The following is a 113,118-nucleotide window of genomic DNA, read 5'->3' as shown; positions in this document are numbered from 1 at the left end:
CGTCGACCAGCGACCGCAGCGTCTCGCCGTCGAGAACGTCACCGACGTGCCACTCGACGCCCTCGAGGTCGCCACGATCCGACGTCGGCCGGCAGAGTCCGCGGACCGTCCAGCCGTCGGCGAGCAGTCGCCGACAGAGCCGCGAGCCGAGAAACCCGGTCGCGCCGGTGACCGCCGCGGTCGGCGGATCGGTCGGTCCGGTCATCGACCGCCCTCGAGTTGGGGCGGCACGGCGTCGCCGGCCACTGCCGCGTAGACGCGGTACGCAGTCGAGACGGCGGGATGCGTATCGTCCGCCGGCGGCAACTCGCCGTCGGGCATCCGCTCTCGCAGCCGATCGAAGTCGGCGTCGCCCTCGACGGAGATCGGTCCGCGGTCCCCGCGGACCGTCTCGAGCGCGCCGTCGCTCTCGAGGGAGCGGCCCAGCAGGGATGTCGCGACGGCATCGACGGCCGGAGCCGAGCCGGCGAACAGCGTGTCCCCCGCGACGGGATCGCCAGCGTAGGCGGTCGTCGCGTCGAGGACGGCGACTGCGGGATCGACGGTCCGCGTCGCCGCGACGGCGGCCCGATCGGACGCCGCGTCGCAGTCGACGAGGTCGGCGAGCGTTCGCATCGCGCCCGCGACCGGTCCGGCCGCGGTCGCCCGCAGCGACGGGACGACGATCACGGCCCCCTCGGCGAGTCGATTCGGGACCGAGAGCGCGACCGGGGCGTCCCCGAGCGCGGACAGGTCGCCGGTTCGGGGCTCGTCCGCCAGATCGACGGCGTCCGCGTCGAACCCCTCGAGCAGGCTCTCGTAGCCGAGATACTGGACGGTTCGGTCAAAGGAGATGCGCTCGTCGCTCGCGCCGGCGACGGCGATATCGGCGTCCGTCCGCCCCTCGAGCCAAGCGACGATGGCTCCGATCACGGCGGGGTCGGTGACCATCCCCGACGAGGGGTGGAACGGGTAGTGTGCATCCGGGACGAGCGTGATCCGGTCGGCAGCCGCGAGCGCGTCGATGGCCGGCTCGAGCACGTCGCGAACGGGTGACTCGAACAGTGCCATTCGGCGGTCAGTATCGGGTCGCCAGCCGCCACGGCGCTCGGCAGCGTCGACGGCGGCTGTACGGACCCGCGCCGTGCTCATAGGCTCACCTCCGGCGTCTCGGGTTCGTCGGGGTCGCGGTCCGTCGCCGCCGGCTCCGCGGCAGCCAGCTCGGCGGCCCGTTCGGCGAGTGCCAGCGTTCGTCGGCCATCGGCCCCGTCGACCGGCGGCCGCTCACCCGCACGGATCGCCTCACAGAAATCCGCCAGCGCGTCGTAGTGGGCCCGCAGGTAGAACGTCGGCCCGAAGACGTCCGGTTCGTCGCCCGTGAATCGGCTCGCGACGTTCGACAGGGCGGACCCGGCTGCGCCCGCATAGAAGTTCTCGGGCAGGTGGTCCCGATTACTGATCGTTCCGGTGACGCCTTCGAGGCGCAGCCGGGTGTTGACTTCGGGCAACTGTTCCCACTGGTAGGAGCCACAGTGGAGCGTGATCGTCGTGCCCGCCTCCGGTGCCTCCATGAGAACGGTCGCGGCGTCCTCGACGTCGATCTCGAGGCTCTGCCCCAGCGACGCGTCGCGGACCTCGAGTTCGCCGAACAGCCACTCGAGGACGTCGAAGCAGTGAACGCCGAGCTCGAGCAGGGAGCCGCCGCCGGCGGCGTCGGGATCCAGCGGCCAGGCCGGCGGCCGATCGTCGGCGGGCGGACGGCCGAGCGGGCCGTCGTTGAGCCGTGTGATCGAGGCGTAGGGGACGTGACCGACGCTGCCCCGATCGTAGGCCTCCTTGACGCCGACCATGTCCGGCTGGTAGCGCAGGGTGTGATCGACGCCGACGGCGATGTCCGCCTCGCTGGCGGTCGCGAGTAGCGCGTCGGCTTCCTCGGTCGACCGGGCGAGGGGTTTCTCGACGAAGACGTCGACCCCCGCTTGCGCGGCCTGCTCGACGGCGTCGGCGTGGAGGAACGGGGGCAGTGCGACGACCGCCGCGTCCAGCTCCTCGGACTCGAGGAGCGTCCCGTAGTCGTCGTACGTTCGCGACGCGCCGGCGCGTTCGGCTCGAGCGCGATTTTCGGGAACGGCGTCGGCAGCGGCGACGACCTCCACATCGGGCATCGCGACCGCCGATTTCAGGTGGACGATCCCGATGTTCCCGACGCCGAGGATGCCAAGCGACAGTGCGTTCGAATCGGTCAATCGATCCAAAAGGGGACGTACCATTTGCTCGAGAGCGGGCCGGCTGCGGGCTTTGTTATCGTCGTCATACCGATTCGTGCCGCCGAGTAGCACCACCATTCGATCGCTACCGATCGGCAGGGGCGGCTCGAGCGGTCAGTTCCAGCTCGCCGTCGCCCGCTCGGTGTCACCCGCGGGTCCCACGACCTGCTGGGCGACGTCGGCCATCGTCTCGACCGTCAGCTCGGTCGCGGACCGCTGGCGGTCGAGATAGGAGAGGATCGCCCGCATCCGGCGATCGTCCCGGTCGTGAGTCAGGTTGTTCGGGTGGAGCCACATGTGGAAGAGCCCATCGGAACGGGTGGCCTCGTCGATCCCGCGGCGGGCCAGCGCGACCATGGGGTCCTCCCAGATCGATTCCGCGACGGTTCGTGCCGGGCCCTCGAACCCGAAGAGGAACATCGATGCCGGGACGTTGACCAGTCCGTGTTCGTCGGTGGCCGGTTCGACCAGCATCGATCGATCCCGGATCGTCGAATCGAAGACCCCGCGAACGCCGTCTCGAGTCGGTGATCGCCCCCGGTAGGCCGTGATCCCGTGTTCGGCCAGTACGTCACGGTGGCCGACGTCGTTGCGCGGATAGATGAACGAGTCGAGGGGCTGGTTCCAGTCGGCCGCGAGTTCGCGACAGCGCTCGAGTTCCGCGTCGGCGAGTTCGCGGTTCGTCTCCGGGCGGCCGAACAGGACGTGCGAAAAGGAGTGACTGGCGAACTCGTGGTCGACGTCGGACTCGATGATGGCCGAGACGAGGTCGGGACCGAATCGCAGATCGTCGCGGTCGGCCCACGCGGTTCGCTCGCGCTCGAACCAGCCGTCCGGCACCGGATGATGGGCGTGCATACCGTCACAGGAGTCGAGCATGAGGTGGCCGACGACGCCCCACGTCGCCGGGACATCGAACTCCGAGAGCAACTCGAGCATGACCGACCAGCCACGGCGGCCGGCTTCGACACGGTCCGACGGCGGTTCGACGAGGTCGTGAAAGCCCCAGCCGAGTTCGGCATCGAGGGAGATTACGACGCTACCCACGGATCCCACCACGATTGAACGCGTCTCATATCCGGACGGTCGCGTTCGGGTGGCTTTGTTATGGATGTCTTGTCGAAACCGCGAGCGAACACCGCTGTGGCCGCTCACCGACGCTGCCGCGACGGCGAACCGATGGCGGAACCGTGACGTGTTAATCCGACCGAACGGAGTTGCCTCGAGCCGGGCGGTGCCTGAAACCGCTCTATAACAAAACGCGCATCGGGCGACTCACAGGACAGTAGGCGTCACAGATGCCACCTTCCAAATCATGAGCGGATCGACCACCCCCTCCGAGCGAGCGTTCGTGCTCGGGCTCGACGGCGTACCGTGGCGACTCATCGAACGATGGAGCGACGAGGGGTACCTCCCGAACGTCGCTCGGCTCCGCGAGGAGGGCGCGTCCGGACGGCTCGACAGTACTCGGCCGCCGACGACGCCGCTGGCGTGGCCGTCGATCGCGACCGGCGTCTGGCCGGACAAACACGGAATCTACGGCTTTCAAAACCTCTCGTCGGAATACAGTCACGAGATGTACACGAGTCGGGATCTCGCACAGCCGGCCCTCTGGGATCAGCTCGGGCCGGCCCACGTCGGGAACGTCCCGATGACGTACCCGGCCCGCGAGATCGACGGCACCATGGTCACGGGCATGATGACCCCCTCGAAGGACCGGAAGTGGACGCATCCGCCCGACCTGGGGGACGAGATCGACTCCCGGATTCCGAACTACGAGATCAGCCTCGACTACCCCGAGTACGCCGACCGGCCGGCGGAGTTCGAAGCTGCCGTCGACGACATGCTCGCGAACCGCCGGGAACTAATGGACCTCCAGATGGACCGGGCCGGCGACGACTGGCAACTGTTCTTTTTCGTCTACACCGCACCCGATCGGTTCCAGCACCTCGTCTGGGATATGGACCGGTTGCTCGCCCACTACAGGAAACTCGACGAGATCGTCGGCGACGCGATCGAGTACACGGACGACCACGACGCCGACCTCTACGTCGTCTCCGACCACGGCTTCGGCCCCATCGAGCAACTGGTCTACGTCAACCGCATCCTCGAGAACGAAGGGTATCTCTTCCGGCGCGAGGACGAGGGCACACGCGGTGCGCTCGCGAGTCTGGGCATCTCTCGAGAGGCGATCACCGGCGCGCTCAATCGCGTCGGGATCACCGAGGAGACGCTCGTCCAGTCGCTGCCCCGGCGGCTGGTCGACTCGGTCGCCGAGCAGATTCCCGGCGATCACGCCCTCTACGACGTCGACTACGACCGTACCGTCGCGTTCGTTCACGACACGGGCAACTGCTATATCAACGACACCGAGCGCTTCGAGAGCGGCGTCGTCTCGCCGAGCGAGCGTCCGGAGGTCAAAGCCGATATCAAAGCGACCTTCGAATCGGCGACCGACGACGACGGCGAGCCGCTGCTCGACGTCCACGACGGGGACGACCTGTTCCCGACGGACGAGGACTCGCCGGATCTGGTCGTCGGCGGCCGGGAGGTCTACGAGTCCCGAAGCGGGATGTCGGAAACCGTACTCGGCGACACCGGGACCTACGACGCGAGCCACCGCAGCGAGGGAATCGTCCTGTGTCGTGGCCCCTCGATCGCCGCCGGCGCGACGTTGCGCGGGGCTCGAGTGGTCGATATCGCGCCGACCCTGCTCCACGGCATCGGCGAACCGGTGCCCGAAAACGCCGACGGGCGGGTGCTGTTCGACGCCTTCGACGAGGACGGGACGCCGGCGAAGACCAAAGTCGAGCGGACGTCGGTCTCCAGGATCGAAAGCGACGACGCCGTCGACGAGGACTTCGACGACGTGGAAGATCGGCTGAAGGGCCTTGGCTACATGGAGTGATCGGCGGATCGGCATCGAAGCGGGTTTGCGGTGACGGGGACCAGCTATAGTCGGTATAGGACACCCGATATCGTCTCACTGACCGCGTGGCAGCGTCACGGTGATCGTGTTCCCGTCCGGCGTTCGTTCGAAGGAGATGTGGCCGTCAGAGAGATCGACGACCCAATAGACGAGCCACAACCCGAGCCCGGACGTATGGTAGACGTCGTTCATTCGCCAGTCGCCGGTCAGCACGCGAAACTCGACTTCGGGAATCGGTGGACAGCTATCCTGAATCGCGACGTCGACGGCGTCCGGGCGACACTGGACGGTAACCGACAGCTCCGGTGTGCCCGCCGATTCGTGTTGGACGGCGTTCTCGAGCAGTTCCGTCACGGCGAGTTGTACCTCGTGTAGCACGCGCGCGACCGCCGAGTCCGGAAGCGTCGTCTCGATCGCTGCATCGGGGTACCGATCCTGTATCGTCCCGATCGCATCGGTGACGACCGGAACCAGGTCGATCGATTCCGGTACCGACCGCTCCGTGAGCAGATCGATGATTTCGCGTTGCTTGTCGGCGCTCTCGAGTAGGGTTTGCCCCTGTTGACGGATTATCTCCGCGCGCTCGCGGGATGGGGCGTCTCCCTCGCTGGCGATCCACTCGGCGTTGCCGAGGATCACGGACAGATCGTTTCGGAGGTTGTGTCGCAGGAGGTTATCCATGACTGCCAGCTGGCGCTCCCGCCGTCGGCGATCGGTGATATCTCGGGAGAACCCGACGATTCGATCGACGTCACCGTCTTCGACGATCGGTTCGGCCTGCACCCAGACCCAGCGGCTGTAATCCGTCTCCGGATTGATTCGGTATTCGACATTGACCGATTCGCCGGCCGAAGCCCGCCGCATCGCGTCCTCGACGCAGGGCACGTCGTCGGGGTGAATGGGCTCGAGGAAGCTGTGCGGGTTCGCCTCGAGGGCATCGATGGACTGGCCGAAGACGTCCTCGTAGGCCGGGTTGACGAACAGGAGTTCGGCCCACTCGTCGTCGAACATCCACAGGACGTCCCCGACCGTTCCGGCGATCGTCCGAAGACGGCTTTCGGCGTCGCGGCGGTCCTCCTCCGCAGCCACCTGCTCCGTGATATCACGCGAGCTGACCACGTAACCATCGAGGATGTCGTCCGGCAGGCTCGTAAACCGGCTCTCGAGCCAGACCCACTCGCCGCTGTCAGTCGCGTGACGGTACCGGACCGTCGCCGACAGCTCTCCCGTCGCACGGACCCGCTCGAACTGTTCGATGACTGCCTCCCTGTCGTCGGGATGGACGTACTCCGAGGCATTCGTGCCGACGAGCTGGTCCGGTTCGTACTCGAGAAGGGGCCGGACGGCCTGGTTGACGTAGACGTACGTGTACGCCTCGTCGAGGACGGCAATCTTGTCCTGGGCGTGCTCGAGCAAGACCGGAGCCAGATCGCCGATTTCGACATCCATCGTACTAATATGGCACTAATTCACACAGCATGAAGAAAAGCATGGGGGTACTATCGTCGCCGAATCGCCGGACGGGCCACCGACACGTTACCGATCGGATCGGACGCGCCGAACGCCGGTTTTCGCCGCGATCCAGGCCGGATACGCGGCGTTGTAGAGGGCGTTGGGGGCGTTTCTCGCACCGGCCCGAAGGAGCCGATGCGAGAGTGGCGGGTCGGAGACGGAGATCAACTCGTCGAGATCGACCCCCTCGAGCCACTCGAAGAACGCTCGCTCGGCCGGCGTCACGGGCTCCGTTTCCCGGACGCGATCGCGGATGTCCGCCCACATGTGTCGTTCGTCCTGCCCGAGAACCCAGTCACCGCCCTCGAGGGAGCGCCGGAGTCGGGCGTAGTCCGAGTCGGCGAACGGATACCCGTGATCGGACGGCTCGAGTCCCGAGAGGCGGAGGCCGACGGCCGTGCGGTAACATTTCTCGCACTCGCCGCAGTTCCCGTCCATCCGGTCGTTACAGGTCTGGAGCTGGAGGGTCGGGTCCTCGTTGCGGACGTACTCGGCGATGACGTCGAGTCGTTCCTGTCGGGTGAGGTCGTAGGCGTCGTGGTGACACTGCGTCCCGGTCCATCGGACGTGCTCGTCGATGTCGGGACGGGACCCCCACTCGAGGTCGATCCCGTCCCAGTGGGTCGCGGCGACGGAGAGGTCGTCCATCCCGCGCGCGTAGGCCATCGGCGCACAGAGGCCGAGGAGTCCGAGTCCGTGGCCGACGGAGCTGTACCAGCCGCCGTCGACGTAGCGTTTGTAGTGAGCCAGCAACATGGGATGGTCGAGAAAGGAGAGCATGTTCGACTCGACGAACGCGGTCTCGCAGTCGTGGTCGTCGGCAAACCTCGAGACGCGCGTTCGGAGGGCGTCCCACTTGTCGTCGTCCGACGCATCAGGGGTGATCGTCCACCCCCGGACGCTGATCAGCGTCGGCGACTCCGCGCGGTGACGGACGTACGAACACGTCGAGTCGACGCCACCGGTAAAGAGCAGTCCGTGCTCGCCGCTCGTCCCGGGATCGGGCTCGATCGTTCGGCGCGCGTAAAGCGTGCCGCCGTCGATGAAGTCGTACATCTCGGACAGTGACTCCCGGACGTCCGCGAGGGCGCGTGCGAACGTCGCGTCGACCTCGTCGACGTAGACGTCGGCCCCGTTGGCCCACGCGACCGGACACACCTGCGCGAGAACCGGGATCGCGAGCACGCCAGCGGGAACGTCCGCGATCGACACGTCGTAGCTCGTTCGGAACGGCTCGTCGGTGACGAACCGCTCGAGGTCACCCGAGCAGCGAACCGAACACTCGAGGGTCCCGTCAGTGGCCGAGAGCCGATCGATGATGAGCGATGACATAGGTTGGGGGATCGTTCCTCGAGGGGATCACGACCGGCTACAAAAACCATCGGAACCGTTGATCGATCGGGAACGGAGAAATCGATCCATAGCCGACTGTCCGGACCCCATAGGGACGGTGTAACCGACGCCGGCAGCTGGTTTCGTGGGTAGGAGCCGTATAACAAACCCCGACAGCCCCGAGAGAGCGGGCAACAGATGCGTATCGAGACTGGTCCGGAAACACGTGGCTCGGAGACGCCCGGCCCGGCGGGGCCCGGCCCGAACGAGTGCGGTGAGAACGCATGAGACGGTCGACGCTCAACGTGACGGTCGCGGTCGGATTCCTCGCGGTCGCGATCGGAATCGCAGTCGCGAGAGCGAACCCGGCGACCGCATACGAGGCGTCGGTCTATGCGGGGACACCGGCGCTCGTCTGGGCTGGCTTTGCACTCGCGCTCGCGATCGCGGTCGGGACGACCCTCTCCTGTCGCGGTCGCCAGCAAGGGCTCGGGATCGCACTCGGCGCGACGACGGTCACGGCGCTCGTGAGTCTCCCGGTGATCCGGAACTATCGCTTCGCCGGGATGGGGGACGCGCTGACACACCTGGGCTGGACGCGGGACATCACCGCTGGCGGGACCCTCCCACACGAACTGTTCTATCCGGGATTACACGCCATCGCAACGGTCTTACACTTCACCGGCGGCGTGTCGATCGAACGGGCCCTCCTGATCGGCATGGTCGTTCTGTTCGTGCCGTTCCTGCTCTTCGTCCCGCTCGTCGTCCGCGATATGGCGGGCGACGGGGCCGCCGTCGGGTTCGCCGCGATCGTCTCCTGGATGGTGTTACCGATCAACAATATCGCGACGCACATGGGCGTCCACACCAACTCGAACGCCCTGTTTCTCGTTCCCGCCGTGCTCTTCGCGATCGTCGCCTTCCTCCGGCGTCGGGCGACGATCGAACGGCTCCCGTTCGGACTGTCGCCGTTCAGCGTGCTCGTCTTTCTGACCGCGCTCTTGCTCCTGTTGGTCCACCCCCAGCAGATGTTCAACGTCGTCATCCTCGTCGGTGCGATCGGCGGCGTCCAGTATCTCGCCCGTCGACGATTCGACGACCATCCGATGCTCGAGCATCCGACGGTGTACGCACAGACGCTCGTCCTCGGCGGGATGTTCGGCCTCTGGGCGCTGGGCAACGAGCGGTTCAGGAGCGCGGCGTCGGGGCTCGTGTACGGACTGCTCGCACAGGACGTCGGCGCAGGGTCCGAAGTCGGCCAGCGCGGCGGGTCGCTGACCGAGATCGGCGGGAGCCTCGGCGAACTGTTCGTGAAGATGTTCCTGGATGCGGCGATCGTCGGCCTCATCGTGGGTCTGTTCATCCTGGTCGTCTGGCTGGGCCGGACGAGCCTCGACTGGGAAACGCAGTCGTTCGTCAACTACACCGCGCTCGCGCTCTTACCGCTCGGGGGCATGTTCGCCGTCTACTTCGTCGGAACCCCGACGATGGCGTTCCGACAGCTCGGCTTCATCTACGTCCTCATCACGATCCTCGCAGGCATCGCGCTGGCTCAGTTCGCGGGTGGGCTCTCAACCGTGATCACGCGCCCGGGTGCGAACGCGGTTATGGCGCTACTGCTGGGCGCCTGTCTCGTGCTCGGGTTGGTGACCGTGTTCGCGTCGCCGCTGATCTACAACCCGGGCCAGCACGTGACCCCCGAGATGATGAGCGGCTACGAAACCGGGCTCGATCGCGGTGCCGATGGGGTTCCCTACGCAGGGATGGGATACGATCCCTACCGATACGATCACGGGATCAACGGGATCGCCGGCGGCGACGACACCATCGGGGGCGCGTCGGCGGCCACCGGTTCGGTCAACGCCAGTACGTTCTCGGCTGGCAACTACAGCGGAGCCTACCCCACCGACGAGTACTACTTCGTCCACACGGAGTGGGACACGACCAGAGAGATCGCGGTCTACAACGAACTCAACTACCGCAAGGCCGCACTCGAGGGGCTCGATACCCGACCGGGCGTGAACAAGGTCGTCTCGAACGAGGAGTTCGAGATGTACGCCATCAGCAGCGAGGCGTAGCGATCGATCCGCCTGCTGGGCCGCCTCCGGTGACGTTCGGAGTCGTCATCGGCTCCCGCTACCTGCTTCGAAACGGGGATAGACAGTCATCACACCCGCGGTAAAAGACGATTACGGCCTGAGAAAGACGAAGCTGGGCGCTCGAAACGGTTCCATCTGCGGAGACGACTGGCCGATCCACTGGCGGTGAAATCGCCACGAAACCGGCTCGCTACTGGATATGCCGTCGTTTCCTCCGGAAACGAACGCCGACAGGCAGGAACGTTGTCATCAAAACAGTCGTATATTCGTGAGTTTATTTTACCATATTATGATGTGTTTTGCAGTGTTAGAAATATAGTCTGTAAAATCAAAACATGATGGCAAGAAAAAGTTTATGAGTGTAAGGCAGAGTTACGGACATGTATGGCGCAGAACCCCCGTACGTCCGAGACGGAATCCGCTCCGACTACAGGCCGTAACAGTGAGTTAACCCGCCGTAACTACGTTCGTTCGCTCGCCGCGGTCGCGACCGCGGCGACCGCAATCGGTGGGGTCGGCACCGCTGCGGCCGAGGACGACTACGAGGTGATCGAAGCCCAGGGACAGACGATTACGATCGACGCCGGTGAGACCTGGGAGAACAAGCTCATCGACATGACGACCGGCCAGGACATCGTCATCACCGCCCACAGCAGCGACTGGACGATTCGAAACGTCGGTTTCAAGGGCGAGAACACCTCCGGCACCGGGACCGCCACCTTCGGCATCTCCGACACGAGCGGCGGCACCTGCACCGTCGAGAACGTTTACCTCGGTGACGGCTCGAGCACCGGCAACGGCAATCCGAACGGCCACGGCCAGACGGCCTTCTGGGTCGCCCCGGATCACAACGGCCACATCGACTTCAAAAACGTCAACATTCAGAACTTCGCGGACAACGCGATCTACGGCTCCGCCCCCGGCAACAAGGGCGGCGGCACGATCCACATCGATAGCAGCTTCGCCGCGAACTGCTACGTCTCCCACTTCCGACTGGGGACCAAAGGGAGCAAGGTCACGAACTCGAGTGTCTACGTCGACAGTAGCGAGGGCTACGTCGGCCGCGGCATCTGGGCGTGGGCACCCGGCACGGTCGAGGTCGAGGGCTGCCAGATCGAGATGAACGGCCAGAACAACGCCATCGTCGCCGGTGCGAACGGGAACCCGACGGAGGTCGTCGTCACGGAATCCGATTACGACGACCAGGCCGGGATCTCCGAAGCGGCCGGCTCGAGCGTCCAGCTCGGCGACGACGTCGGTACCGACCCCGACGCCTACATTCCCGACGGCGTCCCGACGAGCCCCGAAGAAGCGGCATCTGGCGCAGGGAACTGACGCGCCCGCCGCCGATCTACCGGTTCCGCTGACGCCCCCTCCACCACACGAAGACACGGCGCTATAATCCCCGCTGACGCGAATCACCTCCACCACGGGACTGCCGTCCCGTGGCCTTCGCCGGACGCGTTCGCTGTCGTCGATCGGTTTTCGAACGATCCCTTTTGACCGACGAGGACCCGTTGTACCCAGAGGTTCGATATCGTTGGCCAACCGAACGGCCACTCCGCTGGAGCCCGAACGCGAAACGACAGCGATCGACGACGATCCGAAAGACGGGAACCGCCTCGCGGAGACGGACCGGTACTATCGCTGTCCAGCGAGGAATCCGGTTCGGCCATCGAACGCAGGGGTCGGCAAACCAGCGCGACGACACGAGCCGTCGCTTTCCGCAGTCGCACCCGGAGTCGGTACGCGAGGCTTCCACACGCCTGCGAACGACCCGGGGCGAGAAAGAGTGGGCGACAGTTCAGCAGTTCCGGCCGACGAGACGAAGCCAATTACTCCCGCGGTGACCTACTGGACCGTCACACTGGATCGGGAATCGTGACTGATCAGGTTCTCGAGCGACGGGAATCGCGAGAAAGAGGTCGAATTACGCGACTCGGCTGCGAGACGGACTCGTCACGGGGCTGAACTACTGCTCGCGCGCGTTGTACTGGATGTCGACCGTCGCATCGCCGAGAATCTGGCCGTCCACGATGTCGCCGTCGAACCAGTAGGCGTCGAGCCAGTCGCCGACGCCGCCCCGAACCGTCGTGTCCTCGACGACGTCCCCATCGTCGATCGACGCGTCGCGATACTGTGCTTTCATGACAGTGCCGTCCACGCGGAACGAGTACGTACTCGGCTCGGCCGTCTCGGTGCCGTCGAAGACGATCGCGTGAGGGAGCAGTTCCGGATCGCCGTACTCCTCGAGGTCGATCTCCTCGCCGTCGACCGTGATCTTCGGCGTCCCGCCGGTCAGCGAGACATCGGTCAGGACGCCCGAGAAGTTAAACCGGAGGCTGTCGTCGGTGACGGTGCTCTGGGCCGTCGATCCGGAGATCGTCGTCGCCTCGTCTTCGGGCGGTTCCTCGCCCGCGAGTTCGATCTCGCCGTCGACGGTGATCTCGAACGCCACCGGCGTTCCCGTCCCCTGAACCTCGAGTACGTGGGGGAGATCGGCGCCGAAGTCCGAGGGATCGACTCGCTCACCGTTGACCGAGACGGTTCCCGGTCCATCGACGGTCAGTTCCACGATCTCGCCGCTGTAGCGGAAGGCATCCTTCCAGTCGGCGACGGTACCGTAGACGGTCCCGTCCTCGATGGCGTCCTCGTCGTCGATCGACGCCCCATCGTACGAGCTTCGTTCGACGTCTCCGGTGACGGTGAACTCGTATCGGGTCGCGTCCTCGTCGCTGCCATCGATGAGGACGACGTTCTGCAGGACGTCGTCGATATCGGCGGGATCGATCTCGACGCCGTTGACGCGGACGGTCGCGTTACCGTCCACCGACAGTCGCTCGATCTGCCCGTCGAAACGGAACGCATCGAGGTAGTCGGCGACGGTGCCGCTGGCGCGGGTACCGTCGACGGTCGCGGCCTCGTCGATCGTCGCGTTCTCGTCGGTGCTTGGCTCGACCGCGTCGCTGACGACGAACTCGTAGCTGGTGGTTTCCGCCGTCCCGTTCCCGTCGAAGACGATCGTATTCAGCAGCGACGACCCGTCGGAGCCTTCTTCGGGGTCGCTACTGGACGGAGACTCCGAGGAACCGCCGCTCGCAGCCTCTTCCGCAGAGGTCGGCACGCCGTCGGGGATCTCGAGAGTGGGGTCGTTCCCCATGTTCGATGTGTCAACGCTGGACGAGACGCCGCCTCGGACCGCCCCGCCGTCGGGCGTGACCGGGGCGTCGTTATAAGACGCGATCGCTCGCGGGTAGTCGCCCGCGTCGAAGTGACAGTTTTTGACAGTCGGGTTGCCCGGATCCCAGACCCAGAGCGGACGGCCGGCTGTCTCGCCGTAGCCGCCCCAATCGGCGTAATCGGTCGAGTAGTCGGTGTCGTCGTTGTAGGCGACGCAGCCGACGAGTTCGTCGCCCGGGTCGGAACAGCGAAACGTCGTGACGCCGTTGTTCTTTCCGAAACACTCCTCCCAACGGGCGGTGCCGCCGTAGGTGGTGTTCGAGCAGTACCACGCGTTGTTGGGGAAGCCCTGTACCTGGCAGTGGCGAAAGACGACATCGCAGTTGGCGTCGCGGTGATAGAAGACGGCGCCAGGACCGTGCGTGAAGTCGGTGCCTGTCTTGTTGGCACCGTCACCCATGTAGACGTTCTCGAACTCGACGGTACCGCTGTCAGCGGTGATCGAGAAGAGGAACGATCCGCCCTGATAGAGACCCTTGAAGCCGACGTTTCGGATCTTCGTCGGGCCGTCAATCATGAACGTGATCCCGTCGCCAGTGGTCACGTCGATGAGTTTGTTTTCGAACGTTTCGTCCTCGAGTGTGACCGTCTGCCCGCTCGCCTCGATAACATCGTATTCGCCGTGCTCGCTCGCGCCGACGACGCCGGAGGCTGCGGCGAACAGCCCTGCGGTGCCCGCGCCAGTCAGCGTGAGGTAACTCCGTCGATCGAGTAATTTCGTATTACTCGACGTTCTCGACCGTTCGGCACCGTCTACGGCCGGGTTCGGTGACTCGCCGTCATCCAGTTTCGAAGATTCGCGTGCCATTGCGATCGAGTAATTCCAATATCACATTATAAGCTTTGTGAGTGAATAATTGGTAGTATTTCGAGACTATTTCTAAAGTTGCTACATATACGTCCAATTACTACACTGTTTCCTCATGGATAAATAGTGTATTACTCATCCCGATCGCACTGGTAGTCACATATTACCCGTAGTTTGCACCGAACGCTTGGCGGATTAAACAGTCTCGAAGGAACAGGTCGGCATTCGTGTGCGTACTGCGGGGCCGGAATTTACATACGTACCGCGGGGCCAGAAGACTCGCGACGGGCGTCCGCGCTCGCCGCGGCCAATCGTCGGCAGATCTCTGGGCGTTCGTCGTACAGCACCGCCAGTCGGTCGGCCTTCTCTCGAGGGGTGAGGTGGAACCGCCACGGGCCGTTTACGTCGAAGTGAACCGTCGCCTGCCTCGCATACGCACTGCCGAGGTAGATCGCGAACGTCCGGGGCGAGACGCCGATGGAGTCGCCGTAGGCGGCCAATCGATCGTAGAGAATCGACGAGTACGGCGTGTCCTCGAGAAAGGCCTGGCGGAGCCCCGCCTCGAATCCGCCGAAGGAGAACGTCGCGAGCGAGAGCGCGTACAATCCGGGGTCGGCGATCGGATCCCCCGTCAGCGAGGCGTACTCCCAGTCAATGATGCGGTCGATCGAGCCATCGGCCGCCTGCATCACGTTCCCCGGATGATAGTCACCGTGAACGGGCACCGTCGGGAACGACACCGGGTCGGTCACCGCAGGAGGTTCGAGACCGAGGGGGTCGACGGCGAGGTCCCGTCGGACCGCGGCGGCCGAACGCGTCGTCCGCGGCCCCGTATACGCCTCCTGAAACGAACGGATCCACTCGAGACCGAGCCGGAGCACCCGCTCGAACGTCTCCGGCGACGGCCGCGCCCCTTCGACCGCGTCTCGGAGCGGCGTCGCACTCGCCGGCCCCTCGACGATGACGGGACCGCATCTCGTCCGCTCGAGCGAGACGGATGGGAGTGTGGCCGTCACGTCGGTCGATCGGGACCGGAGCGTGGAGAGGACTGCGGCCGCACGCTCGTTGTACGCGCCGTGTGCGGGGTGGTTCGGTAGCTTTCGGACTGAGACGACATCCCCGTCTTCGATTTCGAAGACGAGCGTTCGGTTCGCCCCGCGACGGCAAACTCGAGCGGGACCGTCGGTCGTCCCGGCCGGAGTGGTCCGACAGACGGCGATGTACGTCGGATAGGCGTGCAGCAACGCGCCGACCTCGTTCGCAACGGTCGCGACCAACCGCGACAGGTGCCCGGTCGGCGTTTCCGTGCTGAGCACCGTGAGGAGCCACTCGATCGCCTCGGGATCACTCGCGGGGACCATCCACCTGAACGACGACCCCGACGGTAACAGGGCGTACAGTTCGACCTCCGCAAAGCCGATCGACTCGAGGGTCGAGACGAATCGTGACGGGCGCGAGCGAACAATGCTCCGAATCGAGCGATCCGATCCCGGAGCGGGCCCGCGTTCGAGACCGAGTTCGGCAAGCAGTCCCGATGTGCGGGGCCATCCCTCGAGTTGGACGACGAGCGATCCGCCCGCTGTCAGCCGGTCGAAGAGGCGATCGACTCGGTCGAGGAGAGCCTCGTTCGACGCCGCGTCGTCTCTTACCACGATCGTATCGAACGAGTTTGGCCAGTCCGGCCGCGTCGCCTCGCCCTCGATCGGGGGACCGACGCAGTCCGGATCGACCCCGGATCGGGCGGCGATCAGCCGCCTCCCCGCCGCGGAGGATTCGGGCGTGTAGACGGCGTCCGCGAGGCTACCGAGCGTCGGGGTACTGCGGCCGTACTTTCCCGTCAGATCGAGACACGTCCCGTCGATGTCGTCCGCGAGGAACCGACACCACCCGTCGTGGCCGACGCCGAACAGCGCGGAGAGTACCCGTCGCGGTCGGTCGACCGAATCGATCAGGTCGTCGACGGCTCCCGTTTCGTCGCCCGCCTCGAGTCGGTCGACGAACGACTCCATCGTCGCCTCGTCGACGGGCACGCCATCGAGTTGCATTCGTGTATCGACCACCGGCGACGAGTGGTTTTGGTATTGGTCGGCTACCCCGTCTCGCCGTCGACGGGAGCGGGATCGCCCCTCAGGAGAGACGCGCCATGGTCTCGCGAACGTCGATCAGTCCGCTGAGCACCGCAAGCGTCGCCCAGATCAGGACGCCGACAGCGATCACGCCCGTGAGAGCGAAGAGGCTCGAAACGTACGGAACGAGGACCATCACTCCGACCCCCATGCCGACCGAGATCGCACTAGTGATCGCGAGCGGTCGGCCGAGGTGGGCGAGATCGAGCGGGAGTTCGACGTACATGATGTACATGTTGACGAACGTGTATATCCCGTAGGTCACGACGGTCGCGATCGCCGCGCCGGTGACGCCGAACCGCGGGATTAGCACGATATTTAGTATCGCGTTGGCGACCGCCGTCACCCCTTTCGCGACGGCCCTATCGGAGGCGCGGCCGAGGTAATCGAGACCGTTCGTCGTCACGGAAGTGATCGACGAAAAGACCATGTACACTCCAAGCACCTGCAAGACAGGGGCCGCACCACCGTATTCCGGCCCGAGCATCAGTTCGATCGTCGGCTCCGCGACGATGAAAACGCCAACAGCGGCGGGAACGTACATGAGAAGCACGTACTGCAACGTGTTCTCGTAGATCCGGGCCGCTCGGTCCAGCGACTCAGTGGCCTTCTGTTCGCCGTACGTCGGGGAAACCGAGAAGCCCAGCGAGGCCGCCGGTACGAGCACGAAGCTGGTGATCTGCTTGCTGATGACGTAGTAGCCGACCGCGGCCGGATTGAGGAAGTAGCCGACGAGTACCGTATCGATTCGCTTGTCGATGACGTTCGCACCGCTCGAGGCCGTCAGGGGCACCCCGTACTTGAGGATCCGATCCCGGAGCGACCGTGACCCGCCGCGGTCCTCGTAGACCCGATAGCACTCGCGATACAGGATCCCCAAACCGAGGGTGGTGGCGACGAGTGCGCCGATCATGTAGCCGAGCAACGCTCCCGCCACTCCGAATCCCAGCAGTATCAGTACGACGACGAACACCGCGCGAGTGACGCTGTGAACGACCTCGAGGAGCGCGCTCAGACGGACACGGTTGAACCCCTGAAAGAGGAATTCGGGGAACGAGTAGAGCGATTGAAAGACGAGACAGCCGGCCCCGACGACGAGGAGGGGTGCGATCGCTGGATCGCCCTGAAGCGCCGCGATCCGGCCGCGTCCCACGAGAAGCACACCGGCGACGAGGCCCACCAGGAGAAGGCGGTACTTGAGCGTCGTCCTGATGATGAACGGAATCGACCCAGGATCGGACTCCTTGTACTCCGAGACGTATCTGGCGGCCGATCGGGAGAGGCCGAGGTCGGCAAACAGTTGTCCAATGCCGATGATCGCGATGACGAGGTACAACAGCCCGTACTCGTCGGGCGTGAGAAACACTCGTGCGAGCAGCAACATCAACAGCCCGTTGACCGCGTTGTAGACGATGCGAGCGCCGAACATCGCCTTGAACCCGTCGACGATGCGGTCAGTGACGGACATCTGTTCGAACGGACACGCTGCTCGTCGGTTTGTTCGCCGAACGGGGGCGTGTCGGTGTCGGCGTCGTCGGGGACGACGCGACGGTCACGGCCGACGCCCCGTCGGGGCGGGCTTGGTGGCCGCTCCCTCGCCACCTGCTCCATCTCCGGCGCGGTCGCGTCGCTCGAGAGACGCTCCGACCTTTGCAGCGAAGCGCTACGTTCTCCATGTCGTGAGCGTCCCGCGAGATCACCATTGTTATCGTCGCCGTACGTCGACGGTTTCCGGTCCCTTCGGAACGGAGTGTAACTCGCGGCGGCCAAGACGCCGACGGCGACGCGAAATCCGAGGCGATCGGTCTCGAGACCCGCGTCCCCGATGGTCGGCCACACGTTTCACCCGCACCGACAGTTCGGTAGGACGGATATAACGATACCGCGGCATTTCATAGCCGAATGTATGAGAATAGGTATCTATCACGATGCCGCCGGAACCCGCCACTCGGGGGGAATCGCCATCTTCGCCCGGCGGATCGCCGTCGAACTCGCGGAGGGTCACGACGTTTTTCTCTACACCCGAGACGGCGACGTGCCGGCTAGACTAGAACAGTCGGCGGTGTCGGTCGTCACGGCACCGCGCTTCGACGACGTACTCCCATCGGTCCTCGATACGCTCTCGCCGTTCGGCCGGCAGTTCCACGCGAAGGTCGCGATGGCCACGTGGGGGTACTACAACGGACTCGTCGAACATATCGACGAACACGTCGACGTCCTGTTGACCTTCCAGTACCTCGACGATCTCATGCTTTCGAACGTCGTCGATGTCCCGACGGTGTACGAGTTTCACAGCTTCGATCAGGTCGGGCTCGGCGCGAAGCTCCGGGATCGGTTTTCCCAGACCGATTCCGTCCTCGCGAACTCCGCGGACACCGCCAAGAGGGTCGAAGCGGAGTTCGGCTACGAGGTCGACGACATCGTCTTCCCCGGCGTCGACCTCGACGTCTTCCAGCCCGACATCGACCCGGCCTTCTCGAGTTCCGAGCCCGTTGTCCTGTTCGTCGGCCGCCTCGTCGAATCGAAAGGGGTATTCGATCTGCTCGAGGCGGTCGCCGGCCTCGATCGGTCGGTCGAACTCCACCTGATCGGGTCGGGAGTGGAGGATCGTATTCGCGAGCGGTGCCGGAAGCTGGGGCTGGCGGAGTCGGTTGTGTTCTGGGGCGAGGTCGATCATCGCGACCTTCCCCGCTACTACGCCGCGGCCGACGTGTTCTGTCTCCCCAGCCACGCAGAGACGTTCGGGATGGCGAACATCGAGGCGATGGCCTGTGGGTTACCGGTCGTAACCGCCGATCTCGAGGGCATCAGAACGTACGTCGACGACGGGACGAGCGGATTTCTCGTCGACGTCGGCGACACGGAGTCGATCGCGACGGCACTCGAGAGACTGCTCTCGGATCCCCAACGGCGAGCCGAGGTCGGGATGCACGCCCGCGAGGCAATCCGCCCGTTCTCGTGGCGGGCGCAGGCCACCCGACTGGAGGCGTTCTGTGCCGACGTGGTCGACGATCGAAGCGACGACGGACGGGAGCCCGAGTCGGCAGTGCGGCCGAAAACGGTCCAGAGGTAGCGAGGCGAGTCACGGCGAAGACGGCACGGTCAGTGGGTCGCGATCACGACGGTTCTCGCCAGGTACTTCGGGGTACTCGATTCGTCTCGGCAGGTGTCAGAGGGTGGCTCCCGCGCCGGGAACAGCTGCTGGCACGCGACTGCTCCGATACTGGATGACGGTCGTCGGGAGCCGACCGAACGTACGTAATCGGATGCCAAAAAGCCTTCTCAGCGATCGAACCGGTGACGCCGTCGGCGCGACGAACGCGGGCGGATCGATGGGGCGGCTGCCGGGGAGGTGAGACTCGAATCGCTCGAGGACAGCGGTCAGATTGTCGACCGTCGGTCAGGGGCACCCGCCGTCGTCCCGACCGCCGAGTCACTCGATCCGGGAGAGTTTTCCGTCGACGTTGCGTTCCTGGGTTCGGTTCCGGACCAGGTGAGCAGTCGAGAGGCAACAGAAGGCGGCGACGACGACGCCCGCGAGGCCGACCATCGGCACGGAAGACAGCAGCGGGACGCCAACGAGTGCCGCTCCGAGGACGGTCGCCCCGACGATGCTAAGGCCGGCGTACCACCGGTCCCAGCGGTCCTGTCGATGGGTATCCGTATCGAGGTACATCATCAACAGGTCGGCGTTGTCAGACAGCGAGATCAGCCCACGGTCCTGGTCGTACTCGACGATGCCGGCGTCGTCCATCTTCGGCAGATGGGTCTGGTAGAGGGCGACGTAGACCCGTTTGCGCTGATCGGAACTGAGGGCGTTGACCTCGAGGTCGTTCTCCCAGGCCGCGATCTGTTCGGCGAGCTCGCCAAGCGTCACCGTATCGTCGGCCTCCAGCAAGTACGCGAGGACTTCCCGGCGACGGCGATTCTTCAAGAGTTCGAAAATGACGTCCTTCGAGAGTCGTTCGTCTTCGTCGGCGTCGGCGACCGAGGCGATTTCGTCGGGGAGCGACGTATCGATCGAGGACATTATTCTGACCCTCCGGTCGGGGAGACCCCGCTCGAGGCTGGTGCCCCCTGCATCCGACGGGCCACGTCACTGGCCCGTCGGATCGACGGCGACCGCTGTACGTTCGGACGACGAGTCCAAATCACGATTGACACACCAGGTTGTACACCAACAGAGATACTCTTAAACACGACCACGTTTCGCACCGTCTGCAAAGGAGGTACGGAGCGACTTCGCGACGGCACTATCGCCGCGGCTGAGCGCCGCCGTGACGGGTGATCCGTGTCGGTCCCGGGGACGCTCGGTAGCAGTCGGTTGCGTGGATATACCGACGGCGTACGGAAGGACCACCCGGGGCGGGAGGTCCGGCCGGCACGATTCAGCGGGAGTCGGTGGCAACACGGCACTGGGTGCGACCGTTCGGACCAACCGATATAAAGTCGAGCGACAGTTCAACGGCGAACGACGGATTTACGCGATGAATAGCTTGTTTATACCAGCTAGTCGACGAAACGATGACGACGTTTCATGTGGTAAGAGAACACAAGCCACGCGCGGGTGGAACGACCACACAACGGTCGTTTCACCCCGATACGACCGATGGGACACGGTCTCGATACGGCCCTCGAAGCTGTTCGCTCGAGGCGGCCGACGGCCGGCACACTGATCTTTCTTTCTCCGGTCGGCCGTCGTCGAAGATCGATGGACGATCGGCGACGGCTCGCTACCGACGGCTGAAACCGACGGAACCGCGGACCCACTGACAGCGACCAGTACTGTAAGATGGTGTTTCCCACGAAACCATGTGAACACCTTACAGTGCCGGCACGGTTTCCTCCGGTACTAATGACGCGGTCTATCATCGATCGACGCAGCAGCGAATCACAGTCCGCGGAGGTCGAGACTGGTTTGTGTCCCGACTGCGAGACCGACACGATCGTCCACGATCCGGACCGCGGTGAACAAGTCTGTAAACAGTGTGGCCTCGTCCTTACCGAAGACCCGATCGATTACGGGCCGGAGTGGCGGGCGTTCAACGCACAGGAACACGACGAGCTCTCGCGTGTCGGTGCGCCGTTGACACAGTCGATGCACGATCGCGGATTGACGACGACCATCGACTGGCGGAACAAGGACGCGAACGGCCACTCGATGTCCGCCGACAAACACGGCCAACTCCATCGCCTCCGCGTCTGGCAGGAACGGATTCGGACGAAAAACGCGGGTGAACGGAACCTCAAGTACGCCCTCTCGGAGATCGATCGGATGGTCAGCGCCCTCGGCGTTCCGAAACCGGTCAAAGAGACTGCAAGCGTCATCTACCGGCAGGCTCTCGAGCAGGATCTCATCCGGGGCCGATCGATCGAAGGCGTCGCGACCAGCGCCCTCTATACGGCCTGTCGGAAAGAAGACATTCCGCGAAGTCTCGAGGAAGTAACGTCGGTTTCACGGGTCGATCAACGCGAGATCGGCCGGACGTATCGATACATTGCGGACGAACTAGATATTAACCTGGAGCCGACGAACCCGCGACAGTTCGTCCCACGGTTTTGCTCGGAGCTCGACGTCGGTCCCGACGTCGAGAGCAAAGCGATCGAGATCATCGATCGGACGACCGAACAGGGGCTCCATTCGGGCAAATCGCCGACCGGGTTCGCAGCCGCAGCCATCTACGCGGCCGGCCTCCTCTGTGACGAGACCATCCCCCAACGGGCCGTCGCCGACACCGCCCAGACGACGGTCGTGACGGTTCGGAACCGATATCGCGAACAACTCGAGGCGATCGATCAGCAGCCGGCTACATGATCGATCGCTCCGTATCGTCGCCCTCTCGGTCCGCATCGACGATCGCCTGCAGCGTCGCGTAGGGGACGAACGCGATGAACTCGTCGGCCTCGTCGTAGAGTTCGACGCCGTTGTCGACGTATTCGTACCGATCGCAGTCGATCAGCCCCTCGGGCAGGATCACACGGAACATACCCCACGGACACCATCCAGCGAAATATAGGTGTGTGCCGTCCCACCGACGGCGGCGACTTCAGGGGAGGGCGAGTCGTATCCGTTCGTAACGGCTTTTTTCCCGGCCGCAAATCCCATACTATGGACGTACAGTCGTTTCTCGTCGCAACGCTGGTCGCTCACGTCGGGTTCGCGATCGTCGTGACGGGCCACGCGTTCGCGACCGATCGGGACGCCGGCAACTGGCCGTTCGTCACCCTGGCGTTCGGGCTGGCCGGGATCGCCGGCTACTTCTTCTACGACGAGACGGCGGACTCGGGCCGGATCTGAGCTCGGACGGGTGGCTGTCGGTCAGTGCCGGCGACCCCCCACAGACGGGTCCGTGGGGTCGCCGGTCACTCGGGACGGGGGACCGTCGCATACGGTTTGCTGTCCCGATGTCCCGGTGGGACCGCAGGGCGATCCCGGTCCCACCGGCGCTGACGGACAGGAGACCGTCTCAGTCACCGGCCGCAACGGGTTCCTCGCCACCGGGTTGTGAGCCATCACCCCAGACGCCCGCGGAGAGGTCGATCCCGTCGGTCCACTTGCCGACGACGGACGCGACCGCGAGGTCGCCGGTCACGTTGTTCGTCGTCGCGATCCGTCCGAGGATCGGGTCGACACCGGCGACGAACCCGACGATCTCGAGGGGTAATCCGACGGCGTTCAGGATGACGGTGAGCATGATCAGCCCGGCACCGGGGACGCCGGCCGTGCCGATACTGATCAGGATCACGGTCGCGAGGACGATCAACTGATCGCCGAGTCCCAGCGAAATCCCGACCATGTTAGCGGCAAATACCACCGTGACGGCCTGCCTGATCGCTGCACCGTCCATGTTGATCGTCGCCCCGAGAGGGAGGCCAAAGCCGTAGACGGATTCGTCGATCCGCAGGTTCGTTTCGGCGTCAGTGATCGTCACCGGCAGCGTCCCGCTCGAGGAGCGGATGGTGAAGGCCGTCAGCATCGCGTCTTTCGCGCCGTTGAGGAACGCCAGCGGCGACTGGCCGAGGATCCCCACGGTCATCAGGCCCAGATAGGTAACGGTCATGTGGACCGCGATTCCGATCGCGATGACGCCGACGAGTGCGCCCAGTTGTACGATCGCGCCCAGTCCCTCGGTACCGATCGCGGCAGCCATCAGCGCGAAGACGCCGACGACGCCGTACTCCATGACGCCCCAGACGATCTTGAACAGCGCCTGCGTGCCGGCGTCGATAAACGAGAAGAAGCCGTCGATCGCGTCCTCGATCGACTCTTCGGTCGTCGACTCGCGGACGATCGCCAACGCCAGCCCGAAGACGATGACGACGAAAATCGTCGCCAGAATCTCACCGTTGACCATCGCGGCCAGCGGATTCTCGGGGACGATACCGAGAACGACTTCGGAGACCGACGGCGGCTCGGCCTGCTGGGCCTCGCCACCGGTGAACTCGACTGCCGTCCCGGGATCGAACAGGTTCGCGACCGCGAGGCCGATCACGGCCGCGATCGTCGTCGTCGCGGCGTAAAGCGCGACGGTCAACCCCCCGACTTTCCCGAGTTTCGACGGTGTTAGCTTTCGCATCCCACCGAGCAGCGTGAAGACGATCAGCGGGATGATCAACATCTCGAGCAACCGCAAGAAGAGGTCGCCAAACGGGCTGAGAACGCCGGCGCGTTCGCCAGCGATCGCGCCGACCGCCGTCCCGAGAACGAACGCGACCGCGATACGGTAGATGATTGGGACGGAACGATACTGCGTCCAGATCCGTCGCGGCACCGATTGCTGCGTCGTGGTCATCGACGCAGCCTACGAACTGGACCCATCAACCCGTGTCGCTACCGGTGAGAGTCGCCCATGCCTACAACGAACCCGTCCGGCGTGATCGCCGAGGCGTGCCCCCGTCGTCAGGCCAGGAAGACGTGTCGCGGTCGGTCCGTGAGGATGTCGCGGCCGAACTCGACGGTCTCCGAGAAGGCGTCGCTCCGGAAGAACTGCATGGCGTCCTCGCGGGCGTCCCAGCGGCTGGCGATGAACATGTCGTTGTCGTCCTCGCGGTTGACCAGCAGGTCGGTCTTGCGGTGGCCCTCCATGTCGGTGAGAACGCCCGCGACATCGCCGAAGGTGTCGACGAAGTCGCCCCTGTGGTCGGGTTCGACGGTGTAGAACATCCCCATCGTGCCCCACGAATCGCTCTCGTTGTCGCCGGCCTGCCGGACGATATCCGGGAGATCGGCGAGGAAGCCGGCTGCCGTACTCGCCGCGCGTTCGGTGTCCCAGAGGCTGACGACCGCCGTTTCGCTGCTCTCGCCTCGAGGCTCGTAGACGGCCGTCTTCACGTGCGTGTCGTAGTGATCGAAGTTTTCACGAAGACCCTCGACCTCCTCGAACAGCGCCTCGGCGTCGGCAGCGGAGTAGAGGACGACGGCGTGGACGTCCTCGCCGTGGGGCTGGCCCGCGTAGACGCCGATGTCCTCGAGTTCGCTGCGGAGATCGTCGTCGTCGCTCCCGTGTGCGTGGTCGCCGTCGTCTCCGTGGTCACTCGAGGCCGCGTCGTGGTGACCGCCGTGGTGGCCCTCGGCGTCGCCACTGGCGTGTGGATGAGCGTCGTCACCCTCCTGTGGAACCGTCTCGCCGGCGAGGAAGGCCTCGAGGTGTTCGGGCGGGAATCGCCGTGCCGAGAGGAACCGACCGAACTCGGCGAAGCGGGAACTCGAGGGGTCAAAGCGCATCTCGTAGAGCAGTTCCTTCACGTCGGTGGGGTCGTCGCCGAACAGGGTGATCCCCCACTCGAAGTCGTCGAGGCCGACGCTGCCGGAGATGATCTGGGTGACGCGGCCGGCGTAGTCCTTGCCGATCTCGCCGTGGTTCGCGAGGTAGTCGGCCCGCTCGTCGAATGGGAGTTCGTACCAGTTGTGGTCTGGCCCGCGGCGCTTGCTCATCGGATAGAAACTCAGGAAGTCGCTGTCGGGGATCTCGGGTTTGAGCCGCGACTCGATGTAGCGCTCGAGACCGGTGTCCTCGACCTCGCTGTCCTCGTCGAAGTAGTCCTGGGACATGTAGCCCGAGACCTCCGTCACCGAGAGATAGGAGTCGGCCCGCTCGGTGAACTCCGCGAGGGCGGTGTGTTCGAACCGCCGCTCGAGCGTGTCGATATCGGAAAGCGTCGGTCGGAGGTGGAGCACGAGGAGGTCGGCCTTGTGACCCAGTACGGAGAAGACGGCGGACTCGCCCGCATCCGCGTCCCGAACGGCCACACTGGACTGCAGATAGTCGATGCCCTCGTCGATCGCCTGCGAGCGGCGTCGTTCGGGAGCCCCTCGCCAGGCGTCCCAGTCGATCGACCGGAAGTCGTGCAAGACGTACCAACCCTCCTCCGTCTGTGGCGGTTGCCGTCGGTCCATGAGCGCGGGTTAGGACGGAGATGCTAAGAAGGGCCGGGTTTCGGTTCGCTTCCCCCGGCGACGCCTCGTTCGGCGACGGTCGCGTTCGTCGTCCTCGCCCCGCAGTTCGTCCGTTGGGAGTGACCGAAACGCTTTACCGCCGTCCGTTTAATCCACCGGACACATGCGGAAAAGTGGACCGCCGAAAGGACTCATTGCCTATCTCGTCCTCGAACTCCTCGAGGAAAAGCCGCGGTACGGCTACGAGATCTTGAAGGAAATTCGCGAGATCAGCGGCGGCCACTGGGAGCCCTCGTACGGCTCGGTCTACCCGATCCTCTACAAGTTCGAGGAGAAGGGGTGGGCCGAGCGCATCGAGCGTGATGACGAACCCGATCGGAAATACTTCGAACTGACCGACGACGGCCACGCGGAACTCGCGGACCGCCGTGCGAGCGGGTCGGAGAAGGCCCGCGACTTCGCCGACGTCATTCTGGGCTTCTTCCACGTCTACGCGGCGTTTTCCACGGACGATCGGTTCGAAATCCCCGATATCGAGGGCGAGTGGCGGTTCGACGAGACGTTCAGCCGATGGGTCGTCGAACAGGTCGTTCGCCACTACGAACACTACTTCGACACCGAGTTCGAGCGACTCGAGGCAACGCCCGACGCGTTCTACGAGCACCACGGGGTCGATCCGGACGACGAGTAGCGTCCGTCGGGACGGCCTCGAGTCCTCGAGTCGCGGGGAGATCGGTTCCGGAGGCGATCAGGTCGCGAGCAGTTGTGGCCCGAACAACATCAGGACGAAACTGAGCAGCATCGTCAGGCCGATCCCCGTCGTCACCACACGAACCATCCCGCGGGTCGCGTCGATCGGGAGTCGGGAGACGATCGCCTCGGTGCTCGTCCGGAGGATGTGTCCGCCGTCGAGCGGGAACGCCGGAACGCAGTTGAAAAAGCCAAGCTGGATGTTGATCCAGCCGGTCCAGAACAGCAGGTTCGCCAGCAGGAAGACGGTACCGTCCCCGAACGCGCCGAGCGCGCCCTGGGTCGTATAGAAGTTCTGAATCCCGCCGGTGAAGCCCGCGAAATTAAACGGCATGCCGCCGCCGGTGACGCCGATGACCGGCAGCAGCAACACCACGCCGATCTTGCCGAGGAAGGTGTCGGCGACGCCGCCGAACCGGGACTCGCCGTCCCCGCCGAGCACTGCCAGGTATTCCTCCGCGGGATAGAGTTGGACGCCGATGTCGTCGACCGAGATGCCGGCGGTCCCCGGATGCGGCCGGATGCCGAGGTACCCGGTATCGGCCTGGGGATGTGCATCGAGCGTCACCTCGTAGCTCCGGCGCTCGTCGCCGAAATAGCCCGCCACGGTGACCTGCTGGTCGGGCTCGCTGTTCTCGAGGAGCGATCCGAGCGCCTCGTAGCTGTGGATCCGTTCGCCGTCGAAGCGAGTGATGACGAAGGTCTCGTCGGTCGGCCCGGTTTCGCCCTCGAGGGGCCCGTCCTCGGCGATCGAGACCGCAGCGCCGATCGGCACCTCGCGCTCGATGTCGTCCCCGCCGTCTGCGGGTGCGATCGTCAACGTTGCGCGCTCGCTGTCGCCGACGGCATCGAAGAAGCCACGTTCCGTCGCGATCGTCCGCCCGTCGACGGCCCGGATCTCGTCGCCGACGGACAGGCCCGTCGGCCCGTCTGTCATCGCCGCGGTCACGAGCACCGATCGATCGACGGGAACCGTCCGCTCGCCGTTGAGTTCGACGGTTACCTGCTCGCCTTCGACCGCCTCGAGCCGGTTGGCGAGTTCGTCGTTGTCCTCGACTGCGGTCCCGTCGACCGCGGTAATACGATCGTTCGGTTCGATGCCGGCGTCGGCAGCGGGAGAGTCGGGTGCGACACCGCCGACGGCGGCACCGGGTGCGACTGCGATCGAGCCGGCGACCGGTCCGAAGAGCAACGCGAACGCGAGGATCGTGATCGCGAAGTTGTTCGTCACGCCGGCGGCGAACATCCGCGTCTGGCCGCCACGGGAGGCGGCCTTGCTGCTCTCGTGATCGGGTTCGACGAACGCGCCGACGGGAAGGACGGCGAGCATGGCGATCCCCATCGAATCGATATCGATGTCTTCGACGCGACAGAGCAGTCCGTGGCCGCCTTCGTGGACGACGAGCCCGACGAGCAGGCCGAAGACGATTCCGGGCGTCGCCGAGAGGGGGAGGAAGTCGTTGACGCCGGGGATGACGAGAACGTTGCGCGGCTGGCGAACGGGAGAGGACACGAGCTGGGGCGAGGACAGCGAGACCATGGCCGCACGAATCAGGAACACGAACATGCTCACCATCACGACCAGCGCGATGCCGACGCCGAGGTTCGACCACGCCCGCCAGAACCGCTTTGGCCGCGCGAGCCGATCGAGCAGGACCCGGCCGCGTTTGGTGTGGAGCGTGAGGACCGGACCCTGGGTACCGACGTACTCGGGGAGTTTGCCGGCGTTTCGGAGCCCGACGACTGCGGCCCAATAGAGAAGGAGGCCGACCAGAACCCACGTGACGAGTTCCGAGCCGAATAGTTCGGGCACCGAGACGACAGCGGGAGAGCCGTAATCCATCGATAGTATCTCGGGGTGGCGTTCTCAAATGGCTTTTGTCTATTCGGCCGACCGTTCGATCCGCCTCGATCCCGCCCCGTCCGACTCGGACGCCGCCAGGAGACCGACGGGCGGCCGACGCCTGCTCACCGCTCCCGGCGAAGTCGCCCGACGACGAACTCCCGGTCGACCTTCGCGAGGAAGGGGCCGAGCTTCGGCCCCTGGTCCTCGTCGAAGAACAACCGATAGCCGGCCGCGAAGAAGTCGCCGACATCGACGTCGTGGCGTCTCGCAGTTTCGTAGATCTCGCCCTGGATCTCCTCGGGGTCGTGGCCCGCCTCGATGAAGTCGGCCAGCTCCGCGAGCGCGGCCTCGGTGTCCGCGTCGAACTCGTGGTCGGGGATCTCGGTCCGTTTGAGTTCGTAGTCGAACTCGTTGCCCGTCCGGCGCGCCCAGTTGCGGGCCTGCTCGACCCGCTCGAGGGCGCCCTCGACGGCCCACTCGGGCGCGTCGTCGGGAATGTGCCCCTCGCGACGGGCGATCTCCTCGCGCAGATCGGGATCGTCGGTCATCCCGAGCACCGCGGCGAAGGTGTAGGGAAGCCGAATCCGCTCGTCGCGCGGTTCGTCGACCACGAACGGGTAGACGCGCTCGGCGAAGGCCCGCTCGTCCTCGCTGGCCTCGACCTCGCCGAAGTAGACCGCCTCGAGCCGGTCGAACTCGTCGACCAGCTGGTCCAGTCGTTCGATGCTGAAGTCACGGGCCTTCGCCGGGTCCTTGGCGAAGAAGTAACGAAGCACCTCGGGCTCGAGCAGTTCGAGGACGTCCGAGACGAGGATGACGTTGCCTTCCGAGGACGAGAAGGGCTCGCCCTCGAGGGTGAACCACTCGTAGACCATCGGCACCGGCGGCTCGATCTCGAGGACGTTGCGGGCGACGTCCTGCCCGCTGGGCCAGGAGCCTTCGGCGTGGTCCTTGCCGAAGGGTTCGAAGTCGACGCCCAGCAGTTGCCACTGGGCGGGCCACTCGAAGCGCCAGGGGAGTTTGCCCTCGCGCAGCGTCGCGGTGCCCTCGTGACCGCAGCCGTCGATGGTCCGGTCGCCGGCGTCCATGTCGGTACAGCGGTAGTCGACGGTCGGCTCCGTCTCGCGGGTCGCTTCGCTCCCCGCTCGATCGTCCGAGGCACTTCGCGCCTCGCTCCCCTCGAGATCGACGCTCGTCACGGTCTCGGTGATCTTGCCACACGCCTCGCAGATCGGGTTGAAGGGGACGTAGTCGCCCTCGGCGTCGACCGTGTCCTGATACTTCGAGAGGACCTCGCGTGCCCGCTCCCGGTGCTCGAGGACGAATCGCGTCACCGACTCGAACTCGCCGGACTCGTACAGGTCCGTGTTCGAAACGAGATCGATCGGCACGTCGACGGCGTCGGCGCTGTCCTGAATGATGGTCGAGAAGTGGTCGCCGTAGGAGTCACAGCAGCCAAACGGGTCCGGGATGTCGGTGTAGGGTGCACCGAGGTTCCGACCGAGCGCGCCGGCGTCGACCTCGCCGAGATCGACGAGGTTCCCCTCGAGGTCACAGAGGGTTCGCGGGAGCTTTCGGAGCGGGTCTCGGTCGTCGGCGGTGAAGACCTGCCGGACCTCGTACCCCCGGTCGCGCAGCACTTCGGCGACGTAGTAGCCGCGCATGATTTCGTTGACGTTGCCCAGATGGGGAACGCCCGAGGGCGAGATGCCGCCCTTGATGACGATCGGTTCCGCCGGCTCTCGCTCCGCGACACGGTCCGCGACCGTATCGGCCCAGAAGGCGTGTCGCGCGTCGCCCGCTTCCTCGCGCTGGAGGGTGTAGGGACTGATCGCATCCGACTCCGGGGCGTCTCCGTCGGCACTCATTGCTCGTCGCTCGCCCAGTAGGTCGGTTCCTTGCCGGCAGCCTCGGGAACGACATCCGTTCCCTCGTGATCGCCGAACCGGACCGCGCGGGCGATCCGATCGGGATCCGTGCCGTCGAGCACGATCGTCCGCATCCCCGAGCGCTCGATGATCTTCGCCGCCAGCAGATCGACGGGTGCGGACGCCCCCGCGTTCATCTCGAGGCCGGCGATGACGTCGACCAGTTCCCCGGCCGAGAGGTGATCGTACTTGGTCGCGTCGGTGTCCTCGTTGGGATCGGCGCTGTAGACCCCGGGGACGCTCGTCGCGTAGACCAGCAGGTCGGCGTCGATGTACTCCGCGAGCGCGGCCCCGACCGCGTCGGTGGTCTGGGCCGGTGCCACCCCGCCCATGATACAGATGTTGTCACGGCGGAGCGCTTCGCTGGCCTCCTCGTAATCGAGGGCCGGTGCGGTCACGGACTCCTCGCTCAGCGCGGCGATGAGCAGTCGGGCGTTGAGCCGCGTCACGTCGATTCCCAGCTGGTCGAGTTCGATCTCGTTGGCTCCGAGATCCCGTGCGGCCCCGATGTACTCGCGAGCGACGCCGCCGCCGCCGACGACGGCTCCGACCCGACACCCCTCCGCGATGAGATCTTCGATAACGGCTGCGTGCTCGGCCACCCGATCCGCGCCGGGCTCGGGGACGAGGACGCTCCCGCCGATGGAGACGACCACTTTCATACTATCGCGGTGTAGCGGAGTTGCTATCTTAAGGGTTGTCAACTGTCCGGGCGTCGTGGTGACACACCGCTCGAGCACCGGCGAGGCTAGCCCGCCGTCGGTCCCGAGACCCGCCTTTCGGCTCACTCCTCAAGGGACAGGACGAGGCCGTCGCCATGCCGGTCGAACTCGGTGCCGAAGGGAGTCGATAGCTCGCGCATCCGGTCGCGAGACCACGCGGCCGCGTCCGGGCTCGCCTCGGAGACTGCACAGTCGTCGATCTCGGTCGGATGCAATCGGAGTTCGATCGGCCGGCCGTCGGGCGTCACCGCGAGGACGAACAGGAAGCTTCGATCGTTGCGCAACTCGGGATCGACTCGATAGTCGTCGACGAAGTCGCCCGCGTCGTAGACGATCGGACTGCCCTCGTAGACCTCGATTCCCTGGAAGACGTGAGCGCTGTGGCCATGTACGATGTCGACCCCTTCATCGATCAGCCAGCGGCCGAACTCCCGAAACGACTCGGGCGGCTCGGTGACCATGTTCGGACCCCAGTGAAGCGATGCGACCAGCAGATCCGGATTCGTCCCGCGTGCGCGCTCGAGCGTCTCGTGCACACGCTGTCTCGTCTCCGGATCGTCGACGTCGTCGTCGGACCGCGTCCGACTGCGCGAGTCGCGTCGCGACTCGTCGATTTCGATCCGTGCCGTCCCCGGAGACGCCTCGTCGGCTGCGTACTCCGGCGTATTGTCGGTGAGCGAGACGACGGCCACGTCGAGTCCGCCGTCGCCCGCGTTCGATTCGTTACCGTCTGTGTCCGGGCCATCGCCGCCTCTGTCCGAGCCGCCGATCGTTCGAACCGCCGGCTCGAGCGCCTCGTCGATCGTCGCTCCGGCACCCGCGTGGGCGATTCCGGCCTCATCGAGCGCATCGAGGGTGTCTCGCATTGCCACGACCTCGTAGTCGAGAACGTGATTGTTCGCCAGCGCGCAGATATCGACACCGGCGCGCTCGAGTGCGGGGATCGCCCAGTCGGGATCGGCGCGGAAGTGGAACGGACGACGGGTACGTTGCCACTCCCGCCCGCGAGTCGAGAGCACGCACTCGAGGTTGACGACGAGTCCATCGAGTCCGCGCAGTCGCTCGAGGACGGATCCCCACACGGCCTCGACGGATCGGCGACGCTGGCGGTCGTCGACGAGTCGGCCGAGCATGACGTCGCCCGTGAAACCGATTCGAGGTGGCATAGACGAGGCTTCGTGATGGACGGACAAAACACTCTCATACAGTCTGCTGTCACTGGGTATCGGCGACCCGCTGTGGGTGTGTCGGAACCGACTGACAGAGGTCCGTCCCAAGCCGACCGAATTTCGACCCGCTTGGCCGTCTCTCGCGTGCGCGTCGAGCCGGATCACTGTCAGCGGCGACAGCTACAAAGTCCGACCCAACCATACCTCGGATATGCACGTACTCGGTGTTCGAGACGAGGGAGCCGACGACGACGCGCTCGAGTCGGTCGTCGATCGGATCGTCGACCGGCTCGCCGAACGGGGACGCGTCGGCGTCGTCAGATACGACGCGACGATCGCGGACGGGACACACGCACGCGAGTCGATGACGCTCGGTGGGGACGTTACCTACGACCTCGGCGTCGACGGCGACTGGACCGCATCGGGGACGGGGTTGTCCGTCGGCGACGCACTCGACAGCCTCGCAACCGACTGCGAGTACGCAGTGGTCGTGAACGTTCCAACGCTTCAGTACCCGTCGGTGAGCGTGGGAGCCACTGCCGACGAGAGCGAGTCGGAGACGTGTCTCGGGGCCGTCGATGGACCCGGGGGCCTCGATCTCGACGCCCTCGTGACGGCCCTGGAGTCGGCCGAACCCCACGAAACCCTCGAGTCGCTGGTAGCCCGCGTGAAACGGTCTCCCCGAGCCGAGCGGGCGGGCGCGATCGCGACGTTTACCGGCCGGGTCCGCGCGAAAGACAGCGAGGACGACGCGCCCACCCAGTATCTCGAGTTCGAGAAGTACGAGGGCGTCGCCGACGAGCGAATGGCGGCCCTCGAAACCGACCTCGAGTCTCGAGACGGGGTTCTCGACGTCGAACTCTACCACAGAACGGGCGTCGTCGAGGACGGTGAGGACATCGTCTTCGTCGTCGTGCTCGCGGGACACCGGACGGAGGCGTTCCGGACGGTCGAGGACGGGATCAATCGGCTGAAAGACGAGGTCCCACTGTTCAAAAAGGAAGTGACGGTCGAAGACGAGTTCTGGGTTCACGATCGACCATAACTGTTACATCCACCCGGTCGAGGGCTGAAACAAGAAGAACAGTTGTCGAAAACGAGATTCTATCGACCATGATAGAGAGAGGGGCGATAATGAGTTACAGATGGTTTTAAAACGTCTCGAACGATCTGCGGCCGTTGTTAATAGTCAGGTAAACGAGGATAAAAGGTCTATTACCCCCCAGATAGCTGAACACAATCGAAATGCCGCTAATCATCCCGTCTTTATAACAGATATCCCCACCAAGGGGTAGTCGTCGATGAGCACGACAGCCCAACCCTCCACGGAAAGCAAGGAACGCCGCCTGAAAAGTTACCTTCGCGAGCGTGCCGAAGACGGCGAGATGTACTTCAAAGGGAAGTTCATCGCGGACGACGTGGGAATGACGCCAAAAGAGATCGGCGCGCTGATGGTCAAGCTCTCGGACTCGGTCAGCGACCTCGAGATCGAGAAATGGTCGTACACGAGCGCGACCACGTGGCGTGTCGCCCCCGCATAACGGTTACCACCGACGAGATCGAGCCGCTCTGACCGTCCCCCGCAGTCCGTGCCGGTGCAGGCCCGATGCGATCCGGGACGATCCCCCTGGGACGTTGCGTTCCCACGCTGACGTTCGATTTTATATAGAGCCCAAGATAGCGGAGCCAACGCAGCAGCGCCGCCCGAGAAACGGCCGGCGCTGCCGACGACAGTCGTTTTATACCGTGGGATGATGAACCACCGATGATGGAGGACGTCGACCGGTCCGGATTCGACACGGCGGGATACGGTGGGCGCTCGCCCGAGGACGGGCCGCCGATCGATCGCATCGAGTCGGTGTTTGCAGTCTACGAGATCCGGCAAGAAGCGGAGCAGCTGGTCTACTACGGCGACCCACTGATGCACCCCGAACGGGTGATGCGAGAACTCTGGCCCGCGTTCCACGAGCACGGCTACGAGGCCGAACTCGAGGCGCGCCACGGCGAGTACGTGCTCGTCGCGGAGCCGGCGACCGTCGGCATCGACGGGATTCCGTGGACGAATCTCGTACTACTGATCGCGACCGTCGTTTCGACGCTGTTCGCCGGGGCGTTCTGGTATCAGATCGATCCGTTCGCCGATCCGACCGCGATCGTCCACGCCTGGCCGTTTACGGCGGCCATTCTCGGCGTCCTCGGCGTCCACGAGATGGGCCACTACGTCATGAGTCGATACCACCAGGTCGACGCCTCGTTGCCGTACTTCATTCCGGTCCCGACGCTGATCGGGACGATGGGTGCGGTCATCAAAATGAAAGGCCGGATGCCCGACCGCAAGGCGCTGTTCGATATCGGCGTCGCCGGCCCGCTCGCGGGACTGGTCGCGACGATTAGCGTGACCGTGATCGGGCTCCACCTGCCACCCGTGACCGTCGACCCCGCGTTACTCCAGAACCCCGACGCGATCCGAATCGAACTCGGCTATCCGCCGCTGCTCGAGTTGCTCGCGGCCGGCTTCGATCAGCCGCTGTACCGGAACGATCCGACGCGGGGTGTGAATCCGGTCGTTATCGGCGCGTGGGTCGGGATGTTCGTCACGTTCCTCAACCTGATTCCGGTCGGCCAACTCGACGGCGGACACATCCTCCGGGCGATGGTCGGCGAGTACCAGGAGACGATCGCCGCGCTCGTCCCGGGCGCGCTACTCGCGCTCGCTGGCTACCTCTATTACTTTCAGGAGTACAGCCTGAACACCGTCTTCGTCTGGATCCTCTGGGGACTGCTGACGATGCTGTTCGCGTCGATGGGACCGGCGACGCCCATCCGGGACGAACGGCTGGATCCGGGCCGGTTCGTTCTCGGGATCGTCACCTTCGGCCTCGGCTTGCTCTGTTTCATGCCGATTCCCGTGATGATCGTCGGCTGACATCGGTCAGCGGAGGTCTATCCGTGCGTATATCCCCGGTCCACGAGCGCGTCGCCGTCCATCGTTACGCCATCCGTCGCCGTTCGGACCGATCCGATCACCGATAGGGAGACGTCAGTCCCCTCGCGGACGGCCGAGAGCGCGTCCTCGGGAAGCGCCGCGACGAGTTCGAAGTCCTCGCCGAAGGTCGTCGCGAGTTCGAACGCCTCGTCCTCGCCGTCGGCGACCTCCCGGACGGCGTCGTCGATCGGAATTCGGTGGGAATCGATCGCGACCCCGCAGTCGCTGGCTTCGGCGAGCTGATGGATCGAGCGGGTGAGTCCGTCGCTCGAGTCCATCATCGCGGTCGCGTGGGGGGCAAGCGTTCGACCGGCGGCGATCCGGGGACCGAACTGAAAGAGGTCGTTCGCGCGCTCGAGCAGCCGCTCGGTCCCCCCGTCGTCGCCGTCACCGGTCCTGCGGGCCGCCCGGTCGAAGTACTCGAGTGCCGCCGCGCTCCGCCCGAGGGTCCCGGTAACGCAGACGACGTCGCCGGGACGGGCACCGCTTCGCGGGACGGGGTCGTCGGTCCGACCGATCGCGGTCGTCGCCACGGTGAACTCGTCGTGGCCGTCGAGATCGCCGCCGACGTACTCGGTATCGACCAGCTCGCAGACGTCGCTCGCACCGCGAACGAACGCGAGCAGTTCGTCGCGATCGAACGTCGGAGCGGCGTAGGCGGCGACCGCCGCCGTGGCCTCGGCACCCATCGCCGCGACGTCCGACAGCGACGCACCGACGGCGCGCCAGCCGGCCGTATAGCGGGTCGTTCCGTCCGGAAAATCGGTCCGGTCGTGGAGCATGTCCGTCGTGACGACCAGTCCATCGACGACGGCCGCGTCGTCGCCGGCCCCCTCGAGTTCGTCCGACAGGAGTCGCAGGGCGGCTCGTTCGTCCATACCCCCCGTTTCGACTCGAGGGCGAAAAACGGTCCGGGCCGCAGGCGGCTGCACAGATACGATGGTCTTAAATGCCGCCGACGGGAATCACACGCCAATGGCTACGATGTACGACGTTCCGGCGGACGACCTCATCGAGGCGCTCGCCGACGATCTCGCGGATCGACTCGAGGAACCGGAGTGGGGAGCGTTCGCCAAGAGTGGCGTCGACAAGGAACTCCCGCCCGAACAGGAGGACTTCTGGGCCACCCGCGCCGCGAGTCTCCTGCGCAAGGTCGCCGACCGCGGTCCGGTCGGCGTCGAGCGACTCTCGACGGAGTACGGCGGCGCGAAAGGCGGCTCCAACCGCTACCAGGTCGCGCCCGACAAACGCGCCGACGGCTCGAAGAACCTGATCCGGACCATCCTCCAGCAACTCGAGGAGGAGGACCTCGTCGAGACCGCCGAGGGCGAAGGTCGCCGAATCACTGCCGAGGGCCGGAGCCTGCTCGACGACACCGCCGGCACCGTCCTCGAAGAACTCGACCGGCCGGAACTCGAGCGATACGCGTAATCGGAGCGTCCGTTTTCGTGTCGGTTTCACCGCCCAGAGCCATCGCTCCCGTCGTCCGTAATCATTTTCCGGCGTGCCGGACAAGTACGGTATAACTATGAGTGGTTCACCGGACGAGGAGAAACTCGAGGAACTCCGACAGAAGAAAATGGAGCAGCTACAGGACCGCGCCGAGTCCCAGCAGGGCGAGGCCGGGCAGGAGGCGGCCCAACAGCAGGCCGAGGCCCAGAAGAAGGCGGTCCTGCGACAGCATCTGACCGACGAGGCTCGCAAACGACTCAACACCGTCAAGATGAGCAAGCCCCAGTTCGGCGAGCAGGTCGAACGGCAGGTCATCAGCCTCGCCCGCAGCGGCCGCATTCAGGGCAAAATCGACGACGAGAAGATGAAACAGCTCCTCAAGGAGCTCAAGCCGGACTCGCAGAGCTTCGACATCCAGCGCCGGTAATGGAGCTCGGACTGCTCTACAGCGGCGGCAAAGACTCGACGCTCGCCGCGCTCTTGCTCGAGGAGTTCTACGATGTCACGTTGCTGACGGCCCATTTCGGGATCAGCGACGACTGGAAACACGCCCGCGAAACGGCCCGCGCCGCCGGCTTCGATTTCGAACGCCTCGAGTGCGATCCCGACGTCGCCGGCGAGGCAGTCGGGCGGATTCGGGACGACGGCTTTCCGCGAAACGGCATCCAGCTGGTCCACCAGCACGCCCTCGAACGACTCGCGGACCGCGAGTTCGACGCCATCGGGGACGGGACGCGGCGCGACGACCGCGTCCCGACGGTGTCGCGAGCACAGGCCCAGAGCCTCGAGGATCGCCACGGCGTCGACTACATCGCGCCGCTATCGGGCTTTGGCCGGTCGGCCGTCGACCGGCTCGTCGACGCGCGACTGGACGTGACAGTTGGCCCAAGCGAGGACATCGACAGAGCGGATTACGAGGCAGAGCTCCGGACGCTCCTCGCCGAGGAAGCGGGACCGGCGGCGATCGAGGAGTGTTTTCCCGACCACGATCAGACGTACGTCACGAACGTCCGTTGACCGATCGCTGCTCGAGGCAGGCGATCGCCGACCGCCGCCGAACGGAAGGATAAAAGGCCGCCGTCGCCGAACGGGTTCCCATGTACGACCGGATCAAGGGCTTTCGTGACTTTTATCCCGGCGAGATGGCCGCCAGGCGAGCGACCATCGACGTTCTGGAGGACACCGCCCGCGAGTACGGGTTCCGCGAGATCGGGACGCCAGCGCTGGAACGTGCCGAGATGTGGACCGACAAGAGCGGCGACGACATCGTCGACGAGCTCTACTCGTTCGAGGACCAGAGCGGTCGCCACGTGACGTTGACCCCCGAACTGACGCCGACGGTCGCCCGGATGGTCGTCGCGAAACAACAGGAGCTCTCGAAGCCGATCAAGTGGGTCTCGACGCGACCGTTCTGGCGCTACGAGCAGGTCCAGCAGGGCCGGTATCGGGAATTCTACCAGACCAACGTCGACATCTTCGGCTCGTCGGCACCCGAAGCCGACGCCGAGATCCTCGCGTGGGCGGCCGACGCGATGACCGGCCTCGGCCTCACCGGCGAGCACTTCGAGTTCCGGGTCTCCCACCGGGACATCCTCGGGGGGGTCCTGGAGAGCTACGACACCGACGTCGACACCGAGGCGGCGATTCGCGCGGTCGACAAATCCGACAAGCTCTCGCAGGTCGAGTATCACGATTTACTGATCGACGCCGGCCTGTCGGCCGAGCAGGCCGCCGAGTTCGACGACCTCATCGCGGGCGGCGATCTCGACGAGGTAGAGGCGTTCGCCGACACCGAGCGCGTCACCGCTGCCGTCGACAACCTTCAAAACGTGCTCGCCGCCGCCGAGGACTTCGGCGCTCGCGAGTACTGTACCGTCTCGCTGGAGACGGCCCGTGGGCTGGACTACTACACGGGCGTGGTCTTCGAGTGTTTCGATTCGGCGGGTGAGGTCTCGCGATCGATCTTCGGCGGCGGCCGCTACGACGACCTCATCGAGAGTTTCGGTGGCCAGCCGACGCCCGCAGTCGGCGTCGCGCCGGGCCACGCGACCCTGTCGCTGTTGTTGCAGCGAGCGGGCGTCTGGCCCGAGGAAGAAGTAACGACGGACTACTACGTCCTGCAGATCGGCGACACGCGGTCGGAAGCGGCCCGGATCGTCGGGGAGCTGCGCGAGCAGGGTCACGTCGTCGAGACCGACATCGCGGGTCGTTCCTTCGGCGCACAGCTCGATTACGCCGACTCGATCAACGCCGAGACCGTGGTCATCGTCGGCGAACAGGACCTCGCGAACGACGAAGTCACGATCAAGGACATGGCGTCGGGCGACCAGACGCAGGTTCCGGTCGACGAGTTCCCCGGCGATCTCGAGCGGCCGACGTTCGACGATCTCGCGTAGCGAACGCGTTCGCCCGTCCGTTTAAACACCCTCTATCGCGTGGCGTAATCGGACCCGGTTCCCGGCAGACAGGAACGAAAGGGGGTATTAACGCCCGAGAGTGCCAATCCTCAGTCGTGAGGTGACGACCAATGTCTACAACGGAAGCCACCGTTCAGTGGCTCGGCAGGCGGGAAGAGTTCGAGTACGCCGATTCGGTCGCCGGCTACCTGCTGGTGGCGGTGCGGCTGCTCGTCGGCTACTGGTTCCTCCACTCGGGATGGTCCAAGTTCGCGTTCGTCGCGGGGGAGCCGTTCAACGCGGGGGGCTACCTGCAGAACGCCTCCTCGCCCATCGCCGGCCTCTTCGAACTCGTGGCCGGGACGCCCTGGCTGCTCGAGTTCACCAACGTCATGATTCCCCTCGGTGAGTTCCTCATCGGACTGGGGCTCATCCTCGGGGCGCTCGTGCGACTGGCCGCCTTCTTCGGCGGCGTGCTCATGACGTTGTTCTACCTGGGCAACGCCGACTGGGCACACGGCTACGTCAACGGGGACCTGCTCGGACTCCTCATGTTCGCGATCATCGGCGTCTTCGCCGCGGGCCGCATCCTCGGCGTCGACGCCACCCTCGAGCAACTGGAGTTCGTGCAACGGCGGCCGTGGCTGCGCTACCTCCTTGGCTGAGGCCGTTTGGACCCTTACTTTTTCGAGAGGTCGCGACCACTCTCGGCCGCGTCGACCGGGTCGAACCGGTCGTCGATGACGAGTTCCGCGGCCGCATCGCGTCGCTCGATCGGCGAGTGACCGGTCTCGACGAAGTGGTCGATCATCGCACGGCTGCAGTCGCCAGTTGCGTCCCCTTCGGCCCGGTACTGCCACTCACACTCTCCACAGTACGCGCTCAACACGAATAGCCCGTCGAACGGCCTTCTAATGAACGATGGGGTTCATACAGTGATGGCTTATTCGCCTACTCGTACGTCGGGCCGAGTGCAGGTCCCATCATTAACTACGGCGGTGATGTACCACGTCCGATGGCCGACGCTGACGCCGACACCCGCCCGAACGTCCTGTTCGTGCTCACCGATCAGGAACGATACGACTCCAGCACACCCGACGGGCCGCCCGTCGAGACCCCGACGATGGATCGACTCTCGAGCGAGGGGATCCGCTTCGAGCGGGCGTTCACGCCGATCAGCATCTGCTCGAGCGCTCGTGCGTCGCTGCTGACCGGGCAGTTCCCCCACGGCCACGGGATGCTGAACAACTGCCACGAGCCCGACGCGATCCGGGCGAACGTACCCGACGGTCTGCCGACGTTCTCGGAGGAACTCGTCGCGGCGGGCTACGACCTGACCTACACGGGCAAATGGCACGCCGGTCGCGATCGGACACCCGCCGACTTCGGGTTCTCGTATCTCGGCGGGAGCGACAAACACCACGACGACATCGACGAGGCGTTCCGCGAGTACCGCACGGAGCGGGGCACTCCCGTCGGTGAGGCCGCTCTCGAGGAGGAACTCTACACCGGCGACGATCCCAGGGAGAGCGACGAGGGGACGTTCGTCGCCGCGAAGACGGCCGTCGACGTCGCGGATACCCGTGCCCATTTCCTCGCCGAGCGGACGATCGACGCGATCGAGACCCACGCCGACGGCGACCGGGATGGCCCCTTCTTCCACCGGACGGATTTCTACGGCCCTCACCACCCCTACGTCGTCCCGGAACCATACGCCTCGATGTACGATCCCAGCGAAATCGAGCCGCCCGCGAGCTACGCGGAGACTTACGACGGGAAACCGCGGGTCCACGAGAACTACCTCGCCTATCGCGGCGTCAGTGACTTCGACTGGGAGCTGTGGGCCGAAGCGCTCGCGAAGTACCGGGGCTTTATCACGATGATCGACCACCAGATCGAGCGAATCCTCGAGACGCTCGCGGAGGCAGGATTGGCCGACGAGACGGTCGTGATCCACACGTCGGACCACGGCGACTTCATCGGGGGCCACCGCCAGTTCAACAAGGGGCCGCTGATGTACGACGATACCTACCGCATTCCGCTACAGGTGCGCTGGCCGGGCGTTGTCGACGGCGGGGCGACCTGTGACACGCCGGTCCACCTCCACGACCTCGCGGCGACCATCCTCGAGATCGCCGACGTTCCCGCGCCCGACAGCTTCGATTCGCGGAGTCTGGTTCCCATACTCGAGAACGGCGGCGAGCCGCCCGCGGACCTCGACTGGCGGGACTCGACGTTCGCTCAGTACCACGGCGACGAGTTCGGGCTCTACAGCCAGCGGATGGTCCGCACGGCGCGGTACAAATACGTCTACAACGGTCCCGACATCGACGAACTGTACGACCTCGCGGCCGATCCCGACGAACTGCAAAACCTGATCGACCACCCCGAATACGCGGACACCCGAAGAGAAATGCGCGAGCGGTTGATCGAATGGATGCACGAGACGGACGACCCAAACCGGGTCTGGGTGAGGGGCGTCCTCGAGAACGCCTCGTAGCTATTCCGTCCTCAGCGGGCGGTGGCGCGTGCTGTCGGCCGGCCGAGTGCGAACGAGGACGGTCGATGACATCGCGCGAGGGATGAGCGAGCGACCGACGGGAGCGAGTGAATCGGCTGGGGAGGGCGTGGCCTCAATGCCGCCACGAGAGCACAGCGTCGCGTCGTTGCCGTCTGAACGATAGCAGAGCGCTCGGTGGCGTTCTCGGAAGAGACGACTCCGCGAACCGATTCCGGAACGGAAGCGTACGTTTACGGTGCCGAAGCGGCTACCCTCCGCTATGATCACCGACACCGACGAGACGGGGGAGACCCGATGACGGGGACCGATTCGGACGACTCGCCGGCCGCCCTCCGCGAGGACGCCGCCGAGTACGAGGAGATCGCCGACGCCCTCGAGGACCTCCTCGAAGAACTCCGCGAAGCGGAGCTCAAAGGGTCGCGCCTCGAGGGGCTGTTCGACGAGGTCAGCTCGAGCAACCCGAACATCTGGAACATCGTGAGCGCGTTCATCGACGTCGAGGACGGCGAAGCCGTCGTCACGGACGAGTCGAAACTGGCACAGGGAAGCTGGGCACCGGAGATCGTCGAGGGCTGTGACACGATGATCACCCTCGACATCGAGTACGGGATGATGCCCGACGAGTTCACGTACACCGCCGGCAAGAAGCTCAGCCAACGGATCGAGGAGTTTCGGCAACAGGCAGCCGAGGCGAGGCAGAAGGCCGACGAACTCGAGGACGCCGGCGACGAGTAGTATCGACCGCAGCGTACGGTATCCGAACGACGACGATTGCGCTCCGGCGAGACTGTCACTTCGTCGTGACTGTCACTCACGACCTGCGAAAGAATGACATTCGACTAGCGCCAACCCTCGAGTGACGGTTCCCGGGAATCGTCGACGTGGCGGGCCAGCGGGGGCAGGCCCGTCATGTCTTTTCCTGTACCGTCCGGTCTTGGACGACAAGAATCTCCGTGAGAGCCCCTCGTTCGCCGTGACCATCGGCTCTCACTCGACGACGAGTTCCTCCCTTTCGAACCGATCGCCGGGGGCGTCCGCTCCGTCGGCGGCCGTCCGCCACCGCCACGACCCCACCTCGAGTGGCTCGAGCGAGACGATCAGATACGAGCGATCGGGCCAGGTCGCCCGCGCAGTGTCGGTCGCGCTCGGACGGGGCGGGCCCCGGGGGTGGGAGTGATAGAAGCCGACGATCTCCTCGCCGCGGTCCTCGAGGCGGTCGAAGATCCGAAGCTGTTCCTCGGGATCGATCTCGTAGCGCGTCCGCGATTCTTCGGCGACGTTTTCGGCCGGATGCTGCGAGGCCACGCGGCTTCGGCTTCCAGGTTCGTACTCGCCCCCGAGAACCCCACAGATCTCGTCGGGATCGCCGTCGCGAGCGCGCTCGAAGATCGCTTCCCGAACGGCCGTCGGCAGGACGATCACGGTCGCGAGTCGACCTCGGTACGGGCATCCGAGTCACTGGTCTCGGTGGACGCGATCCCCTCGAGGTCGTCGAACGGCACCGCGACCTCGGGATCGGGGCCGTCGAACCGCTCGGGCCGGACGATCGGTGCCAGCGCCTCGAGGGTGTCCACCAGCCGCGGTCCGGGCCGATTGAGGTAGTGATCGCCGTCCATCGCCCAGACCCGATCTTCTTGCACGGCCGTCAACTCGTCCCAGCCGTCGCGCTCGGTGAGGTCCGTCCGGTTCCGTGCCGTCTGCTCGAGGTCGAAACCACAGGGCGCGACGATCACGACCTCGGGGTCGTACGCGCGGATGTCGTCCCACTCGCGGGGCCTCGAGCGCTCGCCGGCGTCGGCCAGCCCGTACTCGCCGCCGGCCCAGTCGACGAGTTCGGCCGTCCAGTGGCCCGCGATCATCACGGGATCGGTCCAGTCGAAAATGGCCACGCGTGGCCGGTCCTCGGCAGAGCGATCTCCAGTGCGGTCCCGAACTGCTTCAAGTCGCGACTCGAGATCGCGTCGAACCTCTCGAGCGCGCTCCTCGCGACCGACCGCGTGGCCGATCCGCTCGAGATCATCGAGTACGTCGCCGACGCTATGAGGATCGGTCGGCACGATTTCCGGGTCCGCTTCGATTCGATCCGCGGCGTCCTCGATGATCGCCACGTCGACCGCACAGACGTCGCACATTCCCTGGGTGACGATCACGTCCGGGTCGAGTTCCTCGAGGATCTCGACGTCGACGTCGTAGACGCCGTCCTCGGTGTCGGACGTTTCGAGCACCTGGTGGTCGATCTCGCCGCTCGAGCCCGAGGCGTCGATCTTCGAGCGGGTGACTGCGGGCGCGGACGCTGCGCTCGGCGGATAATCGCACTCGTGGGAGACGCCGACCGGCTCGAGGCCCAACGCGGCGACGGTCTCGGTGGCCGAGGGGAGCGTCGTGACGATTCGCATGGCTGGTGGTAGGGCGCGTGAGAGTAAAAACGACGCCCTCGAGAATCGATGCGACGCACCGAACGACCGAGAAGAGAGACGAAAACGGGACTGCTGCGATCGTGGCGAATCATCGAATCGCGAAGGTCTGTGGACTGAGCGGTGGCACTCGCCGCTACTGTGGCGATACCCCCTCGAGTGCTCGCTCGAGTTCTCGAACCCCCTCCTTCTCGGTCCGATCGGGATTCGCGAGGACTCGCACGGGCTGCTCCCCGAGTGGGACGAAGCCCAGGTCGAGCCGCTCGGCGGTCTCGCGCAGGCCGAGGCCCGCGTCGGCGTCGCCCGCGATGACCTTCCGAGCGGGGCTCTCGTGGGCACGCAGTCCGAGGTCGAAGCCGTCGATCGCGTCGACGATTTCGTGACGAGTCGTTCCCCGTTCGTCCGCGAACGCGGCGACCGCACCGCCGAGACTCGAGCGCAACCCGGAATCGGTCGTCCGATTGACGAAGCGCAGGTCCCGATCGACCAGGTCCGCGAGCCCCTCGATCTCGTCGGGGTTGCCCGCCCGGACGACCAGCCCCCACTCGCGGTCCCAGCGGCCGAGTTCAGTCACTTCGACATCTCGCTCGAGTGGCCCCGCAGCCACAGCCACGTCGGGAACGCCGTCTCGAAGTCGACGCAGCCCGGGCCGCGTCCCGACCGAGAGGTACCGCGGGTTCTCGAGGCCGTCGAGCAGGCGCGAGACCGTCGGGTCGTCCTCGCCGACCCCGAACAGCGTCGGCGGTCGGACGTCGGGCGAGAACAGCGTCGCCGTGACGGACTCGCCTGCCTCGAGGTAGTCGGTTTCGGGGCCGACTTCGACGACGCCGTCGGCGTGGGCGAGGCTGGTCGTCGCGCCGCTGCCCTTGTCGACGGGGTAGACGAGCGTCTCGCCGTCGCCGCTCTCTTCGGCGGATTCTCCGCCTCCGTTTCGGGCCGTCTCCGACGGCCCGCTCCCGACGAGGCCGACGGGCATGAGTCGATGGCGGCCCCCCTCGTAGCGTTCCTGGCGGGCCAGCCGTCCCGAGACGGTTGCGGCCGCAGGTTCGGACAGTCCGGCCGCCCTCCGAACTGCCGGCGCGACGAACGCCCGGAAGACCATCATCGCGGAGACGGGATAGCCAGGGAGCCCCACGTAGGCCGAATCGTCCAACCGCCCGATCAACATCGGCTTCCCGGGCTTGACGCTCACGCCGTGGAGCAGCAACTGTCCCTGTTCTTCGATGACCCGATAGATGACGTCGACCGCGCTCGCGCTGGTCGATCCCGAGGAGAGCACGAGGTCACACTCCTCGGCGGCCTCCCGGAGGATCCGCTCCATTTCGTCCTGATCGTCGCCGGCGTGGGGGTAGAGCACGGGCTCCCCACCCGCGTCTTCGACGCCCGCGGCGATGGTGTAGCTGTTGACGTCGTAGATCTCCCCGCGGTCGCTGTGTACCTCCTCGCCCGGCCGTACGAGTTCGTCGCCCGTCGAGACGATGCCGACCCGGGGTTTCGCCCGAACCGGGACCTCGTCGATCCCCAGCGCCGACAGCAGGCCGATATCGCGGGGCGTGATCGTCGTTCCAGGGCCGAGCGCGCGCTCGCCCGCCGCGACGTCCGCACCCGCGAACATGACGTTGTCGCCGGGGGCGACCGAGGTACGGATCAGGACCTCGTCACCGTCCGTATCAGTTCGCTCGACCGGCACCATCGCGTCGGCACCGTCGGGCATCACCGCGCCGGTCGAAATCTCCGCCGCCTCGCCCGACTCGAGCGCGACAGCCGGCTCCGCGCCAGCGTGGACCGCGCCGACTAGCTCGAGGCGGGCGGGGTCAGCCTCGTCCGCGCCGAACGTGTCCCGCGCCCGAAGGGCGTAGCCGTCCATATTCGCCCGGTCGAACCCCGGTACGTCGAGTTCGGCGTCGAGTCGAGCGACGAGCACCCGGCCGCGGGCCTCCTCGAGGGAGACGCGCTCGATGCCGCCCTCGAGCGAGAGCGAGTCGATCGCCTCGCGGGCCTCGTCGGGGGAGGCGAGATCGCGAAACTCCTTGCGGTTCATAGCAGTCCTTGGAGTGCCGAGGGTAAAAACGTCGGTCGCCCGGGCGTCGCTGTGATATGTTCTCGTACGACAACGATTAAGCACCAGCCCGAAGTGTACCGACTCATGTCACGGATTTCCGACACGGATCGCGAGCGCATCGCCGAACTCTTCGATCGACACCTCGAGGTCGGACTCCATCACGGGGCCCAACTCGCCGTCTACGTCGACGGCGAGTGCGCCATCGACCTCGCGGGCGGCGTCAGCGGGCCCGAGGGGCCGGACGAGACCCGCGAGACACGCCACGTTCTCTTCTCGAGTACGAAACCCTACGCCGCGGTGACCGTACACTCCCTCGTCGAGGAGGGAAAACTCGGGTACGACGATCGGGTGGTCGACCACTGGCCCGAGTTCGCCGACGAGGGGTCCGAAAAGGCCGAGATCACCGTCAGACAGGTACTCAGCCACACTGCGGGGCTCAACCAGGGCGAGATCGACGACCGACCCGACCTCTGGGGCGACTGGGACGCCGCCGTCGAGAAACTCGAGGAGATGGAGCCGAACTACCCGCCGGGCGAGGTGCCGGCCTACCACGCGCTCACGTTCGGCTGGCTCGTCGGCGAACTCGTTCGTCGGGTAACGGGCACGCCGATCGAGGAGGCCGCAGCCGAGCGCGTCTTCGACCCGCTCGGGCTCGACGACACCGGCATCGGCCTCCGGGAGGACGAGGACGACGACGTGGCGACGCTGGTCGGCTTCGACGCGTTCGACCGCTGTCGGGATCCCGGCGAGGGACTCGGGGACAACGCCGAAGTCGCGGCCCCGTTCAACGCGGAAGCGGTCCACCGAGCCGTGATCCCCGCCGCCAACGGGATCGGCACCGCGGGCGACATGGCCCGCTTCTACGCCTGCCTCGCCAACGGCGGCGAACTCGAGGGAACCCAGCTCCTCGAGCCCGAAACCGTCGAGGAGATGGCGCGCCTCGAAGCGGAGACGGACGCGGACGGAACGCTCGGCCGGGAAGCGCGGTTCGCGCTCGGGTTCTGGAAAGGCGGCACCGCAACCGCGCCGTATGGCTCCCTCTCTCCCGAGCACGTCTTCGGCCACGCCGGGCTGGGAAGCAGCGTCGGCTGGGCCGACCCCGAGGAGAACGTCGCCTTTTCCTATGTGACGAACGGTGTTCGGGAGGGGTCCTACGAACACGTCGCGCGCGTGAACGCGCTGGCGGACGCGGTTCGGCAGGCGCTCCGGTAGATTCGATCGGCGGGAGACGAGCCGTTTGGGGAAGCTATATGCGCCGCCCTCGGCAACCTCTCGCCAATGAGCGTCGATCTCGTCGTGCGCAACTGTACCGTCGTTACGCCCGCGGGTCGCTCCCCCGATTCGGGCGTCGCCGTCGAGGACGGCACCATCGTCGCCGTCGGTCGGAGCGATCGGCTCCCCGACGCGGATCGCGTCCTCGACGGCGAGGGGAACGTCCTCGTCCCCGGCGTCGTCGACTGTCACATCCACAACCGCGAGCCCGGCCTCGAGTACAAGGAAGACTGGGAGTCGGCCACGCGAGCGGCGGCCGCCGGCGGCGTGACGACCGTCGTCGGAATGCCGAATACGGACCCGGTCATCGACCGGCCCGAGCACCTCGAGTTGAAATTCGAGCGCGGCGAGGCCTCGGCCCACGTCGACTTTCAGAGCTACGCGGTCGTCACCTCTGAGAACCTCGATCTGATCCCGGAAATCGACGAGGCCGGCGCGCTGGGCTACAAGATCTTCCTGGGCTCGACGGTCGGCGACGTGCCCCCGCCAGGCGACGGCGAAATCCTCGAGGCGATGGAGCGGATCCGCGAGACCGGCAAGCGGCTGGGCTTCCACGAGGAAAACGGCGAGATAATCGACTACTACACGGAGCGGTTCAAGTCCGAGGGGAGAAACGAACCCATCGACCACTCCCACTCCCGGCCCGTGATCGCCGAGCGGGAGGCCGTCGAGCGGATGCTCACCTTCGCCGAGGAGACCGGTGCGAAGATCCACATGTTCCACGTCTCGTCGGGATCGGCCGCCGAGGCCGTCGCCCGCGGGAAAACTCGTGGGATCGACGTCACCGCCGAGACGACACCTCACTACCTCTGGTTCACCGAGGACGTCATGCGACAGAAGGGCAACGTCGCCCGCGTCCAACCGCCGATCCGGGACGCCGACGAGCGCGAGCGACTCTGGGACGTGGGCATCGACGACGGCGCGATCGACTGTATCGCCACCGATCACGCACCGCATACGCCAGCAGAGAAACTGGTCGACGATCCGTTCGGGAACACCTGGGACGCGATTTCGGGCTTCGTCGGCCTCGAGACCGAGGTTCCGGCCATGCTCACCTTCGTCGATCGGGGCCGGCTCACGCTCGAGGAGTGGGTGCGACGCCACTCGACGCGGCCGGCCCAGGTCTGGGGGATGTACCCGCAGAAAGGGTCGCTCCAGATCGGGACCGACGCCGACTTTACCGTCGTCGACCCGGATCGGGAGTGGACGCTCGAGGATCGGACGGCGTTACACTCGAAGAACTGCGTGACGCCCTTCGAGGGCGAATCGTTCACGGGGAGAGCGGTCGCGACCGTCGTCCGCGGCGCGGTCGTCGCCGAGGACGGCGACGTCGTCGGCGAGTCGGGGTACGGAACGCGCGTCGACGTCGACTGAACGTGCCTCTCGTTGCTGCTCGTCGGCCTCGGACGGCTAGCCGCCCACGCACTCCGTGAGGCGGGTCTCGAGGTATCGGCCCGTCGGGGTTCGTCGTCCGCGCGCGTTTTCAGGTCGTGAAAGTGGCAGCCGGTTTATATTCACACGCCGGCCTTCCGGCCTCAGTAGGGAACGGCAGCCATGAGTGACGAACGAACCGAAGCCGGCGAGAACGACGAAACGAACGGAACGGACAAAACCGAACAGCTCAGGTCGGTGTTTCTCTCGGTCACCGGCGGCGAGGCGGAGTCGGTCGTCGAACCCCAACGGGAGGAATCACGCACGCGAGAACTGCGGGGCGAGGAGCGAACCGACGAGATCGTCGGCCCCGCGGAACACCACGGGCTCGACGACGCGATCGACGATCCAGAGCCCGGCTGATCGTCTCGTCGACGACACGCAGATCGTTTCGATTCAACGAACAACTCGCCACATGAAAACTACGACAGAGACAACCCGATGTCCGCCACCCAGTTAGCGATCGAGGCAACCGATTTACGGAAACGATTCGGCAACACGCTCGCCGTCGAGAGCGTCGACCTCGCCGTCGAGCGGGGGACCGTCTACGGCTTTCTCGGCCCGAACGGGGCGGGCAAGACGACCACGATGCGGATGCTGACGACTCTCACTCGGCCGTCCGCGGGCGACGCGAGGATCGTGGGCACCCCCGTGACCGACCGCGACGGGGTCCGCGACGCGATCGGCTACCTGCCCGAGGACCCGCCCGTGTTCGACGAACTGACCGGGTACGAACAGCTCGAGTACTTCGCACGGCTTCGCGATATCCCCGCTTCGGCGGCGGAGCAGCGGATCGACGCGTGGCTCGAGCGCTTCGATCTGGCCGGCGATGCCGGGAAACGGATCGAAGAGTACTCCAAGGGGATGCGCCAGAAGATCGGGCTCGTTCAGGCGCTATTGCACGAACCCGACGTGCTCTTCCTCGACGAGCCGACGAGCGGACTCGACCCGCGGGCCGCCCGAACGGTCATGGACGCCATCGCGGAGATGGCCGCCGAGGGTCACACCGTCTTCCTCTCGACGCACATCCTCCCCGTCGTCGAGGAGCTCGCCGATACCGTCGGTGTGCTCTCGGACGGCCGAATCGTCGCCGAGGGAGCTCCCGAGGCCCTGACTCGGCAGGTCGAAAGCGAGTCGGACTCGACGCTCGAGGACGTCTTCCTGGCGGTCACGACCGACCACGGCGCGGCGGTACAGTGACGATGGGCACGCGAGAACACGTCGTTACGATCGGTCGCCTCGAACTCAGCCGCCGCTGGCGGGTCCTGTCCGGAAACACGGCCCAGTTGATCGCGATCGGGATCTCCGCCCTGTTCTTCGTCCCGTTGGGGCTCGGCGGGATGATCGGGACCTACCTCTTCGGTTCGGGAGTCGCGTCCGGAGAGATCGAAACGCCGCTGTCGCTGACCCGGCTCGGATTCGTCTACGCGTGGCTGTTCGTCGCCGGTTTCGGCGGCTATCGAGCGTACGCGACGGCGCTCCGCCCGGACCGCCTCGAGGGCTATCTGACGACCGTCTCCCACCGGGAACTGCTTGCCGGCCTGCTGCTGGCAGAGTGCGTCGTCTGGGGAGCCCCTGCCATCCTGATCGCCGTCGGCGGGTCACTCCTGTTCGCCGCGGGAACCGGATCGGTGCTGTCGGCACCACTCCTCTTTCTGACCGTTTGCACGACGCTGGCGACGGCGCTCACGACTGGCTTCCTCGTCTCGCTCACCATCAGAAACGCCGGCGTGCGATCGAAACTGCTGACGCGACTCCGGTCGGTCCTGTTCGGACTGCTCGCGATCGCCTACTTCGGCGTCATTTTCACGCAGTCGTTCGCGTCCGTGCTCGAGCCGCTGTATCACCTCCTCGAGCCGACACCGATCGGCTGGTACGGCGACCTCGCGCTCGTGGGCTCGGTGTCGGGGGCATCGATCGGTCGCAGCGCCGGAACACTGCTCGCGAGTGGCGCGTTCCTGCTCGCGAGCGCCGCCGCGTTGCCCCGACTCGCGGCCGGAGTCTGGTACGCCGACGGCGTTCACATCGAGCACGAAGCCGAGCCCGAATCCTCGTCCACGGGGAACCGACTGTCGGGACTTCTCCCACAGCCCGTACTGGGCGTCGCGACGGCGGATTGGAAGCGAGCGCGGCGAGCCCCGATCACGCTGACGTTCGCGGTCTATCCCCTCTTTCTGTTGATCAGTCCCGTCATGAACGCCGTCCAGACGGGAACGATCGGCCGGGGGCTCCCGATCTGGATCGTCTGCTTCGGCCCCTGGATCGCCGGCGCGTTGTTCGCGCTCAACGTCGTCGGGAACGAAGGGGCCGCCCTCCCGGCGACGCTTCTGAGCAGGGCCCCCGGCCGAGCGCTCGTCGTCGGACACGTCGTGGCCGGTGTGCTCCTCGTGGGGCCGGTAACTCTCGTGACGGTCGTCGGACTCGGGGTAGCGAGCCCCCACACGATGGGGGCAGTCGTCACGCTTGCCGTGAGTGCGCTCGTACTCACCGTCTTCGCCGGTCCGATCGCCACCGGGATCGGCGCGATATTCCCCCGCTTCGAGGAAGTCAGCGTCTCCCGGAGCACCGAAGCGATCGTCCCGAGCATGCTGGCGTTTACCGCCTACTCGCTGGTCGTCTTCCTCGTTGCGATGCCGACGCTCGTCGCCCACAGCTCGATCGTCGGCCACGCGATCGCGTCGGCGATCGGCCCGTCACAGGCCGTCGTCCGCATCGTCGGAACGATCGCGTCGTGTACGCTCGCAGCGATCGCCGGCCTCCTCTCGGCAGCCTACGCGGTCCGTCGCGTCGAAGGGTTCCACTTCGATTGAAAGTACTACGCGGATGCAGGAGGTACCCGGATACGGGATTCACGTGGCCCCAGGTTTCGCCGGCGGGGCCGCTCACTCGAGGTCCGCGCCGACGGCGTCCTCGACCGACGAGAAGCCGTCGCGCTCGAGCAGGTCCGAGAGCCCGCGATTGATCCGGGTGGCGGTCGAGGGTCCCTCGTAGACGAATCCGGTGTAGAGTTGAACGAGGGATGCACCGGCGCGGATCTTTTCGTAGGCGCTTTCGGCCGAATCGACGCCGCCGACGCCGACGATCGGCAGGTCGCCGTCGGTATAGTCCGCCAGCGAGCGGATGAGGGCCGTCGAGCGATCCTCGAGGGGCTTCCCGCTGAGCCCGCCCCACTCCTCCCGTCGGGGCGACGTGAGCCCCTCGCGGCTCGTGGATGTGTTGGTCGCGACGATGCCGTCGAGGTCGAACGCCCGGACGATGTCCACGAGGTCGAAGACGGATTCCTCGGGCTCGTCGGGGCCGATCTTGACCAGGATCGGCACGTCCCGATCGTTTTCGGCCTCGAGCGTCTCGAAGATCGTCCGCAGATGCTCGGGCGACCCTTCGTCGAACTCATCGGGCGTGTTCGGACAGGAGACGTTCACCACGACGTAGTCGGCAAACGGCGAGAGCCGATCGAAGACGCGCCGGTAGTCCTCGATGGCCTCCCGCTCGCTCGAGGTGTTCATCTTGCCGACGTTGACCCCCAGCGGGATGTCGGGCGTGCCGTCGGCCTCGAGTCGGGACTTGACGCGTTCCATCCCCTGTCCGTTGAACCCCATCCGGTTGATCATCGCCTCGTCCTCGCGCAGGCGGAAGAGTCGAGGCCGGTCGTTACCCGCCTGCGGGTAGGGCGTGACGGTCCCGATCTCGACGAAGCCAAAGCCCAGGGCCGCGAGCGCGTGGGTCACTTCGGCGTTCTTGTCGAAGCCGGCAGCGACGCCGACTGGGTTCGGAAACGTGGTGTCGAACAGGTCGACCTCGAGGGCGGGGTCGTCGTACCGATACGCATACGAAAGCGCCGTTCGCGTCGGCCACGTCGACTGGGCCGCCCGGAGCGTCCGTTTGCCGAGTTCGTGGGCCGTCTCGGCCGGGAGTTTGAACGCGAGGGGGCGGAGCCGCGAGTACAGCGTCATTGCTCCCACGTCGGGCCGGACCACAGGTAAACGTCTCGAAGGGCTCGAGGACCAATCGACGCGAACCGGTACCGACTAGCCGGACGTGCACAGCGAAACGGAAGAACAGTTCGGAAGACGCGAATCAAGTGTGGGACCGAATCGGGCAGGGGAGCCGACCGTCGACGGAGCGGCTCAGTTGTTGTAGCCGTGACCCGCGTAGAGGGCGAGGACGTTGATGGCAAGCAAGACGACGAACGTCAGCGTGACGGTCGGATCGCCGAGCCCCTGTGCGAGGAGCGGGAGATGGATGAAGGGTAAGGCGATAGCGATCCAGAACGACAGGAACTGTGCGGGGCCTTTGAGCGAGCGGCGGATTCGGTCGGAGTACTCCCTGAGGAGTTTTGCCTCAGGGTCCGACGGGGCGATCGATTCGTTCGACACGGTGGAGGGGTTTGACATGGGGTCGGGACACCTCTTCTCGAATAACACATTCAGCCAGACGATCATATAACGGGTTGAATATTGGCGTCATTTCGATCCGTTTCACCCTCGAGATCGGCGTCAAATTACTTTTTTATACTCCTTCAGAGATACTTAGACATTTTATAATTTGATCTGAGAGCGTTTTGCTGAATCGACGTCGATCGGCGTTCGAGCCGACTATCGAGCGTCGGTCAGCGATGCGTGGACTGCGACGAGCGGAACCCCCTTGTACCGGGGGCAGCATCACTCTCTCATGAGCGAGCGATCGGCAACTGTCACGCGCGAAACGGCCGAGACGTCGATCGAGTGCACGCTCGAGATCGACGGCACCGGAACGGCCACGGTCGACACCGGCATCGGGTTCTTCGATCACATGCTGACGGCGTTTGCCAACCACGGCCTGTTCGACCTCGAGGTCACCTGCGACGGCGACCTCGAGATCGACGATCACCACACGGTCGAAGACGTCGCGATCGCACTCGGAACGGCGCTGGACGAGGCCCTCGGCGATCGATCGGGGATCGTCCGGTACGCGGATCGCCGGGTCCCGCTGGACGAGGCCATCGCTGGCGCAGTCGTCGACGTGAGCGGGCGGCCGCGGTTTTACTTCGACGGGAACTTCTCCCAGGAATCGATCGGCGGGTTCACGAGCGACATGGCGCGTCACTTCGGGGAATCGCTGGCGATGAACGCCGGCCTGACGCTCCATCTCGAGGTCACGGGCGAGAACGCCCACCACGAGGTCGAGGCGCTGTTCAAGGCCCTGACGCGGGCCCTCGACGATGCGACGCGACTCGACGAGCGCCGAGACGGGACGCCGAGTACGAAAGGAACGCTGTAGCAGGTCACGCACTGGCTCGGGGATCGGCCCCAGCCGGACTCCGTCGAACACCAACGATCGGCTACGTCCGGCGGAGTTTCCCTCGCTTCTCGACGAACTCGCCGTCCTCGATCGCGTGGTCGACGATCGCCTCGACCTCGTGACTCTCGAGGTCGTAGGCCCCAGCGGCCAACGTTTCGACGGCGCTGCGTTTCATCGGGAACTCGCGGTTTCGGAGGAGCCGGACGACCTTGTTGTACGCCGCCGGTGGCCGGCTCGACGAGTCCGTCCGCTCGGTCACGGCCGTCGAAGAATCGGCCGAATCGGCTTCGGAGTCGGGTTCCGCGTCGGTCGCCGGGTCCGATTCCGACGACTCCGTCTCGGCCGGCGAGTCGGACGCCGGCTCCGACGGGGCGCTCGAGTCGGCCACCTCGTCGACGCCATCGTCGTCCGGTCGCTCGCCACTGCTGTCCGCCTGAGCGTCGCGCTCGAAGGTAATCCCCGCTTCGAGTACCGATTCGGATCGCGACCCGGACTCGCGTTCCGATTCGGGGTCCGGTTCGTCCTCGCCCGCCGGGGAACCGGCTCGATCGTCGGACGCACCAGTCGGCTCGGAGACGGTCGCGTGAGGAGCCGACGTCCGGGATCGGCTCGCCGTCGATTCGTCGGCGGTGGCGACGGGAGTCCCCGTGCCCGTCCGGTCGCGATCGACAGTCGCGTCGCGGTCACCGTCGACAGCGTCGGCCCCGGCACGGGCGAGCAAGGGTTCCAGCAGGGTCTCGAGTCGCTCCTTGCAGTTCGAACAGCAGACGACGCGGCGCTGCTCGGCGTCGGTCGGCTCGAGTTCCGGGGGGACGATCTCGAACGTACCGACAGCGTCGGCCTCACAGAAGTCACAGCTCCGGAGTTGGCGCATACTATCGACTGTCACGGAGACAGTAAAAAGGCATTCGTCGGACGGTCACCCGGCGTGACGGATCGCCGGCGGTTCCCGCGCCACCGGACCCGCCGCTGCGGAGCCGACCACCGGGCATTATACCGGCGCGTGCGTACACTCGGCAACGAATGTTCGACGAGATCATGGAGAAGTTCGAGGGGTCGCCGAGTCAGCAGGCCGTCATCCGACTGCTCCTCGAGCGTGGCTTTTCGGTCAACGACGATGGCCGGGTCGTTTCCGGTGGAATCGAGATTCCGAACACGGGAATCGCCCGCGAAATCGGTGTCGATCGCCGGGTCGTCGACTCGACGACCGACGTCATCCTCGACGATCCCGAGCTGCGCCGGATCTTCCAGAACATCTCGCAGGTACCGAGTCTGATGGATCTGGCACCCGTGCTCGATCTGACGGTCCTCTCGATCGAAGTGATCGACGCCGAGCAGAAGGGGCTCGTCGCCACGGTCACGGGAACCCTGGCCGAACACGGCATCTCGATTCGCCAGACGATCAGCGAAGATCCCGAGTTCACCGACGAACCCCGGCTCTACCTGATCACCGACGAGGAGTTGCCGGGCGAGGTGATCACCGCGTTGCGCGACCTCGAGTTCGTCCGGAAGATCGAGATTCAGTAACCGGCTGCTCGGACGGACTCCTGTCGGTCAGTGCCGACCCAGCGGCGACCCGCCTGCGGGTGCGTCGGGACCCAGCGACACCTACCTGTCTCCGTCGTCGCGTTCGCCCTCGACGTCGACGGTGTCCGCGTACTCGTCGAGCACCGACGCGAGCGCGCTCGTGAGTTCCTCGAATCGCTCCATCGACATGTCGTCGGTCGTCACCCAGACGCCGTGTGGGCCGCGAATGACCCGCGAGAGGTAGCCGTTTTCGAACATGCGAATCGTCGCCTGATACTCGCCGAGTTGCGTGTTCCGGTAGGCCGACTGCGAGCGAAAGCCAAGTCGTTCGTGTTCGGCGAAGCCGATCAGGTCTGCGGTCTGCTCGAGGTCGGATCGGAGGTACAGCTGTTCGACCTCGTCCTCGGTGAAGTAGGTGATACTACGGAGTTCGTCGCCGACCGTCGTCCGACAGACGCTGTGTATTTCATCTGCGAGTTCCGAAGCGATAGTTTCCCCGTCCATGTGTGGACAAAGCGCACGCAGTAATAATAGCCTACGGGTCCCAGCGAAACGTACCCGGGAGCCGAACCAGTTCCCGAGGCGACCGAAAAGCGGGACCGACGGGCTCTTTTCGCCGGCGGCAGTATCGCCGGCTATGGCCGGCCTCGAGTTGCGACATCTGCGGCGAGACGTGGAGGGTGGACGGCCGTGAGCCGGGCATACCGCACCGTTGTGGCGCCGGCTACCGCCGAGTTCGTCGTCCAGGGCTCGGAGTTCATCGGCCACGTTCGGCCCGTCGAATCGGTCGACGCCGCCGAGGCCTTCGTCGACGCGGTCCGCGAGGAGTACGCCGACGCGACCCACAACGTGCCAGCCTATCGCGTCCGGGCCGGCGACGAGGAGACGGACGGCTACTTCCTCCGGGAGTACTCCAGCGACGACGGCGAGCCCTCCGGCTCGGCCGGGAAACCGGCGCTGAACGTCCTCGCACAGCAGGACCTCGAGAACTGCGCGGTCGTCGTGACGCGCTACTACGGCGGGACGAATCTCGGCGTCGGCGGACTCGTCCGAGCGTACTCCCGCGCGGTGAAAGAGGCAGTCGACGCGGCCGGCATCGTCGAGGAGCGACCCCACGAACGGGTCACGATCACCGTCGAGTACGACGACTCCGGAACCGTCCGGTCGATTCTGGAGAGCGAGGGCTACGAGTTCGAGGCCGACTACGAGGCCGCGGTCAGCTTCGACGTTCGCGTCCCGCTCGCGGAGGGCGAGGCGTTCCGGGATCGCGTTCGGAGCGCGACGAGCGGACGAGCCGACCTCGAGTGACGAAGAACCCCGAGCAGGGCCTGTGTGGCTGGCTCGACTCCATCACTCCGCGACTGCGCTCGGAACACCGTCAGGCAAGTGGCGTTCGATTTCCGCCCGAATGGCCTCGAGCTCCGCGAGTTCGTCACGATCGAAGCGAACGTCGAACAGGCCGCGATCCAGAACGAGTTCGTCCTCCCGGACCCGAACGTGCGAGACGTCACTCCACGAGACGAGCGATCGGGTATACGGCCGTTGTTTGACGAGACCGGCATCATACACGCGGATTTCGGGCGTTTCTCCCACCGAACCCACCCGCCAACGGCCCTCGACGAGACTGCTACACACCCAGAACGCCGCCAGACCAGCCCACAGCATCGACTCCGCCCAGTCGCCACTGGCGGCGGCGGTCGCCCCCAAGAGGGCCCAGGTGGCGAGCAAAACGGCGTCCAGTTTGGGGCTGCTCGGGGGCTGCCACTGCCACGTCGCTGCAGGTTCGTCCCCCGTCACCGCGTTCACGGCGCGGCTCTGGGCCATCCATCCGAGGACGGCCCCGACGATGGCGACGACGATCCCCGCTCCGAGTGTCGCGTTGGTGAATCGTGAGGGGAACGCAGTCACCAGCGAGGCGGCAGTCGCCATCCCGAACGGACCGGCCAGGAGAACGATCGCCGATCGCCGGCCGCGGGTTCCGCCGAGCCACACCGCCAGCCCGCCGGCGTGCCTCGCGAGGGCGATCGCGACGAGACACCCGCTCAGGAGAGCGACGACCGTCGCTCCGAGAACGACGATCGACGGGCGGTCCGTCAGGGCCAGGACGCTCGCCACGATGCCCGCGAGGAGAACGCCGACGTACCCCCCGAACGCGAGTCGAAACGCCAGGTCCGATCTCTCGGTGGCCTCCTCGCCGCGCTCGAGCGAGCGACTCGAGTCACGATCAGTCACGACCGAAGGGACGGTCAGTGGTGTTAAAATAGTAATGAGAGTGGCGACTGTCGACGACTCGAAGACGGAGGCCTCGCGTTCGAGTGATCGGCTCGTCCGGTTCGAACCGCTGACGGGATAGCCGGCCGAACGGTAGTCGATCGAAAGCGAGGGGATCGGTGAGAACCTCTATACCGCTTTCGAACGTTCGCTTCGGTATGGACAAAAACGTCGGCGGATACGACCGGCTCGGCCGGTTCGTCCTCGCGGCGGTGTTACTGGTGATCGGGTACCGAAACCGAAATCGGACGGCTGGTACGCTCCTGTTCATCGCCGGGAGCGACCTCTTCGCTACTGCGGTTATCCAGCGATGTCCGATGAACGCGTTGCTGGGAATCGACACCTGCGAATAGGGTCGATAGTACCGCGAGCATCGCACAGTCCCGGAGATCGCTCGACCGCTTACTCGGCGAGATCGTAGGGCGCGACGTCGTCGACCGGCGGCGCACCGATCGCGACGACCGAGACCGATCCCTCGGCGTCGTCGGGATTGTACGCTCGGTGTGGGGAGTTGGGTTTGGCCGCGAACATCGAGCCTTCGGGTACGACGGGGTCTTCCTCAGGTGTCTCGACGTGAAGCGGTCCCGAGAGGACGAGGAACGCTCCTCCTGGGTGTCGTGGACGTGGGAGGCCAGCGGCAACTGCTCGCCCGGCTTCGCGTCGAAGTGGTTGATCGCGACGTTGTCCATCCCGGCCGCCTCGCTCAGTCGGCGGAGATCGCACGGTCGGTCGTCGGCTCGCTCGAGGTCGTCCGGATCGACGACGCTGTACTCCATAGACGTTCCACTCGCGGGGATCCGCGAAAGTCCGTCGGCACCCGGTTCCGCCCCGACAGCCGGCCGGAGCGACCGAATCAGGTCGTCCGGAACGCGCGGTCGCCGGCGTCGCCGAGGCCGGGGACGATGAAGCCGTCCTCGTCGAGGCGGTCGTCGATCGACACCGTCAACAGGTCGGCTTCGTCGAACGCCTCGTTGACCCGAAGCAGTCCCTCGGGTGCCGACAGCGCCGAGAGAACGATCAGGTTCTCCGGCTGGGTCGCGTTCTCGACGACGTGCTCGAGGACGGTACACATCGTACTCCCCGTTGCGAGCATCGGGTCAGCGATGATGACCGTGTCCTCCTCGTGGATTTCGGGCAGCTTCACGTAGTCGACCGTGATCGGGAAGGAGCCGTCCTCGGCCCGGCCGGCTTCCTCGTCGCGACTCGCGCTGATAACACCCTGTCGCGCTCGTGGGAACGCTTTCAACAGCCCTTCGACGAACGGCGTCGCAGCGCGCAAAACGTTGATGATGACGACGTCGTCGAGGCCGCGGACCCGCTCGCCCATCGTCTGCTCCAGTGGCGTCTCGATCTCGACGTACTCGGTCTCCATTCGGCCGTCGATGATCTCGTAGCCACAGATTCGGCCGAGTTTGACCAGCCCTTTGCGAAAGCTGACCTGCTCGGTCTCGACGTCTCGCAGGCGCGAGAGGGTGTCCTTCGCCAGTGCGTGCGTGATGAGATAGGCGTTATCGCGGTCTTCGATCGTCATACCCGTATGGCCACTCGCCGGGTAGTTCACAGTATCGATCAGCAGCGAACGGCGACCCGACGTGTCGTCTCGCGGAACTGACCGGAGTTACCGCGCGGTCGATCGCCCGAAACGCCGTATTCGGGCCCGTGATTGCCGACACGGTCGTCCGGATGGCCACCGAGAGCCGCCCCAAGCGCCGGCAGGACCAGCACCATCCCCACGTCGCCGAGACGATCGGGGTGATCGAGCGGCCGATCGATTCCAGTACGACGTCCCTCGAGTTGGTCGGTGGCCACGAAACGAGCGGTGGACAGCGGATGGATGGGCACCGAACCGGGGGTGGGATGATGCGTGAGTGGGGAGCGGGAACGCAGGGGACGGTGGCGGGCAGGGAACGGGTGGGCAGCAGTAGAGTACTCACTGAAAGCCACTGCACACTTAATCGCCCGACAGCGTCGCGAGTAGTGTGGAAACCGTTGCAGCGGCTCCGAGAGCTCACCACGGCCGACGATTTCCCGGCCAAGCAGGTCACGGCAGAGAAGTTTATACCGATCCGCACGCTATGACTCGCCCAGCCGAATGGAAGAGAGCATCTCGGGGTTCAAAGTTCGCGGTGACTGGGGCGATATCGTCGAACACGGCGAGCGCATCACGCGCGCCCTTCGAGACGTGGACGTTCACGATCCTGACGAGGACGACGGCGCGGACTTCGCACGCGCCTTCGAGGAGTGGGACGAGTGGCGACCCAAGGCCCACGAAACGCTCGAGTCCGACGTCAGCGAAAAGACCGCCGATCAGGCCAGCGTCGAGGAGGGCAAAGGCGAGAAAGCGGGCAAAGAGCCCGACGAAGACATCAAAACCGCCGGCGAGAAACTCTCGGAGTCCTACGAGCAACTCGAGGACGACGACGCGGGGGCCGCGATGGACAACTGGAAGGAGTCGGTCGATTACGTCGCGCGCGCGGCCGACTCCGCGAGTCGGAAGGCCTTGCGCCGCGTCGAGGACACGGTCTATCAGAACGTGATGACCCAGCTCGCGCCCTACTACTTCGACAACGAACTCGTCAGTGCCAACGTCCAGCAGTCGACGCGAAACGGCGACAACGGCGAACAGTTCGTCTTCGAGGTCAACGTCAACGACGACGAACTGAAAGAAGAGGTCTCCGACCGCCTCGCAGAGTACGAGGACGAGATCGACCGCTGGCACGTCGAAGTGGAGAAAAACACCGACGCGGCCGAAGCGATCGAGGGTGCGGAGCCACCACCCGAACCCGACGACAACTCCAGATCCACGACGAACTGAGACGGCCGACCGACACACCGACTCGGGGCCTACGCTGACAGCTACAGGTCGGCACACACTTGTAGGGGCCGCCAATATGAACCGGATAGATGGTCGAAATCGCCACGCTCGGGACCTTCGCCGTGGCCGCACTCGCGAGTCTCTTCATGGCCTGGGCGATCGGCGCCGGCTCGAGCGGTTCGACACCCTTCGCACCGGCGGTCGGCGCGAACGCGATTTCGGTAATGCGGGCGGGCTTTCTCGTGGGACTGCTTGGCTTCAGCGGCGCGGTGCTCCAGGGGGCGAACGTCTCCGAAGCGGTGGGGACCGAACTGATCGCCGGCGACGTCACGCTGTCGTCGTTGGCCGCCACGATGGCCCTCCTCATCGCGGCCGCGCTGGTGGCGATCGGCATCTTCACGGGGTATCCGATCGCGACGGCGTTTACCGTCACGGGAGCGGTCATCGGCGTCGGACTCGCCATGGGCGGCGCTCCCGCGTGGCCGAAATACACCGAAATCGCCACGCTGTGGGTGTTGACGCCGTTCGTCGGGGGCGGCATCGCGTACGCGGTCGCCCGGGCGCTTCGCGCCGACGCACTCTCCGAGGAGTACCTCGTCATCGTCCTCGCGGCGCTCGTCGGCGCGATCGTCGCCAACATCGAGTTCGCGATCCTCGGCTCCGGTTCCGGCGGGGCGTCGATCGCACAGGCCTCGAGCGGCTGGATTCCCGGGCCGGCGATCGCCGGCACCGCCGTCGCGACGCTCGCGATCGCGGTCGTCTGGGCGGGTGTGATCGCGTTCGACCTCCAAAGCGGAACGGAGCAAGGTGAGCGCCACTTCCTGCTCGTCCTCGGCGGCCTCGTCGCCTTCTCGGCCGGCGGCAGTCAGGTCGGGCTGGCGATCGGACCGCTGATTCCCCTGTCGGGCGAACTCGACCTCCCGCTGCTGGCGATGCTCGTCGGCGGCGGGTTCGGCCTCCTGCTCGGCTCGTGGACCGGCGCACCCCGAATGATCAAGGCGATCTCGCAGGACTACTCCTCGCTGGGGCCGCGGCGATCGATCGCGGCACTCATCCCGTCCTTTATCATCGCGCAGGCCGCCGTCTTCTATGGCATTCCGGTCTCGTTCAACGAGATCATCGTCAGCGCGATCATCGGGAGCGGCTACGCCGCTGCGGGCGCCGGTGGTGGCGTCAGTCCCCGCAAAATGGGCATTACCGTCCTCGCGTGGATCGGGTCGCTGGCCGGCGCGATTATCGTTTCCTACGCCGGCTACACCGCTGTGGGCGCAGTCCTGCTCTGACGCTGTCCGTCGAACCCGATGCTGGCTCGAGCGCGAGCGGTACGTGAACCGGTTCGGCCGGCAGGACGAGCCGTGTGACATCGAACGGTCTTTACACGACGGGTCGTGAGTTCGGGTATGGAAGAGGACGCCGTCGACGGGACCGCTGGGAGCGGCGGGGACGACGAGACGATCCAGTGGCGACGGGACGCCAGCACCTCCCGGACCGTACGCCTCCTGTGGGCGTTCGGCGTCGGTACCTTCTTCGCCGCGATCGGCACCGTCGTCTGCTGGCGACTGTACAGGCTCGCCGGCGAAGCCGCCGGGGGAACCGGCCGAACCGTCGTCATCGCCCTCATCGTCTCGCTGGCCGCGACGACGCTCGCGATAGCCGGCTCGAGTCGGACCGAACGCCACCTCGAGCGGCTGACGCGGCGGCTCCCGATCGACGCTCCGTCGGGAGTGAGCCTCCATCGGGCGACGGACGCTGCCGTCGGGACGGTCGTCATGGGAGCGGTCATCGGCGTCCTGATGGGAATCGGTCGCTACGTCTCGCGGAACGAACTCCTGAGCGTCGGTGCCGGCCCGTTTACCGGGCTGGCAGCACTGCTCGTTCCGGGCGCGCTCATCGCGCTCGTCCTCGCCTCGTTCCTGCAGTCGGTCGGCGCACTCGACCGCGAGGAGCGGACGATCTACCTCTACGAACCGGAACAGGCGATCGACCTCACGCTCATCGAGCGCGTCTCGATTCGACAGTTCGGGGACGTCACCGTCCTCAGGCTCAGCTACGCCCAGCCGGACGGCCAGTACGTCCAGGGGCCTCGTCGGATCGTCGTTCCGCCGGCAGTCGCGCGCGACATCGCTGCGCTCGTCGGATCGGAGCCCTGATACGGACTCCTGTCAGTCAGCGTCGGCGCTACCCCACGGCGGTTCGGGGTTGTGCCGGAAAATCGGTACAGCGGACCGTATCGTTCGTCACTCGTCGTTCTCGTCGATCTCGAGCGGCGTGGTCTCGGTTTCCGTCTCCGTGTCGCCGTTCTCGTCGGGCACCTCGAGTTTCTTGAGGCGCGCTTTCAGAATGCGCGTGTTTTCGACGGTCTCGACGGTGATACGAACGCCGTCGTAGGTGATCTCCTCGCCCTCCTCGACGAGCCGGCCGGCGCGGTTGAAGATGAAGCCGGCGATCGTCTCGAACTCCTGGCCCTCCGGGAGATCGATCTCGAGCGATTCGTTGACGTCTTCGATGTTGACCTCGCCCCGGACGAGGACGGTGTCCTCGTCGATCTCCTCGATCGGTTGTTCCTCGCCGCCTTCGAGGATCTCGCCGATGATCTCCTCGATCATGTCCTCCATCGTCACCAGCCCCTCGGTGGTGCCGAACTCATCGATGACGATGGCCATGTGCATCCGATTTTCCCGCATCTCGGTCAACAGTTCGTCGACGTTTTTCGACTCGGGGACGTGCAGCGTCGGCTGGATGAGGTCCCCGAGTTCCAGGGTTTCGGTCTCTCCGTAGTTGAGATCACGGACGAGATCCCGGATGTGGACGACGCCTTGTACGTTGTCGAGGCTGCCCTCGTAGACCGGGATGCGGGCGTGGCCGCTCTGGATACAGGTCTCGATCGCCTCGTCGATGTCGGCGTCTTTCGGAACCGCCGTCATGTCGAGCCGCGGCGTCATCACTTCCTTGACGATCGTGTTGTTGAAACGGAAGATGCGCGTGAGCATCTCGTGTTCCTCCTCCTCTAAGACGCCCTCGCGCTCGCCGGATTCGATCATCTCCTGGATCTCGTCGCGGGTGACGTACGGCGACTCGATCGCGCCCGTCGACCCGATGAGCTTGTTGATCTGTCGGGTGAGGTAATCGAAGATAACGATCAGCGGAAAGAGGAGGTACTCCGTGGCCTTCAGCGGTCTCGCGATACGGATCGACCACGCTTCCGTGTTCTCGACGGCGTAGGACTTGGGAACGCTCTCGCCGAACAGGAGGACGAGGGCGGTGATCCCGAACGTCGCCAGCAAGACGCCGGCCAGCCCCCCGAAGTGGATCGACAGGATCGCCGTCGCGATCGAAGACATCGCGATGTTGACGATGTTGTTGCCGACCAGAATCGTCACGAGCAGCCGATGGGGGTCGTCCTTGAGTCCTTTGACCAGGTCCGAACCCGGAATATCGTCCTCGATCATCCCCTCGAGGCGGTGTTTCGGCAGGTTGAACATCGCGATCTCCGACGAGGAGAAGAATGCGGAGAGTGCGATGAGGGCGGCGATAGCGACCACTCCGAGAACCGTTACTGTCGACTGATCGAACCCGACACCCACGACCGGGACCTCATAGGCGGCCAACGGGACCGCAAACAGCGGAGACAACGCCATTGATATACAGCGTTATAGCCGGATCGGTTAACCGTTTCCCATTTTACAACGGATCGCGGTCATCGACGCCGGCGACGACACGTTTACCCGGCCGTTTCCCCTACGTTCGCCCATGAGCGAGGCTGCCACCCCACCGATCACGTTCTACCGGCTCCAGGGCTGTCCGTTCTGCGAGCGGGTTACCCGGCTGTTGAACGAGTACGACCTCTCCTACCGATCGCGGTTCGTCGAACCGATGCACTCCGAGCGCAACGCCGTCAAACGCGTGGCCGGGGTTCGAACCGTTCCCGTCATCGTCGACGAAAACACCGGCGTCACGATGGCAGAAAGCGCCAACATCGTGGGCTACCTCGAGTCGACCTACGGCGAGGGCGACCGTTCCGACGCAGGCGCGGCGGACGCGGGAGGTGACGACTGATGCCCGATTTCGAGGTCGTCGAACTCGGGCCGGCCGACCACCCCGAACCCGGCGACACCGCTCCCGAGTTCACCCGGCCGCTGGTCACCGACGAGTTCTGGGAGGACCGGACGCTGTCGGAACTCGTCGCGGAGACCGAGGGCCGGACCATCCTCGTGTTCACCCCGATGACGGGGTCGTTCCTCGCGAAGTACGTCTGGGACGAGCTCACGGAGCGAAACTGGGACGACCGCGCGGGCCGGGTCGTCGGCGTCACGGCCTCGACCCCCTACGGCGTGAAGCGACTGCTCGGCGACAACGGCTATCCCTTCACGTTCTTTTCCGATCCGAGCAACGAGGTCGCGGCGTCGTACGGAATCGAGCACGAGCTCGACGGTATGACCGGCATCAGCGAACCCCGCGTCGCCTTCTTTGCGCTCGAGGACGACCGCACGATCGCGGGCGCGTGGGTCGCAACCGACTGGCCCGACTTCCCCGACTACGACGAGCTCGAAGCGGAGCTGGGCCTCGAGTGAGGTCTCGAGACCGAACGATACCTTTTTGACCGACATGAGCCGAGTTCGAATCGAATGAGCGAGTTCGACCGCGCGGCCGAAGCGATCGAGGACGGCGGTCTCGTCGTCTACCCGACGGAGACGGTCTACGGCCTCGCCGCGGATGCCCTCGCGCCCGCCGCCGTCGAGCGGGTCTTCGAGGTGAAATGTCGAGACCGATCGAAGCCGATCTCCATGGCGGTTCCCTCGGTCCCGTCGGCGCTGCAATACGTCCGCGCGACCGAGCGGGAACGGCAGTTCATGGGCACGTTTCTCCCCGGCCCCGTGACGGTTCTCTGTCGGCGACGCGCGGCCGTCCCGGACGAACTCACGGCGGGGCAGGACCGCGTCGGGGTCCGGGTGCCCGACCACGCGGTCGCGCTGCGACTCTGTGAACGGGCCGGCACGCCGATCACCGCGACGAGCGCGAACGTCAGCGGCCGGGAGAGCGCGCGCCGGCCCGCCGACCTCGATCCCGAGATCCGCGAGGCTGCGGCCGTCGTCCTCGACGACGTCGACGAGCGAGACTCGTCGTCCCGTCAGACGGAGTCTGACGACGGCAGGACCGAGAGTACCGTCGTCGACGTCTCGAGCGAGACGATCCACCGCCGCGGCGCGATGGCCGACGAGATCGAGGCCTGGCTCGAGGATTCGTAACGGCGCGAGCCAGCGGCCCGTGGAAGAGCGTCATCCGAACCCGAGCAACGACCGCAGCGTCCGCGTCTTGACCCCACACTCGGCCGTGAACTCGCAGGACTCGCACTTCGAGCGGTTAGTCGTCCGCGCCGGCGGGCCATCTAACTCGCGAACTGCCCGCAACGCGCTCCGATACTGCGCCTTCCGTCGCGTCGTCAGCTCTATCGAACGGATCACGCCGTAGGCCGGATACTCGAGCCAGGCCCGCTCGACCGACTCCTTGTGTTCCCAGGCCAACGCCTTCGCGGCCGCGACCGCGTGAACCGATTGGGACTCCCAGACGCCGTTCTCGGGTGGCGCTCCCGAGGACACCAGCGCCGGCTCGAGCGGATCGGGAACCACCTTGTGGACGATCCCGCGACAGTGGCGGCCGGTTGCGAGGACGTCCCGTCCGCGAGGGTTCCGGAGACGGTCCCACTGGCCCGCATCCGCGAGTCGCCGTCTGGTCGCCGCCAGCCGCTCGCGGTACCGAACCGACGGGACGGCGATCGGTTCGGCGTCGAGGTCGCCCGGTGGAGCCTCGAGCAGCGATTCGTACCGGGGCTCGAGCGCGCGGATCGAGTCGACCTCGGGTGGCGGTTCGCGATCCTCGGCCGGGAGTCGCTGCTGATAGTAACACTTCCGGAGACAGTAGGCGGCGGTCCGCAGGTCGCTAAACGAGACGGGAGTCTGGGTCACGATCCGTCTGGCCGCGGCTTCGTATAAGAAGTCGCGCTCGGAACGGCGGTGCAAGCAGTCGTACCGAGCGCGCCGTGGGCGCGCTCGGCCTTTTTCATCGAAGTTTTTGCGCGGGGTTCGAGCGAGCGGAGCGAGCGAGGACCCCGCGTAAAAAGTTCGGTCTTAGAAGTCCACCTCAGTTTCCATCCCCTCAGTCGCGTCCTCGAGGCCGTCCTCGCGAACGTCGGTCGTCATGCGCTCGGTGATGTCGGCGTCCGCGAGAATGCTGTCGAACTCGTCGCGGTACCGGTCGTTGGCCGTCCTGGACTGGTCTTCCGCCGCCGCAACGCGACGGTAGCGACGGATCCGACCCTCGCTGACGTCGTACTCCGCGGCGAGCGTTGCGTCGTCTTCCTCGCGGTCGCGGATCGCCGCGAGATCGACTTCGTCGGCGTCGTCCTCGCCCACCAGATGCAAGGAGAGTCGGGCCTCGAAGACGTCCTCGGCGTCGACGCCGAGTTCGTCGGCGAGCGCCTCGTCGCTCCGGTCGTCGTAGAACCCCCTCGCGACCGCGATCAACTCCTCGTCGGAGAGCGGCGTCTCGAACGCGTATCGCTCGCGCATCTGCTGGACGACGCTCTCGAGTCGCTCCGCGTCCGATCGTTCGTCTCGCTCGAGGGACCCCCGGGTATCCTCCTGCGATTCGGTGACGGTTTCCTCGCCGTCAGTGACGTCGGTGAAGATATCTCGGAGTTCCTCGGTTTTTTCGTTCATGAGTGGACACTCCAGACGGGAGTCTATTTAAGCCTGTTGCCGTTTTGCCTTGGGAAGGGAGCGGACAAGGTCGGAGTTTGACCGGGACCAGGAACGCGCGCTGGTGTCGCGATCCCGTCGGCGATCGTGTCAGTTCATTTTTGAGTACGCCATCCCCTGAAAAACTAGTGGACGTTACGTAGGTTCCTATTGGAGATTTGAAGGTTAGCTGTAGCCGAGATTGCTCCTTCGACGAGCCGGTTCGTTACTCGAAACCGGTAGGACGTACCGGGGGCGTTGTACTCACACACGACCCACAGTGAATACGGCGACGCAGGCGTAATTGTTGCTAAATACAAAGAGTTTATTTATTCAACCTATTAACTAATATCTAAGGATGCATAGAGTATTTGCCGCTGGGCTCGGCGCACAAGTAGTGCTACTCGTCGGCATCGTCGGAACGGTAGTCAGCGACTCCTTTTCGTTCTGGCCCCCGGGCGACAGGGATTGGCGTTTCTGGACGTATTGGACGGCGAGTACGATCTTTACCGGTTCGGTCCTGACGATTACAATTCTGAACAGTGGGACACTCGCAGTGCCGCTGTGGATCAGGTACCTCGGTGGCATCGTTCTCGCGGCGAGTGTCGTCTTCACCGCCGTCTCTGCGTATTACATTCGAACCGCAACGCTCGGACTCGAGGGCCAGTTGTACACTGGCGGTGCGTACCGATACACCCGAAATCCACAGTACGTCGGGTTCATTGGGATCGCCGTGGGACTGATAGCGACGGCGGCGGCGAAACTACTCGTTCCGCTGTTGGCGCTTTGTATCGTCTGGCTGTGGATTCACCCTCGCCCCGAAGAAGCGTGGTTGGCCGAACAGTACGGGAGCGAGTACGAGGAGTACTGCGAGGATGTTCCCCGATTCGTCGACGAGAGGACCTTCCGTAGACTTCTCAAAGACATGGGAAACCAGGGCTGAGTCGGACTGCGACCGCACAGCGGAAATCATTAATAATATATATTTTAATTTATTATACTGAAGTATGGAAGAAATGTCGAATCAGGCGATACTCAGCGGTGCGTTCGTGGCGGTCACCGGGGTTTACCTGATCTGGTCGACGGAAACGGCGCTGCTCACGATTCGGCGGATATCGAAGATGCTCCCGATCACGCTCGCGTGGATCGCGTTGACCGGGGTCGGAATCGTGGTTGCGATGAAACCGATCGGCCTCGAGGAGGTAGAGCGGAGTAATCTCGTTGGCGTGACCGTCGCGATGACGCTCGCCCACTGGGGTCAATGGTTCATAAACGATATCACCGACAAAGAGATCGACAAGGAGGCAAACGCCGACAGAGCCACCACGCAGGGACTCATTTCGGAGCGCGAAGCGATCGTAGTCGGAGTCACGTTGATGGTATTCGCTGTCATGTACGGTGCCACCGTCAACTCCCTTGGATTCCTGAGTGCCCTGGCCTGGGTTCTCGCAGCGATGATATACACGGTCCCTCCAATCCGTCTGAAAAACGGAGCGATATCGAGTCTACTCTGTTTCGGTATCGGTGGATTCCTTTCCGTGATTCTCGGCAGTGCGGTCGTCGGAACCTCCCCGCCGGCCGACGCGTGGCAGATAGCAACGGTATTAGCGCTCGTAATTATACTCACGATCTCGTATCAGGACCTCAAAGACGCAGAACACGATGCGAAGGCCGGTATCGATAATCTCGTCGTCCGGTACGGCAAGGATCGACTCACCAAGATACTGGTCGTCGCGCTCCCGTCGACGTTCGTTCTCACTCCGATACTGTTCGACGTCTACTACGTCGTCCCGTTTTTCGCCCTTCTTGGTGGGTTCGGATCGTATATTCTCTGGTCGTGGGACGGAGGAGAGACCACGGACCGCGCTATCACGATCATCAACGCAGTGTTTTTCGTCTCGTTTGCGACCGCGTTTTATTTCTCCTGATCCCGTCGCACGGCCGTAATCGCCTTCGGCCGGATCGGCAGCGGTCCGAATCGCGAGATCGCTACCGGTCGCGGGTACGGATCCGAAGTTCGACCGGTCCCGGATCAAGGGAAACCTTCCACGTGGGATCGAGAGTCTCCGTAACGGGTTCGAATTCGATTCGACGAATCATCGCCGCGAGGGAGAGTTGTAACTCGGTCATGGCGAATCGCATGCCGATACAGTGGCGCGGTCCGCCGCCGAACGGGAAGTACGCATACTCGGGCCTGTCGCAGTTCCAGTCACCGGTCTGCTCTGCCTCAGGGAGCCACCGCTCCGGGCGAAACGACTCGGCGTTGTGCCACCAGCGGTCGTCCAAATGAACGGAGGACAACGGCAACTGAAGCGTAGACTCCGGCGGAATTCGATACCCGCCGAGCGTCGTCGGTTCGTGGGGCTGGCGGTGAATGAAGGGAAACGGCGGGTACAGACGCATCGCTTCGTTGATGACGGCTTCCGAGAGCGTCAGCGAACCCAGGTCATCGATCGTCGGGTTCTGGTCACCACAGACGGTCTCGATTTCGCGGACGAGTCGACGCTGCATCTCGGGATCGTTGGCGAGTAACCAGCAGGTATAAGTCAGCGCGGTCGCGCTCGTCTCGTGTCCGGCGACGAGGAACTGAACGAGCTGATCGGACACCTCGCTCGGTGTGGGCGTCGTGCCGTCGGGGTATTCGGCCGTCGCGAGCAGCGACAGCAGATCGTCGCTCTCTCCCTCCGACTCGCGGTGTTCGTGGACGAGCGATTCGACGAGAGCGTCAAGGTCGGCCATCGCTCGATCGAACTTCCGTTCCGCTTTGCTCGGCACCCACGACGGAAGTACGGACCGAAGGCCGAGCATCTCCGAGTCGACGTACTCGGCGAGGGCATCCACCATTCGGACGACTACGTCCGCGCGTTCGCCCTTAAGGTCGAGATCGAACAACGATCGAGTCAGCACACCCAAGGTAAACGTGGATAGCACCTCCCGAACGTTCACGACCGTTCCGTCAGTCCATCCCTCGACCATTCGAACCGTTTCGCCGACCATATCGGCCGCATATGATTCGATCCGTTTCGGTGTGAACAGTGACTGCAGAAGACGTCGTTGCCGCCGCCAGTCGCTACCCTCGGCATAGAAGACGCCGTCCGGGGCAACGAGGTCACCGAACCTACTCTCGAATTCCCCCTTCCAGAACTCATCGTCACGAGAAACAAGAACAGTCTCGACGAGTTCGGGATCCGAAATCGCCACGAACTCACGACCGAATGCCACGTAGCTCACGACATCTCCGTACTCACCGATTGATCGGACGAAGTCGAGCGGATTACGGACGAACGACAAGGTACTTCCGATGACGGGTAATCCGTCGGGTCCAGGCGGTCGCTCCGCGACGTTCGCTGCAGCTTCCGTATTTCGCCTCAAGTGTGACCTCCTCATCGATACACAGTTCTCATCGAGGCCACTTCTAATAATTGCATAATTATTTCGATTTTATATTATGTATTATAACGACCGACGGAGATCCGGTGGAATGGCAGCTCACCAGTTGCCGACCAAACCATCTCGATAAGCTCATACATTGATTCAAATTAATAGAATTATATAGAAAAATACTTAATCAAAACTAGTTTAAGTCTTAACGTAATGTCAACAAAACACGCCGAAATGAGTATAGAAGCGGCTGCGGAGCAAATTGCGGGGATCTACGAGGACGCCGGGGTAACCCACTCAGGCGAACACGCGACGACGGTCAATCAGTTGACCGACCAACTCCCAGCACTGCAACCGCGGACGCTCGAGGCAGCGAAAACGCTGCTTTCGAGGGAAGGGGCGTTCGATGTCGATAAACTTGCAGTCGAAGAGGACAAGGGGTTACCCTTCGGGGTGTTGATCGCGCGAGAGTACTCGCTGCCGCTCGCGGTCGCTCGCTGGTACACGTACGATCTAAATGCCGACCGTCAGTCGGCGGTCGACATCGATTCCGAGTACTTTTCTGGAAATCTCTACCTGAACGGCATCGAACCCGGCGACTCGGTCACGATTGTCGACGATACGATCAGTACCGGTGGGACGATGATCGCGATGATCGAGGCCGTCGAGAAGGCGGGCGCGACGGTTGAAGAAGCCCACTGTATCGTCGAAAAGACAAGAAAAAACGGCGTCGATCGCGTCGCCGAGGAAACTGGAGTCGACGTAACGACATCGATCGCTATCGAAATCGAGGGAGATAATGTCAACGTCGTCGACAAGTGACGCGTTCCGCGCGTTCGTGACGTTCAATCGGGTGACACCGATCCGCTACTTCGCTATCGACGTGGCTCTGTTCGGGTTCCCTCTGGCGATTACCGCCCCTGATGCCGGAGTCGACCTCACCGCAGGGATTGCGTTCGCGAGTATGCTCCTCATCCGCGGTAGCATCCTCACTCACGACGACTATTTCGACGCCGAATCCGACGCCATCGAGAAACCACACCGTCCGATCCCGTCAGGGTTAGTCACCAAAACGCAGGCGTTCTGGATGGGCGCTGCGATGCTCGGCGGCGGACTGGGACTGGCGGCGCTCGTCGGGCAGTCGTTTCTCGTGGCTGCGACGCTCCTGTACGTGATCTTGATCGCGGACCCGCTCGTCTTCAACCGTCTGGACGTCACCGGTATCTCGACGCTCGTGACGGTGACCAGTATTTCGATGTTCAGCGTGATGGGATGGACCGTCTACGGTGGACTCACGGCAGGACTGGCGGCGATCTTCGCTGCGACTTGGTTGTGGGACATTTGCCACGATACGATCGGTGCGTATCTCGACAGCGATGGTGACCGACGGGCCGGCATAGCCTCGCTCGGCCGCGATTTCTCGCGAACGGCAGTCGCGGGGACAATCGCCGTGAGTCTCACCGTCTCGGTAGCGATTCTGCTCGGCTTCTTTCACCGGGGACTGCCGTCGACCGTCCTTCCGATACTGCTGCTCGCCGGAACGCTGGTCGCGACGCTCTCGTTCGGGAGAAACCGCGCCAGTCCGACGACGGTCCGGCATGCCGTCGAGTGGTACGTCGTCGGAAGCTATGCGTGGCTCGGACTGTTTCACCTCGTCGCTGTCCCGCTGTAAGTGCGGCCACCACGCCCGCCTGTTTTCGTCTTTCCAACTATACAATTATTTTTGATCTATCGTCGAGATCTATTGTATGTCAATCTATTACAAACTAAGAATAGATGGAATGTTTTCGGCAGACAGCGTCGGGGCGAGAATTGGGCGGTGTGACAAGAATTAAGTCACAGCCACCCACGTCATTGGACATGGATGCCTTAGCACAGTCAGACGTGGCGAGGGAAACGTACTGGGGGATATCCAGCACCGAATACGCGGTGTTTTACCTCCTCGCGTTTACTGCCGTCCTCGTCTTCGCCTACGGCGCGTACCAGCGGTTCGCCCGCTACGCCAAGGGGGACGACGACTCCTTCCCACGGATCGACGACCTGCAAAACCGCATCGTGAGCGCAACCAAGATCGTTCTCTCGAACGAGAAACAGTTCAACAGGGATCTCTACGGCGGGCTGATGCACTCGTTTATCCTCTGGGGATTCCTGACGCTGTTTATCGCGACACTGATTCTCGGGGCAGACCTCTATGTCGGCCAGAAGATCCTGCATATGTCGTTCTGGGACGGAGACTTCTATCTCGCCTACCAGTTCATGGTCGACGCGTTGGGACTGCTATTCGTCGTCGGCATCGGGATGGCGATGTACCGACGCTACTGGGTGCGCAACCACCGTCTCTGGGGACGACACACCTCCAACGAGGACGATCTCTTCATCTGGACGCTGTTCGCGCTCGGCGTCGGCGGCTTCCTCCTCGAGGGCCTCCGGATCTACATCGCCGGGATTCCGAACCACGAAATCGTGAGCTTCGTCGGCTACGGACTCGCAACGCTGTTCGATGGAATCGGCCTCCCGACCACCGAAGCCGCAGTGGCTGCCGGCCCCGAGTACAGTGCGTCCGCCAATCTCGGAGCCAACGCCGAGACGCTCCACTGGCTCACGTGGTGGTCCCACTCCTTGATCGCGTTCTTCTTCATCGCGTGGATCCCCTACGCCAAGCCCTTCCACATGATTTCCTCGTTCGCGAACGTCGTCACGCGCGACGAGAAAGCGGGCAAGCGTCTACCCAACGTCCCGTCGGATCTGGACGCGACCAACGCCGAATCCATCGACGACTTCACCTGGAAGGAGATCCTCGACCAGGACGCCTGTACCAAGTGTGGCCGTTGTTCCTCCGTCTGTCCCGCCAAGGCTTCCGACCGACCGCTCGATCCCCGAAACGTCATCCTCGACCTGAAATCCTACCGCGAGGACCTCGACGCCGGCGGCGAGGAGAAACCGATCATCGCCGACGGCGGCACCTCGGTGATCAACTCCGAGACGATGGACTCCTGTATGGCCTGCATGGCCTGTATGGACGCCTGCCCCGTCGAGATCGAACACCTCAAGAGCTTCACCCGGCTCAACCGCCAGCAGACCGATCAGGGCGACGTCTCCTCGAGCATGCAGGACGTCTTCCAGAACGTCATGCAGAACGGCAACACCTTCGGCGACTCGCCGCGCAATCGTGGCGACTGGGCCGACGAACTCGAGTTCGACGTGACCGACGCCCGAGAAAAGGAGGTCGACTACCTCTGGTACGTCGGCGACTTCCCGAGCTACGACGAGCGCAACAAGCAGGTCGCTCGCTCGCTGGCGACCATTCTGCAGGAGGCCGACGTCAGCTTCGGCATCCTCTTCGACGACGAGAAGTTCGACGGCAACGACATCCGCCGCGTCGGCGAGGAACTGCTCTACGTCGAACTGGCCGGCCACCACGTCGAAACGTGGGAAGACTGCGAGTTCGACAAGATCGTCTGTACCGACCCCCACTCCTACAATACGTTCAAAAACGAGTATCCGGAGGTCAACTTCGACGAGTTCGCCGACGACCCGATGATGCCCTTCGAGTACGAAGAGCAGTGGAACGAGGACGGCGAGATCGACGTGCTCCACTGGACGCAGGCCGTCGAAGAGCTCGTCGACGAGGGCAAGCTCGACCTGAGCGGAACCGAACTCGACTACACGGTCACCTACCACGACCCGTGTCACCTCGGGCGGTACAACGACGAGTACGAGGCCCCGCGCGAACTCATCAAAGCGACCGGCTGTACCTTAGACGAGATGCCCCGCAACCGCAGCAACTCCTTCTGCTGTGGCGGCGGCGGTGGCGGCCTCTGGATGGACTTCGAGGAGGAGCCAAAGCCCAGCGAGGAACGGATCCGAGAAGCACTCGAGGATACCGACGCCGGCAGCGGGATCGAGAAGTTCGTCGTCGCCTGTCCGATGTGCATGACGATGTACGAGGACGGCCGCAAGACCGGCGACTTCGAGGACGAGATCGAGATCGTCGACGTGGCCGAACTCATCGTCGAGGCCATCGGCAAGGAAGACGAAGCGAAGGTGGAAGTCGCAGCCGACTGATCGGTGCGCCGGTCGATCCGGTAGCCGATGAATCCGATTCACGTTTTGAATCGATCGAACGGGAGAATTCGAACGGTCGGACCGCTATAGCGGCCACTAAAATGATTTACACGCTGATTGCGACGTAGTCGTGCGTCAGGTGTTCAGTGACTACTATAGTCCTCGCTGATCGTTGTCGGATCGATCCGATCGATGAGGCCGTCGAAATCGTCGTCGAAGCTGAGAACGGCATCGAGATCACCGTTTTCGACGAGCGCAACGAGGCTCGCGTCTGTGAAGCTGAGGTGGTGGTCGTCGTAGCGTTCGAAAACGCGTACCGTTTGTTCGAATCGATCGTCGGAGACGAACAGCACCTCGATCCGATCGGGAAACGGACCGCGTCCGGCGATCCGATCGCCGATAGTCCGTGCTTCACGGTGACTGTCCGTCCGCATTCGGGTGAGCGTCACCGCTTCGTCGTACACGTAATCGTTTGTATATAGTGCACCGAACTCACCGGTCAACGCGGCTTCCAATGCGTTCGTCGCTGCGTCGTGGTGTTCGTCACGTTCGTTCTGAACAGCGACGAAAACTCCGGTATCGATGAGGAGACTCATTCGCCGTACAGTACCGCATCGATCTCGTCTTCGGTCGTTTCGACGCCCCAGTCCGAACTGCCGGACAACCACCGTTCGATTTCGTCATCGGAGAGCGGCTCGAGATCATCGCGGAAGGAATCGATCAGTTCGTCTTTCGATTCGTACGTGTCGGTGACGATTCTCTCGAGCAATTCCTGTTGCGTCACGTTCGTCCCCGTCTCGAGGCGGATCTCGGCCTGGAGTTCCTCGAGATGGGACTTCGTCCGGTCGGTGACTTTGACCGACGTACTCATACGCAGTAGTAGCGGATTCCACTGGAAATACTTTTCTCCTGTATTGGAGACAGAATATGGACAGTCCGGCGTACAGAGTGGGTACGGTTACAACACAGGGCACAAAACGAACGACAGGGGAAGGCGATCAGTCGGAACAACCGGTCGATGCCACCGAATCCTCGCTCTCAGCCGCGACTACGGCGTCTTCGGCCTTTACTTCGCGGACGAACTCGAGGAAGTTGTCGAAGACGAGTTTCGCTTCGCAGGCCTCCTGGTAGTTCTCCTCGGTGATCTCCTCGAGTACTGACTCGCGGCGCTCGTCGGAGAGTTCCTTGCGGTGGACGAGTTCCCGGGCGGTTTTGCTGTCGTACTCGGGGTGGAACTGGACGCCGAAGACGCGATCCTTGCGGAAGCCGTGATTGGAGTAATCGTTCTCGGCGAGGGGGTCGGATCCGGGCGGGAGGTCGGTAACGGCATCGGAGTGGCTGGTAAAGGAGCGAAACGTCTCGTCGATGCCGTCGAACAGCCGCGAGTCGCCGGTGTGTTCGATCTCGCTGTAGCCGACCTCGTAGACGTCCATGTCCGCGACGGTGCCGCCGAGGACGTCGGCCAGCAGCTGGTGGCCCCAACAGACCCCGAGGAAGGGAATGCCGCGATCGATCGCCTCGTCGACCCACTCCGCGACCGGCTCCATCCATTCGTCGTCCCAGTAGACCGACGACCGGGAGCCGGTGACGACGGCGCCGTCGTACTCGAAGTCGTCCGGGACCGTCCCGTCGGTGGCGTCGAACTCCGCCAGCGAGGCGTCGAGTTCCCGTCGGAAGTTCCGCGTCGTGTTCTCGTCCCGATGCGCCGCGTTCAGGACGGCAATGCGGGGGTGACTCATTGCACCATAGTGGCGACTCGGTGAAAATAGACCTTCCGCCCAGCGCCGACGTTGCCGAAACCGACGACAGTGGGTTCGGAGTCGCCTCTCGAGGAGCGCATCGACCACCGTGTCGGGCGTTGTAGCGGTTACTGGAGGGAGTAGTTCCCGTTGGACTCTCTGCGGAAGCGCTCGCCGGTGTCGAACCAGCCGCCGACGAACCGACCGGGGTCGCCCCGCTCGTCGTCCTCGGCACTCTCGAGGGCGGCTGGCTCGTCCCCGTGTTCCGCCTCGGTGGCGGTCGCAGTTCGATAGCCGTCGGCGACGACTGGCCCCGAGAGCTGGAGCCGTCCAACGCCATCGCCTTCGAGGACCGCCCCTTCCTCGTCGATCAGCCGGACGCGACAGTCCGGCACAGGGCGACCGACAGCGGTATCGTCGGTGTCCGATACCGTCGAATCAGCCTCGGTCTCGAACCCCTGGCTCAGTGCGGTCGGACACTCGAGGCGGCCGTAGACCTGCGCGACCGGCACGCCACGATCCCGGTAGGCCGTGCGCACGTCGTCGCTGACCGGAGCGTCACAGATCGCCCGCTCGAGTGACTCCGCGGCGGCGTCGAAACCGGATTCGGCCGCGATATCGCGAAGGGACGGCTCCCGGCCGGGCAACAGCGTCGCCTCCTCCTCGATGATCGCGGTCACGGCGTCGCCGGGATCGAACGCCCGATCGAGCAAGAGCGTGCCGCCGACGTACAGCACCGACAGCGCGACGCGGACGAGACCGTCGACGGCCGATAACGGGGTCGGCAGCGAAACCACATCGTTCGCGGCGAGCCCCCAGGCGACGACGCCCGTGATGCAGTTGCGTTCGATGGCCGTCGCCGAGTAGTCGGCGACCGGCCGCCCCCTCTCGCCGTGGATCGCGAGGAGCGGGCTCTCACTCGGGCGTTGCTCGTCGAAATCGACGGCGTCGCGATCGCTCTCGGACAGTTCCTCGAGCGTCACCGACCGATCGAAGGGGATCGACCGCACGAGGTCGCGCTGGGCCTGCTCCGAAACGACCAGATTCGGCTCGAGGGCGTCGAACGGGCGCTCGACGGACGCCGGCGTCAGCAGGTGCGAGATCGGCGCGAACGTCACACCCAGCCGTCGACAGGCGAAAAACACCGCGAGCGCAGCGACCCGGTTTCGCGTGACGAGACAGACGGTGTCCCCGGGGCCGATATCCCGCGCCGAGAGCCGTCCTGCGGTCCGCGTCGCGATGGTCGACAGCTCCTCGTAGGAGATCCGATCCTGGTGGACCGTCTCCGCCGGGGCGTACAGCCGCTGCTCGGAGATGTCGACGACTGCCGTCCGGTCCGGGAAGTGCTCGGCCCGTCGAGCCAGCGAGAGGGTCACGGCGGTCGCTTCCACGCTCGCATACGTAGTAGGGCGGGGGTCAGTCGCAAGCACGGAGCGAAGGTCCCGACGACTACCGAGACGGCGCGCTGGGCAGCGATGAGCGAGCAGCGAATCGCTGCTCGAACCGCGAGGGATGAGTGAGCGATGCGAGGCGAGAACGGAGTGAGCGCCTCGGAACGCGAACGAATCGGTTGGGGAGGGAGTGGATCTCCCCGGCGTCGCGGTTCCGTTGGTACCGGTCGTGGCCGGCGATCACACGACTCTCACCGCCTTCGGGACCCGTTACGCGTCGTCCGTGGTTTGGTCCTCGAGAAACCCCAACAACAGATCGTTGACCGTCCGCGAGCGCTCGATGAACGCGAGATGACCCGCCCCCTTGAGCCCAGTGAACTCCCCGCGGGGCAGTCCTCGCGCGAGGTCCCGCCCGGCAGCAGGCGCTACCAGTTCGTCCGCAGTCCCGTAAACAACCTGCGTCGGTTGCGTTACCTCGACCAGCCACTCGGTCGCATCGAACCCCTGGAGCGCCGTGACCTGCGCGTCCCAGCCCTCGCGATCCGCGTCCCCATCCGCCCGCCACTCGACGATCCCGTCCAGAACGTCGGGCTGGGCCTCAAGGAAGTCCGCAGAGAGTCCCGTCTCGAGCGATCGGCGAAGCGCGTCCGGGTCGTCCGGGGGTGCGAACAGCGGCTCGAGGTCGAACTCGGAGCCCCGAGCCGCCGTTCCGAACAGCGACAGCGTCTCGACGCGACTCGAGGTCCGGGCCGCCGCGAGCGCGATCGCGCCGCCGAGGCCACAGCCCACGAGGTGGGCCTTGCGGATGTCACAGTCGGCGAGGACCGCCTCGAGGTCGGCGACGAGCGTCTCGAGGTCGTCGGGGCCCGGCGGTGCGTCGGAGCGGCCCGTCCCCCGCAGATCCCAGACGACGACCTCGTGGGGACCGGCGACGGCGGCGTGTTGCCAGCCCCACAGCCAGCCGCCGAGGCCGGCTTCGGGGACGAAGACGACGGACTCGCCCTCGCCGGCGCGGTCGTAGTACAGCGAGACGCCATCGTTCGATGCGGTCGGCATACGAGCAGTGAGCGCCCGGAGTAAGGCGACAGTTTCGGTTCCCCGCGAACACCGCGTGAGGTCCCGCCCGCGATGCGGCCGTCTTTCGAGCCGGCCTCGACGAAACTATCAACTGACTCGATCTCGTCGATGCGATCTCAGTGCCTCGAAAACAGCTCCTGAAATCCAGAATCGACAACGATGGTACTGTGAGATCTCTCTCGATTCCCGTGTTTTCCTACTCACTAAATTGATCAACAAGATATAAAATGGAGCGTTGATATATAGATTTCATGGGTTTCAGCGCGATCAGTTATATATGAGTGGCGCAAGTGATATGATCGCATTTTATACATCTTCTCTCCCGGATGATATCATCGGAAAAACTATCGAAACCTGTGAGCGGATCGGGTTCGAGATCAGTGGAGACCCTAGTGAGCGAGGGTCCCGTGAGTTTCGTATACGATACAACGAGGGCTGGCTCAACGTATTTATCCATCCGGACGAGGAGCGCCCCCCGAACGAGCCGGTGGTCGGTATCAGCTGTGCGCAACTGATCAAGCCGGCCAAAGCATCGGATGAACGGGTATTCCGAGATCGGATGAGCGCAGTCTTCGAACTCCTCTGTCGGCTCTCCGTGACGCTCGACGTCGACTACGCACCCCTGTTTTGTCCGCCAAATCGGCGTGCAGGCCTCGACGGTCGCCCGATCGGCGAAAATCTCGAGGAACACCCCCGAATCGGCGTTTACGACCGAACCGTCGTCGAACAGTTCGGCGGCCTCGAGGCCATGTTCGACGCACCGCCGTGGTACACCGCGACCCTCGAGGGCGACAAAATCGTCGTCGTCGAAACCGAACAGCCCTGGGATCGGATCGACTGGCGGCCACCGACCGACGCCGACTTCCTCGAGACCGTCACGTTCGACGATTCCGACGAACGAGCACAGCAGGACCACGGCTTCGGCGATCCGTTCGCCGCCCTCGAGACCGGCGCGATCGGGACGGATCTCTGCGTCCCCCGCGAGAAGATCGGTCCCGAGTTCCGCAACGAGGACCTCGAACTGGTGCACGTCCGCGTCGACGAGGAGCGAAACCTCCGCCGGCTCGATACCGGCGCGTTCGTCCGCAACGTCGTCAACGAGGATCCAGGCGATCCCGCCGCGTTCATGATGGCAATGCTCGAGGACGTCCCTGCGGATGCCGCTGCCGACGAGCTGATGGTCTCGACGTTACTGCGAGGGGTCCCGCCGGCGTTCGTCCGCCTCGACGATCGGGACGACGAAACCATCGTTTCGAAGGTCATGGCTCTCGACGTCGACGTCGCCAAAGTGGATCTGCTCATCAGCCTCGGCCGTGTCGCTCGCGAGGGTGGCCTCACGGAGGAGGGTCTCCGAGAGATGGATCGGTTCCTCGAGAATCTCGAGGGGGTCGAGGACGTCGAGGGGATCGAGCAGCGCATCCGAGATCGCCTGCTCTGATCGAATCTATCGCGCCTCTTGATGGGTGATGAGAAGGCTCGAGGTCATCCGTCGCAATACCACGCCAACGGGACCGATACTGGAGACGAAATCGCGAACGCTTACGCGTTCAGCACCTGCCGCAACACGTCGGGCGCGTCCTCGAGCGCCTCGTCGAGATCGTCGACGTTGGGGCCCCCGCCCTGTGCGAAGTCCGGCGGACCGCCGCCGCCGCCGCCGACTCTCGAGGCGAGTTCGCCGACGACCTCCCCCGCGTTGACGCCGACGTCGTCCGGCACGGCAACGACGAACTGGGCACTGCCCTCACCGCTGCCGAGGACGGCGATCTTGCCCGCTTCGACGAGGGCGTTCGCAGTCGCCCGCAGTTCGTCCACGTCGGCGTCGATCCTGTCGACGACGGCCGTCGCGTTGCCGACCTCGACTTCCTCGCCGCCGCCAGTGCCGCCGGCGCGGGCCTCGGCGAGCTGTTCCGTCAGGTCCTCGATCTCCTTGCCTCGCGCTTTCCACTCCTCGAAGAACCGCTCGGCGGTCTCGGGGACGTCTTCGGGGGAGACGTCGAGGACCTCGGCGGCCTCGTAGAGCGCGTCCTCTTTGACCTGGGTCGCCTCGATGGCGGCCTCGCCGGCCGCGAAGGTGATCCGCTCGACCCCGTCCTGAACGCGCTCGGTGTTCAGGACTTTGATCGTCCCGATGTCGCCGGTGCGGGCGACGTGAGTGCCACCGCAGGCCTGGGTATCCTCGTCGACGTGAATCAGCCGGATCTGCTCGCCCGGCGGGATGCCGCCCTGATAGAGGTCGAAGCCGTATTCGGCCTCGGCGTCGTGGCGGTCGGGCCACTCCTGGGAGACTGCGGAGTTATCCATCACGATCTCGTTTGCGCGTTTTTCGATCCGCTTGACGTCGTCGCGTGAGATCCGGTCGTAGTGGCGGACGTCGATCCGCGAGGAATCGACGCCTTTCTGGGCACCCGCCTGCCGGATGTGTTCGCCGAGGATCTGTCGTGTGGCGTGGATGACGATGTGGGTCGCCGTGTGGTGGCGCATGAGTTGGCGGCGTCGGCTCCCGTCGACCTGTCCGTTGACGAACTCGCCTTTGCCGGGGTCCTCGTCGGTCCGATGGAGGATGATGCCGTCCTCGATCTGGACGTCCTCGACCTCGACGGTGGTGTCGTCGGTCGAGAGCGTCCCCGTGTCCGCGGGCTGCCCACCGCCTTCCGGATAGAACATCGTCTGATCGAGGACGACGTCGTAGCCGTCATCGCGTTCGAAGACGTCGAGGACGACGGCTTCGAACTGCGTCCGCTGCTGGTCGTCGTAGTAGAGCTTCTCCGTTTCCGGAAGATCGACGAAGCGTTCGTCGTCGCCGTCCTCGGTCACCCCGACGGACTCGGGCGTGTCGTGGCGCTGTGCAACCAAACTGTAGAAGTCGTCGGGGACGTCGACTGCTGCACCCGCGTCCGCCGCGATCTCTGCGACCATGTCCGGCTGGATGCCGTGGGAGTCGTAGAGTTCGATTAGCTCCTCGGTCGGGATCGGCTCGCCTTTCTTCGCGTACTCCTCGGCTAAGGTCTCGACCCGACGACCGCCGCGCTCGAGCGTCTCGCGGTACTTCTCGACCTCGGTGCGGACGATGTCCCGGATCGTGTCGCGGTTCTCGTACGACAGACGCTCGGCCTGCATGTCGACGAGTTCGTCCAGCGGCGCGTCGACGCCGACCGTGTCACAGAGCCGCTTCGTGCGTCGGAGGACCATCCGGGCGAGGTAGCCCGTCCCGACGTTCGAGGGGACGATACCGTCGCCGAGCATGTAGGCGAGGGTTCGGCAGTGGTCCGCGATCGCGTAGATGTCCTCGAGAGGGTCCATCAGTTCCTCGAGTGCCGCGGCGTCGACGCCGAGTTCGGCCGCGATCTCGCCGCGGGCGGTCTCCATGTCCTCGGCCTCGTCGATGTCCATGTGGCCCGCGAGCTTGGCGGTCCGATAAATGAGGTCCTCCTGCTCGTCGGTGTGGTCGAGTCCAGCGTTGTCCTTCAGGAAGGCGATCATGTCGGGATAGACCGCCTCGTAGACCGTCGGCGTTCCCTGGGAGACCCAGGTCCACCGCTCGAGCCCGTAGCCGGTGTCGACGATGTAGGTGTCCATCGGGCTGTAGCGGTTCCCGTCTTTCATCTCGTACTCGCCGTCGGGGTCTTGCTCCATGGACATGAAGACGAGCGTCGCGAGTTCGACGCCCCGGTAGATGACCTCGATGGCGGGGCCGGCGTTGCCGCCGCCGACCCACGGGTCCTCGATGTAGATGACTTCCTCGAGATCGACGCCCATCGACTCGAAGAAGCCGTCACAGAGTTCGACGGTTTCGTCCTTCCAGTAGACCTCGCCGTGGTAGGCGTACTCGTCTTCCGGGATGTCCTCGCGCGTGTTGAACGCGTGATGGGCCATCATCTCGAAGGCCATCGTGTGTCGCCCGGTCTTGCCGACGTTGTCGATGTCCTGCATCCGGATGCAGGGCTGGGAGACCGTCAGCGGGTTCGCCGGCGGCGGCGTCTCGCCGCTCGTCACCAGCGGCTGGAAGTCGTAGATCGACGCCTGCGTCAGCAAGACGTCATCCCGCCAGCGGTTCGCCGCGACGGGGTAGGGATCGATTCGCTCGTGATCGTTGGCCTCGAAGTAAGAGAGAAAGGCCTCGCGCATCTCCGCCAGGTCGTAGGACTCGTCGAATCCCGAGTTGTCGATGAAGCCGTACTCCTCGCAGGGCGGCTCACCACAGGTTACCCGGTCGTGATCGCGCGTCCAGAAGTGAGCGCCACACTCCGGGCACTCCTTGCGCTCGAACCCTTCCTCCTCGAAGTACTCGAGGCGGTACTCCTCCTCTAGTTCGCTCATTACGGGTCAATTGCCCCTGCAGCGCGTAAAACAGTTCCGCAACCGTCGTCGAGAACCGATCGACCGACACGAACGTGATCGGCTCCCCGAACCGGGCGCTCGGACGCCACCTGTCGAGAGCGTTATACTAGCAACTGAAACGGTTTCCACACTGGTCGCAACGCTGTCGTGCGACCAGTTGTGCAAGACTTCCGTTGCTACTATACGTCTCGGCCGATGCGTCCAGTAGACACATTAGCCTGGATTACCGTCACCACATATAGATCGTCTTCGCCACCGACCAATGACGCATCCGCCTGCGACAACGCGACCGCGAACGATCCTCTACGTCGCCGCGACCGAGGCAGCGGCCAGCGACGGTGCTACCGCGCTCGAGACCGTCGAGACGGGGCCGGAGCGCTCTATCCGACCGGCGACGACGGTCGAGCGCGTCCGCAACTGGGCCCCGGCAGTCGACTGCGTCGTCTTCGCCGAGACGCCGACGACCGCCGCGGGGTCCAACCTCCTCGAGGTCGTCGAGGCCTGTGGGTCGACGCCGCTAGTGCTCTTTTCCGACCCGTCGTACGCGCCGCCGGCCGCACGATCGACCGACGGAATCGACGGCTACGTCCGCCGCGACACCGACGACGCCGTCGTTCACCTCGCGGACGAGATCGAGTGGGTGTGCCGGGGCGACGACGAGTCCAGCGGTTCGACCGACGACGGGGCAGCGACGAACGGCCAACCGGCCGACCGGCTCCTCGAGTCCGTTCCCGAAGCGGCCGCCTGTCACGATCGCGACCGCCTTTTCGACCTGTTGGTCGAGACCGCGAGCGACGTACTCGATCGCGACTACTGCTGGCTCTCGACGGTCCACTTCGGCGATTTCACACCGCGAGCGACTGCATCGGGGCTCTCGGCGGACGATCTCGAGCCGGTCGCACGCGAGGGCCCTCTCGAGGAGGCGCTCCGAACGGGTGAGCCGATCCGTATCGACGACCTCACGACTGACGACCGGCTGGCGGTCCCCCTCGACGGGGTCACATCGCTGTGCTGTCTCCCCGTCGGTGACGCCGGCGTTCTACAGGTCGCCGCCGAGAACGCGGGTGCGTTCGACGAGCGCGACTGCGACCGGCTGGCAGCGTGGTGTCGGTTCGTCGCCGCGATCCTCGAGCGAATCGACGCCGAAGCCAGCCACAGTACGGAACGCGAGCAGTTGCGCCGAGAACGGGACCGACTGCAGACGGAGCGAGACCGACTCGCCGACGAACGCGACGAATTGGCTCTCGAGCGCGATCGGCTTGCGACCGAGAACGAACGACTCGCGGCCCAGAACGATCGGTTTCAGGCACTGTTCGCGAACGTCCCTGAGCCGGCAGTTCGATACGAGATCGACGACGGGAAACCGATCGTCCGAGATGTCAACGACACGTTCGTCGACGTCTTCGGGACGACACCCGAGACGATCGTCGACGAGCCGGTCGACGAGGCCATCGTCCCGCCGGGCCTCGAGTCCAGACGAACGACGCTGCTCGAGTCGCTCCGGGCGGGGGAGTGTCGCCAACTGGTCAGTCGTCGGGAAACCGTCGACGGCGTCCGGGAGTTCCTGCTCACGCTGGTCCCGGCCGAAGCGGGCGCGAGCGACCGGAACGCCGACGACGGGAACAGCGACGGTGACGACAACCCGGCGGGGCTGATCGTCTACAGCGACGTAACGGACGCGAACCGGCACGAACGGGAGCTGGCAGCCGCCCACCACCGCCTCGAGACGATCGCGGACCTGGTCGACGAGGACGTTCGGTCGCCCCTGAACGTCGCGCGTGGCTACCTCGAGCTCGCGGCAGAAACCGGGGACGAAGAGCACTTCAGGGCGGTCGAGGACGCACAGGAGCAGCTACGGGAACTCGTCGATCAACTCGTCGCGATCGCTCGCCAGGACGACGTGATCGTCGAGACCGAACCCGTCGCCATCCACGACGTCGCGCGACGGGCCTGGGTCGCCGTCGAGACCGGCGACGCGCGACTCGTCACCCAGACGACGACGGACCGCGTGCTCGAGGCGGACAAAGCGCGGCTGCGTGAACTGTTCGAACACGTGCTGGGGACCGTGGTCGATTCGACCGACACGGCTGCTCCCGGGGCGGACGACGGAGCCCAAGACGGGGAGGGCGAGCGTACGGACCCCGCGACGCAAGTGGTGACGGTGGGTGCGACCGACGACGGCTTCTACGTCGCCCGACACAACCCCGACGCCGACAGGCAGGTCGTCGACGACGGACTCGAGACGGACCCGGTCCCGGGGCGACTGGCAGCGGGCGACGGGACCGGTTTCGAACTGGGTACCGTCGAACGCATCGCCGACGCCCACGGCTGGAACGTCGGCGTCGCCGAGGACGACGATCGGATCGCCTTCGCGTTCCGAGGGGTCGAATCGGTCGACGAAACGTAAACGACCCCACCCTACTCGCTCACTGCGTTCGCTCCTCAAGGTCGGGACTCCACCGCGGAAGACGCTACGTACAGAACCCGTGCTACGATCGACTGCCGACGCGGCCCCGAACGAGAGCCATCGCCCTCACGCCGTTTCTTCGAGCGCCAGCGAGGCCAGCATCGCCTCGAGTTGGAGTCGTTCGTTCGCGCCCTCCGTGATGCGATAGTCGACCTCGCCGAGGCGCTCGAGCAGTCGAACGGTGGCCTGTTCGGGGAGGTCGAACTCCCAGGCCGAGCGGTGGAGTTGGTCGATGACGTCGCCGCCGGCGAGGCCGCGCTCGGTCAGGAGGTCCTCGAGGGCGGCGCGGGCGGCGGTGAAGTCGCCGTCGATGGCGTGTTCGACCATGGCCTCGACCTCCTCGGGGCGGGCGGTAGCGGTGATCGCGAAGACGGTCTCCTCGTCGACGGTCTCGCCCATCACGGCGGCGGCCTGCAAGGCGTTGATCGCCTTGCGCATGTCGCCGTCGGCCGCGTAGACTAAGGCGTCGACGCCGTCGTCGGTCACCGCGATGTCTTCGGTGGCGGCGATCTCGCGAACCTGCGCCTCGATGGCGTCGGCGGTGAGTTCGGTAAAGCGAAAGACCGCACAGCGGGACTGAATCGGATCGATGATCTGGCTCGAGTAGTTACACGAGAGGATAAAGCGCGTGTTGTTCGAGAACTGCTCCATCGTCCGGCGCAACGCCGACTGGGCGTCGGAGGTCAAAGCGTCGGCCTCGTCCAGAAAGATGATGCGGTGGGAGTAGCCGCCGAAACTCGAGCGTGCGAAGTCCTTGATCCGCTCGCGGACGACGTCGATCCCGCGCTGGTCGGAGGCGTTGAGCTCGAGGAAGTTCTCGCGCCAGTCGTCGTCGTAGACCTCTCGAGCGATGCTCTTCGCGGCTGTCGTCTTCCCCGTGCCCGCCGGTCCCGCGAACATGAGGTGGGGGAGGTCGTCCTGCTCGACGTAATTTTCGAGGCGCGGAACGATGTCCTCGTGGCCCTTGATGTCGTCGAGTCGTTCCGGGCGATACTTCTCGATCCAGACTTCGGTCTTGCCGGGTGTGGGCTCCGCCGCCTGGGCGTCGGCCTCGCTCATACCGGTCGAAGGTGGGGCCGCAAGATAAAACGACCGAAGGTCGGCGTCGGACCGAGTCACCGGCGGCCTCGCGGGTGACGAACGATTCACGAAGCGTGACAGTTCCCGGCCTTGAAACCGTGGTGACAGGTTTTACACCCTGCTCGAGGAAGTACTACCCGTGATGCTCGAGCATGATGCGCTATCGCGAGTCGTCGTCTGCCTACTGGTCGCGCTCGTCGTCTGCGGTACCGTCCCGGCGACGGCTGTCGCCCAAACGAACGGTCAGACCGGCGGCACGGTCGTCGTCGAGGAGGGTGAAACGGTCGACAACCTCGAGGCCTTCGGCGGGAGCGTCGTCGTCCGTGGAACCGTCACCGGCGACGTGAGTGCCGTCGGGGGCGACGTACGGATCGAACGAACCGGTGAGGTCGGGGGTAACCTCGAGGCCGCTGGCGGGAGCGTCACGATCGCCGGGACCGTCGACGGCGACGTCGAGGTCGGCGCAGGGAGCCTCACGGTCACCGAGAGCGGGACCGTCGGCGGCACCCTCATGGCCGGCGTCGGGAGCGCGACGATCGACGGGACGCTCGAGGGCGACGCCGAAATCGGGGCCGAAACGATTCGACTGGGCGAAACCGCCGCAATCGCCGGCGATCTGCGCTACGACGGCGATCTCCAGGGGAACACCGACGCGGTCGCGGGCGAGATCCAGGAGGACGCCTCGCTCGGGGTCGACGTCGCGCCGACGATTCACCCGTTTGCGTCGTGGCTGTTCGCGGCCTACGTCCTGGCGGTGAACCTGCTGCTCGGGGCCGTGTTGCTCGCACTGTTTCCGCGGTTCTCCGACGGCGTCGCCGACCGCGTCGCAGCCGGCCCCCTGCGCTCCGGACTGGTCGGGCTGGGCGTGTTCGTGGGCATTCCCGTGGTTCTGATCGCGCTCGCGATCACGGTCGTCGGCATCCCGCTGTCGTTGATCGGTGGCTTCGTGTTCGGACTGCTGTTGTGGGTCGGGACGATCTACGGCCGGTTCGCCGTCGCCGCGTGGCTCCTCTCGCTGCTGGGCGTCGGGAACCGCTGGCTCGCGCTCGTCCTCGGACTAGTCGCCGGTGCCCTCCTCTCCCGGCTTCCGATCCCCGTCGTCGGCGGGGCGATCAATCTGGTCGTCCTGTTGCTGGGACTGGGTGCGCTCGTTCGTGGGCTAGTGGGCAACTGGCGCAGCGCTCGAAACCGGGACCAGCAACGCCCAGCCGGGCCCGACAGCGACGAACCGACCGCGGATTAGTACCGTCCCAAGCGTCGACTGCTGAGCGAAATCGGAACCCACCGCATGATTTCGCTCAGCAGTGTAGGCTTGGGCCGCCACTAGCCGGGAGCGATGCTCTCAAGACGATCGTCTCGTTACCGTGACCTATGCGCGTCACCGTCGATATCAAGGGCGAAGACACCTACGAACTCGACCTCGAGGCGGTGGCCGGCGGTGCCGACCGCGACGGCGGCAGCGCCACGACGCCGACCTACGCGGACCTCCTCCGCGAGGTCGAGTTGAGTCCCCACGAGGTGAGTGTCCTCGTCGACGGCCGGCCAGTGCCCGAAGATCAGCCCGTCGAGAGCGACCACGTGACGGTGTTGCGCCTCATCAAGGGCGGCTCCTGGGGGTGAGCCGACCGTCGTCTCGCCGCCCCGAAAGCCGATCCCACACCGTTTCGATCGGGCGGGACCGACGCGTTGTTGAGCCACGCCGCCCAACGTCGGTGTGAATGTTCGTCCGCACGGCGACTTCCGACGACGCCCTCGAGGTCCGGCGCATCCTCGATGGCGCGATGCTCGAGCTCGGCGACGTCGAACGGCGGATCGACGACGGCGACGTCTTCCTGGCGGGCGATCGGCGCGGGACGGCGGCGAGTGCGGACACCGACGGGAGCGAACGAATCCTCGGGACCGCCGTCCTCGAGCCCCTCGAGAACGAGCGGGGGGCCCACGTCGGGGCGATCGGCGTCCGTCGTCGGCATCGGGGCCGCGGGATCGGCTCGGCGCTAATCGAGCGGGCGCTCGAACGAGAGGGGCGTCTCACGGCGCGATTCGACGACGGCGTCAGGCCGTTCTACGAGCGGCTGGGATTTTCGATCGAGCCGATCGACGAGCAGCGCCACCGCGGCGTGGCGGTGACGGCCGGACGCGTCTGACGACCCCACACATGGGGACCCGTCGCCTGCCAGCGCAGTTTTATCCGACGTGAACGTGGTACGTGTCGTCGCATGGCGCTCCAACGGATGCTCAGCGGCGATCCGTCGAAGAGTTCGAAGGTCTATCTGGCGATCGGCGCTCTCTCGCTGGTGAAAGCGATCGCGGTCCGCAACGACCGCGAGCGGTTCCGACGCGAGCTGGTCGACGCCGGGCTGTTCCTCGGCGTCGGGGTCGCGCTCCACCGGTTCAGCAAGATGAAGGCACAAAAACGGCAGGAACTCGAGTCCCAGGTCCCCGACTGGGCGGCCGACGTACTAACCTCCGAAGCGACCTCGAAGGGGCTGCAAACGCTCGCGAAGCGGCGATTCGGGCAGTCCGAGCCCGAACCGGAGACGGTTCGAGAGCGAGCGCGCAGCGTTTTCTCGAGCCGGTAACTCGCCGTCGGTCGCGCCCCTTTCTCAGTCGGATTCCGCGTCGACGGCGGGTGGGGCATCGGTCGAAAGCGGCTCGAGCGACGCCGAAAAGTGGCGGAGTTCCGGGACTGCGGGGTTCGAGACGATCTCGAGTCCCGACACCTCGTGGCGGTTCTCGAGGACGGCTTCGGCCGTCTCGACGACGTGCTCGAAGTGTTCCCGGTGGTAGGTCCGGCGCGGAACCGCGAGTCGGACCAGTTCCGGCCGGTCGGTCTCGGGGAACGCGAAACTCCCGAGTTCGACGCCCCTGACACCCCCTTCCCGATACAGTTCGCAGACCAGTACCTGTCCCGGGAACCGCTCGGCCGGGATGTCCGGAAAGGTCGCCCCCGCGTCGAGGTAGACCGCGTGCCCGCCGATCGGCGTGTACACCGGGAGTCCGGCCTCCTCGAGCATCGCGCCGAGTTCGCGGACCTGTTCGACCCGGTCCTCGATGTACGCCTCCTCGACGGCTTCGCGCAGACCGACCGCCATCGCGGCGACGTCTCGCCCGGCCATGCCGCCGTACGTGGGGAACCCCTCGTAGAGGATCGCACGCTGTTTACACCGCTCGAAGAGGGCCTCGTCGTCGGTCGCGACGAAGCCGCCGACGTTCGCCAACCCGTCTTTCTTCCCGCTCATGACGATCGCGTCCGCGAGCCCGAGTTGCTCGCGTGCCACCTCGGCGACCGTCGCGTCCGCGAACTCGTCCTCGCGTCGCGTCACGAAGTAGGCGTTCTCCGCGAAGCGACAGGCGTCGATCACGAACGTGGCGTCGATCTCGTCGGCGAACGCCCGGACGCGACGGGTGTTCGAAACGCTGACCGGCTGGCCCGCCGTCGAGTTGTTCGTGATCGTCAGGATAACCAGCGGGACGCGTTCCGCCCCGACCTCGTCGACGACCGTGCGGGCTCGCTCGAGCGAGAAGTCACCCTTGAACGGCTCGTCCGTCGCCGGATCGTGGGCTCCCGGAACCGGACAGTCGACCGGATCGGCGCCTTGATTCGAGACGTGCGCTCGCGTCGTATCGAAGTGGGTGTTGTTGAGCGCGACGTCGCCTTCGGAGAGCAGGCTGCCGTAGAGAACGTTCTCGGCACCGCGACCCTGGTGGGCCGGCACCACACGGTCGAACCCCATCACGTCCGCAACCGCTGATTCGAGGCGGCCGAAGCTCGCCGAGCCGGCGTAGGCCTCGTCACCCTGGAGCAACGCGGCCCACTGGTCGTCGCTCATCGCCCCCGTCCCACTATCCGTCAAAAGATCTATGAAAACGTCGTCAGCGGGAAGATTGAACGCGTTGTATCCGGCCTCCTCGAGCGCCTTCGTTCGCCGTTCTTTCGATGGTAGGTGGATCGGTTCGACGACTTTCGACTTGTAGGCGACCATACCCGATCGATGCCGTCCAGCGTGTTCAGTCTAGCTGAGAGGTTGTGAGCGTCGATGACTCGAGACGGCCCCCGCCGGACGGATCGGCGCATCGATGGACGGAATCGGTGGGCAACTCGCCAATGGGTCTGACGGTGGCACAGTACGGGCAGGGTCGCTCACGTCCGCCACCTCAGCGCGTGTCGATCCCGACGCCGCCGAAGGTGTCCTCGGCGATCCGCTCCCTCGTCGGCTCGGGGCCGACGAGTTCCAGGGCCTCGAGACGCTCGTCGCGGATGGTGAGTGTCCTGGCCGGCGCAGTGCCATGGGTCGGGCCGGCGTCGGGCTCGCTCGATTCGACGCGGTCGTCGGGCTCGCTCGAGTCGGCGGGGACGGGTTCGCTCGAATCGGTTGCGGTGAGCGCACCGAGTTCGGCCGCAGTAGCGTCGATCACCTCGCCGTCGGCCCGGACGGTCACGTCGGCGTCGCCGATGAACTCGAACTCGAGGTCCGCGCACGTCGGGGTGCCGCCGTCGGCCTCGTTGACTCCCCCCATTCCGTTGGAATCGGTGTCCGTGACGTTCGACGCCGGCGTCTCACCGTCCGTACCGGTCGCCTCTGCCGTCTCGACGGTTGCGAGGTCGGCGAACAGTTCGGTCGCCGTCGTGTCGTCGACATCGACCGCGTCGTCCGGGATCGGATCGTGAGCGCCGGCATCGTCCTCGAGGAGGTCGTCGGTCGAGTCGACGCCGAACTCGGCGAGGACGGCGTCGGGATCGGGATCGATGCCCTCGAAAACATCTGTTACTGTCGGATCGGTACTCATGCTCCCGTCTGCACCGTTCTCCCCCTTCGTTACGGTTCGGCTACCAGAGTATTAACGATCGAATACTCCGGTGGCTACGAAAGTAATAGATTGGTAGGGGCGGCTGTAATCCGAATTCGCCGGGCCGAAACTATAGTAGCAACTGAAACGATTTACACACTGATCGCAACGCTGTCGTGTGATCAGGTGTGCAATGACTTTCAGTTGCTACTATAGAGGCCGATTCCCGCGGGAGTGCGTGAGACGAACCGAACAGGATCGCTCGAGCTAGAACAGGTTCTGGGTTAGCTCGAGGGTTTCCTCGCGGTCGTCCCAGTCGACGAAGAGGGCGACGCTGGTCGCGCTCGTGATGATGTCCTGGAGATGAATGCGGGCCTCGGCGAGGGGGTTGACGATCTCGCTGATGATTCCCGGCTGGTTTGGGAGCTCCCCGCCGGTCACCCGGATGACGGCGATCGGCGAGTCGACGGTGACGCTCGAGAGTTCGTCGCGGGCGATGACCTCGCGGTGGAGGATGTTCTCGGCACGTTCGGCTTCTTCCTCGTCGATGTAGAACGTGACCGTGTCCATTCCGCTGGCGACGGCGTCAACGTTGATGTCGCTTTCGGCGAGCGCTTCCGAGAGGTGATTGAAGATACCGGGCTGATTTCGAATGGCTCGACCGGCGACGGTCAGGCAGGCCAGTGGCCGCTCGCGCAGGTCGACGAGGTTTCTGAACTCGCCCTCGATGCTCGTCCCGCCCGACAGCAGATCGCCGTGCTGGTAGTGGACGACACGAACGTCGAGTTTCCCGTCTTTGTACGACAGTGCCGAGGGCGCGACGACCTCAGCGCCCCGAAACGAGAGGTTTCGGAGTTCGTCGACGGAAATCTCGCCGACGTTGCGGGCACCTTCGACGACGTGGGGATCCCCGGTCATGACGCCCTCGACGTCGGTCACGATGACGACCTCGTCGGCGTCCATGTACTTGCCCATCATGACCGCCGTCGTGTCGCTGCCGCCCCGGCCCAGCGTCGTGATCGAGCCATCCGGTCCCTCCGCTAGAAAGCCGGTGATAACCGGCACCGTCCCGTCGAGTTCCGCGGCGACCTCCTGTGCGCGTTTCTGGGTCTCCTCGACGTTGACCTCGCCGTACTCGTCGGTGACGACGGGCCACTGATCGCTTCCGGGCTCGAGGAACATCGCGTCGATGCCCCGAGCCGACAGCGCGGCCTTGAGCATCCGAACCGACGTCCGCTCGCCCATGCTGACGATCTGGGCGCGATCGGCTTCGTCCGTCTCGAAGCTGATCTCCTCGAGCAGATCGTCGGTGGTCGATCCCATCGCGCTCGCGACGACGGCGATCTCGTGGCCGTCCTCGACGGCCGCAGCGATCGAATCCGCGGCACGGTTGATCCGGTCGCCGCTACCGAGGCTCGTTCCGCCGAACTTGGCTACGACGCGCATGCTGACACCTCACTGCCCGCGTGCGTGACGGTGGTGTGACTCATACTCGGTCAGTTACCAGAGCGTGCAGATAACTGTGTCCCATCGGTCGCGTTTTTAGGACTCGCTTGATCCGACGCTCCCGTGACTCGAATGCAAGCACCCCATCGGTTCGGGCCGACCGGGTCGAGCCAACGATCCGCGACCGGGGTTTATTGTTGTGCGCGCCATTACCATACGTCGATGAACGTACGGGACGCACTCGAGGCCGATGCCAACGCCCTCGCGTCGATCGCGGACTCCCCGACGGACGTGATGCGAAATCTCGTCCACGATCGGACGGTACGGGTCGCCGAGGACGGGACGCACGACCCGAACGCGGACGTATCGGGCTCGCAATACGACGGCTCCGATCCGGAGGACCTCCTCGGGTTCATTAGCTTCGACGCTCGCGAGGACACCGTCCACGTCACCCAACTCGACGGAACGAGCGAGGCCTGCAAACGGTTGCTGGCCGAACCCGTCCGGTTCGCCGAACGGGAGTCGATGGCCGTCGAACTACTGGCGTCACAGGACGCCACCCCCATCGAGAACGCTGCTCGAGAGCTGGGATTCGAGCGACGCGGCCGCGGCCCACAGTTCGACGGCTCCCCGACGGTTCGATTTCGACTCGAGCCATAGGACGGTCTTCGGACCCCAATCCCGGACGGAGTCGGTCGCCACCCGAGTCGATCCGCGGCCGATTCGCCCTCTGGAGGGCGAATCGGCCGCCGTTTCGTGAATCGGACCAAATCTGGTTTACTCGGGTACTTCCAAGATCCGGTATGGACGAACCGACTTCGGCGTTCGCTACCGATCGAAGACCGACTCGTCGAACCGTGCTGGGCGCCGTCGGGGGTGGCGCGCTCGGATCGATCGCCGGCTGCCTCGGTGGGGACGAGACGGCAGACGTTCCAGCGCCGATCAGTATCGCCGACGATCGGGGGTGTGACAACTGTACGATGATCGTCGGGAACCACCCCGGCCCGGCCGGGCAGGCACACTACGAGGATCCGACGGCAGTGCTCGAGGAGGATCGGCCGGCCCAGTTCTGTAGCTCGCTGTGTACGTACGCGTTCACCTTCAAGCAGGACGTCGATCCCACGGTCAGCTACCTCACGGACTACTCGACGCTCGAGTACGACATCGAGGAGGGCGACGACGGCCCCGTGATCTCCCGCCACCTCGACGCCGACGGGTTCGGGGACCGATCGGGGCTCACCTTGATCGCCGGCAGCGACGTGGGCGGTGCGATGGGAGACTCGCTCGTTCCGTTCAGCGACGGCGACGACGCCGCGGCGTTCCAGGAGGAACACGGCGGCGACAGCTATGATCACGACGAGATCACGCAGGAGCTCGTCATGTCGATGATGTAACGCTCCACCGCCCACGCCGGGAGCGCGATCGAAGCTGTCGGGGACGGGATGGAGCCACCGATCGGAACTAGAACTCGAAACGACTGACTCTTTGCAGAACGTCACCGGTTCAGTACCCACGCCGCGAACCCGAGGGAACCGATCGTCCAGCCGGCGAGACTCGCCAGGCTCGCGATCGGCGAGGCGACCGCCGGCCCAGTCCCCGCCGCGACGACGATCGCACTGTCGAAGACGAGTCCCCGATAGGCGCTGAGCGGGCTAAGCGCGAGCGAGTAGACGAGTTCCGCGTCGCCGATCGCGCCGGCCGACACCCCGAACGCGATCGCCAGGTCGAACCCGACCAGCAGGACGACGAGCGCGACGACCGCCAGCGCGAGCGCGCTTCGCGTCCCGCTGACCGCCGCGGAGATCGCGATCGCGACGGCGAGCACCGCCAGCGCGAACAGCACCGTCAGGACGATGAAGCGAGCAAACAGGATCGGGGAGTCAGCGCCCGAGTGTGACGCGTACATCGACAGCGCGTCGTCCTCGGAGCGAGCCACCGCGGCGGCGACGACCGCCAGCGGGACGACGATGGTGACGAGGAGGCCGATCGCCCGCCCGACGTAGACGCCGAGGACGATCTCGCGGTTCGAGACGGGGTAGGTCTCCAGCACGTCGAGTTCGCCGCGTTGCTCGTCGCCGAGGATGGCGCGATACCCGAATGCGACGGCGACCACTGGAACGAGCAACTCCAGCGGCGTGAGCAGGTCGACCAGGGTCGGGACGTAGCCGGCCCGCACGCTCCCGCCGACCCAGGCGACCCCCAGCAGGACGGCAGCGAACGCGATCCCGAGCACGAGGAACGTCCGGTTCCGACGGATCGTTCGGAGCTCTCGAGCGACGATCGTCGCGAGGAGGTGTTTCGAGTCGGGTGCCGTCGGCCGCGAGCGATCGGTCTCGCTCGCCTCCTCGCGGACGGCCGACTGGGGTTCCGAGGTCCCGAGTTCACCGCTCATGCGCGCTCACCCTGAACCCGGACGGTGTCGAGATCGCCGCCGATGGCGGTCTCGTAGACCGACCACAGCGAGTCGACGTCGAACTCGTCCTGCAGGTCCGCGATCACGCCCTGCCGTACGATCCGTCCGTCGGAGAGTACCAGCACCCGATCGGCGGCCCGTTCGACGAGTTCCAGGTCGTGGGAACTCAACAGGACCGCGATCCCGTCGTCGGCGAGGTCCGCCGCGACGTCGAAGACGTGCATGCTCATCCCCGGGTCCAGCCCGCTGCCGGGTTCATCGAGGACGACCACCGGAGGATCGCCGATCGTCGCCTGCGCGATGCCGAGCAACCGCGTCATACCGCCGGAAAGCGCTTCGACCGGTCGATCGGCTGCGTCCGCGAGGCCGACCCGATCCAGGTGAGTCATCGCAACGGTTTCGTCGGCACCGACGAGCGACGCGTAGAACTGCAGCGTCTCGAGCGTCGTGAACCCGGGACGGAACGCGGGGTGTTGGGGCAAGTAGCCGATCCGTCGTGCTGTCTCGGGTCCGTGGTACGCGATCTCGCCCGCGGTCGGCTCGTGGAGGCCGGCGAGCGATCGAATCAACGTCGTCTTGCCGGAGCCGTTCGGGCCGATCAGCGCGGTCACGGTTCCGCGACGGAGGGTCGCGGAGACGTTCCGCAGGACGGAGACCGCGCCGTAGTCGTGATCGATGTCGATCGCCTCGAGTATCGGTAGTGTGTCAGTCATGGGGTCGTCCGTGTCGTCTCGTAGCATGTCCAGGCGTCGTCGGCCCACTCGGTGCGCTCGAGCAGGTCCGGGTTGTTCGGCTCGCAGGTCGGTGCCTGGTCGACGATACTGCCGGTTCGCATCCCGGGGACCGAGCCCTCGAGTCCGCCGAGGGCCCTGAGCGCGGGTGCCCGGACGAGCGTCGGTGCACCGTCCGTCCGGTGCAAGCGCCCGTCGACGGCATCCGTAGGGGCATACGACAGGTCGGCCCGGTCACCGTCGGCGACGGTGGCACTACCCTGCCAGTAGTTTCCGGTGTCGCCGTCGCTCCAGACCCGGAGCGGCCCTGACCGCACGTCGGCGTGTGCGTCGTTCCCGACGAAGTCGTTCCCGACGACGCGGTTCGTCGGGAGCAGAGAGAAAACCTCCGTCCCCAGGTCGTTGCCGGCGATCACGTTGTCCTCGTAGATCGACGCGGTCGAGCCGACGAGAAGCCCGATGTCGGAGTCCGTGAGGAGGTTCGATGCGATGTAGGTATCGCTCCCGCCAGTAGTGAGAGCGTACCCCGTGTCCCGGACCGTGTTCCCGACGACCGCGTTTCGAACGGGCCCGGTCATGATATAGATCCCGGTGTGCTCCTGGCCACGAAGCTCGTTGTCCGCGATCAGGGCGTCGTTCGTGTGCATCACGTGGACGCCGAGCTTGTTCCCCTCGATCTCGTTCGAGCGAACGACTGCGGTCGGGGACCGATACAGGTAGATGCCGTTCCTGCTGCCCAGGACCGTCGAGTTCTCGACGACGACCGGCGAGTGGTACAACAGCATGCCGGCGAGTCCCTCGGTCGGGTCGTCGGTCCCCGTTACCGTGACGTTCCGGATGACGGCATCCGTGCTGTCGTACGTGATGATCCCGCTCGCCGGGGTGTCGATTCGGACGTCCTCGACCAGGAGGCCCTCGGCGGTATAGGCCCCGATTCCGGCGTCGGTGCCGGCGTAGTACTTCGTGAAGGTCGCGTCCCAGGCCTCGTCGTCCATCTCGACGGGGAGTTCCTCGGCGTCCCTCGTCTTGTTTCCGACGCCCTCGATATCGAGCCCCAGGATCGCCGCCCGATCGGTCGTGACGGTGATGACGGTGCTGTTGCCGTCACCGCGGATCGTCGCGTTCCCCTCGCCGGCGAGCGTGATCGGACGATCGATCTCGATCGTCTCCGCGTAGGTCCCCTCCGGGACGACGACGGTGGTGTTCGCCGGCGCGTCGTCGATCGCCGCCTGGATCGTGTCCGCGTCTTCACCGACGACAACCGATGTCGGCCGTTCCGTGGCTCCCGCAGCCGCTTCGACCCGCTCGTCGGCCAGGTCGCGCCGGTCGTCGACGCGCTCGCGAGCGATGCTCGCGTCGTCGCTCTCGAAGGGGACCTCGAGCAGCGAGTCCCACGCGTGGAGCGTACCGCCGTGGGTCTGGGCGAACGCTGCCGCCTCGTCGCGATCGGCGAACGAGACGACGGTGTCCCCGGCGGGCGTTCGTGCGTCGCTGTCGACGACGTACCACGCCGCTTCGGCCTCGATCCAGCCGGGCGATCGATCCGTGACCGGATACCCCTCGTCGGTCAACTCGATGCCCGTCCCGCCGTAGTCGGTGACGTACACCGCCAGCGAGTGGCCGAACCGCTGTTCGTGGTCCGGCCCGCGCCGATCTTCGACGAACGTTTCGACGCCGTAGTAGCCGACGACGTACTGGTACTGCGAGTAGAACACCTGTGCGCGAGGGAGCGCGACGTCGTCGCCGAGCGCGTACTCGGCCTCGAGCGTGAGGCCGACCGGCACCGTCTCGTCGAACGCGACGGGATCGGGCGTCGTCGACCCGACATCGGCGGCGAACAACCCGACGCTGGCCAGCACGACGACGACGAGAAGTCCCAGAAATATCGTATTACGAGAGCGGACGGGCACGTTCGACGGTTGGTCCCTGCGAGAAATATACCATCTGGTTCTCATCTCGAACGAACATGTGTCTGCGTTCACACATGGGGGAAGGGGCATCGACGACCGCTTCCGCCACACCGTTGGCTCGGAATTGTGCAAACGCTTGCTTGAGGCAGACTGAGAACAGCCAAAACGTGCGGGCCCACCAGATAGCGAGGACGGCCCCTCAACGGACGGCCGACAGAAGCGACGGCGAACCGGTGACGCCGAATCGCACTGTACAGCGGAAGCAGTCCACTGAGGACGGCGAGACCAACCCACGCAACTGTCCCATCGAGTCGGACGAGCACACGACTCGGATCGGGACCCTCCTGCGCCAACGCGAGCAGTCGAGCGGAGACGCCAGCCCACGGCTCGACGACGAGCCGAAGCTTTCAGAAGGCCGATATCATCGTCCCAAGCACGACGGGTGCCACCAGAAACGTCACGAACTCGAGTGCGGTTCACCCGATGGAGGCCACATCCCCCCTCAAGGGGACGGATGGTCTCGTCGACACCCGTACAGTGTCGGTGACGAGGACGTGGTCATTGTACGGTCTCAAATGCAGACGAAGGCAGTCATCGTTCACGACGGGAGAGACGTTCGTCGTACTGGATGTCCGTGACCCGTCCCTGCCACGCGTGCACGTCGCCGTCTGGAAGCTGCCAGACGACCTCCCCCTCCGTCGGCACACGCACGCCGTTCCGCGTCTCGTAGTTCCGCCAGTAGCCGGACCAGGGCGTCTGCTCGTACCCGTCGTCCACGCGCCGATACCGATCTGCGTGGACCCTGGTTACCTCGTCGTCCTCGTTGAACGAGAACGTGAGGGTGGCGGACACGTCCCCGTCTTCGAGGGTCGCGTTCGCCGTACTGTCGTCGATCGACTCCCACTCGACGCCCGCTGTGGGAAGGAGCGCGGTCGGATACCAGACGGCCTCGGCGAGATAGCGCATCAATTCTGCTTCTTCCAACTCGGGACTCGAGTCGGCCCCGTCGAGCGGAATGACGCCGAACAGGGACACGCTCGCAGTGCCCGCCCAGTCACAGAACAGGTCACGGACGCGCAACGAGAGGAGCGGGGCGAGTTTGATTGATGCGTCCCAATAGAACCCCGGCGGATCTACGGTGACGTGCTGTGTCGCAGTGAACGACTTCCACGGTGACGACGCGTCACCCAGGCGCAATTTGCCGGTCTGCTCGAGACGGACCGAGTCGACGTGGGGTTGTCCCTCGCGAAGTGCGCTGGCCAGGTACGCGCGGACGGGGTCGGGTAAGCCTTCTAGGTCGTCTTCGGTGAACATCGCTTCGCGCCCGATGTTCGCAGGCTGATGGAGTTCGTCCACGCGCCGGGCCGTCTCACGCTGCCGCCAGACGGTGCCGACGAGACCGACGACGAGGAGAGCGACGGCTGCACTGAGAAGACGTTTGAGAACACGGACGTGATACATAGCCACAGGTCAACGGCCGGCAGATAAAGAGTATTCTACTGACAGTCGTCGAATCGGTGAGAACGACGCTACGAGTTGTGGGCTACTCTCTCGAGGGTGAATCACCGGCGCACAGTCACCCAACCGACCGCGATCACAGGCTGTGGGACGAGATTCGGCCCGACGACGGTCACCGGCGAATCAGTCCCGACAGTAGTTGTCGATGCAACTGTAGCCGCGATTACGGGGGGGGATAACGCCCGCGGCAAGCTGATTTCCCGGCCGTGAGCCGTTCATGACAGTCTTGGGATGACCGGGTCGCCTACTGCCGCGACGACCGTTACCCACAACGACATCGGAATCGGGTGATCGCCACACCGCTCGCGCTCGTCGGTTCGACGAGGCGACTCGTCGCAACCCACCGTTCTCGTCGAACGGGTTCGCTCTGCGATCGCCGTTCTCCAGTGGAAGCGATGCCCTTTTTCGAGCGTTGTCAAACGCTGTCGTACGTAACTCACCCCCTCCCTTCTCGCGGGTGTTACTGAATTCCGGTTCGTTCCGTTTCTCGACGTCGTACAGCCGACTCGCCGGGACGAACCCGCTATGCATCGGCTTCCCCTCCGTGACGACCGGGTGATGTTTCTGGGCCCGGAACCGCACCAAAACGTCGACGCCAGCTGCGGATCCGTGACTCGGTCATGCGTAGCTATCGCAATCGCCACACCGATGAGCGCGATCGTCGTCACCGAAGACACGGCAGAATCGGCCAGTGACGTGGGTATCACGGTGTTCGTACGTTGTGTTGTCGACCGACGGCCAGGGAGCGACCGTCACGCCGACCACCCCGTTTCGGCTACTAATTTCGCATGACTGCGGCGACCCGGAACCAGTCGCTGGTTCGGTTCCGGTTCAGAGGCTGGAGCGTTCGGAGTAGAGAACAACCGTTTTGACCCGTTTAGATGGACTTCCGTAGCCGAATAGGATTCGGCCACGCTTCGGGTTTGTTGCGGATGGGCCCTGACGGATTCGAACCATCGACCACTCGGTGTCTCACACGATCTCACTCGGTCAGATCGTGTTATGAGCCGAGCGCTCTTACCAGACTGAGCTAAGGGCCCCTGCACTTGGGGGAAACCATGGAATATAGTTAACCCTTACTCTCCGTTGCGCTCGAGTCGACCGACTCGAGCAGTCGCTCCGTGGCTCGGCTAGTCATTCGGGGGGGGTCGTATAGTCGCGCCTGAGCGGTAGTGTCCATCTGATCGCACGACAGCGGTGTGCTCAGTGTGCCACTCGTTGCAGTGGCTACTGGAGTCGACGTTCCGCGACGCAGTGTGCCTGGAAGTCGTCGACGATGGCGTCGGAGTACTGCGACGGCGTGGTCGGGATCACGAGCGAAACCGGGGCAGCGAGTGGGTCGGTTGCAGTCAGACCTCGGGGAACCCACGGGAATCGTCGGACGAGTCGGGTTCGGAGGAGGTGAGTCCGCTCGCTGCCGAGAGGAGTCGCTTGGTCGCGGCACGCTCGGGATCGGTACGGAGTCGCTCTGCTGAGTTCGACTCGACGATGCGGCCATCGCACATCACGGCGATTCGATCGGCGAGGTGGCGGACGACGGCGAGATCGTGGCTGACGAGTACGAACGCACAGTCGAGCCGTGCCTGCAGGTCGAGTAGCAGGTTGCATACCTGCGCGCGAACGGAGACGTCCAGTGCGGCCGTCGGCTCGTCGAGGACGACCACGGACGGCTCGAGCGAGATCGCGCGCGCGAGGGCAACGCGCTGGCACTGGCCGCCGGACAGTTGGTGGGGTCGGCGGTCGGCGTGGCGGTCGTCGAGTCCGACGAGGGAGAGCAATGCGGCAATCCGTTGGCGTCGTCGCTCCCGACTCCAGTCAGCCTCGCGAAGCGGTTCTTCGATCGCCGTCCGGACACGCTGTCGGGGATCGAGACTCGAGCGTGGGTGCTGGAAGAGTCGACCGACGGCGGCGAGGTGCTCCTGTGACCGATCGTCGACTGTCCCGATGGGGTCGCCATCGAACTTGATCGTCCCGGCCGTCGGGGACTCGAGGCCGGTGATCAGATCGATGACGGTCGACTTCCCCGCACCGCTTTCGCCGACGAGGCCGAGGGTTTCGCCGCGACGGACGGTGAGCGAAACGTCGTCGACGGCCTGGACGTATCGTTCGTGGCCACGCAGGCGCGAGAGCCACGAGTCGTCGGCCGGATACCGCTTGGAGACGTCCCGAAGTTCGAGGAGTGGCCCCTCGTGATCGGTCGTCTCGTTGCCGAAGGTCGACGGCGAACTCGACGCGGAGGAGCGCGGATTCGGTGGCTGAGAGCGGTCCCCAGCGGCAGTGGCTGCCCTCCCAGCGGACGGTTCGGTCGGCCGAGAGCGGTCTCGGCCGGCGTCAGCAGCCGAGGGCGACCCAGTGAGTGGCCCTCCAGTTGCGGCCTCGATCGCCGTGCGTTCGCGACAGTGGACCCGACCGTCGGTCTCGATATCGACCGTCGGAAGGGCCGTCGTTTGGCAGGTATCGGTCGCATGAGGACAGCGGGGCGCGAACGGGCACCCGGCCGACTCGACAGTCGGGTCCGGTACCGTCCCGTCGATGGTCGGAAGCCGCTCACCTGGGGGCGTTCCGTCTATCCTACAGGAGAGCAGTAACCGCGTGTACGGGTGGCGTGGAGCCGTGAGCACGCGGTCTGCGGGGCCGGCTTCCATCGCCGTGCCGGCGTACGCAACCACGACCCGGTCACAGTACTCGCCGACGAGTTGCAGGTCGTGACTGACGAGCAGCGTCGCCAGGTCCCGCTGGGAAACGAGTTCCGCGAGCAACTCGAGAACGGCCGTCCGCGTCGTTGCGTCCAGTGCCGTCGTCGGTTCGTCGGCGAGCAACAGGTCGGGATCGGACGCGAGCGCGACGGCGATGGAGACGCGCTGGGCCTCACCGCCGCTCAACTCGTGTGGATAGCGCTCGAGGTAGTCGGGATCGTCGAGGTCCACTTGGTCGAGGAGTTCGAGCGCGCGTTCGCGACGGGAACGACCAGCCCCACCCCAGTCGCGTGGATCGAGCCCCAGCGCCCCTCGGAGCGAGCGGTCCTCGGGACGGTCGGCGAGCCGCAACGCCTCCTCGAGGTGGAATCGGACGCTCCGCGTTGGCGTCAACGTCGCCGAGGGATCCTGAAAGACCGTCGAGAGCCTGGTCGCGCGGATGCGGCGGCGACGCTCGGCCGGGAGCGCGCGCAGATCGGTGCCGTCGAACGTGACGGACCCGTCGACGCGTGCCGCGTCGCCGTGGAGGCCGGCGATCGCGCGCACGGCCGCTGATTTGCCACAGCCGCTCTCGCCAACGAGCCCGACGATCTCGCCGGGCGCGACCGACAGTGAGAGCCCGTCGACGGCACGGACCGTCTCGGTATCGGTATCGAACCGCACGCGCAGGTCCGAGACATCGAGCAGCGGCTCACTCATGGCGGTTCACTTCCGTTCGAACGTCCCGGGAGTCGGTCCGATCGGCTGGATCGAGCGCGTCCCGCAGGCCATCACCCAACAGGTTCGTGCCAAGCACTGCGAGGACGATCGCCAGTCCGGGCGCGTTGACCAGCCACGACGCCTCCCGCAAGTGGTGGCGACCGGTCGAGAGCATGGTCCCCCACTCGGGCGTTGGCGGCTGTGCTCCGAGCCCGAGGAAAGACAGGCCGGCAGCCGAGAGGATGACGCCGCCGAGATCGAGCGTCGCCAACACCACGACCGGACCGGCGACGTTCGGCAGGACGTGGCGGCGGAGCACGCGCCGACGTGGCGCACCGGTCAGCCGCGAGGCCGCGACGAACGGTCGCTCCCGTAACTCGAGGACGCTCGAACGGACGATGCGGGCGTAGCGCGTCCAGCCGACGGTGGCGAGCGCGAGCGCGAGGTTCGTGAGACTCGGCCCGAGCACGCCGGCGACGACGAGCGCGAGGACGATGCCGGGGAAAGCGAGCAGGATATCGACCAGCCGCATCAACGCCTCGTCGATCCGGCCACCACAGTAGCCCGCGACGAGACCGACGGTGACGCCGATCGAGAGCCTGACCGCCGTAACGAGGAGGGCGATACCGAGCGTGACGCGGGCACCATAGAGGAGCCTGGTGGCGACGTCGCGGCCGAGCTGATCGGTGCCGAGGGGATGGGCAAGCGACGGCCCCTGCAGCCGAGCGGCGAGTTGCTGTGCGTTCGGATCGGACGGAACGAGAACCGGCCCGACGATCGCGAGGAGGGCGAGCGTGCCGACGACGACCGCGCCGACGACCGCCGACGGGTTCCGCCGGAGCGCACGAACTGTCGGACGATCGAGCCACGCCGAGACGCTCGAGCGGTGGGTCTCGAGTGCGCTCACGTGCGATCACCCTGCAACGAGACGCGGGGATCGAGACGGCGGTACGCGAGATCGGTCAACAGGTTGACGATGACGAAGGTGACGCCGACCACGAGCGTGGCCCCCTGAACGATCGGATAGTCGCGAGCGAAGACGGCATCGACCACTAGCGTGCCGAGACCGGGTCGCTGGAACACCACTTCGACGACGACGGCACCGCCCAAGACGGAGCCCAACTGGAGTCCGACCATCGTCACGACTGGCAAGAGGGCGGTCCGAAGCGCGTGGGCGACCACGACACCGCGTTCGGCAAGTCCCCGGCTGCGAGCCGCGTCGACGTACGGCTCCGCGAGTGTCTCGAGCAGTGACGAGCGGACGAGTCGTGTGAGGAGCGCGGCCATCCCGCTCCCGAGCGTCAGCGCCGGCAACACGAGATGGGCGAGCGTCCCGGCCCCGTAAACGGGGACGAACTCGAGTCGGAGCGCGACGCCGATAATGAGGAGGTAGCCGAGCCAGAAATTCGGCATCGAGACGCCGACCAGGGCGGCGATCTGGCCGAGATAATCGATCCAGGTCCCTCGATAGACGGCACTGAGGGTGCCGACCGGGACCGCAATGACGACGGCGACGAGAATCGACACGCCGGCGAGTTCGGCCGTGTTCGGGAGGTGCTCGACCAGCAACTCGAGGACAGTACCGTCGCCGTAGTACGATCGACCGAGATCACCGCGCACGACGTTCCCGAGCCAGTCGATGTACTGGAGCGGGATCGGTTCGTCCAGTCCCTGTTCGGCACGAAACTCCGCGACCGACTGTTCGGAGGGCTGACGGCCGTGTCGTTCGGCGAGTATCGTCCGTGCCGGGTCGCCAGGGGTCAGATGGGTTAATCCGAACGTGAGGACCGTAACGCCGAGTAAGACGACGACGGAACTCGCGATTCGCCGTAGCAGGTAGCTCATGGTGTGTGTGGATCGCTGATGGTGCGACGGCACTCGGGCTCGGTTGCCGTCGCGGTGGTGGTGTCGAAACCCAGTCGTTCCATCGTTACTGCCTCCGTTCGCTCTCGGTGAAGTCGATCAGTTTGTCGATCGGGTGGAGTTCCGGTGCGACGATGTCGGTCTCGTGGGCAAGCACGTACTCGCGATAGTACAGCGGGAGCACGACTGCGTCGTCGACGATGCGTCGCTGGACTGCACCGTAGGCCTCGCGTTTCGCTTCGGACGAGTCCGCCTGGTAGCCGTCCTCGATGAGCCGATCGACCTCCGGACCGGGGTTCATTACGCCGGTTCCCTCTCGTTCGTACAGATCGCGGTTGTCACTGCCCAGCGAGTGGAACATCGCCCGGATGAGGTAGTCCGACGCGGCGCTGTTCGACCCAAACGAGACGATCGTGACGTGGGCCTCGCCGCCGACGAACCGCTCCCTGAACGCCGCCGATTCGGCGCTGGTAATCTCGCTGTCGACGCCGATCTCGTCGAACACGTGCTGGAGCCGCTCGGCGACGGTCCGATCGTCCGGCTCGTCGCCATCGATCAAGAGTTCGAGCGTCTCGCCGGTGTACGCCGAGTCCGCGACGAGCTCGCGGGCCCGGTCACGGTCGGGCCCATGTGTCGGAAGGTCGTCGTGGACGGCCCACGGGATCTCCGGCGAGATGGGGCCGCGGGCGGGATCTCCGATCCCCTCGAGGACAGTGTCGACGAGCCGTTCCTGGTCGATGGCGTGGGCGAGCCCCCGCCGGAACGTCCTGTCGTCGGTCGGTTCCGCGTAGATGTTTACTGCCCCGAAGCAGGCGTGGGGTGCTCGCTGGGTCGACACGGTCGTCCCTGCTGCCGTCTCGAGTTGGGAAACGGCGCTGCGTGGCGGGTCGAGAGCGATATCGGCAGCCGCTCCCTCGAGCGCCTTGGTGCGGGTGGTCGCATCGCTGACGACCTCGAACCGGAGTCGATCGACGGTTGGGGTGGTGCGCCAGTGGTCGTCGTAGGGGACGAGCGTCACGTCGTCGCCGTCGCGGTCCGCGAGGCGAAACGGTCCCGTCCCGATCGCGGCGCTCTCGTCCTCGTCCGTGTCGGGATGGACGATCCCGAAGTAGCTGTGTGAGATCGATCCCGGAAACGTCGGAAACGGTTCGGTCGTCTCGAACGCGACGGCATGGTCGGCGAGTGCCCGCACACCGTCGGGTTCGACGTTGATCCAGCCAGTCGCTTCGTGGTGGTCGATCAGCGCTTCGAACGACGAGACGACGGTCTCGGCCGTCAACTCCGCACCGTTGTGAAACGTCACGTCCTCGCGGAGGTCGAACCGCCACGTGTACTCGTCCGTCCGTTTCCAGTCGGTCGCGAGCAGCGGTTCCGGTTTCATCTCGGCGCTCGCTCGGACGAGCGGCTCGAACACCTCGGTGTAGTATGGGATGACGCCGCCGTAGACGCCCCAGTTACCGTCCTGTGACGTCTCAGGGCGAGCAACCGTCACTTCGGCACCGTCGGACGAACCGCCGAGACAACCCGCAATCGAACCGATACCGACGCCGATGCTCCCGAGAACGCGCCGTCTCGAATGACTCTCAGGCATACTATCACCGCTCTCGACACGCGGCTGCCGGTGATTCCCCGTCCGATCCGTCTCCTGCCTCGTTCCCGATCGTCTCGCAACGAACGGGTCCGTCTACGTGATTCGTGTGTTTCACAAGTGAGATTGTACAAGTGAAACTTTATTTTAGTAACGGTTCGAATCGATCGGAGCTGTCGCTTGGCATCGATCGAAGGCGACACTCACGAGCGACCGGAACGATCCAGAAACAAAAGATCGGGCAGGAGAATCGCTCAGTCCCCGGTTCCGTACTCGTCCAGTGACCGATCGGTTCCGTTCGAACGGTGACGCGTCGCCAGTCCGGCGAGATGTGGGGTCTCGGGGACGATCAGTTCCGTGCAGGCGGTCTCACAGGCGCTTTTGCTTCCGGGGAGACAGAAGACCGGCGTATCGACGGCGATTCCCGCCGTCGCGCGCGAGGCCATCGCCCGCGTGCCGACCTCCTCCCACGAGAGCGATCGGAACAGCTCGCCGAACCCGGGCAACTCGCGCTCGAACAGTGCGGACGTCGCCTCCGGTGAGACGTCGTCGGCGGTGACGCCGGTACCGCCGGTGGTACAGACGACGTCGATATCCCGGCGCGCGACCAGCCCCCGGACCGCGGTCCGGATCGACGAGTAGTCGTCCCGGACCAGCAGTCGTTCCTGGACCTCGTGGCCCTCGGCTTCGAAACACGCCTGAATGGTATCCCCACCGGGGTCGTCGGGATCGTCCTCGCCCGCCCGCGAACTCGAGACGGTGACGATGCCGACGGAGAGTGGGTCGATGATGTCGTGGCCGTGGTCGTCGGTACTTCGTCGGTCGTCGCTATCACTGGACATGTACGCACGTCACTGCCGGAAGACGATTAATCCCTCCCCCGAACGGCAGCAGATCGGCTGCCGGACAGTCCGAACGACCGACAGTCCCGTTATCGCAACGGGTGTCGACGATCCAGAAAGCGCTTCTACGGCCGTGCGGCCGACGACGGGCGGCTTTGCCGTGGGATCCGGTATCGAGAATCAATCGAGGACGGCTCTCCCGTGACCGTGAATTTCGAAGAAGCGCCGAAGCCAGGACTCGAACCTGGGACAACCTCGTTAACAGCGAGGTGCTCTACCATCTGAGCTACTTCGGCTCATCCTGTGATAGCCGGGTGCATTTGATAGGGCTTTCGTTTTGCCTGCATCGGGTTCGACACCCTTTCACGCACTGCTCGAGTACCCCTACCCGATGAGCGAGGAGGACGCCGACGGCAACGAACCCGCCAAGAGAGACGGGAATCGAGACGTCGAACACGTCGTCGCCGAGGTTCGGGCGCGGGTCACGCCCGACGAGGACGAACGGAGACGCCTCCGCGAGGTCGCCGACCGGCTCATGGATCGGGCCGAAACCGCGGCGACGGCGCTGTGTTCCGACGCCGACGTGTTGCAGGTCGGCTCGACCGCACGCGACACCTGGATCAGCGGCGATCGCGACATCGACATCTTCGTCCGATTCCCGCCGGAACTCGATCGCGAAACGCTCGAGGAGTACGGCCTCGAGGTCGGCCACGCGACCCTCCCGGAGGGGCACGAGGAGTACGCCGAACATCCGTACGTCAAGGGAACGGTCGAGGGATTCGACATCGACGTCGTCCCCTGTTTCCGACTCGCGTCGGCCACCGAGATCCGATCGGCCGTCGACCGGACGCCGTTCCACACCCGGTACCTGCAACAGCGACTCGACGACGACCTCGCGGGCGACGTCCGCGTTGCCAAGCAGTTCCTCACCGGAATCGGCGTCTACGGCAGCGATCTCCGAACGCGTGGCTTCAGCGGCTATCTGACCGAACTGCTCGTCTGCGAGTACGGCGGCGTTCGAGCGCTACTCGAGGCCGCGGCCGACTGGCAGCCGCCGGTCGAACTCGATCCCGAGGCCCACGGCAACACGACGTTCGACGATCCGCTCGTGGTCATCGATCCGACTGATCCCGAGCGCAACGTCGCGGCCGTCTGCTCGCCGGAGAACGTCGCCCGGTTCCAACACTACGCCCGCGAGTTCCTCGAAACGCCCCGGTTCGATCTCTTCGAACCCGACGAGCCTGCCCCCCTGTCCGAATCCGAACTGCTCGCACACCTCGCGCGCCGGGGCACCACCGCCGTTGCGATCCGGTTCGACGCGCCCGACCTCGTCGAGGATCAGCTCTACCCGCAGCTACAGAAATCGGTGACGGGAATCACGCAGGGGCTGGACGATCGCGGGTTCGACGTCTTCCGAGCGACGGCGATCGCGGACGAGACCGCCGTCGTCTTCGCCGAACTCGCGGTCAGCGAGCGCCCCGCGGTCGAACGCCACGCGGGGCCACCGGTTCACGTTCGTGACCACGCCGAGGGGTTCTACGACACCTACGCCGACGATGCCGAGGCCTACGGTCCCTTCATCGAGGACGGCCGATACGTAACCGAGCGCGAGCGGGCGTTCACCACCGCTCGCGCGTTTCTCGAGAGCGATCGCCTGTTCGACGTGGGGCTCGGCGCACACGTCGAGACCGCACTCGAGGACGGCTACGAAGTACTGCTCGACGACGAGGTCACTCCCCTCTTAGAAACGTTCGGAACGGAGCTCGCGGCCTACTTCGACCCGCGTCCCTGAACTGGCCGGCCACGCGGTCCGAGTCGACCGGTTCTACCCGTCCATACGGTCTGCTGGACGTCAGTGACGGTGTAACCGCAAGACAGTGTTACGCCGATAAATCGGTACAGCAGACCGTATCAGTCGCCCAGATCCGACTCGAGATCGTGGGCCTCAAGGACGTCTTCGAGGACGGATTCCGTGTTGTCGCCGAGTTCGTCGCCGGGTTCGATCGGCTCGCGACCGTCGAACGTTTCGTGGACAATGGCCACGCTGTCGGCGAGTACGTCCAGCCCGTAGCCGCCCTCGAGAACGAACGCGAGCGCGGCGTCGGTGTCGTCGGCGAGGGACCGGACGCGGTCGCTCATGAGGGCGTAGGCCTCCGTCGAGAGGCGAATCCGGGAGATCGGATCGTGGCGGTGGGCGTCGAAGCCGGCGCTGATCAACAGCAGGTCGGGATCGAAGTCGGTCAGTGCGGCAGTGATCGGTCCCTCGAGGGCGGCCAGGTATTCGGCGTCGTCGGTCCCTGCCGGCATCGGGACGTTCATCGTCGTCCCCTCACCGTCGCCGTCCCCGATTTCGTCGATCGCCCCGGTGCCGGGATAGAGCTCCTTTTCGTGGAGCGAGACGAAGAAGACGTCGCCCCGATCGTAGAAGATGTCCTGCGTCCCGTTGCCGTGGTGGACATCCCAGTCGATGATCGCAACACTGTCGACGTCGTACTCGTCGTGATCGAGCGCGTGCTGGGCGGCGACGGCGACGTTGTTGACGAAACAAAACCCCATGGCGTTGTCGTACACCGCGTGATGGCCCGGCGGGCGGCCGATCGAGAACGGCGTCTCTCGTCCCGTTGCCCCCCCGAGGGCCTGTTCGGCGGCCCAGCAGGCGAGCCCGGCGCTTTGACGGGCCGCGTCCCACGTTTCTTCGACGGCGGTGGTGTCGGGATCCCAGCTTCCACCGCCATCGTCACAGAACTCCCGGACGGACTCGAGGTACGCCCGCTCGTGGACGGCCGCCATCGTGTCGAGTTCGCAGGAGTCGGATTCGACGTATTCGACGCCGTGTTTTTTCTTCAGCCGTTCCCGAATCGCCCGTAGCCGGTCCGGCGACTCGGGATGGCGCGAACCGGGATCGTGTGCGAGACAGAGCTCGCTGTAGCCGAACTGCATTTGCTCACTCGAACAACGAGAAGTACGTCTCGATGTCGTCGTCGGTGATCGTCCGCCGATCGGCGTGGTGTGCGAGGATCGCGGCGGCTCGGGCGACGTTGTCCGCGTAGTCCTCGAGGATATCGGCTAGCGCGATGCGTGCGTCCATCGAGACGCGATATCGGTCGTCGATCTCCAACCTGGCGATGCGGTCGACCGGTGCAACCGGGAGCTCGAGATCGTCCTTGTCGACGACCCGATCGACGCCGAAATCGCCGGCCATCAACGTCTTGCGTCCGTCCGTCGTCGCCGTTTCGGCGGCGTCGATCGCGAGTTCGCTCCCGTGTTCCTGAATCCGTGTAGCGAGTTCCTTCGACGCGTCGGCACTCACCCGAAGATCGCCCGCGTTCCGCCGGATGATCGTATCCACCGGGGCGAACGGGAGTTCGACGTTCATATCATGATAGGCGAAGCTAACTCCCTTAACGCTTTTCCTAGACTGCGATGAGGTTGCTCGCGGCGTCAAAACACGTCGTTTGCCTCGAGACGGCCATCGTGGACGATCCCTCGGGCGGTTACCTCCTCGCCGAGACCGACGTCGACGTCGGTCTCGACGCTCATCGTCGTTTCGCCGTCGTCGAGGACGACCGGATCTCCCGCCTGGACGACGACGCCGGTGAACTCGAGTTCGTCGCCGTCGGCTGGGTCGTCCCCACCGGTCTCACCGCTGGGGGTGTTGCCGGTCTCGGCCGTGGGTTCGCTCGTTTCGCTGGCCGATTCCGTCGAGTCGGTCGAACCCGGACCGTCCGCTGTCATCCCCCCGTCGGACTCGTCATCGTCGCCGGCAAACGCCGACAGCCCCGCGTTTTGGTCGCTCGAGCCGTCCGCATCCGCCTGGCTGCGCCCGGAGCCGGCGGACTCGGATTCCAGCACCGTGATCGTCGACTGCCACCCCGCGGAGGCCTCGAGGTCGTCCTGCCAGCCGTCCTGGATTTCGACGTCGCCGAGCGCCACCTCGTCGCCCGGCCCCACGCCGATGTCGGCTTTCTCGCCCCAGAGGGCCACGCGGATGTCGTCGGTCGCGTCCTGGACGCGGATGTTGCGGACCTGTCCCTCCGAGCCGTCGTCCCGGTCGAAGGTGCGCTTGGGATCCGCCGAGCGGACGACGCCCGCGATGTCGACGACCTGATCGATCTCGAGGTCTTCGATGGGGGTGCTCTCGGGGACGTACTCGACGTCCTCGTCGACTTCCTCGACCGCACCGCGATTGCCGACGTGGAGTTCGAGGCTGCCGTCGCGATCCTTGACGTAGCCGTCGATCACCTCGACGGTCGTGCCCGCCTCGAGTTCCGTGGCCAGATCGGCCTGCTCGTCCCAGAGCGTGACCCGGATGCGGCCGGTCGAATCGCCGAGCACGAGGTTCGAAACCTTCCCTTCGGAGCCGTCGTCGCGGTCGAAGGTGCGGACGCTGTCGGTGTCGAGAAGCAGGCCCACGAGATTGACGTTCGAGAGGCCAAGCGAGAGGTCCTCGACGGTGTACGTATCCGAAACCTGTACCTCGATCTCGGTGTCGGGATCGGGTTCGACGTTGTCGACGCTGATCTCGACGCCACTGAATCCCTCCTTGGGTCGGCCCTTGATCCGCAGTACCTGCCCCACCTCGAGTTCCTCGATGGCGGCCTCGGCGTGGTCGTCCCAGAAGGCCGCCCGCACCGACCCGGTCTCGTCTGCCACTTCGACGTTGACGACCTGTCCGTCCTCGTCCTCGCCGTCACGTTCGAAGGTCCGTTTCTCGCCGATCGAGATCACTTTGGCGACGAACTTGGCCGCTTCCATGCCGGGCTCGATGTCGGCGATACCGCCGACCTCGCTTTCGCCGACTTCGTGAGCGACGAGCATCGCCGCCGTCTCCTCGTCCGCGAGTCCACCCATCTGCTCGACTTTCGCCTCGACGGCCTCGCGAAACTCCTCGAGAGAAACGTCGGCCTCGAGGTCCTCATATACGCCCTCGATGTCGCTCATTCTAGGCTCGTGCATGGGTAGCCCGCGCATAAGCGTTATCCATTCGGTGTCCTGTTGCTGTGGCGCGTTCGGGGGATACGGCGACTCTATACGCCGTATTTCGGGGTCTCGATCCTGCAAAGACGCTTCGCCGTGACCGTGCGTCGCCGAGACGCCAGTGGGAGAGCATACACGATGCTGGCCGCGCCACGACGGATAAACGTCAGTGTGGTCCGATCGGTACGAGGGGGCTCGGTAGTCCCGACTACTCGTCGGGATACTTGGGCTCCCGTTTCTCCGCGCGCTGGAGTGCCGTCTCCACCACGTCGCGAACGTCGCCGTGGAAGACGTCGCCGTGGCCCGCGTACATGTGCTCGACGCCGGCAGCCCCGCTTCGTTCGCCGGGCATGCGCTCGAGGAGGTCCCGAATGCTCTCGATGAGTCGCTCGCGGGACTGGCCGGCCATGTCCGTGCGACCGAAGCTGCCGTAGTCGAAGGCCCCGTCGTCGTGGACGACGACGTCGCCGGAGAACAGCGACGAGTCGGAGACGAGCGAGACGTGATCGTCGGCGTGACCCGGGGTGTAGACGACCTCGAACTCCTCGTCGCCGACCGTGACGGTGTCGCCGTCGTCGATCGCCTGGGTCCGCGTCGGATGGTCGGCGTAGGCGTAGACGGCGGGATCGAACGCCTCGACGACGGCTTCGAGTTGGGCGACGTGGTCGCCGTGTTGGTGGGTCATGACGACGGCCTCGAGCTCGTCGGTGTGCTCGCTGATTTCGTCGACGACGCCCTCGACCGCGCCGGCGTCGACCAGCGTCGCCGTTCCGTCCTCGCCGACGGCCAGATAGGCGTTGCAAGTGAACGTCTCCGCGTCCTCGGTGACGTGGTGGACTTCCAT

General features: G+C 65.2%; 102 protein-coding genes, 2 tRNA genes and 2 pseudogenes (1 of these 106 only partly in view). 46 read left to right on the top strand and 60 right to left on the bottom strand.

The window, feature by feature from the left end:
- From CP557_RS00540 to CP557_RS00525, 4 genes are all read right to left on the bottom strand, one after another.
- Positions 1 to 205: the beginning of an NAD-dependent epimerase/dehydratase family protein gene (locus CP557_RS00540; protein WP_097378103.1), read on the bottom strand. 776 nt of this gene lie to the left of the window's left edge; only the first 205 of its 981 coding nucleotides appear in the window; the start codon lies at positions 203 to 205; its stop codon lies off the left edge, out of view.
- On the bottom strand, positions 202 to 1,131 hold the full coding sequence (locus CP557_RS00535) for a DUF362 domain-containing protein (protein ID WP_097378102.1): 930 nt from the start codon (positions 1,129 to 1,131) through the stop codon (positions 202 to 204). The genes CP557_RS00540 and CP557_RS00535 overlap by 4 nt, the downstream gene beginning before the upstream one ends.
- Positions 1,128 to 2,249 carry a Gfo/Idh/MocA family protein gene (locus CP557_RS00530; protein WP_097381471.1) on the bottom strand — a complete coding sequence of 374 codons (1,122 nt, stop codon included), beginning with the start codon at positions 2,247 to 2,249 and terminating at the stop codon, positions 1,128 to 1,130. Before CP557_RS00530 ends, CP557_RS00535 begins: the two co-directional genes overlap by 4 nt.
- Before the next feature lie 111 nt (positions 2,250 to 2,360).
- Complete coding sequence (locus CP557_RS00525) at positions 2,361 to 3,293, bottom strand: polysaccharide deacetylase family protein (protein WP_097381470.1); 933 nt, start codon at positions 3,291 to 3,293, stop codon at positions 2,361 to 2,363.
- Between the two features lie 268 nt (positions 3,294 to 3,561).
- Between CP557_RS00525 and CP557_RS00520 the strand changes: the two genes are divergently transcribed.
- Complete coding sequence (locus CP557_RS00520; protein ID WP_097378101.1) at positions 3,562 to 5,154, top strand: alkaline phosphatase family protein; 1,593 nt, start codon at positions 3,562 to 3,564, stop codon at positions 5,152 to 5,154.
- Positions 5,155 to 5,229: 75 nt separating this feature from the next.
- On the opposite strand, the gene CP557_RS00515 is transcribed toward CP557_RS00520, so the two are convergent.
- Both CP557_RS00515 and CP557_RS00510 read right to left on the bottom strand, forming a co-directional pair.
- On the bottom strand, positions 5,230 to 6,624 hold the full coding sequence (locus CP557_RS00515) for a PAS domain-containing protein (RefSeq protein ID WP_097378100.1): 1,395 nt from the start codon (positions 6,622 to 6,624) through the stop codon (positions 5,230 to 5,232).
- Positions 6,625 to 6,711: 87 nt separating this feature from the next.
- Positions 6,712 to 8,019 carry a hypothetical protein gene (locus CP557_RS00510; RefSeq protein WP_097378099.1) on the bottom strand — a complete coding sequence of 436 codons (1,308 nt, stop codon included), beginning with the start codon at positions 8,017 to 8,019 and terminating at the stop codon, positions 6,712 to 6,714.
- 284 nt (positions 8,020 to 8,303) lie between these two features.
- Here CP557_RS00510 and CP557_RS00505 point away from each other — a divergent pair, with 284 nt between their 5' ends.
- Positions 8,304 to 10,097: a hypothetical protein gene (locus CP557_RS00505; protein ID WP_097378098.1), complete on the top strand. Its 1,794-nt coding sequence runs from the start codon at positions 8,304 to 8,306 to the stop codon at positions 10,095 to 10,097.
- Between the two features lie 405 nt (positions 10,098 to 10,502).
- Entirely contained in the window at positions 10,503 to 11,453 is a 951-nt protein-coding gene (locus CP557_RS00500) for a hypothetical protein (RefSeq protein ID WP_097378097.1), read from the top strand.
- Positions 11,454 to 12,090: 637 nt separating this feature from the next.
- On the opposite strand, the gene CP557_RS00490 is transcribed toward CP557_RS00500, so the two are convergent.
- From CP557_RS00490 to CP557_RS00480, 3 genes are all read right to left on the bottom strand, one after another.
- On the bottom strand, positions 12,091 to 14,166 hold the full coding sequence (locus CP557_RS00490; protein ID WP_097378095.1) for a hypothetical protein: 2,076 nt from the start codon (positions 14,164 to 14,166) through the stop codon (positions 12,091 to 12,093).
- 251 nt (positions 14,167 to 14,417) lie between these two features.
- Entirely contained in the window at positions 14,418 to 16,211 is a 1,794-nt protein-coding gene (locus CP557_RS22000; protein WP_143824993.1) for a phosphotransferase family protein, read from the bottom strand.
- Between the two features lie 82 nt (positions 16,212 to 16,293).
- The gene (locus CP557_RS00480; protein WP_097378094.1) at positions 16,294 to 17,760 is read right to left on the bottom strand and encodes a flippase; all 1,467 of its coding nucleotides are present in this window, start codon (positions 17,758 to 17,760) and stop codon (positions 16,294 to 16,296) included.
- Between the two features lie 438 nt (positions 17,761 to 18,198).
- Here CP557_RS00480 and CP557_RS00475 point away from each other — a divergent pair, with 438 nt between their 5' ends.
- Entirely contained in the window at positions 18,199 to 19,365 is a 1,167-nt protein-coding gene (locus CP557_RS00475) for a glycosyltransferase family 4 protein (RefSeq protein ID WP_097378093.1), read from the top strand.
- A gap of 360 nt (positions 19,366 to 19,725) precedes the next feature.
- Here CP557_RS00475 and CP557_RS00470 read toward each other — a convergent pair whose 3' ends face one another.
- Complete coding sequence (locus CP557_RS00470; protein ID WP_097378092.1) at positions 19,726 to 20,322, bottom strand: DUF7344 domain-containing protein; 597 nt, start codon at positions 20,320 to 20,322, stop codon at positions 19,726 to 19,728.
- Between the two features lie 825 nt (positions 20,323 to 21,147).
- On the opposite strand from CP557_RS00470, the gene CP557_RS00465 reads away from it, so the two are divergent.
- Positions 21,148 to 22,107, top strand: coding sequence for a transcription initiation factor IIB (locus CP557_RS00465; protein WP_097378091.1), 960 nt, complete (start codon positions 21,148 to 21,150; stop codon positions 22,105 to 22,107).
- Here CP557_RS00465 and CP557_RS00460 read toward each other — a convergent pair.
- Positions 22,100 to 22,279, bottom strand: coding sequence for a hypothetical protein (locus CP557_RS00460; RefSeq protein WP_097378090.1), 180 nt, complete (start codon positions 22,277 to 22,279; stop codon positions 22,100 to 22,102). The two genes, CP557_RS00465 and CP557_RS00460, sit on opposite strands and share 8 nt — an antisense overlap.
- Before the next feature lie 122 nt (positions 22,280 to 22,401).
- Here CP557_RS00460 and CP557_RS00455 point away from each other — a divergent pair, with 122 nt between their 5' ends.
- The gene (locus tag CP557_RS00455; RefSeq protein WP_097378089.1) at positions 22,402 to 22,590 is read left to right on the top strand and encodes a hypothetical protein; all 189 of its coding nucleotides are present in this window, start codon (positions 22,402 to 22,404) and stop codon (positions 22,588 to 22,590) included.
- A gap of 169 nt (positions 22,591 to 22,759) precedes the next feature.
- On the opposite strand, the gene CP557_RS00450 is transcribed toward CP557_RS00455, so the two are convergent.
- Positions 22,760 to 24,085: a dicarboxylate/amino acid:cation symporter gene (locus CP557_RS00450; protein ID WP_097378088.1), complete on the bottom strand. Its 1,326-nt coding sequence runs from the start codon at positions 24,083 to 24,085 to the stop codon at positions 22,760 to 22,762.
- 107 nt (positions 24,086 to 24,192) lie between these two features.
- Positions 24,193 to 25,689 (bottom strand): heme-binding protein, encoded by a 1,497-nt coding sequence (locus CP557_RS00445; protein ID WP_097378087.1) that lies wholly within the window; start codon positions 25,687 to 25,689, stop codon positions 24,193 to 24,195.
- 163 nt (positions 25,690 to 25,852) lie between these two features.
- Here CP557_RS00445 and CP557_RS00440 point away from each other — a divergent pair, with 163 nt between their 5' ends.
- The gene (locus CP557_RS00440) at positions 25,853 to 26,380 is read left to right on the top strand and encodes a PadR family transcriptional regulator (protein WP_097378086.1); all 528 of its coding nucleotides are present in this window, start codon (positions 25,853 to 25,855) and stop codon (positions 26,378 to 26,380) included.
- 57 nt (positions 26,381 to 26,437) lie between these two features.
- Here the strand turns inward: CP557_RS00440 and CP557_RS00435 are convergent, their stop codons facing one another.
- The 4 genes from CP557_RS00435 to CP557_RS00420 form a co-directional block, all read right to left on the bottom strand.
- On the bottom strand, positions 26,438 to 28,282 hold the full coding sequence (locus CP557_RS00435; protein ID WP_097378085.1) for a site-2 protease family protein: 1,845 nt from the start codon (positions 28,280 to 28,282) through the stop codon (positions 26,438 to 26,440).
- A 125-nt stretch (positions 28,283 to 28,407) separates the two neighbouring features.
- Positions 28,408 to 30,153, bottom strand: a complete 1,746-nt coding sequence (lysS, locus tag CP557_RS00430; RefSeq protein ID WP_097378084.1) for a lysine--tRNA ligase — start codon at positions 30,151 to 30,153, stop codon at positions 28,408 to 28,410.
- Positions 30,150 to 30,875 (bottom strand): UMP kinase, encoded by a 726-nt coding sequence (gene pyrH, locus CP557_RS00425; protein WP_097378083.1) that lies wholly within the window; start codon positions 30,873 to 30,875, stop codon positions 30,150 to 30,152. The genes lysS and pyrH overlap by 4 nt, the downstream gene beginning before the upstream one ends.
- Before the next feature lie 122 nt (positions 30,876 to 30,997).
- Positions 30,998 to 32,101 carry a CapA family protein gene (locus CP557_RS00420; protein ID WP_097378082.1) on the bottom strand — a complete coding sequence of 368 codons (1,104 nt, stop codon included), beginning with the start codon at positions 32,099 to 32,101 and terminating at the stop codon, positions 30,998 to 31,000.
- A 214-nt stretch (positions 32,102 to 32,315) separates the two neighbouring features.
- Between CP557_RS00420 and CP557_RS00415 the strand changes: the two genes are divergently transcribed.
- From CP557_RS00415 to CP557_RS00405, 3 genes are all read left to right on the top strand, one after another.
- Positions 32,316 to 33,149: a molybdopterin synthase gene (locus tag CP557_RS00415; RefSeq protein ID WP_097378081.1), complete on the top strand. Its 834-nt coding sequence runs from the start codon at positions 32,316 to 32,318 to the stop codon at positions 33,147 to 33,149.
- A 256-nt stretch (positions 33,150 to 33,405) separates the two neighbouring features.
- Complete coding sequence (locus CP557_RS00410; protein ID WP_097378080.1) at positions 33,406 to 33,645, top strand: DUF7123 family protein; 240 nt, start codon at positions 33,406 to 33,408, stop codon at positions 33,643 to 33,645.
- 227 nt (positions 33,646 to 33,872) lie between these two features.
- The gene (locus tag CP557_RS00405) at positions 33,873 to 35,030 is read left to right on the top strand and encodes a site-2 protease family protein (protein ID WP_097381468.1); all 1,158 of its coding nucleotides are present in this window, start codon (positions 33,873 to 33,875) and stop codon (positions 35,028 to 35,030) included.
- Positions 35,031 to 35,047: 17 nt separating this feature from the next.
- Here CP557_RS00405 and thiL read toward each other — a convergent pair whose 3' ends face one another.
- On the bottom strand, positions 35,048 to 35,968 hold the full coding sequence (gene thiL / locus CP557_RS00400; protein WP_097378079.1) for a thiamine-phosphate kinase: 921 nt from the start codon (positions 35,966 to 35,968) through the stop codon (positions 35,048 to 35,050).
- Between the two features lie 97 nt (positions 35,969 to 36,065).
- Here thiL and CP557_RS00395 point away from each other — a divergent pair, with 97 nt between their 5' ends.
- The 5 genes from CP557_RS00395 (at position 36,066) to CP557_RS00375 (ending at position 39,603) form a co-directional block, all read left to right on the top strand.
- Positions 36,066 to 36,521, top strand: a complete 456-nt coding sequence (locus tag CP557_RS00395) for a 30S ribosomal protein S19e (protein WP_097378078.1) — start codon at positions 36,066 to 36,068, stop codon at positions 36,519 to 36,521.
- A 97-nt stretch (positions 36,522 to 36,618) separates the two neighbouring features.
- A complete protein-coding gene (locus CP557_RS00390) occupies positions 36,619 to 36,969 on the top strand; it encodes a DNA-binding protein (protein ID WP_097378077.1) in 351 nt (116 codons plus the stop codon).
- The gene (locus tag CP557_RS00385) at positions 36,969 to 37,559 is read left to right on the top strand and encodes a DUF7411 family protein (RefSeq protein ID WP_097378076.1); all 591 of its coding nucleotides are present in this window, start codon (positions 36,969 to 36,971) and stop codon (positions 37,557 to 37,559) included. Before CP557_RS00390 ends, CP557_RS00385 begins: the two co-directional genes overlap by 1 nt.
- An 80-nt stretch (positions 37,560 to 37,639) precedes the next feature.
- Positions 37,640 to 38,938, top strand: coding sequence for a histidine--tRNA ligase (hisS, locus tag CP557_RS00380; protein ID WP_097378075.1), 1,299 nt, complete (start codon positions 37,640 to 37,642; stop codon positions 38,936 to 38,938).
- A 131-nt stretch (positions 38,939 to 39,069) separates the two neighbouring features.
- Positions 39,070 to 39,603: a DoxX family protein gene (locus CP557_RS00375; RefSeq protein ID WP_097378074.1), complete on the top strand. Its 534-nt coding sequence runs from the start codon at positions 39,070 to 39,072 to the stop codon at positions 39,601 to 39,603.
- Positions 39,604 to 39,617: 14 nt separating this feature from the next.
- Here the strand turns inward: CP557_RS00375 and CP557_RS00370 are convergent, their stop codons facing one another.
- Entirely contained in the window at positions 39,618 to 39,827 is a 210-nt protein-coding gene (locus tag CP557_RS00370) for a hypothetical protein (RefSeq protein ID WP_097378073.1), read from the bottom strand.
- Between the two features lie 126 nt (positions 39,828 to 39,953).
- On the opposite strand from CP557_RS00370, the gene CP557_RS00365 reads away from it, so the two are divergent.
- Together CP557_RS00365 and CP557_RS00360 are read left to right on the top strand one after the other, a co-directional pair.
- The gene (locus CP557_RS00365; protein ID WP_097378072.1) at positions 39,954 to 41,438 is read left to right on the top strand and encodes a sulfatase-like hydrolase/transferase; all 1,485 of its coding nucleotides are present in this window, start codon (positions 39,954 to 39,956) and stop codon (positions 41,436 to 41,438) included.
- Between the two features lie 315 nt (positions 41,439 to 41,753).
- Positions 41,754 to 42,194: a hypothetical protein gene (locus CP557_RS00360; protein ID WP_097381467.1), complete on the top strand. Its 441-nt coding sequence runs from the start codon at positions 41,754 to 41,756 to the stop codon at positions 42,192 to 42,194.
- A gap of 252 nt (positions 42,195 to 42,446) precedes the next feature.
- Here CP557_RS00360 and CP557_RS00355 read toward each other — a convergent pair whose 3' ends face one another.
- The 3 genes from CP557_RS00355 to CP557_RS00345 form a co-directional block, all read right to left on the bottom strand.
- Positions 42,447 to 42,881, bottom strand: coding sequence for a desampylase (locus CP557_RS00355; protein WP_097378071.1), 435 nt, complete (start codon positions 42,879 to 42,881; stop codon positions 42,447 to 42,449).
- Entirely contained in the window at positions 42,878 to 43,855 is a 978-nt protein-coding gene (locus CP557_RS00350; RefSeq protein ID WP_097378070.1) for a cobalamin-binding protein, read from the bottom strand. The genes CP557_RS00355 and CP557_RS00350 overlap by 4 nt, the downstream gene beginning before the upstream one ends.
- A gap of 154 nt (positions 43,856 to 44,009) precedes the next feature.
- Positions 44,010 to 45,914, bottom strand: a complete 1,905-nt coding sequence (locus tag CP557_RS00345; RefSeq protein ID WP_097378069.1) for a molybdopterin biosynthesis protein — start codon at positions 45,912 to 45,914, stop codon at positions 44,010 to 44,012.
- Between the two features lie 105 nt (positions 45,915 to 46,019).
- Between CP557_RS00345 and CP557_RS00340 the strand changes: the two genes are divergently transcribed.
- The 5 genes from CP557_RS00340 to CP557_RS00320 all read left to right on the top strand — a co-directional run bounded on the left by CP557_RS00340 (position 46,020) and on the right by CP557_RS00320 (position 51,448).
- Complete coding sequence (locus tag CP557_RS00340; protein ID WP_097378068.1) at positions 46,020 to 47,147, top strand: serine hydrolase domain-containing protein; 1,128 nt, start codon at positions 46,020 to 46,022, stop codon at positions 47,145 to 47,147.
- A 66-nt stretch (positions 47,148 to 47,213) separates the two neighbouring features.
- Entirely contained in the window at positions 47,214 to 48,581 is a 1,368-nt protein-coding gene (allB, locus tag CP557_RS00335; protein ID WP_097378067.1) for an allantoinase AllB, read from the top strand.
- A gap of 180 nt (positions 48,582 to 48,761) precedes the next feature.
- Complete coding sequence (locus CP557_RS00330) at positions 48,762 to 49,001, top strand: hypothetical protein (RefSeq protein WP_097378066.1); 240 nt, start codon at positions 48,762 to 48,764, stop codon at positions 48,999 to 49,001.
- A 78-nt stretch (positions 49,002 to 49,079) separates the two neighbouring features.
- A complete protein-coding gene (locus CP557_RS00325) occupies positions 49,080 to 49,838 on the top strand; it encodes an ABC transporter ATP-binding protein (protein WP_097378065.1) in 759 nt (252 codons plus the stop codon).
- Between the two features lie 2 nt (positions 49,839 to 49,840).
- On the top strand, positions 49,841 to 51,448 hold the full coding sequence (locus tag CP557_RS00320; protein WP_245852846.1) for a hypothetical protein: 1,608 nt from the start codon (positions 49,841 to 49,843) through the stop codon (positions 51,446 to 51,448).
- Positions 51,449 to 51,520: 72 nt separating this feature from the next.
- Here CP557_RS00320 and CP557_RS00315 read toward each other — a convergent pair whose 3' ends face one another.
- Positions 51,521 to 52,591, bottom strand: a complete 1,071-nt coding sequence (locus tag CP557_RS00315; protein WP_097378063.1) for a quinone-dependent dihydroorotate dehydrogenase — start codon at positions 52,589 to 52,591, stop codon at positions 51,521 to 51,523.
- Between the two features lie 174 nt (positions 52,592 to 52,765).
- A complete protein-coding gene (locus CP557_RS00310) occupies positions 52,766 to 53,032 on the bottom strand; it encodes a hypothetical protein (protein WP_097378062.1) in 267 nt (88 codons plus the stop codon).
- Positions 53,033 to 53,309: 277 nt separating this feature from the next.
- Here CP557_RS00310 and hisB point away from each other — a divergent pair, with 277 nt between their 5' ends.
- Positions 53,310 to 53,897, top strand: a complete 588-nt coding sequence (gene hisB / locus CP557_RS00305) for an imidazoleglycerol-phosphate dehydratase HisB (RefSeq protein ID WP_097378061.1) — start codon at positions 53,310 to 53,312, stop codon at positions 53,895 to 53,897.
- A gap of 61 nt (positions 53,898 to 53,958) precedes the next feature.
- Here the strand turns inward: hisB and CP557_RS00300 are convergent, their stop codons facing one another.
- Positions 53,959 to 54,792 (bottom strand): prolipoprotein diacylglyceryl transferase, encoded by an 834-nt coding sequence (locus CP557_RS00300; protein WP_097378060.1) that lies wholly within the window; start codon positions 54,790 to 54,792, stop codon positions 53,959 to 53,961.
- A 149-nt stretch (positions 54,793 to 54,941) separates the two neighbouring features.
- Here CP557_RS00300 and CP557_RS00295 point away from each other — a divergent pair, with 149 nt between their 5' ends.
- A complete protein-coding gene (locus CP557_RS00295; RefSeq protein ID WP_097378059.1) occupies positions 54,942 to 55,445 on the top strand; it encodes an amino acid-binding protein in 504 nt (167 codons plus the stop codon).
- Positions 55,446 to 55,526: 81 nt separating this feature from the next.
- Here CP557_RS00295 and CP557_RS00290 read toward each other — a convergent pair whose 3' ends face one another.
- Entirely contained in the window at positions 55,527 to 55,949 is a 423-nt protein-coding gene (locus tag CP557_RS00290; protein WP_097378058.1) for a DUF7522 family protein, read from the bottom strand.
- Positions 55,950 to 56,135: 186 nt separating this feature from the next.
- On the opposite strand from CP557_RS00290, the gene CP557_RS00285 reads away from it, so the two are divergent.
- The gene (locus CP557_RS00285; protein WP_097378057.1) at positions 56,136 to 56,753 is read left to right on the top strand and encodes an IMPACT family protein; all 618 of its coding nucleotides are present in this window, start codon (positions 56,136 to 56,138) and stop codon (positions 56,751 to 56,753) included.
- Between the two features lie 42 nt (positions 56,754 to 56,795).
- On the opposite strand, the gene CP557_RS00280 is transcribed toward CP557_RS00285, so the two are convergent.
- Positions 56,796 to 57,677 (bottom strand): hypothetical protein, encoded by an 882-nt coding sequence (locus tag CP557_RS00280; RefSeq protein ID WP_211290157.1) that lies wholly within the window; start codon positions 57,675 to 57,677, stop codon positions 56,796 to 56,798.
- 197 nt (positions 57,678 to 57,874) lie between these two features.
- Between CP557_RS00280 and CP557_RS00275 the strand changes: the two genes are divergently transcribed.
- Entirely contained in the window at positions 57,875 to 58,069 is a 195-nt protein-coding gene (locus CP557_RS00275) for a YgaP family membrane protein (protein ID WP_097378056.1), read from the top strand.
- Positions 58,070 to 58,118: 49 nt separating this feature from the next.
- Here CP557_RS00275 and CP557_RS00270 read toward each other — a convergent pair.
- From CP557_RS00270 to CP557_RS21995, 3 genes and pseudogenes are all read right to left on the bottom strand, one after another.
- Positions 58,119 to 58,492 (bottom strand): annotated as a pseudogene (locus CP557_RS00270) (cupin domain-containing protein).
- A gap of 77 nt (positions 58,493 to 58,569) precedes the next feature.
- Positions 58,570 to 59,247, bottom strand: coding sequence for a uracil phosphoribosyltransferase (gene upp / locus CP557_RS00265; protein ID WP_097378055.1), 678 nt, complete (start codon positions 59,245 to 59,247; stop codon positions 58,570 to 58,572).
- A 38-nt stretch (positions 59,248 to 59,285) separates the two neighbouring features.
- Positions 59,286 to 59,525 carry a hypothetical protein gene (locus tag CP557_RS21995; RefSeq protein WP_143824992.1) on the bottom strand — a complete coding sequence of 80 codons (240 nt, stop codon included), beginning with the start codon at positions 59,523 to 59,525 and terminating at the stop codon, positions 59,286 to 59,288.
- A gap of 283 nt (positions 59,526 to 59,808) precedes the next feature.
- Here CP557_RS21995 and CP557_RS00255 point away from each other — a divergent pair, with 283 nt between their 5' ends.
- From CP557_RS00255 to CP557_RS00245, 3 genes are all read left to right on the top strand, one after another.
- A complete protein-coding gene (locus CP557_RS00255; RefSeq protein WP_097378053.1) occupies positions 59,809 to 60,531 on the top strand; it encodes a DUF5828 family protein in 723 nt (240 codons plus the stop codon).
- Between the two features lie 89 nt (positions 60,532 to 60,620).
- Positions 60,621 to 61,814 carry an inorganic phosphate transporter gene (locus CP557_RS00250; protein WP_097378052.1) on the top strand — a complete coding sequence of 398 codons (1,194 nt, stop codon included), beginning with the start codon at positions 60,621 to 60,623 and terminating at the stop codon, positions 61,812 to 61,814.
- Between the two features lie 117 nt (positions 61,815 to 61,931).
- Positions 61,932 to 62,681, top strand: a complete 750-nt coding sequence (locus tag CP557_RS00245) for an LptF/LptG permease family protein (RefSeq protein ID WP_097378051.1) — start codon at positions 61,932 to 61,934, stop codon at positions 62,679 to 62,681.
- A gap of 87 nt (positions 62,682 to 62,768) precedes the next feature.
- Here CP557_RS00245 and CP557_RS00240 read toward each other — a convergent pair whose 3' ends face one another.
- Positions 62,769 to 64,169, bottom strand: a complete 1,401-nt coding sequence (locus CP557_RS00240; protein ID WP_097378050.1) for a hemolysin family protein — start codon at positions 64,167 to 64,169, stop codon at positions 62,769 to 62,771.
- Positions 64,170 to 64,281: 112 nt separating this feature from the next.
- Between CP557_RS00240 and CP557_RS00235 the strand changes: the two genes are divergently transcribed.
- Genes CP557_RS00235 through CP557_RS00225 form a run of 3 tightly spaced genes read left to right on the top strand, consistent with a single transcriptional unit; the run spans position 64,282 to position 65,777 of the window.
- Complete coding sequence (locus CP557_RS00235; protein WP_097378049.1) at positions 64,282 to 64,587, top strand: glutaredoxin family protein; 306 nt, start codon at positions 64,282 to 64,284, stop codon at positions 64,585 to 64,587.
- Positions 64,587 to 65,102: a redoxin domain-containing protein gene (locus CP557_RS00230; RefSeq protein WP_097378048.1), complete on the top strand. Its 516-nt coding sequence runs from the start codon at positions 64,587 to 64,589 to the stop codon at positions 65,100 to 65,102. The genes CP557_RS00235 and CP557_RS00230 overlap by 1 nt, the downstream gene beginning before the upstream one ends.
- Before the next feature lie 54 nt (positions 65,103 to 65,156).
- Positions 65,157 to 65,777, top strand: coding sequence for an L-threonylcarbamoyladenylate synthase (locus CP557_RS00225; protein ID WP_097378047.1), 621 nt, complete (start codon positions 65,157 to 65,159; stop codon positions 65,775 to 65,777).
- A gap of 30 nt (positions 65,778 to 65,807) precedes the next feature.
- Here the strand turns inward: CP557_RS00225 and CP557_RS00220 are convergent, their stop codons facing one another.
- Both CP557_RS00220 and CP557_RS00215 read right to left on the bottom strand, forming a co-directional pair.
- Positions 65,808 to 66,494, bottom strand: a complete 687-nt coding sequence (locus CP557_RS00220; protein ID WP_097378046.1) for a hypothetical protein — start codon at positions 66,492 to 66,494, stop codon at positions 65,808 to 65,810.
- 162 nt (positions 66,495 to 66,656) lie between these two features.
- Positions 66,657 to 67,247 carry a conditioned medium-induced protein 4 gene (locus CP557_RS00215; RefSeq protein WP_097378045.1) on the bottom strand — a complete coding sequence of 197 codons (591 nt, stop codon included), beginning with the start codon at positions 67,245 to 67,247 and terminating at the stop codon, positions 66,657 to 66,659.
- A gap of 376 nt (positions 67,248 to 67,623) precedes the next feature.
- Between CP557_RS00215 and CP557_RS00210 the strand changes: the two genes are divergently transcribed.
- Together CP557_RS00210 and CP557_RS00205 are read left to right on the top strand one after the other, a co-directional pair.
- A complete protein-coding gene (locus tag CP557_RS00210; protein WP_097378044.1) occupies positions 67,624 to 68,208 on the top strand; it encodes a methyltransferase family protein in 585 nt (194 codons plus the stop codon).
- Positions 68,209 to 68,272: 64 nt separating this feature from the next.
- The gene (locus CP557_RS00205) at positions 68,273 to 69,193 is read left to right on the top strand and encodes a UbiA family prenyltransferase (RefSeq protein ID WP_097378043.1); all 921 of its coding nucleotides are present in this window, start codon (positions 68,273 to 68,275) and stop codon (positions 69,191 to 69,193) included.
- 61 nt (positions 69,194 to 69,254) lie between these two features.
- Here the strand turns inward: CP557_RS00205 and CP557_RS00200 are convergent, their stop codons facing one another.
- Positions 69,255 to 70,652, bottom strand: coding sequence for a cytochrome P450 (locus CP557_RS00200; protein ID WP_097378042.1), 1,398 nt, complete (start codon positions 70,650 to 70,652; stop codon positions 69,255 to 69,257).
- A gap of 228 nt (positions 70,653 to 70,880) precedes the next feature.
- Between CP557_RS00200 and CP557_RS00195 the strand changes: the two genes are divergently transcribed.
- The 3 genes from CP557_RS00195 (at position 70,881) to CP557_RS00185 (ending at position 74,711) form a co-directional block, all read left to right on the top strand.
- Positions 70,881 to 71,468, top strand: a complete 588-nt coding sequence (locus CP557_RS00195) for a phosphoribosyltransferase family protein (RefSeq protein ID WP_245852844.1) — start codon at positions 70,881 to 70,883, stop codon at positions 71,466 to 71,468.
- Positions 71,446 to 72,318, top strand: coding sequence for a UbiA prenyltransferase family protein (locus tag CP557_RS00190; protein ID WP_097378040.1), 873 nt, complete (start codon positions 71,446 to 71,448; stop codon positions 72,316 to 72,318). The genes CP557_RS00195 and CP557_RS00190 overlap by 23 nt, the downstream gene beginning before the upstream one ends.
- Positions 72,319 to 72,506: 188 nt before the next feature.
- Complete coding sequence (locus CP557_RS00185) at positions 72,507 to 74,711, top strand: (Fe-S)-binding protein (protein ID WP_097378039.1); 2,205 nt, start codon at positions 72,507 to 72,509, stop codon at positions 74,709 to 74,711.
- A 143-nt stretch (positions 74,712 to 74,854) separates the two neighbouring features.
- Here the strand turns inward: CP557_RS00185 and CP557_RS00180 are convergent, their stop codons facing one another.
- The 5 genes from CP557_RS00180 to CP557_RS00160 all read right to left on the bottom strand — a co-directional run bounded on the left by CP557_RS00180 (position 74,855) and on the right by CP557_RS00160 (position 78,897).
- On the bottom strand, positions 74,855 to 75,307 hold the full coding sequence (locus tag CP557_RS00180; protein ID WP_097378038.1) for a type II toxin-antitoxin system VapC family toxin: 453 nt from the start codon (positions 75,305 to 75,307) through the stop codon (positions 74,855 to 74,857).
- Positions 75,304 to 75,582 (bottom strand): hypothetical protein, encoded by a 279-nt coding sequence (locus CP557_RS00175; protein ID WP_097378037.1) that lies wholly within the window; start codon positions 75,580 to 75,582, stop codon positions 75,304 to 75,306. The genes CP557_RS00180 and CP557_RS00175 overlap by 4 nt, the downstream gene beginning before the upstream one ends.
- Positions 75,583 to 75,709: 127 nt before the next feature.
- Entirely contained in the window at positions 75,710 to 76,450 is a 741-nt protein-coding gene (locus CP557_RS00170; protein ID WP_097378036.1) for a type 1 glutamine amidotransferase, read from the bottom strand.
- Between the two features lie 128 nt (positions 76,451 to 76,578).
- Complete coding sequence (locus CP557_RS00165) at positions 76,579 to 77,841, bottom strand: class I adenylate-forming enzyme family protein (protein WP_097378035.1); 1,263 nt, start codon at positions 77,839 to 77,841, stop codon at positions 76,579 to 76,581.
- Between the two features lie 270 nt (positions 77,842 to 78,111).
- Positions 78,112 to 78,897 carry an alpha/beta fold hydrolase gene (locus CP557_RS00160; protein WP_097378034.1) on the bottom strand — a complete coding sequence of 262 codons (786 nt, stop codon included), beginning with the start codon at positions 78,895 to 78,897 and terminating at the stop codon, positions 78,112 to 78,114.
- Positions 78,898 to 79,477: 580 nt separating this feature from the next.
- On the opposite strand from CP557_RS00160, the gene CP557_RS22765 reads away from it, so the two are divergent.
- Positions 79,478 to 80,356: a hypothetical protein gene (locus CP557_RS22765; RefSeq protein ID WP_211290156.1), complete on the top strand. Its 879-nt coding sequence runs from the start codon at positions 79,478 to 79,480 to the stop codon at positions 80,354 to 80,356.
- A gap of 101 nt (positions 80,357 to 80,457) precedes the next feature.
- Here the strand turns inward: CP557_RS22765 and alaS are convergent, their stop codons facing one another.
- Positions 80,458 to 83,235 (bottom strand): alanine--tRNA ligase, encoded by a 2,778-nt coding sequence (gene alaS, locus CP557_RS00145; RefSeq protein ID WP_097378033.1) that lies wholly within the window; start codon positions 83,233 to 83,235, stop codon positions 80,458 to 80,460.
- Positions 83,236 to 83,518: 283 nt separating this feature from the next.
- On the opposite strand from alaS, the gene CP557_RS00140 reads away from it, so the two are divergent.
- Positions 83,519 to 85,663 carry a GAF domain-containing protein gene (locus tag CP557_RS00140; protein WP_097378032.1) on the top strand — a complete coding sequence of 715 codons (2,145 nt, stop codon included), beginning with the start codon at positions 83,519 to 83,521 and terminating at the stop codon, positions 85,661 to 85,663.
- 126 nt (positions 85,664 to 85,789) lie between these two features.
- Here CP557_RS00140 and CP557_RS00135 read toward each other — a convergent pair whose 3' ends face one another.
- The gene (locus CP557_RS00135) at positions 85,790 to 86,782 is read right to left on the bottom strand and encodes a replication factor C small subunit (RefSeq protein WP_097378031.1); all 993 of its coding nucleotides are present in this window, start codon (positions 86,780 to 86,782) and stop codon (positions 85,790 to 85,792) included.
- 163 nt (positions 86,783 to 86,945) lie between these two features.
- Between CP557_RS00135 and CP557_RS00130 the strand changes: the two genes are divergently transcribed.
- The 4 genes from CP557_RS00130 to CP557_RS00115 all read left to right on the top strand — a co-directional run bounded on the left by CP557_RS00130 (position 86,946) and on the right by CP557_RS00115 (position 89,382).
- On the top strand, positions 86,946 to 88,046 hold the full coding sequence (locus CP557_RS00130) for a bactofilin family protein (protein ID WP_097378030.1): 1,101 nt from the start codon (positions 86,946 to 86,948) through the stop codon (positions 88,044 to 88,046).
- 128 nt (positions 88,047 to 88,174) lie between these two features.
- Positions 88,175 to 88,423 carry a ubiquitin-like small modifier protein SAMP2 gene (samp2, locus tag CP557_RS00125; protein ID WP_097378029.1) on the top strand — a complete coding sequence of 83 codons (249 nt, stop codon included), beginning with the start codon at positions 88,175 to 88,177 and terminating at the stop codon, positions 88,421 to 88,423.
- 98 nt (positions 88,424 to 88,521) lie between these two features.
- On the top strand, positions 88,522 to 88,947 hold the full coding sequence (locus CP557_RS00120; protein ID WP_097378028.1) for a GNAT family N-acetyltransferase: 426 nt from the start codon (positions 88,522 to 88,524) through the stop codon (positions 88,945 to 88,947).
- 72 nt (positions 88,948 to 89,019) lie between these two features.
- A complete protein-coding gene (locus CP557_RS00115; protein WP_097378027.1) occupies positions 89,020 to 89,382 on the top strand; it encodes a hypothetical protein in 363 nt (120 codons plus the stop codon).
- Between the two features lie 24 nt (positions 89,383 to 89,406).
- Here CP557_RS00115 and CP557_RS00110 read toward each other — a convergent pair whose 3' ends face one another.
- The 3 genes from CP557_RS00110 to CP557_RS00100 all read right to left on the bottom strand — a co-directional run bounded on the left by CP557_RS00110 (position 89,407) and on the right by CP557_RS00100 (position 93,037).
- A complete protein-coding gene (locus CP557_RS00110; RefSeq protein WP_097378026.1) occupies positions 89,407 to 90,786 on the bottom strand; it encodes a tryptophanase in 1,380 nt (459 codons plus the stop codon).
- 172 nt (positions 90,787 to 90,958) lie between these two features.
- The gene (locus CP557_RS00105) at positions 90,959 to 91,591 is read right to left on the bottom strand and encodes a hypothetical protein (RefSeq protein ID WP_097378025.1); all 633 of its coding nucleotides are present in this window, start codon (positions 91,589 to 91,591) and stop codon (positions 90,959 to 90,961) included.
- 267 nt (positions 91,592 to 91,858) lie between these two features.
- The gene (locus tag CP557_RS00100; protein WP_097378024.1) at positions 91,859 to 93,037 is read right to left on the bottom strand and encodes an aspartate kinase; all 1,179 of its coding nucleotides are present in this window, start codon (positions 93,035 to 93,037) and stop codon (positions 91,859 to 91,861) included.
- A 222-nt stretch (positions 93,038 to 93,259) separates the two neighbouring features.
- On the opposite strand from CP557_RS00100, the gene CP557_RS00095 reads away from it, so the two are divergent.
- Positions 93,260 to 93,697, top strand: coding sequence for a hypothetical protein (locus CP557_RS00095; RefSeq protein ID WP_097378023.1), 438 nt, complete (start codon positions 93,260 to 93,262; stop codon positions 93,695 to 93,697).
- 143 nt (positions 93,698 to 93,840) lie between these two features.
- The gene (locus CP557_RS00090) at positions 93,841 to 94,431 is read left to right on the top strand and encodes a nitrous oxide reductase accessory protein NosL (RefSeq protein ID WP_097378022.1); all 591 of its coding nucleotides are present in this window, start codon (positions 93,841 to 93,843) and stop codon (positions 94,429 to 94,431) included.
- Positions 94,432 to 94,532: 101 nt separating this feature from the next.
- On the opposite strand, the gene CP557_RS00085 is transcribed toward CP557_RS00090, so the two are convergent.
- The 12 genes and pseudogenes from CP557_RS00085 to CP557_RS00030 form a co-directional block, all read right to left on the bottom strand.
- Complete coding sequence (locus CP557_RS00085) at positions 94,533 to 95,429, bottom strand: ABC transporter permease (protein ID WP_097378021.1); 897 nt, start codon at positions 95,427 to 95,429, stop codon at positions 94,533 to 94,535.
- Positions 95,426 to 96,163: an ABC transporter ATP-binding protein gene (locus CP557_RS00080; RefSeq protein ID WP_097381464.1), complete on the bottom strand. Its 738-nt coding sequence runs from the start codon at positions 96,161 to 96,163 to the stop codon at positions 95,426 to 95,428. The genes CP557_RS00085 and CP557_RS00080 overlap by 4 nt, the downstream gene beginning before the upstream one ends.
- Complete coding sequence (locus CP557_RS00075; protein WP_245852842.1) at positions 96,160 to 98,091, bottom strand: NosD domain-containing protein; 1,932 nt, start codon at positions 98,089 to 98,091, stop codon at positions 96,160 to 96,162. The genes CP557_RS00080 and CP557_RS00075 overlap by 4 nt, the downstream gene beginning before the upstream one ends.
- A gap of 591 nt (positions 98,092 to 98,682) precedes the next feature.
- A complete protein-coding gene (locus tag CP557_RS00070; protein WP_245852841.1) occupies positions 98,683 to 99,552 on the bottom strand; it encodes a DUF6920 family protein in 870 nt (289 codons plus the stop codon).
- Between the two features lie 580 nt (positions 99,553 to 100,132).
- Positions 100,133 to 100,374 (bottom strand): annotated as a pseudogene (locus CP557_RS22850) (DUF7563 family protein).
- Between the two features lie 168 nt (positions 100,375 to 100,542).
- Positions 100,543 to 100,649: transfer RNA gene (locus CP557_RS00060), tRNA-Ile, on the bottom strand.
- Between the two features lie 309 nt (positions 100,650 to 100,958).
- The gene (locus tag CP557_RS00055; RefSeq protein WP_097378019.1) at positions 100,959 to 103,004 is read right to left on the bottom strand and encodes an ABC transporter ATP-binding protein; all 2,046 of its coding nucleotides are present in this window, start codon (positions 103,002 to 103,004) and stop codon (positions 100,959 to 100,961) included.
- Positions 102,997 to 103,911, bottom strand: coding sequence for a nickel transporter permease (gene nikC / locus CP557_RS00050; RefSeq protein ID WP_097378018.1), 915 nt, complete (start codon positions 103,909 to 103,911; stop codon positions 102,997 to 102,999). The genes CP557_RS00055 and nikC overlap by 8 nt, the downstream gene beginning before the upstream one ends.
- Positions 103,908 to 104,849: a nickel ABC transporter permease gene (gene nikB, locus CP557_RS00045; protein ID WP_097378017.1), complete on the bottom strand. Its 942-nt coding sequence runs from the start codon at positions 104,847 to 104,849 to the stop codon at positions 103,908 to 103,910. The genes nikC and nikB overlap by 4 nt, the downstream gene beginning before the upstream one ends.
- An 85-nt stretch (positions 104,850 to 104,934) precedes the next feature.
- On the bottom strand, positions 104,935 to 106,458 hold the full coding sequence (locus CP557_RS00040) for an ABC transporter substrate-binding protein (RefSeq protein ID WP_097378016.1): 1,524 nt from the start codon (positions 106,456 to 106,458) through the stop codon (positions 104,935 to 104,937).
- Positions 106,459 to 106,709: 251 nt separating this feature from the next.
- Positions 106,710 to 107,297, bottom strand: coding sequence for a MogA/MoaB family molybdenum cofactor biosynthesis protein (locus tag CP557_RS00035; protein WP_097378015.1), 588 nt, complete (start codon positions 107,295 to 107,297; stop codon positions 106,710 to 106,712).
- 223 nt (positions 107,298 to 107,520) lie between these two features.
- A tRNA-Asn gene (locus CP557_RS00030) sits at positions 107,521 to 107,593 on the bottom strand.
- A 95-nt stretch (positions 107,594 to 107,688) separates the two neighbouring features.
- On the opposite strand from CP557_RS00030, the gene cca reads away from it, so the two are divergent.
- Entirely contained in the window at positions 107,689 to 109,089 is a 1,401-nt protein-coding gene (gene cca / locus CP557_RS00025; protein ID WP_097378014.1) for a CCA tRNA nucleotidyltransferase, read from the top strand.
- Between the two features lie 119 nt (positions 109,090 to 109,208).
- Here the strand turns inward: cca and CP557_RS00020 are convergent, their stop codons facing one another.
- The 4 genes from CP557_RS00020 to CP557_RS00005 form a co-directional block, all read right to left on the bottom strand.
- Positions 109,209 to 110,237, bottom strand: coding sequence for a histone deacetylase family protein (locus CP557_RS00020; RefSeq protein WP_097378013.1), 1,029 nt, complete (start codon positions 110,235 to 110,237; stop codon positions 109,209 to 109,211).
- A gap of 4 nt (positions 110,238 to 110,241) precedes the next feature.
- Complete coding sequence (locus CP557_RS00015; protein ID WP_097378012.1) at positions 110,242 to 110,673, bottom strand: histone; 432 nt, start codon at positions 110,671 to 110,673, stop codon at positions 110,242 to 110,244.
- A gap of 65 nt (positions 110,674 to 110,738) precedes the next feature.
- Positions 110,739 to 112,238 carry a single-stranded DNA binding protein gene (locus CP557_RS00010; RefSeq protein ID WP_097378011.1) on the bottom strand — a complete coding sequence of 500 codons (1,500 nt, stop codon included), beginning with the start codon at positions 112,236 to 112,238 and terminating at the stop codon, positions 110,739 to 110,741.
- A gap of 244 nt (positions 112,239 to 112,482) precedes the next feature.
- On the bottom strand, positions 112,483 to 113,118 hold a 636-nt coding region (locus tag CP557_RS00005), incomplete at its 5' end, for an MBL fold metallo-hydrolase (protein WP_097378010.1).

Source organism: Natrinema ejinorense, from assembly GCF_002494345.1.
GTDB classification, from domain to species: domain Archaea; phylum Halobacteriota; class Halobacteria; order Halobacteriales; family Natrialbaceae; genus Natrinema; species Natrinema longum.
Note: the sequence above shows the minus strand (reverse complement) of the source record. Positions and strands in the feature narration are given on the sequence as shown.

What these genes read in the sequence shown, in the direction of transcription:
- CP557_RS00535 (WP_097378102.1), bottom strand. Translation starts at nt 1,131, where the DNA reads ATGAGCACGGCGCGGGTCCGTACAGCCGCCGTCGACGCTGCCGAGCGC.
- CP557_RS00530 (WP_097381471.1), bottom strand. Translation starts at nt 2,249, where the DNA reads ATGGTACGTCCCCTTTTGGATCGATTGACCGATTCGAACGCACTGTCG.
- CP557_RS00520 (WP_097378101.1), top strand. Translation starts at nt 3,562, where the DNA reads ATGAGCGGATCGACCACCCCCTCCGAGCGAGCGTTCGTGCTCGGGCTC.
- CP557_RS00515 (WP_097378100.1), bottom strand. Translation starts at nt 6,624, where the DNA reads ATGGATGTCGAAATCGGCGATCTGGCTCCGGTCTTGCTCGAGCACGCC.
- CP557_RS00510 (WP_097378099.1), bottom strand. Translation starts at nt 8,019, where the DNA reads ATGTCATCGCTCATCATCGATCGGCTCTCGGCCACTGACGGGACCCTC.
- CP557_RS00505 (WP_097378098.1), top strand. Translation starts at nt 8,304, where the DNA reads ATGAGACGGTCGACGCTCAACGTGACGGTCGCGGTCGGATTCCTCGCG.
- CP557_RS00500 (WP_097378097.1), top strand. Translation starts at nt 10,503, where the DNA reads ATGGCGCAGAACCCCCGTACGTCCGAGACGGAATCCGCTCCGACTACA.
- CP557_RS00490 (WP_097378095.1), bottom strand. Translation starts at nt 14,166, where the DNA reads ATGGCACGCGAATCTTCGAAACTGGATGACGGCGAGTCACCGAACCCG.
- CP557_RS22000 (WP_143824993.1), bottom strand. Translation starts at nt 16,211, where the DNA reads ATGCAACTCGATGGCGTGCCCGTCGACGAGGCGACGATGGAGTCGTTC.
- CP557_RS00480 (WP_097378094.1), bottom strand. Translation starts at nt 17,760, where the DNA reads ATGTCCGTCACTGACCGCATCGTCGACGGGTTCAAGGCGATGTTCGGC.
- CP557_RS00475 (WP_097378093.1), top strand. Translation starts at nt 18,199, where the DNA reads ATGAGAATAGGTATCTATCACGATGCCGCCGGAACCCGCCACTCGGGG.
- CP557_RS00470 (WP_097378092.1), bottom strand. Translation starts at nt 20,322, where the DNA reads ATGTCCTCGATCGATACGTCGCTCCCCGACGAAATCGCCTCGGTCGCC.
- CP557_RS00465 (WP_097378091.1), top strand. Translation starts at nt 21,148, where the DNA reads ATGACGCGGTCTATCATCGATCGACGCAGCAGCGAATCACAGTCCGCG.
- CP557_RS00460 (WP_097378090.1), bottom strand. Translation starts at nt 22,279, where the DNA reads ATGTTCCGTGTGATCCTGCCCGAGGGGCTGATCGACTGCGATCGGTAC.
- CP557_RS00455 (WP_097378089.1), top strand. Translation starts at nt 22,402, where the DNA reads ATGGACGTACAGTCGTTTCTCGTCGCAACGCTGGTCGCTCACGTCGGG.
- CP557_RS00450 (WP_097378088.1), bottom strand. Translation starts at nt 24,085, where the DNA reads ATGACCACGACGCAGCAATCGGTGCCGCGACGGATCTGGACGCAGTAT.
- CP557_RS00445 (WP_097378087.1), bottom strand. Translation starts at nt 25,689, where the DNA reads ATGGACCGACGGCAACCGCCACAGACGGAGGAGGGTTGGTACGTCTTG.
- CP557_RS00440 (WP_097378086.1), top strand. Translation starts at nt 25,853, where the DNA reads ATGCGGAAAAGTGGACCGCCGAAAGGACTCATTGCCTATCTCGTCCTC.
- CP557_RS00435 (WP_097378085.1), bottom strand. Translation starts at nt 28,282, where the DNA reads ATGGATTACGGCTCTCCCGCTGTCGTCTCGGTGCCCGAACTATTCGGC.
- lysS (WP_097378084.1), bottom strand. Translation starts at nt 30,153, where the DNA reads ATGAGTGCCGACGGAGACGCCCCGGAGTCGGATGCGATCAGTCCCTAC.
- pyrH (WP_097378083.1), bottom strand. Translation starts at nt 30,875, where the DNA reads ATGAAAGTGGTCGTCTCCATCGGCGGGAGCGTCCTCGTCCCCGAGCCC.
- CP557_RS00420 (WP_097378082.1), bottom strand. Translation starts at nt 32,101, where the DNA reads ATGCCACCTCGAATCGGTTTCACGGGCGACGTCATGCTCGGCCGACTC.
- CP557_RS00415 (WP_097378081.1), top strand. Translation starts at nt 32,316, where the DNA reads ATGCACGTACTCGGTGTTCGAGACGAGGGAGCCGACGACGACGCGCTC.
- CP557_RS00410 (WP_097378080.1), top strand. Translation starts at nt 33,406, where the DNA reads ATGAGCACGACAGCCCAACCCTCCACGGAAAGCAAGGAACGCCGCCTG.
- CP557_RS00405 (WP_097381468.1), top strand. Translation starts at nt 33,873, where the DNA reads ATGGAGGACGTCGACCGGTCCGGATTCGACACGGCGGGATACGGTGGG.
- thiL (WP_097378079.1), bottom strand. Translation starts at nt 35,968, where the DNA reads ATGGACGAACGAGCCGCCCTGCGACTCCTGTCGGACGAACTCGAGGGG.
- CP557_RS00395 (WP_097378078.1), top strand. Translation starts at nt 36,066, where the DNA reads ATGGCTACGATGTACGACGTTCCGGCGGACGACCTCATCGAGGCGCTC.
- CP557_RS00390 (WP_097378077.1), top strand. Translation starts at nt 36,619, where the DNA reads ATGAGTGGTTCACCGGACGAGGAGAAACTCGAGGAACTCCGACAGAAG.
- CP557_RS00385 (WP_097378076.1), top strand. Translation starts at nt 36,969, where the DNA reads ATGGAGCTCGGACTGCTCTACAGCGGCGGCAAAGACTCGACGCTCGCC.
- hisS (WP_097378075.1), top strand. Translation starts at nt 37,640, where the DNA reads ATGTACGACCGGATCAAGGGCTTTCGTGACTTTTATCCCGGCGAGATG.
- CP557_RS00375 (WP_097378074.1), top strand. Translation starts at nt 39,070, where the DNA reads ATGTCTACAACGGAAGCCACCGTTCAGTGGCTCGGCAGGCGGGAAGAG.
- CP557_RS00365 (WP_097378072.1), top strand. Translation starts at nt 39,954, where the DNA reads ATGGCCGACGCTGACGCCGACACCCGCCCGAACGTCCTGTTCGTGCTC.
- CP557_RS00360 (WP_097381467.1), top strand. Translation starts at nt 41,754, where the DNA reads ATGACGGGGACCGATTCGGACGACTCGCCGGCCGCCCTCCGCGAGGAC.
- CP557_RS00350 (WP_097378070.1), bottom strand. Translation starts at nt 43,855, where the DNA reads ATGCGAATCGTCACGACGCTCCCCTCGGCCACCGAGACCGTCGCCGCG.
- CP557_RS00345 (WP_097378069.1), bottom strand. Translation starts at nt 45,914, where the DNA reads ATGAACCGCAAGGAGTTTCGCGATCTCGCCTCCCCCGACGAGGCCCGC.
- CP557_RS00340 (WP_097378068.1), top strand. Translation starts at nt 46,020, where the DNA reads ATGTCACGGATTTCCGACACGGATCGCGAGCGCATCGCCGAACTCTTC.
- allB (WP_097378067.1), top strand. Translation starts at nt 47,214, where the DNA reads ATGAGCGTCGATCTCGTCGTGCGCAACTGTACCGTCGTTACGCCCGCG.
- CP557_RS00330 (WP_097378066.1), top strand. Translation starts at nt 48,762, where the DNA reads ATGAGTGACGAACGAACCGAAGCCGGCGAGAACGACGAAACGAACGGA.
- CP557_RS00325 (WP_097378065.1), top strand. Translation starts at nt 49,080, where the DNA reads ATGTCCGCCACCCAGTTAGCGATCGAGGCAACCGATTTACGGAAACGA.
- CP557_RS00320 (WP_245852846.1), top strand. Translation starts at nt 49,841, where the DNA reads ATGGGCACGCGAGAACACGTCGTTACGATCGGTCGCCTCGAACTCAGC.
- CP557_RS00315 (WP_097378063.1), bottom strand. Translation starts at nt 52,591, where the DNA reads ATGACGCTGTACTCGCGGCTCCGCCCCCTCGCGTTCAAACTCCCGGCC.
- CP557_RS00310 (WP_097378062.1), bottom strand. Translation starts at nt 53,032, where the DNA reads ATGTCAAACCCCTCCACCGTGTCGAACGAATCGATCGCCCCGTCGGAC.
- hisB (WP_097378061.1), top strand. Translation starts at nt 53,310, where the DNA reads ATGAGCGAGCGATCGGCAACTGTCACGCGCGAAACGGCCGAGACGTCG.
- CP557_RS00300 (WP_097378060.1), bottom strand. Translation starts at nt 54,792, where the DNA reads ATGCGCCAACTCCGGAGCTGTGACTTCTGTGAGGCCGACGCTGTCGGT.
- CP557_RS00295 (WP_097378059.1), top strand. Translation starts at nt 54,942, where the DNA reads ATGTTCGACGAGATCATGGAGAAGTTCGAGGGGTCGCCGAGTCAGCAG.
- CP557_RS00290 (WP_097378058.1), bottom strand. Translation starts at nt 55,949, where the DNA reads ATGGACGGGGAAACTATCGCTTCGGAACTCGCAGATGAAATACACAGC.
- CP557_RS00275 (WP_097378056.1), top strand. Translation starts at nt 57,875, where the DNA reads ATGGACAAAAACGTCGGCGGATACGACCGGCTCGGCCGGTTCGTCCTC.
- upp (WP_097378055.1), bottom strand. Translation starts at nt 59,247, where the DNA reads ATGACGATCGAAGACCGCGATAACGCCTATCTCATCACGCACGCACTG.
- CP557_RS00255 (WP_097378053.1), top strand. Translation starts at nt 59,809, where the DNA reads ATGGAAGAGAGCATCTCGGGGTTCAAAGTTCGCGGTGACTGGGGCGAT.
- CP557_RS00250 (WP_097378052.1), top strand. Translation starts at nt 60,621, where the DNA reads ATGGTCGAAATCGCCACGCTCGGGACCTTCGCCGTGGCCGCACTCGCG.
- CP557_RS00245 (WP_097378051.1), top strand. Translation starts at nt 61,932, where the DNA reads ATGGAAGAGGACGCCGTCGACGGGACCGCTGGGAGCGGCGGGGACGAC.
- CP557_RS00240 (WP_097378050.1), bottom strand. Translation starts at nt 64,169, where the DNA reads ATGGCGTTGTCTCCGCTGTTTGCGGTCCCGTTGGCCGCCTATGAGGTC.
- CP557_RS00235 (WP_097378049.1), top strand. Translation starts at nt 64,282, where the DNA reads ATGAGCGAGGCTGCCACCCCACCGATCACGTTCTACCGGCTCCAGGGC.
- CP557_RS00230 (WP_097378048.1), top strand. Translation starts at nt 64,587, where the DNA reads ATGCCCGATTTCGAGGTCGTCGAACTCGGGCCGGCCGACCACCCCGAA.
- CP557_RS00225 (WP_097378047.1), top strand. Translation starts at nt 65,157, where the DNA reads ATGAGCGAGTTCGACCGCGCGGCCGAAGCGATCGAGGACGGCGGTCTC.
- CP557_RS00215 (WP_097378045.1), bottom strand. Translation starts at nt 67,247, where the DNA reads ATGAACGAAAAAACCGAGGAACTCCGAGATATCTTCACCGACGTCACT.
- CP557_RS00210 (WP_097378044.1), top strand. Translation starts at nt 67,624, where the DNA reads ATGCATAGAGTATTTGCCGCTGGGCTCGGCGCACAAGTAGTGCTACTC.
- CP557_RS00205 (WP_097378043.1), top strand. Translation starts at nt 68,273, where the DNA reads ATGGAAGAAATGTCGAATCAGGCGATACTCAGCGGTGCGTTCGTGGCG.
- CP557_RS00200 (WP_097378042.1), bottom strand. Translation starts at nt 70,652, where the DNA reads ATGAGGAGGTCACACTTGAGGCGAAATACGGAAGCTGCAGCGAACGTC.
- CP557_RS00195 (WP_245852844.1), top strand. Translation starts at nt 70,881, where the DNA reads ATGAGTATAGAAGCGGCTGCGGAGCAAATTGCGGGGATCTACGAGGAC.
- CP557_RS00190 (WP_097378040.1), top strand. Translation starts at nt 71,446, where the DNA reads ATGTCAACGTCGTCGACAAGTGACGCGTTCCGCGCGTTCGTGACGTTC.
- CP557_RS00185 (WP_097378039.1), top strand. Translation starts at nt 72,507, where the DNA reads ATGGATGCCTTAGCACAGTCAGACGTGGCGAGGGAAACGTACTGGGGG.
- CP557_RS00180 (WP_097378038.1), bottom strand. Translation starts at nt 75,307, where the DNA reads ATGAGTCTCCTCATCGATACCGGAGTTTTCGTCGCTGTTCAGAACGAA.
- CP557_RS00175 (WP_097378037.1), bottom strand. Translation starts at nt 75,582, where the DNA reads ATGAGTACGTCGGTCAAAGTCACCGACCGGACGAAGTCCCATCTCGAG.
- CP557_RS00170 (WP_097378036.1), bottom strand. Translation starts at nt 76,450, where the DNA reads ATGAGTCACCCCCGCATTGCCGTCCTGAACGCGGCGCATCGGGACGAG.
- CP557_RS00160 (WP_097378034.1), bottom strand. Translation starts at nt 78,897, where the DNA reads ATGCCGACCGCATCGAACGATGGCGTCTCGCTGTACTACGACCGCGCC.
- CP557_RS22765 (WP_211290156.1), top strand. Translation starts at nt 79,478, where the DNA reads ATGAGCGCAGTCTTCGAACTCCTCTGTCGGCTCTCCGTGACGCTCGAC.
- alaS (WP_097378033.1), bottom strand. Translation starts at nt 83,235, where the DNA reads ATGAGCGAACTAGAGGAGGAGTACCGCCTCGAGTACTTCGAGGAGGAA.
- CP557_RS00140 (WP_097378032.1), top strand. Translation starts at nt 83,519, where the DNA reads ATGACGCATCCGCCTGCGACAACGCGACCGCGAACGATCCTCTACGTC.
- CP557_RS00135 (WP_097378031.1), bottom strand. Translation starts at nt 86,782, where the DNA reads ATGAGCGAGGCCGACGCCCAGGCGGCGGAGCCCACACCCGGCAAGACC.
- CP557_RS00130 (WP_097378030.1), top strand. Translation starts at nt 86,946, where the DNA reads ATGCTCGAGCATGATGCGCTATCGCGAGTCGTCGTCTGCCTACTGGTC.
- samp2 (WP_097378029.1), top strand. Translation starts at nt 88,175, where the DNA reads ATGCGCGTCACCGTCGATATCAAGGGCGAAGACACCTACGAACTCGAC.
- CP557_RS00120 (WP_097378028.1), top strand. Translation starts at nt 88,522, where the DNA reads ATGTTCGTCCGCACGGCGACTTCCGACGACGCCCTCGAGGTCCGGCGC.
- CP557_RS00115 (WP_097378027.1), top strand. Translation starts at nt 89,020, where the DNA reads ATGGCGCTCCAACGGATGCTCAGCGGCGATCCGTCGAAGAGTTCGAAG.
- CP557_RS00110 (WP_097378026.1), bottom strand. Translation starts at nt 90,786, where the DNA reads ATGGTCGCCTACAAGTCGAAAGTCGTCGAACCGATCCACCTACCATCG.
- CP557_RS00105 (WP_097378025.1), bottom strand. Translation starts at nt 91,591, where the DNA reads ATGAGTACCGATCCGACAGTAACAGATGTTTTCGAGGGCATCGATCCC.
- CP557_RS00100 (WP_097378024.1), bottom strand. Translation starts at nt 93,037, where the DNA reads ATGCGCGTCGTAGCCAAGTTCGGCGGAACGAGCCTCGGTAGCGGCGAC.
- CP557_RS00095 (WP_097378023.1), top strand. Translation starts at nt 93,260, where the DNA reads ATGAACGTACGGGACGCACTCGAGGCCGATGCCAACGCCCTCGCGTCG.
- CP557_RS00090 (WP_097378022.1), top strand. Translation starts at nt 93,841, where the DNA reads ATGGACGAACCGACTTCGGCGTTCGCTACCGATCGAAGACCGACTCGT.
- CP557_RS00085 (WP_097378021.1), bottom strand. Translation starts at nt 95,429, where the DNA reads ATGAGCGGTGAACTCGGGACCTCGGAACCCCAGTCGGCCGTCCGCGAG.
- CP557_RS00080 (WP_097381464.1), bottom strand. Translation starts at nt 96,163, where the DNA reads ATGACTGACACACTACCGATACTCGAGGCGATCGACATCGATCACGAC.
- CP557_RS00070 (WP_245852841.1), bottom strand. Translation starts at nt 99,552, where the DNA reads ATGTATCACGTCCGTGTTCTCAAACGTCTTCTCAGTGCAGCCGTCGCT.
- CP557_RS00055 (WP_097378019.1), bottom strand. Translation starts at nt 103,004, where the DNA reads ATGAGTGAGCCGCTGCTCGATGTCTCGGACCTGCGCGTGCGGTTCGAT.
- nikB (WP_097378017.1), bottom strand. Translation starts at nt 104,849, where the DNA reads ATGAGCTACCTGCTACGGCGAATCGCGAGTTCCGTCGTCGTCTTACTC.
- CP557_RS00040 (WP_097378016.1), bottom strand. Translation starts at nt 106,458, where the DNA reads ATGCCTGAGAGTCATTCGAGACGGCGCGTTCTCGGGAGCATCGGCGTC.
- CP557_RS00035 (WP_097378015.1), bottom strand. Translation starts at nt 107,297, where the DNA reads ATGTCCAGTGATAGCGACGACCGACGAAGTACCGACGACCACGGCCAC.
- cca (WP_097378014.1), top strand. Translation starts at nt 107,689, where the DNA reads ATGAGCGAGGAGGACGCCGACGGCAACGAACCCGCCAAGAGAGACGGG.
- CP557_RS00020 (WP_097378013.1), bottom strand. Translation starts at nt 110,237, where the DNA reads ATGCAGTTCGGCTACAGCGAGCTCTGTCTCGCACACGATCCCGGTTCG.
- CP557_RS00015 (WP_097378012.1), bottom strand. Translation starts at nt 110,673, where the DNA reads ATGAACGTCGAACTCCCGTTCGCCCCGGTGGATACGATCATCCGGCGG.
- CP557_RS00010 (WP_097378011.1), bottom strand. Translation starts at nt 112,238, where the DNA reads ATGAGCGACATCGAGGGCGTATATGAGGACCTCGAGGCCGACGTTTCT.